Raw genomic sequence first — 115,343 nt, 5'->3', positions numbered from 1 at the left:
GCTCGCAAGCGCACAGTGTTCAGTTTCCGGTGTTCAGTCTTCAGTCTCCGAAGCCGCGACTCTGAATACTGTAAACTGTAAACTGAATACTGAAAACTCCGCCCTCCACGTCAGTCCCGAATTGATCTCCCAACTCCCTGCCAAACTCCGCGCCGCCCAGGAAACCTTCTCCAAAACCGGCGGCCTCCATGCGAGCGCTCTCTTCGATTCCCAGGGGGAGCTCATCGTCATCCGCGAGGATGTAGGGCGGCACAATGCCCTGGACAAGGTGCTCGGCTACGCCTTGCAGCGGAACCTGCTCCCGCTCTCGAAACACATTTTGTTAGTCAGTGGCCGCGTTTCCTTTGAGATAATTCAGAAGGCCCTGGCTGGCGGCATCCCCGTCCTGGCCGCCATTTCCGCCCCCAGCAGCCTGGCGGTGGACTTTGCCCGAAATTCAGGGCAGACTCTCATCGGCTTTCTGCGAGGAGAGACGATGAACGTCTATAGCCATCCGGAGCGCCTTCAACTTCCAACCCCCGCCTAACCAAATGTCCAACTCAGTTAAAATCGTCGGTGGTGAATCTCCTGCCCCCGCTCCTGCCAAAATCGCTGCTCCAGCCGGGGCCGTGTATTCCAACGTCAGCCGCCTGTTCGCCACGCCGAATGAAGTGGTGCTCGACTTCGCCCTCAACCTCAATGCCTTCGGTCCCATGGTGGAAGAGGATGCCCAGATCGTCAGCCGTGTCGTCACCTCCTACGACGGTGCCAAGCGCCTCTGGGTCCACCTCACCCAGACCCTCCAGGCCTATGAAAAGAAATACGGCCCCATCGAGCTGGACATCGCCAAGCGGATGAAGCCGGATGAGCAAGCGTAAATGGGAAGCGTACTGCCAGGCAGCTCCGATGCTGAAGAGCCTGACACGAGCGGCTTCTGAACTCTCTGGAAAGAGTGCGTTGAGGTCCGTCGTCCGGACACTCCATCCCTACTGGCCCGTTAAGATCACTTCGAAGTCTGGCTGTGAACGAGCCTTGTCTGCTGACGAGATCTACTGTTTGAGACCTTCGGTAGTTTTTGCGCAGAGGGCTTTTTGGCGGAGGAGGTGTGCGCAACGGTTCTGATGATTCTGATGGCGGGTGTCTTTTGATCGGCGGGGGAAAATTTGTCCCGGCGGGCCATGATCCATTGAAGAATGGATTTGGGGGATTCGGCAGATCCCCTTCCTTGTAGCAGCCCAGAAATACTGATATCTTCATCCAGTGCAGGCCAATGAATACCGGTGCCATTTCCGATCACCTCGAATTGCTGCCTCTCAGCCCGGGTGGCAAATTCAAGACGCGGGAATAAAGCAGTGGGCACAACGACTGTGCGGCCATTGCTCAATCGGACTTTAAAGATGCCACGGCCAAAAGAGACGGCCATGGCTCTGGCCTTGGGTTCAGGATGGGTCTCTGAAGTATTCATTCCACTTTTCTAACATATCAGATTCGTGCTTGGATACAAGCCGGGTGATGGTCCGAATTTCGCCAAGTTTGAGGCCTCCGTCATTCTCCATTTTTACGGGGCTGAGCCAAAACTTGGCAATCTTGTCATCCCTCTGAACATGAATGTGAGGCGGCTCGTTTCCTTCGTCAGAATAGAAGAAAAATCGAAACGGGCCGACCCTTAGAACCGTGGGCATGCAAAAGAATGGCAAAAATCAGCACAGGGTCAACTGCGCTGATTACACCTACAGCCCCACCGCTTTGCGCGGGTTCGTATCCAGCAGCAGTTCAAGCTCGGCCTTGGTCAGGCCTAACGACTGCTGGCCATTCGTGAGAATGCGAGGGATGGTGACGGTGCTGCCGACGAAGTGCGAGCCGTCCGGCGAGCGGGCGACGAGGTCCTCCCCAATTTTGATGTCCCAGCCGGCGAGCTTGTAATTTCCCGGTCCAAGCCGCGAGGCGGAGATGGCATCGGTGACGAAGATCGTCTTTTCCAGGCCGGCGCTTCGCAGGTAGTTGATGAGCGCAAAGAACTCGATGTGCACCCCGTCCGGGATGAAGCACAGCCACAGCCGGTCCCGCAGGGCCAGGGCGCGGTGGATGATGTTATCATGCCGGTGCATCAGCATGGGGCAGCCGTTGCCCACATGGGTGAACATGCTCAGCCCGTGCTCAGTGGCCGCACGGAGCTGCTCGAGTGAGGGATTGCAATGCCCGGCGGAGACGGTGATGCCGTTGCTGGAAAGGAACTCGGTGACATGATAGTCCGCATCATGTTCCGGAGCCAGGGTGATGATCTTGGTCAGGCCGCCGGCGGCATCCAGCAGGCGTTTGGTATCCTCCAGATTCGCCGGTTTCACGCACTGGGGCGGGTGGGCGCCGACGTAGCCTTTTTCAGGATTGATGAAGGGACCTTCGATGTGAATACCGGCGATGACTTCCTGAGCCAGAGGATCCTTTTCCCGCAGGGCCACCAGCGTGCTCATGCGCCGCTCCAGCGTGGCGACATCATCGGTGATGAAGGTGGCCAGGATGGAATCGCAGCCGTCTTCACGCAAGCAGTGGCAGGCATGGTGAAGCGCTTCGGCGGTGAGGCTGTCGCCGTTGAAGTCGGTGCCGGCGTAGCCATTGACCTGGAGATCGAGAGGTTTCATAAATCGGTTGGGAGACTGAACATCAGACTACAGGCAACAGCATGGTCATTGCGACCACGGATGTAGCTTCCTTGTGTGCTTTTGTGATTACGAGGCCGTGCTTCAGCCGGGGATGTCCATCACCTGGACCAGGGCTTCGCGCAGAACGGAGGTCTCTTCACCCCAGGGAGCCTGGGCTTTGACCAGAGCGATCTGCAGCATGCCAAGGCGAGTCTTGCAGGGGATGATCGTCAGCGTCTCACCTGTGGCGAGGACCTGCTGCTGGATCTGCGCCATGCCGTTGGCTGCTTGCGCACTGGCACGGATGGCGGCGTTCCAGGCCATCATGGTGGAAAGGACGAGACCGGCTTTTTTTGGAGGCCCCCAAAGAAGGTCACCGTATTCGTCCACGATTAAGAGCTCGCTGGGACCCCACTGCTGCCCGGCCCATGAGGCAAAGGCATCCAGCCGGTCTTTGACGGATGCTCCCGGTGAGATCTCGATGTGCGGCTGGGGTGCCAGACGAGCCATCTCGACAGGTGGGGGAGCTACCGGCACGTTGTATTGAACAGGTGGCGGACTTGGGGACGTAAAGGACTCCGGCTGGGGCTGCCATTGCGGCGCTGGCTCCTGGCTGGGGGACTCCGGCTCAGGCTCGGGTAAAGAGGGCGCAGCTTCTTCGAAGGCTGGGGATTCAGCAGAGGGGGCCAGTTCGCTTGCAGGCTCCTGTTCTGGCTGCTGGTCTGGCTCCGCAGGTGGAGATGTGACCGCTTCTGCTGCAGGTGCCGGGGCAGGAGGAGGCTCCGGTGGGGCAGGGGGCTTGGGAGTCATCAGCCCGGCGCTGATGGCGCGCTCGCGGATGGATTGCAGACGCTGGCGGAAGGCGGCCAGATTGGGCATGCCGCCTGTGTCAGTGGCGGGGCTGGAGGCATCGGCTTCCGTGGCTGGAGTGTCAGCCACGAGAGGCTGCACCGGTTCCTGCCGGGGAGCAGGCTCAGGGGCTTTCGCCGGCGGTTGAGGACGGGCGGGCGGACGCAGAGATTCGGCCAGGGCGGCCACCTCTTCAGGATCAATCCAGGAGACTTGCATGGTTGTCGGAGGCTTCGCGATCCTGGATGAGACCGGTGCGTTGTTCGATTTCGGCGGCGAGCTGATCAAAGATCAGCGCCTCGGGCGGAGGGTTGCGTTTGATCAAGGCCACAGGCACACCCATGGCGCTGGCTTCAAGGAAGGAGGCCATGCGCGGGATGTTCTGCTCAAACATCAGGTCCGCAGGCAGCAGGCTGCGCAGCTCGGCCACGACTTTCTGGCTGATCTGGCTCTCCCCCATGACCATGGTCAGGAGGATGCCGGCGACTTTGACTCCGGCTCCTTCAGCACGGAAGCGGGACAGAGTCTCCAGCATGTGCGGCACGCTGCGCACCGCCAGCGGCTCCGCCTGTTGCGGCAGGATCACGTAGTCACAGGCCTTCACCACGGATTCGGACATGGCATTGAGCCCGGCAGCAGTGTCCATGATCACGCAGTCCACACCCCGGAGCTCAGCTGCCCTCAAAAGGTCGGCCAGACGGCTTGGCACTTCTGCCTGGGACCAGCCCTGGCGGGCGCAGGCATCGTATTGACCGGCAGGGAGGATTTGCAGCTCCGGCAGCCGCGTGGACAGCACCAGCTTGTTAAAATTCTTTTCTCCCAGCAGGAAATCATAAAACCCCTGCTTCACTTTCGTGGACCGCGCCAGCGATAAACCGACCCCGCTCTGAGGGTCTGTATCCACAAGAAGCGTCGTCCACCCGCGCCGGGCGAGGGAGTACGCAAGGTTGATGCACAGTGTGGTTTTACCCACACCGCCTTTTTGGCTGGCCGTTGCAATGGCGATCACAGTGCGCAGATAGACGATGGCGAATGAATTTGCAGCCGTTTTTTTACGGTCGTGCACATCACCTGAAAGTAAAAACCTTGGAGACTCCGGGAGTGATTTTCCTGGAAGGCCTGGTGACGGTGAGAAGTGTCAGGCGGCGGCATCAGACCGCTGGGCTGCGGTGACGATGGGGATGGATGTGGTCTTGCTGGTGGCAGCGGAGATATAACGGGGCTTTTGAGCCTCTTTTTTCATGCCGCCAATGAGAACGACGCGGATGGTATCGAGCAGGATGAGAAGGTCAAAGACGGTGCCGGCGTGCTTGAGATAATAAAGGTCGTATTCAAGCTTGCAGCGGGCGTCGTCGGTGGTGGAACCGTAGGGGTAGCAGACCTGGGCCCAGCCAGTGAGACCAGGGTGGATCATGTGGCGCTCTTCGTAGTAGGGGAGCTCTTTAGCGAGGGCGGCAACGAAGGCGGGTTGCTCCGGGCGGGGGCCGACGAAGGACATGTCGCCGCGCAGAATGTTGAAGAGCTGGGGGATCTCATCAATCCGGTATTGGCGGAGGAGCTTGCCGCCAGGAAAGACGCGGGGGTCCTTGTTGCCGGTGGACCACTGAGGACCGTTGGCCTCGGCATCGGTGCGCATGGAACGGAGCTTGAAGATCTGGAATTTTTTGCCGAAGCGGCCGATACGCTCCTGGGTGAAAAAGAGAGGGCCATCTGGGGAGAAGATTTTAACGATGGCGATGCCGGCAAGAAGGGGCGGGGAGAGGAGGACGAGAAGGGTGAGAGAGGTGAGGACGTCGAAGCTGCGCTTGAGCTTGCGAAAGTAGAAGTCACGCGGGGAGGTCTCCGAATGCATGAGCCATTCGTTGGTGACGAGATGGAGGGGGACGTATTGAAGGTATTCCTCGCAGAGGCTGATGAGGGGGGTGCAGGTGATGCCGGAGTAACGGAGCTGGCGGAGGAAGGGGCGCGAGTAAGGGTCATTGAGGCGCCAGTCTTCAAAGACGAGGCGGTCAATCTTGTGGCGGTTGAGGATGGACTGTGCGTGCTTGAGGCGGCCGAGGACGTCGCTGCCGCGATCGGTTTGCTTCACGGTGATGCGACCGACGATTTCAATGCCGCGGGGCTTGAGGTCTTTGAGAGTCTGATATTCTTCATGCTCACCGGGGCTTTCGACGACAAAGGCGACACGCTCCGGGGAGAAGCGGTGCTTGTTAAACATGACCCAGTGATGGAGCATGAGGGAGGGGTAGGCGGTGCAGAGGCCGAGGAACATGAAACCGCGGCCAACGCGGGTGCCAAAATCCACATAACCGACGACGACAAGGGCGACGAAGGTGGCCATGAAGGCGAGGGTGAAAAAGAGCCAGTGGACGAAAAAGCGGGACCGGCCACGGGATTCCACCGAATAAAGGCCAAGAATGTAGCTGGTGGCGACGAGGGTGAACGCACCAATGCTGATGGGCAGCAAATAATGATCCATCCGCCAGAGCTCCTGGAAGCGTATGTAATTAGCTACCAAGTAGCTGAGAAAAAAAACTGCAGCGTCACGGAAACCGCGACGCGCGATGGACATCCAATGACTTGTACCGGGAAGAAGCATGGACAGATTAAAGGCGTATGGGAAGCTGCACGCGCGGTTTATTTAAGATACTCGCTATTTCAGATAAAGTTACCTTTAAATTTCCAAAGGCGCAATTAATCGCTGCCAGTACATTTTGGCACACTGTGGCCAGGCCATGGTCCGGGCGTAGGAACTGAGTACGACCTCATCCGGCGGTGAAGACAAGGCTTGATGAAGGGCTTTTGCATAGGCTGCGGGATCCCGCTCTGGGACTAGCACGGCACCCTGGGGAGAAGGGGTGGTGATTTCGGCGATGCCACCTGCCTGGGTGGAGACAAAGGGACGGCCGGAGGCAAAGGACTCGAGCAGGACATTAGGGACGCCTTCATGGTGGCTGGAGAGACAGACGGCATCTGCTGCGCGCATGTATTGTGCCACCTCGGAGGGTCCTTTTCGCCCGGCAAAGGTGATGTGGGCGGGTCCGAGACCTGCTTTTTCAGCCTGGTCGCGAAGCTGGGCCTCCAGAGGGCCGCTGCCGATGAGGATGAGGTGAATGGGAATCTGCTGATGCAAGAGTGCGGCAGCTTCGACCAGAAGGTCCAGGCCTTTGACTGGCAGAAAATTGCCAACAAAGAGCAAGGTGTGGGGCGCGAGCGGGAGGCTGAGGTCTTTTCTGGCGGCGGCTTTATCCCCCGGGTGGAAGGTGTGGATGTCAACGCCATTGTAAACGGTGCTGACATGGGCGGCAGGGGCACCCGTGCGGAGGAGGCGCTGGCGGAGGTCTTCACTGCGGGTGATGATATGGGCGCGCTGGCTGAGGGCGAGTATGGCGCGGCGGCGTGCGGGCAGGTCCAGATACTGATGGACATCCGACCCCTGGGCGACGGCGACGAGGGGCAGTCCGCGAAGCTCCGGGACGAGGCTGACGCCGCAGGCATCTGGGAAGAGCCAGGGGACGAGAAGTGCATCCGCCTGCCAGCCAGGAGGAAGGGACTTTAAGGCACGCTGCACTGCCTGGGCATACAGGCGGTGGTTCTGACCCCCGAATTTGGGCAGGTAAGGAGCCCAGTCATAGCTGGGGTGGAGGACTTCATCCCCAGGGCGGGTTTTAAGCGGGCACTTTTTTCCCAGCCAGCCGCCGTGGCCGGGGCGCAGGCAGAGGACGCGGATGTCTGCCTCCGGACGCTCTGCCCGCATGGCGTGCAGGAGGGTGACATTGTCCAGCCCCCGCCAGGGCTGGCCGGAATCTGGAAAGAGGTTGGTGATGCAAAGCAGGCGCATGTTTCGGGAAGGCGGGATCAGTGGCCTGAGAGAAAGTCCACTGCCATCTTTCCTGCGGCCTGTCCACCGGCCATGCAGGTGCCCATGACGCGCAGGGAGGCCAGGGCCTCATGATCTGCGGAGAGGCAACGGCCGGCGAAGAAGAGGCCGGGGGCGTCCTGGCGGGTAAAGCAGCCTGCAGGGATGCCGGCGGGGGCAGGGGAATCGAAAAAGCGGAATTTGGGGCCACGGGCGTTTTCACGCTTTTCCATCGGCCAGCCTGCGAGGGCGACCTCATTTTCAAACCGCCGGCAGGCGGCGAGGTCATCTCCAGTGATGACATAATCGCCAATGTAACGGGCGGTCTCGCGGATGCCGGCCTGGGTGGGGAGCATGGGAGGCGGGCAGTTTTTGAAATCTGCGTGCTCTGCACGGAGGAAGCGCCAGAGGGCGAGGGCGACCTCACGGCCTTCCTGCTCCATGCGGGCGCGTTTGGCTGGGTCAAAGGGGTTCCAGTCTCCCTGGCCGGCCTCCAGGTCCACGGTGAGGAAGGTCTCCCCAGGAAAGGGGGAATCGCGAAAGGCGGCCCCCATGGCGGCGGGTGGCAGAAGGCCATCGCGGATGGCGCGGAAAAGAGAGGCCCCGGTTTGCAGACGCCAGGCATCGTCATGGGTGCCGGTGGTCCCGTGAAAAGCGCAGATGTAGGCGGGGCGGTAGAGGCGGGCGGCTTCGGCCTGCTGGCACCAGGCGGGGTTCAGGAGGCGGGCGCCGGTGGCATCACCGGTGGTGTCTATGAGAGCTTTGGCCTGGAGGGTCTGCCGGTGGCCGGAGGTGAGAATATCCAGCTCCCAGCCGCTTTGATCACCCTGGCGCAGGGCGGTCCACTCGCTGCCGCTGAGAACGGTGAGGTGGGACTCGGCGCGGCAGAGTTCATCGGCGATCTGGGCATAGAGGGAGGGATGCTGGCGTAGGACGTAAACTTTGCCCATGAGGTCCGGCGCGGTCTGGCCGGTGCGGTCCATCATGGCCTGGCCGATCTCCTGCGGGATGCCTGGATTCAGCCAGGCCCAGGGCTGGGAAACGTCCGGGTGGAAGAGGCCGCAGAAGGTGTGGACGAGAGCGCTGGTGCCCATGCCGCCGAGCTTGGTCTGCCGCTCCAGCAGAAGGGTGCGGGCACCGGCGCGTGCGGAAGCGAGGGCAGCCGCCAGGCCGGCGCTGCCGCCGCCGGCGACGATGACGTCCGCCTGCCGGTTCATGCAGCGCTGCGGTTGGGATGCGAAAGCCAGCGGGCCAGGACGGTGGCGGTGGCGAAGTGGTTGCGCGTCATTTCTGACGGGGCGATGCGCACGCCGAACTGGCGCTCCAGGTGGAGCATGAGCTGCATCGTGGCCAGCGAATCCAGCCCCAGGGAAAAGAGGTCTGATTCCGGCGTCAGCGGCTCCGTGGTTTCCACGATCTGATGCTCCATGATGAGAGCGATGACCGCATGGGGTGAGATGTCAGGCATGGGCTTATAGTGAAAAGCCTGAACGCCAGAGCAAGGAAATCACGAATGTATTGCGCGGTTGCCGCGCCTGCGGTGAAATCCCAGGATTGCGATGCCCAGGCCCAGAAGCAGCAGGCGGGAAGGTTCAGGCACGGAGGCGAATTGAACCGATTCATAATAAGCGGCGCGTCCGGGCTGGGTGGAAGTCTGGCCGCTGTTGTCCCCCCAATAGACCTGCTGGGTGCCATTGCTGCTCGAGGAGGCACCGGCGTAAGTTTTCCAGAATTCTCCGTCAATGGACACGGTGACGAGGGCGGTGGCGGGGTCATAGACCATGCTGTAGTCATGATAACCGGGGGCAAGGGTGCGGGGTGTGCCGGAGCCATAGGTACTGACTAGGGTGTCGCCGTTCTCTGCGCGGCCGAACATGAATGCCCAGGCGCGGCGGTTGGTGTCGGTTTCATTGATGATGAAACCGATCCAGATGTTGCTGCCTGCTGCCATGGCGATGCTGTGGTCCGGATCATCCTCGGGGACGCGGAGGGTGGCGGACAGCTCCCAGCCGGAGTCCATGACGGAGGCAACTGTAGCGGCATTCAACGTGCCTGAGTAATTCAGGTTGTTCGCGCTGGTGGTGAGGCCGGCATCATAGACCCGCCACACTTCGCGACCATTGTCGTTGTAAGCTCCAGCCACGACATTGGAGGTGGAGGCGCGGCTCCAGCCTTGCGTCGTGGGATTGGCGGAGCCGGAGTGGGAAAGGAGGACGGTGGAGGCTGCAGAGCCGAGCGGCAAGGCTATGAGGCTGACCAATAGGAAGAAGAATCTCATCTCCAAGAGATTAAGCAGGCCCCAAGCCACTCAGGCGGCGGGGTGCTTCTCAAAGCTGATGGGTATCCATACTTTTTTGCTTCTTCGTGCAGGATGCGCTGAGGCGCAGGCGGATCTCCGCAACGGCCCAGTGGGCATGCTCCGCAATGAGCGGGTGCTCATCCTGGGCGGCGGCTTCCAGGAGGGGAAGGTCTTCGGCGGTGCCTACATTGCCGAGCGCCACGCAGACGTTGCGGAGGAAGGCGGGGCGCTTGATGCGCTTGATGGGAGACTTGGCAAAGAGCAGGCGGAAGTCCGCCTCAGTGAGGGTGAGAAAGTCGCGCAACTTTTGGTTAAACACCGGCTCGCGGGCCTGGAAGGCCGCTTCATGGGAGAGCTGGGCAAATTTGTTCCAGGGGCAGGCAGTCAGGCAGTCGTCACAGCCATAAATGCGGTCGCCCATGGCGCGGCGGAATTCCAGGGGGATGGTGCCTTTGCTCTCGATGGTGAGGTAGCTGATGCAGCGGCGGGCATCCATGCGGCGCGGGGCGGTGATGGCCTGGGTGGGGCAGGCAGTGATGCAGCGAGTGCATTTGCCGCAGAGGTCCCGGGCGGGGGTGTCCACGGCCAGGTCCAGGGTGCTGATGAGCTCCGCCAGGAAGAACCAGGTGCCAAGCTGACGGTGGATCTGCATGGTGCTTTTGCCACCCCAGCCGAGGCCGGCCTCGCTGGCGAAGTCCCGCTCCAGCACGGGGCCGGTGTCCACATAGTACCGCTGCGTACCGCCATGCTGGATCAGGAAGGCATCCAGCTCTTTGAGCTTTTTGACAATGAGGTCGTGGTAATCCTCATTCCAGGCATAACGGGCGATGCGGTAGCCGCCCGCAGCCGTGGCGGGCGCGGGGCCCTGGTAGTAATTCATGGCCAGGACGATGACCGTCTTTGCCCCCGGCTGGACGAGGCCGGGATCGGTGCGGCGGTCCATGTTGCGCGCCATCCAGGCCATGTCGCCATATTTGCCTTCGGCCACCCATTGCTCATACAGCTCGCGGTGTGCCGCCGGGCGGGCCGGGGCGATGCGGCAGTCGGCAAAACCCAGTTCATGAGCTTTGGTGATGAGCTGGGTTTTGAGATCCGGCATTCTAAATAAGGATACGTCAGATCTTGGGATCAAAGGCGAGCGCACGGGCCTGGGCCTCCATTTCATCGCGCAGTCGGCGGCACATCATCTCGCAAAGCTCATTCACCATCGCGTCCGCGATGTAACAGTACGTGGACAATCCTTCTTTGCGCATGCCGATCATCCCGGCTTCCCTCAGCATGGCCAGGTGCTTGGAGACATTCGCCTGGCCGGAACCCGTGGCCTCCACGAGCTGGCCGACGGTGTGCTCCCCCTGCATGAGTACATTCAGCAGCTTCAGGCGCATGGGCTCGGACAGCGCACGGAAGCGCATGGCGATGAGCTCCAGGGCCTTGTCGGTCATGAGGGGCTTGGGAGGTTCAGGATCTTTTTTTCGAGGCATGAAAGAAATGTATTTGATATATCGCTATATAGCAATATAGTTTTAACGGCACAAGAAAGATTAACCTCTCAACCCATCATCGCAATGCAAACCCAGATCTCTCCTTCACAACTGAAACAGCTCATCGCCAACGGCGAATGCCACTTGGTGGACGTTCGCGAGCCGGTGGAACACGCCGAGGAGCACATCCGCGAGGCCCGGCTCATCCCGTTGGGCGAGCTGGAAAAGCGCGCCGCCGAGCTTCCTAAAGACAAGCCGCTTGTCATCCACTGCCGCAGCGGCAAACGTGGCACGCAAGCCCAGGAAAAACTGATGAAGCTCGGTTTTGGCCAGGTTCAAAATTTGGAAGGCGGCATCCAGGCCTGGAAGGCAGCGGGGCTGCCGGTGGCCAGTGCGGAAAAGAAAGTCTTTCCGCTGATGCAGCAGGTGCAGCTTGCCATCGGGACCGGTGTGCTGACCGGCGCAGTGCTGTCGCTGACGGTGCATCCGTATTGGGTTTTCCTGAGCGCCTTCTTCGGGGCCGGGCTGCTCTTTGCGGGCAGCACGGGCTGGTGCGGGCTGGCCATCCTGCTCTCCAAAATGCCCTGGAACCGGGTTTCCGGCCAGGCCTGCTGCTCACCCAAAAACTGTGCTGTCAACTGACCCAACCCTCAATCCTTCACGACCATGTTCCTCCGACAAATCACCGACGCCTCCCTGGCGCAAAACGCTTACCTCATCGGCTGCCAGCGTACAGGCGAAGCCGTCATTGTGGACCCTGAACGCGATGTGGACCGCTATCTGAAAGTGGCGGCTGAAAACGACCTGCGCATCACCGCCGTGGCCGAGACCCACATTCATGCCGACTACCTCAGCGGTGCCCGCGAGCTGATGGAGCATCACGGTGTAAAGGCCTACCTTTCCAGTGAAGGTGGCCCTGACTGGCAGTTTGAATGGGCTCAGGGAAATCCGAAAGCCCACTTCCTGCGCGACGGGGATTCCTTTCATGTGGGCAAGATCGAGCTCAAGGCGCTGCTCACGGCGGGACACACACCGGAGCATCTCAGCTTTCTGGTGACGGATCATGGCGGTGGTGCCACGGAGCCGATGGGCCTGCTGAGCGGGGACTTCATTTTTGTGGGGGATGTGGGCCGTCCGGACCTGCTGGAAAGCGCCGCCGGACAGGCGGGTAAAATGGAACCCAGCGCACGCACTTTGTATTCAAGCCTGCGCGCCACCGGGGAGCTGCCGGAGCACCTCCAAATTCTGCCTGCGCACGGAGCCGGAAGCGCCTGCGGCAAAGCATTGGGGGCCATCCCGACGAGTGTGCTGGGTTATGAGCGACAGTTTAATTCTGCCTTTAAGAAGGCCCTGACGGAAGGAGAGGATGAGTTTGTGAAGGAGATCCTGGCCGGGCAGCCTGCGCCTCCGCTCTACTTTGCCCGGATGAAGAGGGATAACAAAGCCGGACCGGCCCTGCTGCCGGAGGGCAGGCTGCCGCAGCCGAAGCACCTCACTATGGCGGAACTGTCCGAGTTTATCGGAGCGCCGAAGACGGCTGTTCTGGACCTGCGGGCGGATCGCACGTCCTTCATGCAACGCCATGTGAAAGGGGCGCTGCTGGCCCCGCTGGCGGGTGGCAAGCTGCCCATTGTGGCAGGTTCCTATCTGCAAGAAGATGCGCAGATCCTGCTCATCGTTCATGATCCGTCGGAGGTGGATGAAGCCGTGCGCCAGCTTGTGCGCATCGGCCTGGATGATGTGGCCGCCTGGGTGACTTTGGCGGAAACGCAGGAGGTGAACGATGCGCTGATGGCCACCCAGGCTTACATCACGACGGACCAGCTCCATGAGGCGCTGGCGGCGCAGCCCCAGGCCCAGGTGCTGGATGTGCGCGGAGCGGATGAATACGCGGAGCGCCATGTGAAGGGAGCCCTGAACATTCCTTACACCAGGCTTGCCGCACGCATCGCCGAGGTGCCCAAAGACCGCCGCCTTTATGTTCACTGCGGCAGCGGTCTGCGCGCCAGCCTTGCCACTCCCTTCCTGTCCCGTGAAAGCAACGATGTCGTGCTGGTGGATGGCGCTTTCGGAAAAATCGCCGGGGACCTTAAAACTACCGGTTCTGACTGAATGGCTGCTGGCTGGTTAGTGGCTAACAAACAATAAAGAACGGAAGGCCGATCCCCTATGACTCTTTGGACCCATGACCTGCTCGGTCTCCTCTATGGCCTCATCGTCGGCGTTTCCCTGGGGCTCACCGGGGGCGGCGGATCCATCTTTGCCGTGCCTTTGCTGATCTACGGCCTGGGCATTCCGGTGGGCACCTCGATCGGTCTGAGCCTCGCATCCGTCGGCATTACGGCGGGCTTCGGGGCGGCGTTGCGGTTGAAGGCGCGGGAGGTGGATGTGCGTGCAGGGCTGGTCTTTGCCGCCGCCGGGATGCTGCTCGCACCTGTCGGCGCATGGCTGGGAACACAGATTTCGGCCGCCTTGCTGCTCTCCACATTCGCCCTGCTCATGGCCTTCATCGGCATCCGAATGTGGCGGGGTAAATCTGGGGAGGGTGTGGTGCCGGGGGCGTGTGTGGTGCGGTCTGGCGGCGGACTGGGCCTCGGCTGCTACGCACGTCTCTCAGCGGCAGGTTGCGCAGCGGGACTGATGTCGGGGCTGTTTGGCGTGGGCGGCGGATTTATCATCGTGCCAGCGCTGCTGTATGTCACCGGCATGAGCATCCACCGTGCCGTGGCCACCTCCCTGCTCGTCATCTTTCTCATCTCCATTTCAGGCGTGGCTGCGCATCTCGCCAACGGGCAGCAGTTTCCCATGCCAGTCACCGCGCTTTTCATTGGCGGCGGCTTTGCCGGCATGCTGGCGGGCGGGGCCTTGCGTTCACGCCTCTCAGGCCCGGTGCTGCAAAAAGTCTTCGCCATCGGGATGTGGTTCGTCGCAGCCTACATGCTCGCCCGGAATCTCCCCGCATTTCTCTAACATGACCGGCTTGTTTGTGAATGGCGGCCCCCGTCTTGCTGGTGGGCAGGCTGCTGCTGCTGCCGGAGCTCTACTGGCACGGAATGCTGCGCGGACTTGCCTAACTAACTTTTATCACTGAACGCATGAAATTTGATCACGATCCAAACTCAAAACTCGGGCTTCCGTTTTTCTCCGCATCCTTCACCCGCCGTCAGATGTGCCTGACGGGCCTGGCCGCCATGACAGCATCCGCCCTTCCTGCTGCCAGCATGCCAGATTCAAAAAAGATCACCCTGGCATTCTTTGCCGATATCCACGGGCAGCTCGAAGAACACCCGGAGATGTACTGGTCATCCGGCAAAGATGAAATCGTGCCCGCAGGCGGAGTGGCTCGCATTGCCCAACAGCTGAAAGAGATCCGCGCGGAGAACCCAGACGGCACCATCACCCTAGACCTGGGGGATACGATTCAGGGCTCAGGCCATGTGGTGATGAGCGAGGGCGAAACCATGATCGGCCCAATCAATGCGCTGAAACTCGACTGCTGGCTGCCAGGAAACTGGGAAGTCATTTACGGGAAGAAAGTGCTGCTGGAGACAGCCGCCAAGCTGAAAGCCCCTGCCATTGCAGCCAACATGAGGGACGCCACAACCCGTGAGCGGCTGTTTAAACCCTATGTCATTCATCAAGCGCACGGTTTAAAGATCGCCTTGATCGGCTTCACCGATCCTGATGTGCCCTTGCGGCAGCCTCCGTCATTCAGCGAAGGCATCGTCTATGAAGAAACCGGCATTCTTCAGCCTCTGGTGGATGAGGCGAGTGAAGAAGGCAAAGCGGATCTTGTCGTCTTGCTGACCCACATCGGCCTGCCCAAGGCCGTGTCCCTGGCCGAGAGCCTGAAGGGAGTGGATGTCATCCTGTCCGCCGATACCCACGAACGCACCGAGAAGCCGATCATCCGTGGAAACACCTGGGTGGTCGAAGCGGGGGCATTTGGGTCGCATCTGGGCAAGCTGGAGCTGTTCGTCGAAAACGGCCGCCTGAGCCGGCGGGAATGGACTCTCATCGAACTGCGTGCCGGCCAGATCGCAGAGGATGCCGAAGTGAAGGCTCTTGTGCAGAAGTCATTGGCCCCCTATCGCGAAAGCCTTGGCCGGGTCATCGGGAGCACCTCGCGGCCTCTCTTCCGTTACGCCCCGGTGGAAACATCTGCCGATGCCGTACTGGCGGATGCCCTGCTTGCGGCAGGCGGAACCGAAATCGCACTGTCCAACGGCTTCCGGTTCGCCTATCCCATTGATACAGGAGACATCACGGAAAACGACCTGTGGAATTATTATCCGATCAATTCACGCCTTAAAACCGGCAAAGTCACGGGCACTCAGCTCCTCAAGTTCTTCGAGCGTGAACTGGAGAATGTATTTTCAAAAAACACCAAGCGCCTCTTCGGCGGCTGGGTGCCACGCCCGGCAGGACTGACATTTCGTTTCTATGCCAATCGAGCAGAAGGGAAACGGATCGTGGACATGCGAGTGAACGGTCATCCCGTCGAAGCGGACCGCGCCTATACCATCACCTCCTGCGAACGCGAAGGCGATGCCCTCACAACCCTGTGCCGGATGCGGGATGTGGCGGATGTCACCCTTCTGGAAGTGGATGCCCATGAGGCCGTGCGCCGGTATCTGAAAGAGCAGTCACCGATCATGATGGGCCAGCCGCTGCGGGTGGTCCCTCTGGACATATCCGCGACTGTGCGCAGCCAGTTCCTGCTTTAAAGAATACTGCAAACTCCAATGAAAGCCGCCATGACCTCGCCAGTTCCGATCTGGCGCTGCCTTTGGATCGTCATTGTTCTATCCGTCTTTGCCATGCCTGCTGGGCGTGCGGCGGATGATGGCGACTGGCAGACGTGGAATTTCACCAGCGTGAAGTACCTGGATACGGAAAAGCTGGACCTTGTCGCCGTCGGGCAGTTCCGCTTTCGGGATGACTTTGGAGATTTCAGCCATGGCACTCTCAGCCATCGCATCCAGTTCGATCCGCAATCCTGGTTAGGCCTTTCACTGAACTACACCTGGCTCCACACGCTGCCTTTGGGCACGGATGAGTTTGTGGACATGCACCGGCCTGAGTTAGAAATCAGCCCGCGCTGGCACGGCTTCGGACTGGAGTGGGAACTGCGCAACCGGCTGGAGCTGCGCTACATCGAAGATGTGGATGAGGTCCGCCCGCGCCTGAGGCATCGGTTGCAGGCCACACTTCCGCTCACGGGCCTGGGCTTTCTCAGCGCCCTGGTCTTCAGCGATGAGCTGTTTTATGACACGACGCTGGACCGCGTCAGCGAGAACCGGCTGCTGCCCCTGGCGCTGAATTTCAAACTCAGTCCGCATTCCAACCTGATCACCGGATATGGGGTGCAGAGCTTCTGGAACAACGGCGACTGGGTGCATAGCCATCTCATCGTCAGCACACTCCAGATCACTTTTTGATCCGGTCCATGACAACTCACGCCGCCAATAGACAACTTCTCTTTCCAACATGAAAACAACACCCTGCCTCCTCGCCCTCCTCGCCTTTGGACTTCTTTGGGCGAAACCCTCGCCTGCTGCGGAGCCTGTGCCGGAAACGATTCCCCTTCAAGTGCGGGAAAACTTGCGGATCGTTTATCAGGTGACCGATGACCTTCAGCATGAAGGCGTGAACAAAGGTCTGTTTTATGCCCGCAAGCTCATCAACACCTATGAGAAACAGGGCATCGCCGCAGACCAGGTGAAGCTGCATCTGGTCTATCATGGCACCGGCATCAACGCCGTTGTGAATCCCGAAGCACGCAGCCGCCTGAAGGCGGAGCATGCGGCCAATCCTAATGGCGAGATCCTGGCCGAGCTGACCGGACGTGGCGTGCAGATCGAGCTTTGTGAAAACACCATGCAGCAAAAGGGCGTGAAAGCCACGGAGCTGATGCCCGGGGTGAAACTGGTGGTGGGCGCTTTTCCCCGGCTGGTGGACTTGCAACTCATGGGGTATGCCTACATCAAGTTCGAATAACCGATACCACACATGCAAAACTGGACCCGTTATACCCTGTATGGCTTCGCCGGAATCGGCGTGGCGGCGGGGCTGTTGTGGTGGATGATGGACCATCGCCGTGGCGCGGCCTGGGCGGTCTCCGTCATCCGGGACCGGTTTCCGGATGTGCCTCAGATGCCACCGGCCGTGCTTCAAGAGTGGCTGGAGGATGAAACACGCCCCGCGCCGGTGCTGGTGGATGCACGCTCAGATGAAGAATTTGCCGTGAGCCACCTCGCTGGTGCGCTGCATGTGAATGCGGAGACGGTGGAGGAAGGCGTTTTGAAAAAACTGGATCCGCAAAGTCGCTACGTGGTCTATTGCGCCGCAGGTTATCGCGCCTGCGAACTCGCCCGGCGGATGCAGGCAGCGGGTATCCAGCAGGTGTGCAATCTGGAGGGCGGCATCTTTGCCTGGGCCAATGAAGGATACCCGGTGCAGCGCGATGGCCAGGAGGTGCAGGCCGTGCATTCGTATCACCGTCTGTTCTCGCGAATGCTGAAACCGGAGCGCCGCCAGCCATGAACACGCTCACCCTCAGCGGCGCGGTTTTCATCGGCCTGTCCCTGGGCCTCACGGGTGCAGGCGGCAGTATCATCACCCTGCCGGTGCTGGTATATCTCGCAGGACTGCTGGTAAAGGAGGCGGGGGGCATCAGCCTTTTTGTAGTCGGCAGCGCCGCGCTGGTGGGAGCAGTGCAGCGGGCGCGGGCCGGGGACTTTCATTTCCCTGCGTCCTGCCAGACCACAAAAAAGCGGCTGAGTTTCCTCAGCCGCTCACAAGGAGGGAGGCCATCCTGGCCTCATATTGAGGGCGGGACGCCCTCACACCTTGATTGGATTTGATTCGAATTTACCCGATCACCTCAGGCCATTCCGTGTGGAAGAATTCGCCTTCGGGTTTGTCGGTGCGCTCGTAGGTGTGGGCGCCGAAGAAATCGCGCTGGGCCTGCAGCAGGTTGGCTGGGAGGCGCTCGGCGCGGTAGCTGTCGTAGTAGCCCAGGGAGGCGGAGAAGGCCGGGACCGGGATGCCGTTCAGAGTGGCCAGGGAGACCACTTCGCGCCAGTTCTGCTGGGTCTTGCTCAGCAGGTCCTTGAAGAAGGGGGCCAGCATGAGGTTGCTCAGCTCGGCGTTTTCACGATAAGCATCAGTGATCTTGTTGAGGAAGCGGGCACGGATGATGCAACCGCCGCGCCAGATGGAGGCGATGCGGCCGAGGTCGAGGCCCCAGTTCTTGGCTTCGCCCATGGTCTTGATCAGGTCCAGGCCCTGGGCGTAGGAGATGACTTTGGAGGCGTAGAGGGCGTCGTGCACCTTCTTCACCAGCTCGGCTTTCTCCGTGGTGATGTTCACGGCCGGGCCGGTGAGCTCCTTGCTGGCGGCGACGCGGGCCTTCTTCTTGGAAGAAAGAATGCGGGCTTCCACAGCAGCATTGATGGTGCTGATGACGACGGCGTTTTCAGCCGCGTTGAGCAGGGTCCACTGGCCGGTGCCTTTCTGGCCGGCCTTGTCCACGATGAGCTCGACGATGGGCTTGCCGGTCTCCGGGTCCTTCTGTTCCAGGGCCTTGCCGGTGATCTGGATGAGGTAGCTCTGCATGTCGCCGTCGTTCCAGTCATTGAAGACTTTGGCCATCTCGTCCGTGGTGAAACCGGCGGCTTTGAAGATGTTGTAGGCTTCGCAGATGAGCTGCATGTCGCCGTATTCGATGCCGTTGTGGATCATCTTCACGTAGTGGCCAGCGCCACCGGTGCCGATGTGGATCACGCAAGGCTCGCCGTCCACTTTGGCGGAGATGCTCTCAAAAATCGGCTTCATGACTTCCCAGGTGCTGGCAGGGCCGCCAGGCATGATGGAAGGGCCTTTGCGGGCACCTTCTTCACCGCCGGAAACGCCGGCACCGATGAAGCGCAGGCCTTTTTCAGCCAGGTATTTGTCGCGGCGCTCGGTGGTCTGGTAGTAGCTGTTGCCACCGTCAATGATGATGTCGTCCTTTTCCAGCAGGGGGATGAGCTGCTCGATCACGGCGTCCACAGCGTCGCGGTCGCTGTCCTTGACGGCATTGGATTTCACCATGATCTGGATCTTCCGGGGAGTGGCCAGGGACTGGACGAATTCTTCCAGGGTCTTGGCGCCCACGAGCTTCTTGCCAGGGTGCTTGGCGATGAACTCATCCGTGGTGGCGGTGGTGCGGTTAAAAACGGACACCTGGAAGCCACGGCTTTCCACGTTCAACACAAGGTTCTGTCCCATCACGGCGAGGCCGATCAATCCGAAGTCACTTTTTTGGCTCATTTTCAGTCAGTAAGGGTAAGTTAGGCCGCTTGGGTGCGGGGCGAAGTCATACCTGCCAGGGGGAAATTGGCAAAGGGGATTTTGCTCATGCCCTGCATGAATGGCATTGATGCGGCGTTGTCAGCGCCCACAGCCAGCTCAATCCCGTCCTGTCGCTGCGCAAAAGATGTCCGGGATTTACTGAAATTTTACTCGTCGGAAACCGGTCGGGCCTTAGATTAACCCCCCAACCGAATGCCTCTCCTCACCCCTTCAACTCTCCGGGTCACCGGCTGGATTTCCGTTTTCCTGGGGGTGACGCTGCTGGGCGTTGCCTGCCTGGGGCAATGGACCTCCTTTGGCGATGGGGCCAGTGATGTGAAACGCGATTGGGAGCTGTTTGAGCCCGGCCTGGTCACCCAGGTGCAGGACTACTCTGCGCTGGTGAAGGCGGTGGATGCGAAAATGGCCGGCCAGCCTGACACCCCCGCCGCCCGCATGCAGGTGATGTATGATCTCATCGTCAACCGTTTCACCCATAACGAGGCGCTGCATAACCTGGGCAGCAACTGGATCCTCTATCTGGCCGGGTATGCGCACCCCACCTTCCGCCACATGTGGGACCCCGGACGTTTTGTCTCCCAGGGCTACTCTCTTTTCTGCGACCAGTCCTCCTACCTGCTGCTGCACCTGGCCATGGCCCACGACATCAAAGCCCGCCACGTTGGTCTGCAGGGCCATGTCGTCATGGAGGCTTGGTACGATGGCGACTGGCACCTTTATGATCCCGATCTGGAGGTCATTCCCGTCAATGACGAGGGCCAGGTGCTCAGTCTGGAAGAACTGGCCCAAGATCAGAAGCTCCTGGACCGCTACTACGGCCCGCACAACCTGCAGGACCTCATCCGCAACCGCGAAAACCACCTCTACATGAGCACTCCAGAGGGGGCCAGGTTTGAGTGGAAAGGTAACATCCTCGCCTTGGTGGAAAAAGCCGCCGAGATTTTGAAATTCGTCCTCCCTGTGCTGATGATCGCCCTGGGCCTGTGGCTCTGCCGCAAAACCCGCCCAATAAGCCCTCAGCCGACGAACGTCTGACACTCCTTGGAAGGAGTATCCCCGACAGGAATCGAACCTGTATTTAGAGTTTAGGAAACCCTCGTTCTATCCATTGAACTACGGAGACGTTTGATTTTCAACGATTTACGTAATCCGGGATTACGTCAAACACTGGAACAAGAATACGCCTGTTCTGTTTCACCCATATCCTGCCATGTCTTGTTGTCCACAAAAACGCTCAAAAGGCTTTTCCGACCTCTGACGAATATGCAGCGATGTCCTTCGACGCCTGCTCTGTGGGTCTTTATCGAAAAATTTGGAACTTTTTCGGTGGGCCTCCCATCCGGCGAAATGAAATAAGCCTGCCTCGGGGACGTTTTCAGGACAGTTATGATGAATCGAAGAAAAATCCTCCGTCAGATGGCGGCCTCGGCGGGTGCGGCGTTTGGAGCGCCTTTTTTCCCTGCAATCAGCCACGCGGCTTCCAGAGCATCTGGCGGCGGCCCAAAGAGGGTGATCTTTTTCCTGCAAAATCAGGGCTTTGATCCTGCGACCTGCATCCCGGCGGGCATGACGAGTAGCGGCTCGCTGGCGAAGGCCAAACTGCCGGAGCCGGTCAAGCTCTTGGAGCCTTTCAAGGAGCGGCTGCACATCATCAATGGTCTGCACGGCGTGCACACCAGCCCGTCCCATAGCGCATTCTTCGGAGCACTCGGTGGTTATCGAGGCAGTGACGGCGTGCCGCCCAGCGGTCCCACCATTGATTATGAACTGAGCAAAGTGCTGCCCGAGACCCTGCTGCCGCATCTCTGCATCGGCATGGACTCGATGGAAAACATGAGAGCCAAGCCTACGGTCGCGAACCTTTCCGCCAGCGGCGCGGGCCAGCCGATCTTCATGCACTCGAACCCCAATCATCTCTACCAGATGCTCTACGGTGGCATTTCTGATGGGGACATCCGCAAGCAGCATGAGGCGCGATCCGACATGTTTGATCGCATTGAGCAGCTCGCCGCTGAGCAGGGAAAACGTCTGCCGATGGCGGACCAGCAGCGCTACGGGCAGTATGTAAAGGGCTTCAATGAGATCAACGGTCTGCGGACGCGTCTCGGCAGCGTTTCCGAGCATCTGCGGAACTTTGCCCCGAAGGTTGACGAGCGCTATACCCATCCAGAGTTTGAGACTGACTGGCATGATGTGTTGCTGGACCTCGGTGTCTCAGCCCTCAAATCCGGCATCACCAGCGTGCTCACCATCGGCTCCGGTCGCGGCGAGATCTTCGGCTCGTGGAAAGGTGTCGGCGTCGAGGAGCAGGGCCATAATCTCGGCCACATGAAGCAGCCGGACAATCCAATCTGGATCAAGATCCGCCAATACAACAGCCGCATGCTCGTGAAGCTCATGGAGGAACTGGAAAGCGTGCCCGAAGGCAGCGGCACGATGATGGACAACACGCTCATCGTTTACACCAGCAACAACGCGGACGCCCAGCACACCAGCGGCAGGAACTGGCCGGTGATGCTTCTGGGCAATTGCGGCGGGGTATTTAAAACAGGCTGCTTCACCCAGTTGGACGGCATGCGCCCGATCAACGCCCTCTACTCGACCCTGCTGAATGTCTCCGGCGTTGAATGTGAGCGCTTCAACATGAACGAGAAGATGGCGGCGAAGTTCGACTCCGGCAGCGGTCCCCTCAAAGAGATTCTTGTGTGATCCGTGCGCTCCTCAACGCCCTCGGATCTGCGGGTGAGACCTGGACCCTCGCTTCCTTCAGCTACGCAAAGGGCCGGCTCTGGATGCACACGATGAAAGAGGTCCTTTGTATCGGCGCAAAATGAATCCGTTGCTCAGGAATACGCCACCAAACCACGCCACCTGAAAATGCACCGCACCCGCTCCACTGCCGTCATGATCACCGGGACCCCGACCGTTCAACCTAACACGCCAGACACCGCTCCGGCACGCCTTTCCGCGATCATGCAGACGCCATTTTTCGCGGTATTGATCCTGGCTGGAAGCGCGCTTGGCGCCGCGACCGTCGGTGCCGCCGAAACATACAAACCCGGCGAGCATGTGCGCGGAGGATTCCAAGACATCGCACAGGGCTTTCTGGACCGGCATTGCCTGGAGTGCCATGACGACGACGCTAAAAAGGGCGACCTCTCGCTGCTCGATCTCGGGCCAGTAGATGAGACTAACGCCGCTGTTTGGAAGTCCGTCTGGGCGCAGGTGGCGCTGAAGGAAATGCCGCCGAAAAAGAACGACCAGCCGGAGGTCGTGGAGCGGCTCCGCTTCTCCGACTGGATCATCGGCGAGCTGCAACACGCCATGAAGGACAAAGGTGGCTTTCACGCGCATCAGGACCCGAAGAAGGGCAACTTCGTCGATCACGATTTGCTCTTCGGCCCTCTGCCGCCGGATATCGAGCTGACGCCCGCCTCCTCACCCGCACGCATTTGGCGGGTCACGCCGCAGGAGCACATCACCCGGCTTAATGAGCTGATCAACACCGAGCCGAAATTTGATCCAGCGAAGCCGGGACTGCGCACGCATGGCGATGCCGTGCCTACCAATCACGGCGGCGAGTTGAAGCTCTACTTTGGCATTGACCGCATCACCAGCGTGGTGGGTGGCACGGTGGCCTACGCCACAGCGGTGAAGAGTGTGCCCGCAGTACTCTCCTCGGCCCGTAAAACCGGCTTCAAGAACTACCCGGACTTTTATACGATCAACAGCGCCGAGGCCACGCAGATCCTTGGCAAGGCGGAGGACATTCTGAAATACATGGCCTACGGACCGCTCAGCCTCGTGGGCATGCCGGAACAGATCACCGACGACCCAAAAACCTACGACAAGGTGAAACCGAAGGGCGATCTGCGCGGACTGCCAACGTCCATCGTGTATAACACCAAAGTCGTCCGCCCGCTGACACCAGTGCTCGACCTCATCAAGGAACCCGAAGTCACTGACGAGCGCATGCGTGCCGCTGTAGATTACCTTTTTGAAGCTCTGACATTCCGCCCGCCCACTCAGATGGAATCCGACAACTACCAGCAAATCGCCAAGGACAGCATAGCCAAGGTCGGCAAGGAGGATGGCGTCTTCATGGGACTTTCGTCCATTTTTCTCGACCGCGATGCCTTGTTCCGGCCGGAGTTGGCGGAAAGCGGCAAGCCTGATAAACATGGCCGTGTGATGCTGCAAGACTGGGAGCTGGGACTGGCGGTGAATCATGCGCTGCGTTACCTCAAACCCGACGAACCACTGCGTCAGTCCATCCTCGAAGGGCGCATGAAGTCGCGTGAAGATGTGCAGCGCGAAGTCACCCGCATGCTCGAAAACGACAGCATTCGCAAGCCGCGCATCCTGCAATTTTTTCGCGACTACTTCGACTACGACCTGGCCGGGTACATCTGCAAAGACACCAAGGCGCTTGCGGCGACGGGAGTCCCAACTCGCGGCGAAGCACATTACCGCGCGATGTTTGACGCCACGGCCAGCACGGACCGGCTGATCGAGTTAATCCTTGAGGAGGACAAAGATGTCCTGAAGCAACTGCTCACCACCCAGCGCGTCGTGGCTACCAAGACGGACAACACCTACTTCGGCAGGAAACACACGAAGGATGAGAGGGCTGCCGCAGTCGCCGCGAAGAAGATGGCCGAGGACGAACTGCATCAAAAGGAAACGGCTGATATCCATGCGCTGAAGGAGGGCGTCGCTCAGTTGGAAGCTAAAATAAAGAAGGCTCCCGATGACAAAGCCGTGCAAAAAGCGCTCACGCGAGAAAAGAAACTGCTCGCGGTGGCAGAGAAGGCAGTCAGCAAGGCAAGGAGCGACCGCAAGCGTGACGGTGGCGCCAACACCGAAGTGGCTGAGGCAAACCTGACCGGCACGGAGATCTACGCCCGCGTCAGCCGCCCGACTTTTGGTGGTGGCTCCATGAAGCCTGAGCGCATCCTGGCCACCGCTCCTGAAGGTCAGCGCCTTGGCATTTTGACGCATCCGTCCTGGCTCGTGTCGCACTCCGACGCCATGGACAACCACGCCATCCATCGCGGCATCTGGATTCGCGAGCGCCTGCTAGGTGGCGGCATTCCCGATGTACCTATCACCGTTGATGCCCAGCTCCCGGTCGAGCCGCAAAGCACGCTGCGTGAGCGCATGCGAGTGACGAAGCAGCAATACTGCTGGACCTGCCACGAGAAGATGGACCCGCTGGGACTGCCTTTTGAGATGTATGACCACGTCGGCATCTTCCGCACCACCGAGCACGAAAAGCCTGTGGATGCCACTGGAGAAATCATCGACAGCGGCGATCCCGCACTCGATGGTCCCGTGGCCAACGCTCTCGAAATGATTACCAAGCTGGTCAATAGCGAACGCGTGGAGCAAGTCTTCGTCCGCCATGCCTTCCGCTTCTGGATGGGTCGCAACGAAACCCTTAACGACGCTCCCGTCCTCCAAGCCGCCCACCGCGCTTACCGCGACAACGGAGGCAGCATGAAGGCCCTCATTACCTCGCTACTCACCAGCGATGCATTCCTCTATCGCAGGGTCGAGCGCGCAGCGAAGACGGCTGCGAGCCAAAGCAGGCAGTAAGGGATGCGTATTCCAGGCTTCAAGTGGCATTGCCTGTCCGCTGCTGCTTCGCCGCCTCCTGGTCTGCGACGGTAAGCGAGCCGCGGGCCCATAGGGAGTCTTTCCAGCTTGCGGAGAGCAGCGAGCACTGCGCCAGGTCGCGGGCGGCTTCTTTGTCCCCGCGCCGGTGATGCATGATCTCATTGGCCAGGGCGATGCTCCACTGCGGGCAGGGCCTCTCCAACAAGGTGAATTCAGTCCCCGCGCTGACGGTGCCGTGATGGAGCACGCGGAAATAGAAACCTGTGAAGCCGGTGCGCTCCACCTGGGCGGTGAGGTCCTTCACCTGCCAGCGGCGGGCCAGCTTCCAACAAGGCTGGCGCGGCTGCGACACCTGCACCCGCGCCTCGCCAATGCTGTACACATCCCCAATGCAGACCTCCGTCTCCAACAGGCCGGTGGTGGTAAAGTTCTCCCCAAAGGCCCCGTTCGGCAGGTCTGCCAGGCCCAGCTTTTGCTGCCAGTAAGGATAGTGTTCCAGGGAATAGACACAGACGGCTTTTTCAGCCCCTCCATGATACCGCCGGTCGGCCTGCTGGTCGCCCTTCAACCCCTCATAGCCTAACCAAATAGATTGCAAAACCGGCTGCTTGTAAAAGCCGGTGCTCCAGGCGCGGTCCCACCACGCGCCGCTCTCCCGGGATGAAATCTCCTGAATGGCGGATGTCTGGATGGAGAGCAGTTTCATGCAGGATGTTTGGCATAGCCGAGGCTTGCTGCCAGCGCCGATTTACCCTGCTGCCAGGAAAGATGCGAAATTTTAGATCCTTAGAAGACTCAGGCTTGCTCCTAAAAGGGAGATTGGTTATTTTGGGAGAATGAAACCCTTTGTCTGTGCCTTTCTCCTGCTTGTTCCGGCGTATGCCGCCACGGCCCAGGAACTGCGTTCCTTTACCAATGCGCAAGGGGTGAGCATCAAGGCCGCACTGATCTCCGTGATCAATGGCCAGGCGACGATCCGCCGTGAAGACGGCGGCCAGTTCACCGTCCCGGTGACTGCCTTCAGCCAGGCAGACCAGGACTACATCCGCCAGTGGTCCCCAGCACCCACCGCCCCGGCAACGGTTTCCACGCCTCTGGGCGGCACACCAGCAGTGGGACCCAATGCAAACCTGGATGCCGCCACGGTTAATGCCCTGGCCGGGCAGGAAGTTTTTGGCGATGTCTCCCTGTGGGAAAGCCCTGGAGAATCTGTGGCCGGGCGCCTGAAACTGCGCCGGGAGTCCCAGACCTCCAACCAGGGCAGCTACCGCGCCTATCCGCCGGCTGACTATCGTTTCTTCGGCACACGCCCCTATTCCGTGGCGCTCTATGAAGATGAGGGTAAGACCTCCAGCATCTCCCTGGTGTTTGCCAACAAGGGCGATCTCTTCAGTGCCAGCGGCAGCGGTGAGGATCACTTCGACAAGAACACTCCGCCGGCTGAAGCGGAGAAGATCGTCAAAAAGGCCATGGATGCGGATCTGAAGCTTCTTTCCGACACCATTTCTGCCAAGCTCGGCCCGCCGCGAAAAGAACGCTTCGGCGAAGGCAAAACCGGGCGCATGAATATGCAGCGCTGGGACTGGCGTGACCACGCCATCCTCCTGGCTGAGGCGGAAGGCGAGTATGTCGGCATCCAGATCGTCCCGGCCGCGTTTGCCGATGCCGGCGGCAAATCCACCCGGGTGCCCGATGTGGTCATCCGCGAGCGTGCCAGCAAAAATGTGGAGACACGGCCCAACGGCGATGTCGTCATCCAGGACATCCCCATGGTGGACCAGGGACCCAAGGGCTACTGCGTGCCTGCCACTGCGGAGCGCGCCATGCGCTACCTGGGCGTGGCTGCGGACATGTATATCCTGGCCAACGCCGGGGAGACCGGCTATGGCGGCGGCACCAGCGTCTCCAAACTCCTGGCCGGTGTTGGCCGTCACATCAAAGCCAAAGGCCGCTCATTTGATACCTGGGAAGGCAAGATGGCCGTGCGCGACATCGCCAAGCACATTGAGAAAGGCATTCCCGTCATGTGGGCGCTCAGCAGCACCAAGCTGTTCAATGAAACGGCGAGCCGCCGAACCGATGAACGGAAATCCGTGGCCGAATGGACCGCCTGGAAAAAAAAGCTGGAGGCCGAAACCGCCGACAACGTGCTGATGCCGGACAGTGAATCCGGCCACGTCGTGCTCATCATCGGCTACAACAAAGAGACCGGCGAAATCGCCTTCAGCGACAGCTGGGGCGAGCGCTACAAGGAACGCTGGATCACCATGAAAGAAGCCGATCTCGTTTCCCAGAAGTACTTCTACGTGGTGGGCTTTTGAGGCGGGGGAGGTTGAATAAACTGCTCTAAAAACACCTGTGGCGAAACTGCACGAACCTTGCTTTGGCGAAAGTCTGAGGTGTTGCGGGTGACAATACAATCCGCTCTGCAGGATTCAGCTGCGGCTGCCTGCAAGGCATCTTCAAAATCTGAAAAGCCCATCCCGCGAGCATGCCTGGCATAATGATCTAACCAAAGAGGTTGCAAAACCGGCTGTTTGTAAAACCCCGTGCTCCACCCCCGGTCCCACCACGCCCCGCTCTCCTGGGATGCAATCTCCTAGATGGCTAAAGTCTGGATGGAGTGCAGTTTCATAAAGCGGCTGTGCACCTTCAATCAACGTCCATTCCAACGCGCCATCAAGATGTCATCCACCGTTTCCCCTTCCTCAAGTTTGACAATGCCTTTGGCTGATGTGAGCCAGGCGCTGGCATTGTTCCCAGCCTCCAACGGAGAATACGATTCCTGCTCGCGGAGATTAATCAAGTAACCCATCAGCTCGTGACGCTCATCCAGCGACAGACTAGCAATCCGCTCTTTGATGGATTCAAGGTTCATGAGACAATCAGGTCCGATAGACGAAATAATCAATCTTCAAATCATAGATTGTGGCGGACATTATTATGGGCATAGACTGCTAAAATCTGAATATCAGTGACCAGAAACCAAGACCAAAGATTCCTGCTTCTGATCCTCTGATGTCAAGATCACATAGGTCCTCATTTTCCGCCGGGAAGAACCCTCAAATATCGAGAAATCCTGAAAGCCTTTGGATGGAATAAATCGCTTTTCCAGCCCAGTACCAGACCACGTGTACATCGTATCCACCCAGCGTCCGAAGTGACGTTCTTCCAGATAGGTTGCGGGCTTTCCGGCAGCATACCCATAATAGCTGATCGGTTCATCCATCGTATTCGTGACCCTTGTTACCACCTTGCCATCTTCCACCTTCAGCAAAGCAACTTCTGGCAGGCTGCTTAGTGGGGGATGAGGATCGTCAGCCAGCATTTTACGCCAACCCATGCTGGAGACACACCCGCTGAGAAGAAGAGCAAAAATGAAGGGGAGCGATTTCATGAGTTGGGTACTCACTTCGTCCTGAAATAAGCATGCCCCGGATCGCCCTTGCTGAGCAGGTAGGCGAGGAGGTCGAGGATGTCGTCCTCGCTGAGCATGTTCACAAGGCCGGCGGGCATCATGGAGGTTTTGCTGGGCTCGATGCTGGCGATGTCGCCGCGCTTCAGGCTCTGATTGGCGTTGGGGTCCATCATGTTGATGTTCACCATCAGGGTGTCCTCCTTCAGGTTCATGATGCGGCCAACGACGAGGCTGCCGTCCTTCATCTTGAAGTCCATGCTGCCATACTGGTCGCTGATTTCCTTGCTTGGTTCGATGATGGATTCCAGCAGGTCCTTGGGGCCAAACTTGCCGCTGACGCTTGTCAGATCAGGACCGACGGCACCGCCTTCAAAGTTAAAACGATGGCAGGCATAACAACCGACGGCACCGAAGCTATTGCGGCCGTTTTCGAAGTTGCGCCCGCCTTCAAGGCCGACGTTCAACACCTTCTCCAGATCGGCCACGGTCCAATTTTTGACATAAGCCAGCGGCTTGGCGGCAAAGGTGGGGCCTTTGGCTTCAGGTTTGGCCTCGATGATGGGCTTCAGCGTAGCTTTCTCTTCCTCCGTGAGACCGGCGATGCTGTCGCGTTTGATGTCTTCAATGAACAGGCCAAAGCTGGCCCCGCCGGTGTAGGTGGCGGCGCGCTGGAACCATTTGAAAAACTCCTCACGCAGGGCCGGTGTCCATCCGCCCTTGGCCAGGCGCAGGCTCTTGGCATAACCAATTTGTTCTTCCTGGGTGGGGGCGCTGTTCACCAGCGGCACGGCCTTGGCGACCACTCCTTCATCGCCGAGATAAACCAGCATTTCGCAAAGGTCGTGGCTGAGACCGATGTCCTGGTTCGGGAAGAGCGGGGCGAAACGGGCGATGGTACTTTTCTTCTGTTCCATCGTTGGTTCGCCGAGGCGCAGGAAGGCCAGCGTGTAATTGCGCAGCAGGGTGGTCTGGCCAAGCAGGTCCAGACCCTCCAGAGAAATCTTGTTCAGCGCGGCAATGACAGCGGCCTGGTCTTCCTTGGCCCCATGGCGGGTCAGCGCCATGAGAGCCGTCAAAGCAGCGCGGGGTTCTTTTTCGCCCAATGCCTTGTCTTTCCATGAGGCCACCGGCTGATGCTCAATGGCGATGCGGGCGGCATTGCGAATAAGCCGGTCGGTATGGCCCAGATGCGGCCAGGCGGCGGTGATGGCCTGGGGATCCTGCACGCCATGAAAGGCCTCCAGGCTGCGGCGCAGCGTATGCAGTTCTTTGGCTTCGCCTTCCAGCTTCATCGGCTGCGGGGCGGTGGATTCTTTGCCGGTATAGGTCACGCGATAAAGGGCGGACTGGGTCTTGCGGCCGCCGATGGCGAAGTACATGGCTCCGTCATTCGGATTGATGAGCAGGTCTGTGAGCGGCAGCGGCTGGGCACTGATGAACTCCTCAAAATCCGCCGCATATCCTGCTCCGTCCGGACGGAGATGAACGGAATACATTTTGCCATAGCTCCAGTCATTGATGAAGTAGGCTTCCTGATACTTGGCGGGAAATTTGGCCCCGTAACCAAACTGCGTTCCCGTAGGCGATCCAGGCCCGATGTCCTGCACAGGCGGCACGCTGTCCTCCCAGCGCACGGGCCATTTGGCCGAGCCATTGCGCCAGCCAAACTCGCTGCCGCTCAGCACCTGGCACACACGGGTGGGGCGGTACCATGGCAGGCTCATGTCCCACTCCATGTCCGCATCGAAGGTGAACAGATCCCCTTCATGATTGAAGGCCGCGCCATACTGGTTGCGAAAGCCTGTGGTCATCAGCTCCCACTGTTTGCCATCCAGGCTGACCTTGGCCACCCAGCCGCGCGGAGCCAGGGCATCCTTCATGAAACCGCGCCCATAGATGCGCGGCAGCAAAATGTCCTCCTGCCACACCGCCGGCACGCGGTTCTTGGTGTATTCCGTCAGCGGTGTCTGGTTGCCCACAATGACGTAGATGCTCTCGCCATCCGGTGCCGGGACGACATAGTGCGGCCCGTGCTCACCTGCGCGTTCGGTATAACCACGCAGCAGTTCCACCTTGTCGAAGACATCATCCGCATCGCTGTCGCTGACTTTGTATAACCCGCGGCCCTGGTATTCATCCCCGTTCACCTGGAGATAGATGGCACCCTTCACAAAAGCCATGCCCTGCGCTGCGCCGATGGGCAGGTCCATCTTCTCGATCTTCGTGTCCGAAGCTTTGCCACCCAAAGCCGGCGGTGTGATGCGATACAGCGGCCCGTTTTGGTCCGAGGCGATCATGCGCCCCTTGTCATCCAGGCACATGCTCACCCAGGAGCCCTGCTCCGCCTTCGGCACCGTATAAAGCAGCTCCACCTGGAAGCCCTCCTTCACCTTGATCTGCGCCACCGGCGTGGCGGCTTCATCCGCCATTAAACTGGACGTTAAAAGAGCAATCGGCAGGAGGTATCGGATCATGGAGCGGGGTGGTTGGTGATGGACAAAAACGGGTGCTGGCAGCAGCCGGACGCACTCAACGCCCGGGCATTGAGCCGCCTTGCATTTGTCGAAGAATCAAAGTCGGCTGGCGAGAAAAAACCGCGCTTCCCGGCAATCAAGCCGCATTCCGCTCAATGCGCTTGCGCAGGATTGGCGGGCGCTCGCCCTTGACGACGGCTTCGTTGATGGCCACGGAGCGTACATCCACGCGGCTGGGGACGTCATACATGACGTCCAGCATGATGCGCTCGAAGATGCTGCGCAGACCGCGTGCACCGGTGCCGCGCTTCACGGCCTCGCGGGCCATGGCGAGGAGGCCTTCTTTGTTGATGGTCAGGTCCACGCCGTCCATGTTCATCAGCTTGGCGTACTGCTTCAGCAGGGCGTTCTTCGGCTCGGTCAGCACGCGCACCAGTTCCTGCTCCGTCAGTGCCTCCAGCGAGCAGATGACGGGCAGACGTCCGACGAATTCCGGGATGAGTCCGTAACCCAGCAGGTCTTCCGGCTCCACCTGCAGCGGGCCTTTTTTCTCCTCTTCAGGAGTGGCGGAGGCCATGTTGAAACCCATGGTCTGCTTGCCCTTGCGACGCTTGATGATGTCTTCCAGGCCTACAAAGGCACCGCCGCAGATGAACAGGATGTTCTCCGTGTTTACCTGGATGTACTCCTGCTGCGGATGCTTGCGACCACCCTGGGGCGGCACGTTGCAGACGGTGCCTTCGATGATCTTCAAAAGCGCCTGCTGCACGCCTTCACCGGACACGTCGCGGGTGATGCTGACGTTGCTGGTGGTGCGGCCGATTTTGTCAATTTCATCAATGTAGATGATGCCGATCTCGGCGCGGGCGATGTCATAATCCGCCGACTGGAGCAGGCGCAGGATAATGTTTTCCACATCCTCACCGACGTAGCCCGCTTCGGTCAGAGTGGTGGCATCGGCGATGCTGAAGGGCACGTTGAGAATCTTGGCCAGCGTCTTGGCCAGCAGGGTCTTGCCACAGCCGGTGGGGCCGAGCAAAAGCACGTTGCTCTTTTCCAGTTCCACATCGTTGGGGTCCGGCATCTTGCGCGGACTGTTCTCCTTCTTTGCCTCCATCTGCTGGCTGTGGAGGATGCGCTTGTAGTGATTGTGCACGGCCACGCTGAGCACTTTCTTGGCGTGGAACTGGCCGATGACGTGCTGGTCCAGAATGGCGGAAATGTCTGCCGGGCGCGGTACGGTCAGTGCCGGGGTGGTTTCGGATTCCTGTTCGGCCTCCTTGTCCAGGATGGCTTTGCAAACCCCGATGCAGTTATCACAAATGTACACCCCGGGGCCGGCAATGAGCTTGCGCACCTCCGCATGGCTTTTGCCGCAGAAGGAACACAAGGTGACTGTCGAAGCACGAGGCATGGTTCAGTGTCGCATGAAAAGGGGGTGGGAGTCAAGAAGTCTGCCGGGGTCAGAGGGCCTGATTTGACCTTCTGATCCGGTCTTCCTCATTCTTTGACAGCGCGCACTGGCTTCCCGCTCATTCACCTCAGGCGGGAACGATCGGCGGCAGCTCGCGGTTGCTCTGCAGCACCTTGTCCACCAGACCGTAGGCGGCGGCTTCCTCGGCGCTCATGTAATTGTCGCGGTCGGCATCGCGCTCGATCACTTCCGGGGTTTTGCCGCAATGGTGGGCCAGAATGCGGTTGAGCCGGCGCTTCAGTTTGTACATGAAGTCCACCGTGCGTTCCACGTCGCTGGCCGTGCCTCGCGCACCGCCGGAGACCTGGTGGATCATGATGTCGCTGTTCGGCAGGGCGTAACGTTTGCCCTTCGTGCCGGAGGCCAGAAGCACTGCGCCCATGCTGGCGCAAATGCCGATGCAGTAGGTGTTCACATCGCAGGTGACGAACTGCATGGTGTCATAAATGGCCAAGCCAGCCGTGACCGAACCGCCAGGGCTGTTGATGTAAAAATGGATGTCCTTCTTGGGGTCCTGCATCTGCAGGAAGAGGAACTGGGCGATGATGACATTGGCCACCTGGTCGTTCACATCGCTGCCGAGGAAGATGATGCGGTCCTTCAGCAGGCGGGAGTAAATGTCATAGGAGCGCTCCATCCGTCCTTCGCTTTCAATGACGACAGGGACGATGTAATTGCTGGGCGAGATCTGATTGGGGAAATCGGAAGGCGAGTTGGACATGGTAGGGGTAATCAAGGGGCGGCGGTGCAGCTTGTCAAACAAGGCTATTGCGCCCGGAGTAATGATTACGAGGCCCGAAGGCGCACAGATGTATGTGCTCATCATCAGCGGCTAAACGGGCGTTTTGCTGCCAGGCGGGCTTCAGGAGCCGCTTTCCGGTGGCAAAATGGACTGGTATTCCGCCAAAACTGCCGTCGCAGGCAGGGCCGCATCCCAGATTTTCAGCTCATCCAGCATCCCGGTGAAACGGAAGCTGTCCTGCCCTGGTACCACGATCTTCCCCAAAATGAGGTTTTCCGTCTGAATGACCGCCGCAGGAAGAACGCCCGCGTTGATGACCTGCCCGTCCAGGTAAACCATCACCGCATCCCCCGCCCGCGTATAGGCCAGATGATGCCAGCGGCCTGGCTGCACCCGCTTTGGGGAATCCAGGAGTTCGTCAATCTGGATCCGCACACAGCCCTCCCGGATTGCCAGGTCCAGCCGCTGCGGATGGGCATACCGATACTGGCCCAGGAAAAACTGCTTCTCCACATCATCACAATTCACCCAAAGGCTGATCGTGAAATCCCTCTCCGGAATGACCGGCCTGCCGAAATCCACAAAATCCTCATTGCTGGCAAACCGCAGCGCCTCACCTGCCACCCCCGGCACCCGCTTGGGCGCACCGTGTATCTTTCCATCGCAGCCATTTCCTGACTGGTCTTTCGATATCGCGCCAGAGCCCTCATCAAAGTTCCAATGACCTAGCAGTTCCGCCGCTTTTACCATGGGTGCCAAAGCGGCGAATAAGCCAATGATCAATATGAACCGTATCATGGCAGGCGGTTCCAGTAGATCATGAGGTTGTTCGTGGACCAACCGGCGGCGATGATGTCCAGCCGCCCGTCGCCATCCATGTCCGCCACTTGCAGGCTCTGGCAGGACATATTGCCTTCATCAACGGACACCTTTTTCCATTCCGTGGCTTCGGCATTTTTGGGAGTGTACAGGCGGATGCCATAGTCCTTCTTTTCTACTCCGCTGCCCCACCAGCCCACCAGGATCTGATGCTGCCCCAGGCCCAGCAGATCCACGCAGCGCATCGCATGCGCAGTCACCAGGGTATCGTCCACCACCAGGCGCTGCCCGCCAAATTCACCCGCCGCATTGCCGGGATAAACGATGAGGTTGTTGCCATGTTTCGGCTCGATGGTGGCCAGATACACGCGCTCCGCCGTGCGGCCTTCGCTGATCTCGCTCAGGCCCGCATGCCAGGACTGGTCCGGGCGCTGGTTGGGCGGCGTCATGCCCGGCAGCATCCGGGGGCCGCGTGCCTTCCAGGGCTGGTCCGTCTTTTCGCTCATCAACTCGACGCCTTCCATGCCGACAAACAGCAGCCGTTCCGGTCCGCCTGGTTCACCCGGAATGACCGCCAGGGAGTGCATATCGCGCATGGATTCCAGCAGCAGTTTGCCAGCGTAGCCCGCCCCGGGCTCCAGGGTATAAGGATAGGCGTAGATTTTGGCAAAGTCATCCTTCGGCAGACCGCGCAGCCGCAGGTGATTGCGGCGACCCAGGTTCGGCACGGCGATGAGATAATCCTGCCCCGTGTGATCCCGCGCCCACTGGATGCGATGCTGTTCTGGCTCGCTGGGAATGCGCACCGGTGCCCAGGTCTGGGTGGGGTCTTCAGGCCGCTTCAAGAAATACACCGCCGCTTCCGGTCCGCGTGTGCAGACGGCGATCTCCATCTGGCCATCGCCATTCACATCCCGCGCATCAATGCTCATCGCGCCCTGGCCGTCCAGGCGGCTGGCAAGCACAAAGCGCTTCCAGTCCCCGTTGCGATACCAGACAAAATCCCACACATCCGCCAGCAAGATGTCCGGTTTGCCATCGCCATCCACATCCGCAATGCTCAGGCCATAGCCTTTGCCAATGCTGCCCACCGTCTCCGGTTCAAAACGAGGGAGCGCCAGTTCACCTGCGTGAGCGCTACTGAAAATGGCCAGTATCATGCCGATGCAGCAGCACCGTATGCGAGAATGAGTACTCATGGTTAGGCCAGGATGCCTTTCACCACCTTGCCCGCCACATCCGTGAGGCGGAAATCGCGGCCCACATGCCGGTGCGTCAGTTGCTCATGATTCAGCCCCAGCAGGTGCAGGATGGTGGCATGCAAATCATGGATGTGCACCCCGTCCTCGACCACGTGATACCCAAAATCATCCGTCATCCCGTGTACATGCCCGGGCTTCACGCCGCCGCCCGCCATCCAGATGGAAAAGGCATGCGGATGGTGATCGCGACCGGCTCCACCCGGTTTAGGCCCGGACACGTCGAAGTGGTTTTCTGCCATCGGCGTGCGACCAAACTCCCCGGCCCAGATGACCAGCGTATCCTCCAGCAGACCGCGCTGTTTCAGGTCCCGCACCAGTGCGGCTGCGGGCTGGTCCGTGCGCAGGCAGTTGGTCTTGAGCTGCTTGTCCAGCTCATTGTGGTCATCCCAGCTTGAATCAAAAAGCTGCACAAAACGCACCCCATGCTCCACCAGCCGGCGGGCGAGCAGGCAGTTGGTGCCAAAGGCGCGTGTCGGCTCCTGGTCCAGGCCGTACAGCTCACGGGTGGCCGCAGTTTCATGGGTAAGGTCCAGCAATCCCGGTGCTGCCGCCTGCATGCGGAAGGCCATTTCATAACTCTCAATGCGGGACGCGATCTCCGCATCCCCGGTGGACTTGAGATGGAACTGGTTCAGGTCGCGCAAGGCATCCAGCCGCGCCCTTTGTGCCGCCTGACTGATGCCGGGCGGATTCTTCAAAAACAGAATCGGATCATCCGAGGTACGCACCGTCACGCCGCTATACGTTGAGGGCAGAAAGCCGTTGCCCATGAGCGCGGCGCGTGCCTCCACATCCTTGCCGGAATTCAGCACCACATAACCGGGCATGTCCTGGCTGAGGCTGCCTAACCCATAGTTCACCCACGAACCCAGACTGGGATGGCCAAAAAGCTGGGTGCCGCAGTTAAACAAAAGCTGCGCCGGATCGTGATTGCTTGAGTCCGTGTGCAGCGAGCGAACCACACAAAGCTCATCGGCGATGGCACCCGTATGCGGCAGCAGGTCGGAAAACTCCAGGCCGCTTTTACCAAAGCGGGTGAACTCACGCGGACTGGCCATCACGGCACCCGCGATGGTCGCCTTGGCATCTACCATGCCCTTCGGCGGCGGCTGGCCGTCCCACTTGCGCATCTGCGGTTTGGGATCCAGCAGATCCAGGTGCGAAGGACCGCCCGCCATGAACATGAAGATCACATTCTTGGCCCGTGGCGCAAGGTGCGGTGTGCGCGGTGCAAACGGACTGCCTGCCGTCTTCGAAGCGCCGAAAGCACTCCCACCGAGAAGCTGCGAAAGCGCAATGGCCCCAATACCACCCGCCTGCCGGGCCAGGAAATCACGCCGCGACATCGGCGGTGGGGGAAGGTGATGTTGGGGATTCATGGGTGAGGCGAGAGGAGCGCGGACACTCCTGTCCGCTTGGTTTGGAAGGGAGCGCGGACACTCTTGTCCGCTCTGGGTTTATTCTCGATGGAAAAATTCATGCAGGTTCAGCAGCACGCTGGCCACGGTGACCCAGGCTGCCGATTCAGCCGCTGTCGTGCCGGGGAATACTTCCGGTGAAAGCTCACGCGCAGCTTCGGCATCCTTATCATAAAGCGCCGTCTGCTGCTTCAACAGACTGATTAACCGGCTTGATTCATCGTTGGTTGGGCGTCGTGCCAGGGCCAGGAGGAAGGCATGCTCCAGCCGGTCTGCATCATCGCCCTTCACCTCATTCCAAACGCGTCCGGCCAGGCCGCTTGCCGCTTCAACAAAGGTCGGGTCGTTTAGCAGATTCAGCGCTTGCAAAGGAGTGTTGGACCGGCCCCGCCGCGCGCAAGACGTCGCTGTGCCAGGCAGGTCAAAGTTCGAAAACTGCGCAAATGGGGCGAGCCTCTGGATGAAAGTATAGAGTCCGCGGCGATACCGTCCCGAGCCTGCCTCCACCTTCCATTTGTTGCGGGGGTTCTCCTTGATCACGCTTTCCGGCTGCGCCGGGCGCACGCTTGGCCCACCCACCGTCCGGTCCAGCAGACCGCCCGTGGCCAGGGCCGTATCCCGCACGCCTTCGGCGGAAAGGCGCAGCTTCACCTGCCGTGCCAGCAGCTTGTTTTCCGGGTCACGCTCCGCCAGGTCAGGCCGCGCATCGGAGGACTGCCGGTAGGTCTCGGAGGTCACCATCAGGCGCAGCATCTGCTTCACGCTCCAGCCGCTGGCGGGGAATTCCGTGGCCAGCCAGTCCAACAACTCCGGATGCGTGGGGCGCTCGCCGCGCATGCCCACATTTTCAGAAGTCGCCACCAGTCCGGCACCAAAAAGCTCCTGCCACAGCCGGTTGACTGTGACCCGCGAAGTCAGCGGATGTTCGGGCGAAACCAGCCATTGGGCCAGGTCCAGTCGCGTGGGTTCCGCTCCCGTCTTGTGCAACGCAGGCAGGACCTCGGGCGTGCCTGGTTTGACGAAATCCCCGGGACGGCGGAAGTCGCCGCGCATGTGAATCCACGTATCGCGCTTCTGCGGCAGGTCCGCCATGGCCTGCGCCCGTGTCAGCGGTGGCACCTTGCGAGCGAGCGAATCCAGTTGTTTGGAAACGTCAGCCAGCTTCAGATCCTTGAAAACTTCCGGTGCCACCACAGCTCCGCTTTTGATAAAATAATCCTGAAGCCGCTCCTGCTGTTCCGGCGTGCGTTCCGCCGGGGGTGTCTTGACAATCATCATGCCCTCAAACTGCCCTTCGCCCTTGCCGCGTCCCCAGCCGGTAACAAACAGCTCATAGGCCCGCATCCAGGCCGGTTCCAGACCAGGATTAAGCTCGGTGAAAAGCATCTTCTTTTCCCATTCTGCCTGCAAGCTATCCAGCCGGTCCTTCAGCGGAGCCAGCAGCGCGGCGCGTTGTTCGTCGTAGATCTTTTTGGCAGGCAGATGCGCCTCCAACTCCCCCGGCAGCGGCGCATTGATGTTGGCCTCCTCCGCACTGTTGAAGAACGCATACAGTTCAAAAAACTCCTTCTGGCTGATGGGGTCAAATTTGTGGTCATGACACTCGGCACATTCCATTGTCAGGCCCATCCACACTGCCCCCACCGTGGAGGTGCGGTTCACCACCATGCGCACGCGGCCCAGCGCGGGGTCCGCATTGCCCGTCTGCCGGTCACTGATGGTATTGCGTAAAAAACCCGTGCCCATGCGCTGCGATTCTGTGGCATTGGCCATCTGGTCGCCGGCCAGTTGCTGGATGGTGAACTGGTCGAAGGGCAGGTCATCATTCAGCGAATCCACCACCCACTGCCGGTAGCGCCAGGCATGCGGCCGCAGGCTGTCCAGGCGGATGCCGTCGCTGTCCCCATAATGCGCCAGGTCCAGCCACCAGCGCGCCCACTTTTCTCCATAATGAACGGAGGTCAGCAGCCGGTCCACCAAGTGCCCGTAGGCATCCGGGCGGGGATCATTGACAAACGCCTCCACCTCTTCCCGCGAAGGCGGCAGCCCCGTCAGGTCCAGCGATACCCGCCGGATCAGCGTGCTGCGGTCCGCCTCCGGCGCAGGCGCAATGCCTTCCTGCCGGAGACGCTCGCGGATGAACCGGTCCACCGGATGCGCTGCGTCCGCCACGGCTGGCGGGGCCATCCGCTGCGGCGGCATAAAGGCCCAGTGCGGCTCATACCTGGCCCCCGCATCTATCCACTTCCGCAAAATTTCCACCTGCCGCTCCGTCAGCCGCTCGCCGCTTTCCGGCGGCGGCATGATCTCATCCGCATCGTCAGTCACCACCCGCGCCACCAGCAGGCTTTCCGCCGCCCTGCCTGGCAGGATCACATGCTCGCCGGACTTGCGTTTGGCCACGGCCTCCTCACGTACATTGATCTGCAGCCCGCCCTTGCGCCCTGCCTTGTCAGGTCCATGGCAGGCATAACAATGTTCCGCCAGGATCGGCAGCACATCCCGGTTGAAACTGACCTCATCAACAGCTGCCGTGGCGGACACCAGGGATGACAGCCCCAGTCCGGCGGCCACCCACCCTGCTCGCAGCACCGGCTGCCGTACGGCACCATTACCGTTTTCGGAGGGCAGGCGGTTTTTTGTCATGCTGGAGGTTACGCCGATTTTAGGCAGGTCTTTTTCATCAGGTCATGATTGCATGCAAAGAGGTCACATGGCGGTTATCCTTGGGACCAGGGGAAAGCCGCTGCCATTCAAGAGGCTGTTACCAGTCTTTTGAGCGAAGCAATTCTCTGGCCGCGTTTGTGACTTTTGACTTTCCTATGAATTTCCGCCTGCTCTGCCTGATGCTGCTGTCCACCCTTAGCGTCAGTCTTTCTGCCGATGAACGCCGGCATCAGGTGGTCACGGACTGGCCGAAGCTTCCCCAAAACCATGTCTTGGGCGTGTGCGCGGGCATTGGCGTGGATGCGCAGAACCGGGTTTTTGTTTTCCATCGCGGCAGCCGGAAGTGGTCCAACCCCTTCCCAAAGGAACCCATCGCAGAACCCACGATCAGCGTCATTGATGGCGCGACAGGCGAGCTTCTTTCCACCTGGGGAGCTGGACAGTTCATCATTCCGCATGGGCTGACGGTAGGCCCTGATGGCAACCTCTGGCTCACCGATGTGGGCCTGCATCAGGTCTTCCAATGCACGCCTGAAGGCAAAGTCCTGCGCACGCTTGGTGAGGCTGGCATTCCCGGTGCGGATGAAAATCACTTCAACCTGCCGACCGATGTCGCCGTGCTGCCTGACGGCTCCTTTTACATCAGTGACGGGTATAAAAACACACGGGTGATGAAGTTCAGCGCCGCCGGTCAGTTCCAGTATCAATGGGGAAGCAAAGGAACGAAAAAAGGCGAGTTCAATCTGCCGCACGGCCTGGCACTGGATGGCCAGGGCAACGTCTATGTGTGTGACCGTGAGAACCACCGTGTTCAGGTCTTTGATGCTGAGGGTAAAGTGCGGCACGTCTGGGCAGGTCCGGAGATCGGCAAGCCCTATGGCATCGCCACCGGCCCCGAAGGTCAGATTTTCATCATTGATGGAGGCCTGCCGTCTTTAAAACCAGGGATGCGTGGCAAGGCAGTGGTGCTGAATGCCACCGGAAAAGTGCGGGAGACCTTCGGAAGCCAGGGGACCTCCGGCGGAAAATTTCAGCTCGGTCACGACATCGCCGTCGGGCCAGACGGGGCCGTTTATGTGGCGGAGGCCACCGGTGCACGGGTGCAAAAATTTGTTCTCAGCCAATGACGGAGGGCAGCGCGTCCCCTACCCCACCAGGCGGAGCAGATAGCGCACCTCCTCCTTCCACGCATCCCCTTCCACCGTCTGCTGGACGAGGCGCTGAAACTCGTGGGCTGCCTCCTTGCGCAGCCGGTGCAGGGTGACTTTCAGGTCCGTTGTGCCGGTCAGTCCGGCTTTCTGAGCCAGCTCTTCCGTGGTAAGTGGCTGGTCCTTGATCTCCCCGAGGATAAGGGTGGACAAAGTCTCATAGACGGCCAGACGGTTGCGGTGGCTGTAGGAACTGCGCAGGCTGTCCAGCACCTGATGCCAGAGCTGACGCGCAAAGCCTCGGTCAAAAGCACGCTCCGGGCTGTCTGTATCCTCCCCGGCGTGCTGCTGGTATTCATTTTCAGCAAGGGTGAAATCCAGGGAGACATGCTCCACCCCGCCACCCCGGCTTTGGGTCTGCTCCCTCGTCAGAGTGCTGGACAGCCTGCGACGGAAAATGGTGATGATCCAGGTCCGCAGCCGGCCGTGCTCCCCGTTGTAGGAGGAGAAGCCTTCGGTATGGGTGAGGATGTGCTGGAAAAAATTCTGCACGGCATCCGCCGCCGAATGCTCGTTCATTCCGGTCCGGCGGGAGAAATCATACAGGGGCACCCAATAGCGCCGGGCCACCAGACGGATGGCCTCCGTGCGGAGAGAGTCGTCCGTACTGCGCAGCTTGCCCACAAGGGTCAGGCTGGTTTCAGGAAACCCGTCACTGGATGGAAGGCTGGAGGTCAAAAAGTTGAATGCGTGATTTACAATGGGGAATACCGTTTTGGCAGGTGATAGGTACATTATTTCTGCTAAGGATTGCAGATTCACAGCGTCCCCTCTGACTGAATGCACCCGGCACCCATGATTCCTGATGATGACGGCATCCCGTCATTTCATGCCATTGTGGAGGAAGACCTGGGGGATGCTCCCCGGGCTGCCGTCCAGTGGCAGGGAGCGCGCCTTCCTGAAGAGGCGCTGGTGCAACTGCTGCCTCAATATGAACGCTGGGAGTTTCTCGGAGCAGGTGGCATGGGGGTGGTTTACAAAGCCTGGCACCGCGAGCTGCTGCGTTGGGCCGCCGTCAAATTTCTGGCTCCGGACCAAGGTTGCGATCCCCGGGCATTGGCCCGTTTTCAAAACGAAGCCACGGTTCTCGCCCAGCTCCGGCATCCCAACATTGTTCCCGTCCACGACTTTGGCTGCCAGGGGGACATCGCCTGGCTGGTGATGGACTTTCTGGACGGCATCCCGCTGCAGCTTTGGGCCAGGGAGAAACCCAGAAGGCCCAACGAGATCGCCCGGATGATGGCCAAGATCGCCCGGGCCGTGGGGGTGGCTCACGCGTCCGGCATCACCCACCGGGACCTGAAGCCGGGGAACATCCTGGTGATGGGGGATGAGCCCGTGCTGCTGGATTTTGGCCTGGCACAGAACGTGGCCTGGCAGCGGGACATCCGGCTGACCCAGCATGGGGAACTGGCCGGAACCGTGGCCTACCTGGCACCGGAACAGGTAAAACCGGAGCTGGGAGAACCCGCCCCTGCCACGGATGTGCATGCCTGCGGCGTGATGCTTTTTGAGATGCTGGCGGGCAGCCTTCCGCGCAAAGGCCAGGCCGCCCAGATCATCAACCGTCTTCACGAGGATGACCTGCCGCCCCGGCTGCGAAATGCAATGAAGGGCGTCAGGCCTGAACTGGACGCCATCTGCTGGCGCGCCATGCAAAGGAAACCGGAGGACCGCTATGCCAACGGCATTTCCCTGGCCGAAGATCTGGAGCGGTATCTGGACGGACGGCCCGTGCGGGCGCGCAATCCGGATATCCTGGACCTGACCTACCTCTACATACGGCGCCATCCCTGGCCTGTTGCCGCCGCAGCGGTCGCTGTGCTGGCCATCCTTATGTTTGCCTGGTCTTCCAGCCAGCTGCATATTAGCCAGCAAAAAGCCCGTCTGCTTTCCCAGATCAACCGGCAGCTTTCAGAACCTGACTGGAATCCTGAACGCCTGGAGACCAGCCTGGAACTGCTCGCTCAGATCCATCTTCTGGATACGGTGCTGGCGCGCTACCTGAAGGAGGATGTGAGTAAACGAACCTACGCGACAGTGGAGGACCACCTGGAAGCCCCGCGGCTGTCCGAAGAGGAATCCGCCCAGGTAAGCAAACTCCTCCAGGCGCTCCAAAAATTGAGCCACCCTGGCACTTCCGCCTTGTTCCAGCGATGGCATTCCCTGGAAGAAGCCTGGCAGACGGCCGCCAGCCTCAACCATCCCATAGCCGAAGATTCCGCCAAGGCACTCCTCAAGCCCAAAGGCTGGGAAATCCGGGACGGCAGGCTCCACGCACTGCCTGCCCACCCAGACCAGACCTGGAATTCCATCCCGAGCAACATCAAATTGGACGGATCCATGGAACTGGAAATCGAACTGGGGGAGAACTGGCTGCATGCCAAAGCCACCGGCCTCGTCCTGCGAATCCCGCTGCTGCAAGACATCCGTTTTCAAATTTTCCAGGCGGACCGCTTTGCCCCGCTTCAGCCCGGGTTTGAAAACCCGGAAGGATGGCCCGTCATGGCCATCCTCTCCGAGATGACCCCGCTCGTTTATGCCACTCTGGACCGTGATACCCGCCGGAGCCCCCACCTCAACCTCCGCTGCCGGTATGAAAATGGCGACCTTTCCATGGCAGTCAATGGGATGCAGCCCATGCATTATACCCGTATCTTCGAGCTTGCACGTCCCCTTGCCAACACTCCCTTCACCTTGCTGCTGCCGGTGGAGACCAGCCTCGTGAGGCTGGAGCTACGGCAACGGCAGGTGAGCTCTCCCGCCTCGCCGCTGGCCAAGGCAGATGATCTGGTCACCGTTGGCAAAGCCCACGAAGCCCTGGCCATCTATGAAAAGTTCCTCAACCGGGAGGATGTCAAAACCGAATGCCAGTACAAATACGCCGCCTGCCTGGAGGCCCTGCAAAAAGCGGATGAGGCAGCAGAAATTTGGGAACAGGTAGCCCGCTCTCCCGAAGAACCCTGGAAAGGCCTGGCCATGTACCAGCTCTGGCGCAGCCATCTGGGCCAGGGGCAGATGGAAAAGGCCAATGCCTGGTTCGATCTGCTGATGGCCACCAATCCTTCGGACATCGTGCGCAACGGCATTCCCACCGGGGACCGGCTGCTCCTCAACCAGCACTATCTCCCCGTCACCCGCAGCGTGAACTGTCTAAAGGTACGTCCTGATGACCTCCCGGACCTGGACCGTGCGGTGCGGGTGCAGCAGTTCCTGGGGGCGGATGACCGCCAGCTTGCCGTACGCACCGCCATGGCCTTCCACTTCGCCGGCCAGGACCACCGCGCCAGGGCCCTGCTCACCCAGGCGGTCACCAAAGTGCGGCCCTCCCCCTCCCTTCCCGGGAATGAAGCTCACGTGACCCTGCTCTGCCTGGACCAATGGGCCGCCCTGGGAGATGCCGACGGTGATGCTGTCCTGCAGGCCACCATCACCTCCTGGCAGCATGCGCTGAAAGGCGGCCGCCTGCCTGCCAGGGCCATCCCGGCCCTTGAAGACCTGCGACATGAACTGCGCAAGGGCCTGTCCTTTAAAAAAGGCCACCGCGAGACCCTTTTGGACCTTCTTACCGACCCGGACGTCATGCTCCGGCACCGCATGGAAGGGTGGCTCCTCAACGGACTTGCGGAGACCACTCCCAAAGCAAAGAAGAACGCCTGGAGACAGGCGGTCCTGACCATTGCCGACAAGACTACAAGCCCCGATCACACCCAGCAGAAACTTCATTCCGAATTTGTCGCCCGGAGCCTCGACCAGAGCTGGACGGCCCAGCAGGCGACTGAATGGATGGCCACGCTGTTTGGCAAAGCCCGGCCATTGGTCACCGAGGACAAATGGGTGGGACCTCTCATTCAGGCCCTGGTGGGCACCTCCCTGGCCAAGACCCTGAACCAGACGCTGCAGAGTGAGCGCGGCCAGACTTTTGCCCGCGACTACGTCCTGCGTACCCGCCCGGCGCGGGAACTAGCCTATGAAGGAATGGAACTTGTCTGGACCACCCTGTTCAGCGAAGGCACTGGCTGGCCGGTGGACCACCCGGATATCCAGAACAGCGCCGCCCAGATGGTCTCTTCCTTTTGCAACCGGGAGATCACCGAGGTCATGCTGATGCAGCTTTTCAGCCTCTGGAACGGGGTGAAAAACCAGGCCACCTGGGACATCATGGCCGGTGCCATGAAACCAGCTCTACGGCAGCCGCTTACCGCCCTGCTGAACCGCCGTTACGAAATACTTGGCCAGTCCAAAGCGGCCGCTGAATTCCTCACGCAGCCGCTGGAGAAAGAAAAACCCGCGCCAAACACGACGCGGGTTTCTCCCTGACTTGATTTGAATCCGGCTTACTGGATCTCCAGGCAAACGCCTTCTTCAGTGCTGCGGGCGAAGAGGCGGTCATAGGCCAGAACCGGATAGCTCCAGACCTTGCCATCCAGCACGTCATCGCGCTTCAACTCGGTGTATTTGTCGGTTTTCGCCTCGATGACGACGACCTCGCCCTTGTCACTGAGGGCGATGAGCTTGTCCCCTGCCAGGATGACCTGGCCCGGGCCAAAGCCCTCTTCTTTCCACATTTCCTTGCCCGTCTTGATGTCCACACAAGCCACCGGGCCGCTGCCGTAATTTTTAAAGCTGAACATGCCGTAAAGGTAACCGTCCTTCACCACCGGGGTGCTCCAGTGATTGGCCAGGTCGTTGCCTTCTTTGCGCCACAACGGCTCCGAGCTGAACTTGTCGCCGGATTTGCTGATCTTGAAGGCACCGGCACCCACATCATACCCTGCGGAGCAATAGACGATGTCCTCCCACACCACCGGCGAGGCTGCGGTGGAGACATTGAAGCGATATTCCTGGCGCCACAGCACCTTGCCATCCGCCGGCGTCACGGCCACCAGCCCGGTCTGCGTGAAGAAAATGCACTGGTGCACGCCATGAATGTCTGCGAGCACAGGGGTGGCATGGGTCATTTTGTCATCTTCACCCTTCCATACGACCTTGCCCGTGTCCTTGTTCAGGCCCAGCAGGGCCTGGCCTTCACCGCCGCCGCACATGAGCAGGATGTCCCCGTCAATCACCGGCGAGGCGGCATTCTGCCAGCGGATGTTCACTCCTGCGTTCTCTTTCATCACATCGTGGTTCCAGACCTTCTTACCCGTGGCCAGGTCAAAGCAAAACACGCCCAGGTTGGCGTCAATGGCATACACTTTGTCACCGCTCACCACCGGGGTGGAACGAGGGCCGTCGCCGCCTTTGTTGCCGGCCACACCCGCATCACCGCCACCGTCATATTTGCCGATGACCGTCAGCGGCTGGTTCCACACTTCTTTGCCGGTGCGCACGTCCAGCGCCACCAGCACCTCGCCCGTATTGCCGTCTGTTTCACCAGTCACGATGGTGAGGGCCTTGCCGCCAGCCACGGCAAAGGAGCTGAAGCCCGTTGGCGTCTCCGTTTTCCACAGGGTTTTGATTTTGGCGTTTTTCCAGTTGGCGATCTTGGTCGCCGGGATGGTGCCGTCATTATTGGGCCCGCGGAACTTGCCCCACTCGGCAGGGGTTTGGGCGCAAAGGCTGGCCGCGGTGAGGAGCGAGCCACTGATGAGGGTGAGGGTGGAGCGGTTCATAAGATGAAATTGCAGGGCCATGGGTAACGGATACCGGCCGCAGAGTCTTGCGAATGCCGGTGCCCACGGCAAGCAAAGACCTGTGAATTTCATCATTGCTCAATCAATTGGAAAATGCCGCTGTAATAACCTGTGACCATGGAAATGATGCGGTAGCCCACAAACAGCACCACCAGGAAGTAACCCATCTTCGGCAGCCACAGGGAGGCCTTTTCCATGGCCTGGGCGGCGCTGATCGTCTCCGCCGTCGTCCAGCGGGCCATCTCTTCATCCAGCTTCCCGACCTCCTCGGCAGTCGCCACGGAATTCACAAACAGAGCGTCAAAAGTCCCCGCATCTGCCATCCCCATCGAAAGCGTCTCCCCGGCCTCAATGCGCCTTGCCGCCACCTCCGCTCCGGCACGGAGGCTGCCGGACTGCGCCGCCTCCCCGGCCAGACGGCAGATTTCAGACATGCGCAGCCCGGCCAGCAGACCGGCATGGAAGACCTGGCAGAAGCGCGCAAGCGCCCAGTGCCGCCGCGCCGGGCCAATCCACGGCGCACGGTTTAACCACGTGTCCACCCCTGCGGAAGTAAGCGCCTTTTTGGAAAGCCACCTCCACAAAAAATACACCCCGGCCACGACCGCCCACAGCAAAGCAAACGACAGCAGGACCTTGGGGAGAAAGCCCGGCCCGTCGTCTGATGCCACAATGGCCGACGGCAGCTCAGGCAGGATGATCGCCAGGTGCAGCAAAATCAGCGGATAAATCATCGCCCCCCGCATCTGCTTCGCCGCTCCGTCGGCGGAGGCGTAATATCGCGCCAGGTGATTGAAAGCCGCACTCAGCTTGCCGCTGCGTTCACCCGCCTCCATCAGGGCCAGGTCCAGTCCGCTGACAGACTCCTGGTTATGCGAGCGGATGGCCTCCGTGAGACTTTTACCCTCCTCCAAGCCGCGCTTCAGCCCCTCCAGAAAAGCACGCGGGGCGGGCGCGGTTTTTTGCGACAGCAGCAGGTCCACCGAACGGTCCAGATGAAAATCCGCTTGGGTCAGCTTCGCCAGTTCGCGATAGAGGACAGTTTTTTCCGCTGGTTTCATATAGACATCTTGGTCAGCGGCGGGTCAGGTGGCGAGGGTAAAAGTGAACCGGCTTATTTCATGGCATAGGCATAAGCCCGTCGCAGTTCCGCCACACTGCGCTCCCAGCTCAGCTCGGTGGTGAGCCGCTCATGGCCGATGCGGCCCATCTCCGCCCGGCGCGGTTCATCGTCCAGCAGTTCCAGGATGGCATCGCCTAGTTTTTCAGCGGAGTTTTCCATGACATACAGCGCCGCATCCCCGGCTGAAAAACGCCCTTCTCGTGTGCCAAACATGACCTGCGCTTTGCTAAAGGCCATGTATTCCAGCGTCTTGTTCATCGTGCAGTGGTCGTTGTATTCATTGATCGGATCGCAGGCCACTCCCACGTCCATGGTCTTGAGGCCGGTGAACAAAAACTCATTGGAGACCCGCCCTGGCATGGCCACATGCTCCCGCAGGCCAAGCTCATCCCGCAGGCGCAGCAGCGTGGCATGCTCCGGGCCGCTGCCCATCAGCAAAAACTGCACATCCTGCCGCCCGCGCACCAAGACGATGTGCCGGGCCGCCTGGAGCAGATACTCCACCCCGTCCGCACTGCCCATCACTCCGATGTACCCAACCAGGAAACGGCGGCCGTTTTTAAAATCCGCATCCGCAGGAATGCCGGTGCGCAGCGTGTTCGGAGCCGTGCGGACGATGAAAACTTCATCATCACTTTTCTGCCCCCGCTTTTTCACTGCCGCCAGTACGCTCTGGTTCGTGGCCATCACCGCATCCGCGAGGGCCAGCGTGCAGCGCTCCGCCCAGCACACCGCCCGGTAAAGCAGCCCGCGTTTGCCAAACTTGGCCTCAAACATCTCCGGCCACAGGTCATGAACATCATAGATCACCCGCACCCCCGCCAGCAGCTTAAACGGCAGCGCCACCAGGAACAGCAGGTCCGGCGGATTGCACAGATGAATCACATCAAACCCGCCCCGCCTCCATGCCTTCAAGGCACAGCAATACTCCCCCCAAAGAGCCGTCGCATATTCCAAGATGAACCCCCGGATCCCCCGCGCCTCATCACTGATCCAGTGCCGATAAATCTGGATGCCCTCCAACACCTCCTCCGCCTCCGTATACCCCCGCATCTGCGGACAGATGACTGTCACCTCATGCCCCATGTCCCGCAGCGCACACGCCTCCTGCCACACCCGCCGGTCCAGCGGCACCGGCAGGTTTTCAACAATGATCAGAACTCGCAATATGGACATTGAACTGAGCCTTGCCGGATCTCGCTGTTTCGCAAGCGCTGAGACGACTCACTCCTCCAAGATCGAAGCCGAAACGCGGGCGATGATGTGGCCCTGGGGATCGCGGACGATGATTTTGCCATGCTCCACCACGGGCGTTTCGCCCATGCCTTCCACATAATCCGCCGCGAGATCCTTGCTGCAACCCAGCACCTGGCAGACGCGTGCGACGCGGGCATTGAATTCGGAATCAGTCATGGCTGGCATCTAACCTCATTCTAAAGAGGATGCTAGGCAAAAGGATGGGAACACTTTAGCGAGCCCCTTTCCCATTGTCTCCAAGGCAAAATGATGGAGAAATGCCTGTCTCCGGCCCCGTTACTCCTTCATGCGCTGTTTCCTGCTCCTCCTGACTCTCTGTTGCTCCGCTTTCGCGGCCCAGCCCAACGTGGTTTTCATCATCAGTGATGACCAGGGTTACCCGGACTTGGGCTGCATCGGCACGAAACCGGTGAAGACGCCGAACCTGGACAAACTGGCGGCCGAAGGTGTGCGCGGGACGAGTTTTTACGTGACCTGGCCGGCCTGCACCCCCTCACGCGGCAGCGTATTGACGGGGCGCTATCCACAGCGCAACGGCCTCTATGACATGGTGCGCAATGATCTGACCAATTATGGGTATGTTTTTGGCGCAGAAGAATATGCCGTGTCCCCTGAAATGACACTTGGCCTGGACCCGAAGGAGGTGACTATCGGTGACATGCTGAAAAAAGCCGGCTACGCCACCGGTTGCGTGGGCAAGTGGGATATGGGCCAGGCCAAACGCTACCTCCCCCTCCAGCGCGGCTTTGATTTCTTCTACGGTCACGGCAACAACGGCATCGATTATTACACCCATGAGCGCTACGGCGTCCCCTCCATCTTCCGGGGCAATCAGCGCACGGAGGAGGACAAGGGCAAGTACATCACCGATGTCTTCCGCCGGGAGTCGCTCTACTTCGTCAATGAGCAGCTCGGGCAGAAGCCGTTCTTCCTTTACCTAGCCTTCAATGCGCCACACGGAGCCTCCTCATTTGGCGAGGGAACGGAGTCCGGGGTGAGGCGCAAGGGTGGCCCCGGGGTGCAAGTGCCAGAAGAATATGCGGCCATGTATCGTGATGAAGTGAAGGAAGACAAGCTGGCCCGTTACTATGGCGCTGTCACCTGCATGGACGAAGCTATCGGCGCGGTGATGGAGGCCGTGGACAAGGCCGGGCAGACGGATAACACGATCTTCATTTTCATGTCTGATAACGGCGGCAGCGGCAATGGCGGCAATGCTCCGCTGACCGGCAGCAAGAGCACCATGTGGGAGGGCGGCCTGCGCGTGCCCTTCATCATGCGCTGGCCCGGCAAGCTGCCCGCCGGCAAGGTGACGGATGAATTCATCACCGCCCTGGAACTGGTCCCCACCCTCCTCTCCGCCACCGGCACACCCGCACCTGAGGGCATCCCGATGGACGGCTTCGACATGCTGCCCATCCTGCGTGGCGAGGCGAAGTCCCCTCGAAAAGACATGTTCTGGCAGCGTCGCACGGACAAAGCAGCACGTGTGGGCAACTGGAAGTGGGTGGATTCCGCCAAGGGCAAGGGCCTCTTCGACCTGAGTACGGACATCGGCGAGAAGAAGGATCTCTCCAAAGAAAAGCCTGAGGTGCTGAAGATGATGCAAGACCAGTTTGCCGCCTGGAGAAAGACGATGGATGAAACCGAAGACCGCGGCCCTTTCCGCGATTTTTAATCCTTATTGCACTTTTTGTTAGTCTTCGCGCGGGCCGTTTGAGGCTACCTGCATGCATCCAAGACTCTTCATCAACGGCACCGTCATCCTCCCTGATGGTCTGGTGGAAAACGCTGCTGTGTTCTGCCGCCAGGGCCGCATTGAATCTGTGGGCCTTGTCAAAGCCACACTGCCCGCAGACGTGGAAATCGTGGATGCAAAGGGAGGTTACATCTCACCTGGTTTTGTGGACATCCACGTTCATGGCGGAGCCGGTGCGGACTTCATGGATGGCACCGCCGAGGCTGTGCGCACGGCCTGTGCAGCCCATGCCCGCCACGGCACCACGACAATCTTTCCCACCACGACCACAGGCGCACCTGCCCAAATCGAGGCCATGCTTTCCGCCTGTGCGGAGGTGCAAAAGAATCGCCGCGCAGAGGATGGAGCCCGCATCGCAGGCGTGCATTTTTACGGACCTTTCTTTGCCGAGGACAAGGTCGGCTGCCACAGCCTGGAAGGCCGGCGCTGCCCCTCGGAGAAGGAATACGCGCGCTATTTTCAGACCGGCCTCATCCGGGTGGCCACCTGCGCGGCGGAGCTGCCGGGGGCGGAAGCCTTTTACCGTGCGGCCCGCAAGCGGCGCTGTCTCATCACCTGTGGTCATTCCAATGCAAGCTGGCAGGAGATGGACCGCGCCTTTCGTGCAGGCATGCGGCATGTGGATCACTTTTGGTGTGCCATGAGTTCCGTCTCCTCCGTCCGCGCCCGGCTGGGCGTGCCCATGCAGGGCAGCATGCTGGAGTATGTCCTGGGGAATCCGGAGATGAGCACCGAGGTCATCGCCGACGGCTGCCACCTGGCCCCGGAGCTCCTGGAATTCGCCTGGCGCATGAAGACCGCCCGCCGCCTCTGCCTGGTCACCGATGCCAACCGCGCCCTGGATCTGCCACCGGGCAAATACCGCTTCGGTTCAGAACAGGACGGCTCCTGGTTTGAGAGCGATGGCCAGGTCGGCTGGGCGCCCAACGGCAGTCTGGCCAGTTCCATCATGGGCATGGACCACATGGTGCGGCACATGAAAAAAGCCACCCGCGCACCGCTGCCGGACATCATCCGCATGGCCAGCCTCACCCCCGCCGAACGCACCGGCATCGCCCACGAAACCGGCAGCCTGGAAAAAGGCAAACGCGCCGACATCCTCCTCCTCAACCGCCGGCTGGAAGTGAGGAAGGTGTTTATGGGACACTCTGCTTAATCTGCGCTTTACCGCATTTCAGCCTCAGTAATAGCCCTGTCCAAAAGGTCCTGCACTTTGAGCTCCCTCGCATTTTCCACAAGCAAGTCCATGTCTAGAGAAGCTCCTTGGAGCCGTATCATGCCGAGTATGTCCTGCCACTGACGGTCTGATATTTCATCACCAAGTCTGAACCATTCCAGCTTCGCTGCGATCATATCCTCACGACAGGTGACTTTGATCTGCGGTCCATCTTCTCCTGCCAGATGAATGAGTTGAATTCGCGTAAACTGCCCTTGCTCGAAAGCTCGAAATTTGGCCGCAAAAACATCAACCTTGAGAGCCGTGTTCATATTGATCAAATTAAATGAAGTTCGCGAGGTAATAGCTTCACGAATGGCAGCTTCATCAGCATACCAGTCTTCACCAAGATTTTTCACAAGCGGAAGTGCATGGGAAGGGCGCAGATTGGCTACTATATCCGCATCCAGCGTCGCTCTGGGTACACCGTAAATCGAACTTGCCAGCGAGCCTCCCAAAAACCAAGGCACTTTGAGTTCGTCCAAAATTTGGGCCACTTCCAAGGCGGCTTTCAGATTTTCATCCATGAACTTTGATGGCATGGGCAGCGACTTTGGCGGCAAGCTCGGGTCCCAGCCAGCGGATGGCAAAAAGCGCACGGACTTCCTGCTCGCTGGCTTCCGGTTTTTCTTGCCGGACTTGTTGCAAAATGAGAGTCCTTAACGTCTGGCTCCAGCCCAAGGCAACCGACAGACGCTTGCCTGGCGTCATTCGCCGCAAAGCTTCAATCTGCATCTGGGCTGCCTTCGCAGAGGTGTCAGTCATGCGGTCAATGTGTCACGCAGTACGCCAAATGTCCACCCTCAAGGATCCAGCAGATAACCCCTGGCCAGCGTTGCATAAGCGCTGACCTGCGCCGTTTCCCACGCGGCATCTTTGCCCATTTCACGGGCCATCAGGCTGGCCACGACGGGGGCGGCCTCGATGCTGGCACGCGCATCCAGCAGCAGGGCGCGGGTGCGGCGGGAGAGGACGTCCTCCACGGTGCGGGCCATCTCATGACGGACATGCCAGATGACTTCCGCGCGGATGAATTCCAGCTTCGGATGCAGGGTTTCGCCCAATATGGCATCTTCCTGAACCAGCGTCCGAATGCCCGTGACATCACTGCCGTAATAATGCAGGTGACTTTCCTCCAGCGGCACCGCCACGGCCCCATGAACGGGCAGTTCATGAGTGGAACAATAGCGGTGGTCCAGAGCTCCGATCATCTCTGCATGGTCAATCACATCCTCCGCCATTTTGCGATAGGTCGTCCATTTTCCACCGGCCAAAGTGATGAGTCCGGAATCCGAAATGGAGATGAGATGATCTCGTGACAGCGCCGCCGTGGAGCTGGCATCCGACTTGATGAGCGGGCGCAATCCGGCATACACGCTTAGCACATCCGCACGCGTGGGATCACGGGAGAGGTAACGGCTGACCTGGGTAAAAATGAACTCGATTTCCTCAGCCAGCGCACGCGGTTCCAGCGACGCATTTTCCACAGGTGTATCCGTGGTTCCCACCACGACTCGCCCATGCCAGGGCACGGCGAAGAGCACGCGCCCGTCATCCGTTTTCGGAATCATGATGGCCGTATCGCCCGGCAAAAATTCACGCGGCAGCACAAAGTGGATGCCCTGGCTGGGGCTGAGCATCGTCTTGGCCTGCGGATCATCCATCAGGCGCACTTCATCAGCAAAGACACCCGTGGCATTGATGACCACCTTGGCAGCAACCTCCGCTTCCTCACCCGTTTCTTCATCGCGCAGTTTCACTCCGGCCACATGGTCCCCATTTTTGACAATGCCAGCGCAGCGCACGTAATTGAGCAGCACCGCTCCCTTTTCCACCGCTGTCTGCGCCAGGTTAATGGCCAGGCGCGAGTCATCAAACTGGCCGTCATGATAAATGATGCCTCCCGTTAGATCCTGCTGCTCAATGTTAGGCAGCAGGCCGATCACATCCTCGCGATTCAAATAACGCGACGGCTCCAGCCCGAGTTTACCAGCCAGCCCGTCATACACCTTCAGCCCGATGCCATAAAACGGCCCTTCCCACCAGTGGTAATTGGGAATCACAAACGGCAGGCTGTGCACCAGGTGCGGCGCATTCCGGCACATCAGGCCGCGCTCGCGCAGCGCCTCCAAGACCAGGGAGACATTCCCTTGCTTCAAATAACGCACCCCCCCATGCACCAGCTTGGTGCTACGGCTGGATGTGCCCTTGGCAAAGTCCGCCTGCTCCACCAGCAGCACGGAGTGCCCCCGCAACGCTCCATCCACCGCTGCCCCCAGGCCAGAAGCGCCGCCGCCAATGATGACAATGTCAAAAGGTTCCGTCCTGGAGGACAGCTCAGCAAGGGAGGCGAGGCGCTTCATGATTATTCAGGTTAACGAATGCCACACCGGCTGCCGAGAAGAATTCATCGCTGGATGCTGAATTCAGGCCTTTGGCTTCTGGTTTAGACCGGCTTCACTGGCTGCTTTCAAAACAATTCTTTTCCATACATTCATCCTTAGACGGGTAGCGGCTACTGCAATCACCAGGGCTCCAATGGATTGCCACATCCATGGCGACAGAAGTGTGAGCACGCTGATGAGCAAGGCATGCGGCACCAACGGCCGGATGTGCACCCGCACCATCACCCGTACTCGGGTCAGCCGTCGCTCCCTGCCATGATATTCCGTGACAGTCAGATAGGCAGGTGACATAAACCACTGCGGCGCGGCTTCAATGTCGAACAACCTCCAGCCGTCATCCGATCGAATCACCAGATTCTGTCTGGCGAGTTCTTCCTGGAGGCAATTCAGCAGCCGCGTTCTGTCAACTCCAGCCTCGTTCCAGAACGCCACTTCTCCCAGGCTAAAGGAGATTTTTTTAGGCCGCCTCAACTCTTGGATCTGACTCCAGTTTCTCTCTCCCCCCGGCCTGGCCCCCAGCTTTACCATTCCCAGCAGCCTTTCCCATTCTCGTAAAACTGGCTGCCACCAGCACAGGCCTAACAATAAGAATGACTCTGCCAGGCTCAATAAAAACGGCGCATGGGTCAGACTGCGCAGACGGCAGGCGGCCAGCATCAGTGAAAGGCTCAAGATCATCGCAGCCACAAGCGGCACCTGCACCAGCAGGGCGATCAGCAACATGGCCACCCACAGCACCCCGCCCATCCAGTCCAGCCAGCAGCGGCTGCCCTGACGGTAGATGCCCTGGAACAGTCCCTGGCCCATTGGCCCATGGAAAATACTGCCTTCCCGCAGATGCAACGTGGCAGCGCGGTCCCCATAGATCCCGCCAAACCAGCGCGCCCCGCCCAGCGGACCAAAGCGCTCCGGGTGATCCTTCATCAACAGCGCTTCGGCCCGGCCATAACCGCGCTGCTGGCGGAAATACGCACCCACCGTGTAGCGCCGGTGATGCCACACCATCGCCCCAGGGACGAAGTGCAGCTTTCCGCTTGCCTCCCGCAGCCGCCAGCACACGTCCACATCATCTCCGGCCACCTGATACTGCGGGCGGAAGCCACCAATGGCCTCCAGCGCTGTTTTGCGGATGGCCAGGTTGCACCCCGGCAGGTGCTCGGCCTCGCTGTCCGTTAACAACACATGAGCCGGTGCTCCTGGCGCCGCTCCCACCACCGCCTCCGTGCGGTTGCGCGGCTCTGGCGGGATGTTCGGCCCGCCTGCGGCCACCCATTGCGGATCCCCAAAACCTAACGACAAGTATTTCAACCAGTCCTCGTCCACCAGGCAGTCATCATCTGTGTAAGCCAGGATCTCCCCCGTCGCCAGAGAAGCCCCCAAATTGCGCGCTATGCTCAGCCCCGCATGCTCCTGCCGCACATAACGCACCTGTGAAAAATCCCTGGCCATGCCTGCAATGTCTTCTGTGGAGCCATCGTCAATCAGCAGCACCTCAAAGTTAGTATAGCGCAGACGGCCCAGAGATTCCAGACAGGCCCGCAACGTCGCTGTGCCATTGTAGGTGCACACGATGACCGAAATTGACCACGTCCGCCCCATCGGCTCCAGGGCATTTCCGCCCTGCTTCAGACGCTGGCAGATCTCCCGCTCCTGCCTGTTCACATCCACCAGCCCAAACCGCCATTGGTTGACATCCTCTTCACCACGAAACCATTCGTCCGTGTAGCTAAACCACACCGTCCCGGCCACGGCCTTCTCCGTGCATACGTTGGCAAACCAGGCCTGCGTTTCCGCCTGCGCCCTTTCCCCATGCGCCGCCGTATCCAGGCCAAATTCAGTGATCACCAGCGGTTTGTTGCCCGCCAGATTTTGCAACCTTTGCAGGTAGGCCGCCAAGGCTGCCGGATCTTCCAGATAAAGATTCACCGCCAGGAAATCCGCATTGCGCGGGATCAGGTACTCTGTGCTCGGATACGTCGCATAGCTGACCAGCGCCTGCGGGGCGATATCATGCACGGCCTCAATCAGGTCCTCCAAAAAATGCTGCACCCGCGCCGGCCCCATCCAGCGCACCAGGGTTTTTTCGATCTCGTTGCCGATCAGAAAGCCTGCCACACACGGCTCATCCTTCAGCCGTGTCACTGTCTGTCTTATCTTCTCCAAGATCTCCTTTTTTAACCGGCTATCCCGCATGAAATCCACATGATCCGTCCAGGGAATGCCCACCAGCAGCCGCAATCCCAGTTTCGTCGCTGCATGCAGTACCGCCGCCGCCGGCAGTTCGTAGAGCCGCACCGTGTTAAAACCCAGCTCCCGGATGTGTCTCAGATCCTCCTCCAGCCTGGCATCTTCCGGGTAAGGCTCCCCACGGGCATTTGGCTTGAAAGGCCCGTAGGTTACCCCCCGCATGAGCCACTTCTCCTCCCCAGCACGCAGCCACTTACCCCCCGTCATCAGACGGGGGAAAGACGGGTTGGCTGGCACGGGATCGGGCATAAATCAATCAAGCATGAACGCTGCCCGGGGGAAAGCCATTCGCTGGCAAACCGCAGACTATTCTCGTCCAGTCAGCCCGCTTCACATTCCCGCCATGGTCACCCCAAGTTCCTCGGCGATCCCAGCCAGGATGTGGTTGTGATCCCAGCCTTCCTTTTCATGAAGGATGACCTTCCCAGGATGCGCTGCCGCCAGCTCCCGGCTCATGCTCACAGGGATGACCTCATCCTTTGTGCCATGAAAAATAACCACCCGCGCCCCCTGCTCCACCACCTGCGCCAGCGTCTTGCGGTTGTCAAAACGGTGCATGTTCACATAGCACAGCGGCCAGCCCAGGATGCGCTTGCCCATGTCCGTCAGCGTGGTGAAGGGCGCAATGAGCACGATGTTTTCAATGTGCAAATCCGCCGCCGCCATCAGGCCCGCAGCGCACCCAATGGAATGCGCCAGCACCCCCAGCCGGGGTTGCAGTCTCTCCACCGGTTCCTTCAAATGCGCCGCCAGAGCCGCCACCGCCGCATTGGAACTTTCCCGGATCTTCGCCGGTGAGGGCGACCCCTCACAGTCCCCATAGCCTGGATAGTCCACCAGCAGATAGGCAAAGCCCGGATCCCACTGCCCCACCCGGTGCAGCCAGTTCAGCCCCAGCGAGGCATTCCCCGCAAAGCACAGCCACACCGTCTTCGGCACCGCCTGTCCGTTCTTTGGCGGGATGTAATGCGCCACCTGCTTGCCCTGCCCGGTCACATATTCCAGCGGCAGCCCCTGGTGCTTCACCAGGACATGCCGGTGCTCCGCATTGTAGGCACTGGGGTAATAGATCAGTTTGGTCTGGCACCCGAGCAAAAGCAAAACAGGCACCAGCATGAGAAGCAGGAGCAGACGAAACATTCGAAAAAGGAAATTCACAGGCAGCAAAGGTGACAACCTTAGGCATACCATAAATAAGAAGAAGAGACCAATTCACTTTAGGGGTGATTTGCCCTCCGAATACGTTCCCAGGCCCGCTTCCGCGCGTAGGCAAAGCAATTTCTGAACAACCGGCTGATTTGGCTCCGTCCTGCGTATCATACGCACACCATGCCGCGCCTGAAATCCAGTGCCAAAAAGCCGCCTCCCACTTCCAGGGTGGCAGGCAGCCTGCACCCGAGCTTGCAAGCCTGGATCGCCTCTTCGTTTGGCCACCTCACACAGGCCCAGGAGCTCACCTTGCCGCACATCCTCGCAGGCCGCTCCGTGTTGCTGTCCTCTCCTACCGGCAGCGGCAAGACACTGGCGGGTTTCCTGGGCATCCTGGATCATCTGCTGCGCGAGCATGATGCGGGCACGCTGGGCAATTGCATCCGCGCCATCTACATCTCCCCGCTGCGCGCGCTGACCTACGACATTCAAAAAAACCTCATGGCCCCTCTGGAGGGCATGGGCCTGGCAGACATCATCCGTATCGGGTTACGCTCGGGCGATACGACCGCCAGTGAGCGCGCCCAGCTCAAGCGCAAACCTCCGCACATCCTGCTGACCACCCCGGAAAGCCTGGCGATCATCCTTCCTCAGGTGGGCTGGGCGCAGGCCTTGCAGGATGTCCGGTTCATCATCGTGGATGAGCTGCATTCCCTGGCTGAAAATAAACGCGGCGCGCATCTCACCCTCAGCCTGGAGCGCCTGGCCCATCGTCTTCCCCAGCCCCTGGTGCGCATCGGCCTGTCCGCTACTGCCGCCCCGCTGCCGGTCCTGGCGGAGCTGTTAGTGGGCACCGGGCGCGCCTGTGAAATCGTCGAAGCCCGCATGGAGCGCCGCCGCCGGGTGGAGGTGCTTTCTCCACTGCGCCGCAATCCTTATCCGCCCACCGGTTTTACCGCTCAACGGGTGATGCAGGACATCGCCGCCACCGTCGAGCGCAACCGCAGCGTCATCATCTTCTGCAACATGCGCAGCAGCACGGAAAGCGTGACCTACCGGCTGAAGAACGCCCTGCCCAAGCTGGCGGACAAGATTGAGGCCCATCACGCCTCATTGGATCGCGATGTGCGTCTGGATGTGGAAGACCGGCTCAAAAATGGCAGCCTCCGCGCCGTGGTGTGCAGCACCAGTTTGGAAATGGGCATTGATATCGGCAGTGTGGACTGCGTGGTCATGATCTCCACGCCCAAAGGCATCAGCCGCGCCCTCCAGCGCATCGGTCGCAGCGGCCATAGCATCCATGCCGAGAGCCACGGCATCCTGGTGGCCACCAACGTCAATGACCTCATGGAGTGCATCGTCTGTGCGGAGATGACCCGCGCCGTGCAACTGGATGAGGTCCGCGTTTTGGAAAAGCCCCTGGACGTGCTGGCCCAGCACCTGGTCGGTATGGCCATGGAGGGCGGTTATACACGGGACCTGGCCCTGGCCACCATCCGCGCGGCGTCTCCCTTCAAACACCTCACCGGCCAGGAGCTGGACCGCGTGCTGAATTACCTGGAAGGCGGCGGCCGTACTCTGCAAAAGCAGTACAGTGAAAACTTCGGCAAGCTCATCTGGCTTGATGACTGCCTGGCAGTGCCTAACAAAAAGGTGGAACGCGAATACCTGGCCAATGTCGGCGTCATCCACACAGAGGGTGCCGTGAGTGTTTTTCTCGGCAAGCGCCGCCTCGGGCAGGTGGAGGAGTCCTTCATGAAGCGGCTGAAAACCGGTGACATCTTTGTCTTCGCCGGTCGCATGGTGAAGCTCATCGAGACCGGCATTGGCGAGGCCAAGGTCGAAGACGCCACTGGCCGCCTGCCCACTGTGCCCTCCTGGAATGCCAACAAAATGCCCCTCACCTCCGGCCTGGCCCGCGAGGTCGCCAAACTCCGGACCGAGCTGGCCGCCAGGGTAGGCACGGATGCGGATGAGGCTGTCTGCGACTGGCTGATCGAGCGCTACGAAATCTCCAACAGCAACGCCCTGGCCATCCTCAATCATTGCCGCAACCAGCTCCGCGTATCCCGCATCCCCACCGAGCACACCTTGCTCATCGAGCGATTCGTGGATGACCGTGAGGGCAGCGATCCCGACCTCGTACAGTTCTTTTTCCACACTCTCATCGGCCGCAGTGCCAATGATGCCCTCAGCCGCATCATCGCCCATCGCGTGAAAACCGCCGTCGGCGGCAATGCCATGGTCACCATTGATGATTACGGTTTTCTCCTGACGCTGAAAACCTTTCAGGACATGGGACTGGAAGAGTGGAAGGTCATCTTTGAAAAAGGCCATCCCGAGGCCGACATGCGCTCGGCCCTGCAAGATAGCGAGCTGGTGAAATGGAACTTCCGTGGCGTTGCCCAAACGGGTCTGATGGTACCACGCAACCGCCCTGGCCAGGACCGCAAAATCAAGCAGCTCCGCTGGAGCACGGAGATCCTCTTTCGCGTTCTCACGGAGCATGAGCCGGACCACCCCATGCTCGTGCAGTCTTATCAGGAAGCCACCCACACTTTTCTGGACCTGCCTCGCGCCGAGGCGTTCCTGGAGACAACGGCGGTCCTGGACTGGCATCTGGTGGAGGTGCCCGTGGTCAGCCCCTTTTCCTTCGGCCTCTTCGCAAGCAAGATCAAAGAAGGCATGATGCTGGAGGACCCCGAGGAGGCCATCGAGCGGCTGTGGCGGGAATATGAAAAGAAGGTGGGCGGAGTTGCGGATGGAGGCTTGCGATAAGGCGCGCCTCCGGCACATTGGGCCATCATGTCCGATTCCCTCACTGCTGATATCACCCTGCTGGGCCGCTCCGAGCACCGCCTGCCTGCCTCCCCCGACGAGGCCGCGCTGGAGACTTTCCCCAACCGCACCCCGGGCCGTAACTACACCATCCACCTCAGCGCCCCGGATTTCGGCTCCCTTTGCCCCGTCACCGGCCAGCCAGACGCCGCCCATGTGGAGATTCTTTACATCCCCGATGAGCGCTGCGTGGAGACCAAGTCCCTGAAATTTTACCTGGCCAGCTATCGCAACCATGCCTCCTTCAACGAGGCCATCGTCAACCGCATCCTGGATGACCTGGTCACCGCCTGCGCGCCCAAGCAGGCCATCGTGCGTGGCCGTTTCGTCCCCCGTGGCGGTATCCAGCTTACCTGTGAAGCCCGTCATCCCAGCCGCGATGTCCCGCTGGAATGGCCTGCCGCCTCCTTGAGCACCGCGCATTGATTTTGAACTCTCCCGTTATGTCCAAAGCCATCATCCTTCTCAGCGGCGGCCTTGATTCCACCGTCGCCTTTTATTGGGCACGCCAGCATCATGACGTGGTGGGCGCGGTGAGCTTTGACTATGGCTCCAAGCATAACGACAAGGAGATCACCCTTGCCGCCTGGCATTGCGCCCAGTTTGACATCCCGCATGACACCGTGTCACTGCCGTTTGTGAATGACTTGTTCAATTCCGACCTGTTGAAAAGCGGCGGCCCCATCCCTGAGGGCCATTACACGGACAAAAACATGAAGCGTACCGTCGTCCCATTCCGCAACGGCATTATGTTGGCCATCGCCTGCGGCATCGCCGAATCCCGTGAAGTGGACGCCCTCGTCATCGCCGCCCATTCGGGCGACCACGCCATCTATCCCGACTGTCGAGAACCCTTCATGAAAGCCATCGGCGATGCCATGCGCGAAGGCACCTATGCCCGCACCGAGCTGCTGCGCCCCTTCATTGACATGGACAAAACCGCCATCACCAAGCTTGGCCACGAGCTCGGTGTGGACATGGGCAAGACCTGGAGCTGCTACAAAGGCGAAGACCTCCAGTGTGGCATCTGCGGCACCTGCGTGGAACGCCGCGAGGCCTTCATCCTCGCCAGCATCCCCGACCCCACCGTCTATCAGCACGAGTGGCCCCTGCCCGAAAAACCGGTGTATTGATCGGGGTTTGGAGTTCGGAGAACCGCATTTATGCGGGGATTGGGAGGTTTCTGCACAAAGCGGCACTCCCATCAGCATGGGTTCAAAATGGATTTGGAAGCCTGAAGGGATGATGGTATTCTTCACCCATGAGCGAAATGACCTCCATCCCCGAGCAAAAACGCCCGGCGTTGCACAAGCTGATTGATGAGCTCCCTGCCGAAGAACTGGAATTGGTCGAGCGCGTGCTCGCCCGTTTGGAAATGGACCGCCTCTGGAAAGAAACGCAGGAAGGTTTACGCAAGACTGGAATGAAGGCAAATATGCAGGCCTGGATGATATAATTCAGGAAGTGCGAGCCGACCTAAAACAGCGCGCCGCATGATCGTGGTGCTGGATACCAAACAAGGCCACACGGGATCATACCCAAAAAGGTAAATCAGGCTCATTCCCTTTTCCGTGTGTTCCGTATCTTCCGTGGTTGTTTCCCAGTTTCTGAATCAACCTGGCTTCTTTCTGCATGCCTGACGTATGATACTCGCACTGTTCCCCACACCCCATGACGTCCGCTTTCATCGAGCCCACCTTTGCCGCCTGGCGCAGCAAGGCGCGGGAGCTGTTAAAGCAGGGCATCCCACCCGACCAGGTGCATTGGGGCGACGCCAGCGAGGGTCATGGATTGCTTCGGGAAGAACCCGCCTCTTACACCATCTCCGTTCCTGTAGAGATCAAAGTGCCCCCCAATTTCCTGTCCCTGGCCGCCAGTGTCTGCGCCCACACGGATGACCGCCGCCACGCCATTCTTTATCGTTTGTTATACCGCCTGACCCTGGGCGGCGAGCGGCACCTGCTTCGGATACCCAGCGATCCCGACACCCGCCAGTGCCAGGCCTGGGCCAAGGCCATTGGTCGCGACATCCACAAGATGCATGCCTTCGTCCGCTTCCGCCTCATCGGTCAGGATGACACCACCGGGCGAGAGCAGTTTGTCGCCTGGTTTGAACCGGAACATCGCATCGTCCGGCTGGCCACACCGTTTTTTGAGAAGCGTTTTGCCGGCATGGACTGGTCCATCCTGACGCCGGATGAATGCGCCCACTGGGATGGAAAAAAGCTCACCTTCACCCCCGGCCTGGACCGCAGTCAGGCTCCTTCCGCCGATGCCCATGATGATCTCTGGCGCACCTATTATCGCAGCATCTTTAACCCGGCCCGGCTAAAGGTGCAGGCCATGCAGTCCGAGATGCCGCAGAAATACTGGAAAAATCTCCCTGAGGCCCAGATCATCCGCGACCTCATCTCCGGCAGCCAGGAGCGCGTGCAAGAAATGCTGGAGACGCCCGAACGCCCCGTGAAGCCGGTCCCTGACAATGCCTACATCCGCTCTTTGCATCAGCGGCCCCAGTAGCTGCGCTCGCAAGAGCGTGGCCTTTGCCCACTGACAATGCCTGCATCCGTTCTTTGCATCAGCGCCAGGACGGTTCATAATCCCGGTCCTACCATGAAAAGACGCCTCCTCATTCTCGCCGCCCTGCTCGGCTCCGTTTCCTTTTCCGCCTTCGCCGAAGACGGATTTGTCCCCCTCTTCGATGGCAAGACCATGACCGGTTGGACCAACCCCTACGAGTGGGGCAACATCGAGGTCGTGAACGGTGAAATCCACCTCACCGGTGAAAAGAAATTCTTCGTCGTCACCGACAAAAGCTACACCGACTTCATCTTCGAAGGCGACATCCTCCTGCCGGAAGGCAAGGCCAACAGCGGCTTCATGTTCCGCGCCCATGTGGAGCCTAACAAAGTGTTCGGCTACCAGGCCGAAGTGGATGGCGACGCCAACCGCAAATGGTCCGGCGGCCTCTACGATGAAGGCCGCCGCAAATGGTTCATCAGCCCCATCAAGGGCGACAAAGCCAGCGAGGACGCGTTCCGTGCCCGCGCCGGCGATGCCTTCAAACGCAATGACTGGAACACTTACCGCATCACCTGCAAAGGCAACAAGCTGAAGATCGAAATCAACGGCGTCACCACCACCGATGTCGAAGACGGCATGGACGCCAGCGGCCCCATCGCCATCCAGCACCACGGTGAAAAAGGTGCCACCTACAAGTTCCGCAACCTGCGCATCAAAGAGCTAAAGTAACCCGCCTTCACCCCTTCCAAACGATCCCGAGCCCGGCTGCTTTTGCAGCCGGGCTTTTTTATGATGGCTCCCTATCGCTATTTACAGTCGTGATAAAGAATGACGCCGTATGCCTGGAAAACAATGTCCCCAACATTTTCGCTGCCGAACCAGGCCAGGATCTGGTCATGACCTGCATTGGGAAGGTCCCAAAATTGGTTTGCCAGCTTTAATTGAGTGAGGTGGTTGGCATTGGCCTCATAGAAAGAAAGAACGTGAGGAGGTGACTGTTCGATCTGAGTGAGAAAGGGATGAAGGTCCAATTCCATTCGCGCCATTGCACATAGCCAGGAATCAATCTCAGAACCTGAGTCGGCCTGATTCAGCAGATGAGCAATCAGAGCGCTGAGAAAATTATGCCAGGCAACGCGTCTCGGGGCTGGCCATTCGGTGGGATGCGTGTTGGCAATGGCCCGTCCCGTCACTTCAGGCACGGGCCACCAGAATTCATTGAGCGCAGAACACTCCATGATCCTGGGTAGAAAATACAGGTAATCCGGAACATCCCCAACTGTGAGGAAAGCGGAGGCGGCATAGGGGCCGAGGTCGTCTGCGGAGATGTCCCGCAATGGCAGGGACGTGAGGACGCAGAGGTTCTTGCTATCCACACAGCACGGACAAGCATCAATCTCGCTTGGGCGAGGTATGTCAGCAAAGGCCTCGTATAGAAGCATAATGGAATTCTCCAACGAGTCCATGATCTAAAGCTAGCAAGACTTCACTCCACCTTCATCACCCCGTTCATCACCATCCAATGACCCGGAAAAGTGCACAGATAAGGATACTCTCCCTTTTCCTTGGGCGCTTCAAAATGGATGCTGAACTCTTCCTTCGGATTGACCATGTCCGTATAGACCAGAACATCCTGGGAATCCGGCACGTAATGTTTGGCCAGGCCTTTTGGATCGGTAATCATGAGGTTCACCTGATCGCCCAATTTCTGCAAGGAGCCAGGTTTGGCCAGCAGCCAGTTGTGCGGCACTACATCCGGATTTTTGAAGGTCAGCGTCAGCTTCTCCCCCGCCTTCGTCGTGAGCTGCTTCTGCACATATTGCAAGCCCAGCGCCGCATCCACCACGATCTCACGTCCCGGCTCGCCTTTGGCCCAGGGATTTGGCTTGCTACTAACAGCAGCGCTGGCCTTGGTCGCCGGCACAAATGTTTTGGCGATTTTTTCATACCCATCAAATTCCGTGAACGCCGGAGCCAGCGCATGAGCCGTCAGAAAGACATCATGCGCCCGCCCTTCCGTCACCGCCACCCGCAGGTGGATCATGCTGGCAGGCACCAGTTGCGGGATCTCCAAAAACAGCGCCTTGCCGCCCTCCAGAACCTGCGCACTGCGGATCTCCAGCGGATCATGCCCCACCGTATCCGCATACTTCGCCGACATCTCGGGCGACCCATAAGCCGCGCTGTAATTGTAGTTCCAGCACTGCGCAAAATGGCTGGCCGCTTTTGCAACCGCCGCTTTGTCCACAGCACGGTCAAAGCGCAGCATCACGCCATTGTCCCGTGCTTCAAAGCCCACCGGAACCGCCACCTGGCCGCCGGTATAACGCACTCTTTGGAAACAGCCGTCCAGAGGCGCATAGCAGCCCCAGCCCTGCATGCCGGTGACGTAAAGCTGCCCGTCCTTGGGATGAAACCTCCCGGTCTGCGACCCCGAATCAAAACTGCCCGCAATGCGCACCGCCGCGCCCTGCCAGCGCCCCTCCACCTGCTGCCGCATCACCAGCCAGCCGGTGCCCGTGCCCGGTGAAAAATGTGTTAAGTTGCCATCGCCTTTCAGGGCATCCCACGCTTGCCCCATCACAAAACATTGTCCGCCCGATGAGTTGTCTTCCCCACGCGGCAGATACATCAGCGGAGGCTCGGGCGGCTTGCCATCCTTCGGGCCACCCGCGCCAAAATGCGCCCCCTCATTCCTGCCCATCTCCACCTGGCAGATGGAGGATGACGGAGTCCAGTCCCCCTCCTGCACACTGGTGGTGACAAACTTCCCATCCGGTGAAAGCCCCAGCCCGTTCGGATTGCGAAAGCCCGTCGCCAGCACCTCCACCTGATCACCCGCCACGCGGATGATCCCCTGATTTCCCGACGCCGTATAAAACCGCCCCTTCGCATCCATCTCCAGCCCCGTGATGAAATCATGCCCGCCAGGTGACGTCTCCTGCACATTCGTCACGCACTCATAAAAGTCCGCCTCATCATCGCCGTTCAGATCATGCAGCCGCGTGATCTGGTCACGCCCCAGCACATGAATCTGGTCCTTCACGATCTTCAGCCCAAGCGGCTGGTGCAGCCCCGTGGCAAAGCGTTTCCATCTCAGCTTCTCGAGCTTGTCATCAATACCGCGCACCAGCCACACCTCCCCCGTCATTGTGCTGATCGCCGCACTGCCATCGCTGAAGAAATCGTGTCCACTGACAAAAAACAGGGTTCCATAAGGATTGTCAAAAGGCAGCGTCAGCGTGTCCGTGGCAAAGGGTTCCCCCTTGCCAATGACACCCTTCGTCTCGATCCACTCCGGCCATTGGGCAGGTCCGCCCTTGGCACATTTTTTGACGAGCTCTTCGTTAGGCGTCTCCACTCCGTCCTGTCCCAAAGTCAAATAAACAGGGGACTTGCCATCATGGCTTTCAGCGAAGAACACCACCTTCTCTCCGTGCCGGTAAAATCCTTTGTATCGGGGTCTGTCTTCCTCACTTATAAGTCCGCCTTTCGCCACCATCTTTCCTTCCATGGCCGCACCGCCCATGAAGCCGTGACGGGAATCCGTGAGCTTCACAAATCCAAAACGCCAGAGGATCGGGAAGAAAAACTTCTCAGGATCGAAGCATGCTGAAAGTTTTCCAGAGCGCACAGCCACCCCCTTGGAAATCGTCAATCCACCTCCTTTGAAAACCACACTGAACACACTCCCCAGATCCGAAGCCGCAAAGCGCCCGTCACGCCAGCTCACCGCATCATTTTGATTCCCCCAGTGCCCCTGCTGACCGCCATCCAGCCCCGGAAAACCCGGAAGCAATTCCGGCAGTGGTTTGCCCATGAACTGCACCGCCTGCTTGCCATAATAATCAAACACGCGCTCGCGGTTCACATCCGCCTGCCAGTGGGCATATTCCTCTTCACGCAATGGCTTGCGCTCCGGCTTAAATTCCGCTGGTGCGGGTGCCTGGTTCGTGCCTGAGAGAAGCGCCTCCAGATCATCAAAATTCCAGATGCCCAGCGTGTTGTCCATACGCTGGCGCGGCAGATCCCCCTTGCGCGGTTTCATGGGCCCTCGGGAGATGCGCACATCATCAATGACCCCGTCACAGCCCACGCCGCCTTCCACCAGCCGGCCAAAGGCCAGCCCGCCCGGCTTCGGTTCCCCATGCAAAGGCGGCAGCGCTTTTTCCAGCACCAGCTTGCCGTCCACAAACAGCTTCACCAATTCCTCCTCCATGCTCGCGATCACATCATGCCACTGGCCGTCGCAAATATTGACGTTCGTCTTATACTCCCCGCCCCGTCCCGGCAAATATAGGCTGAAAACACCGCTGTTTTTATAAGTATAGATCTCCCAATGCGTTGCGGAGTCCTTCGGTTCATTCGCCACCAGGATGTTAAAACCGGCCGCGCTGTTCAGCTTCACCCGGCACTCCACGCTCAGCGGCAGCCTGCGGTATTCCTCGCCCCCCTCCAGCACCAGCCCGCCCTGCAGCGCCTGGCCGAATTCCGCGTTCATCGAAGCCACCGATTTCGGTGCCTGCACCCCCTTCGGTGCCGCCGTTGGCACCTTCGCCGCCGTCTCCTTCCAGGTCCTATACTCAGGCTTTTTCCCCGCCGCCTCACCCGCCACCTGCGGCAGCAGCCAGGCCAGCCCGTCCAGATTGTCCAGCAGCCGTCCCTCTGCGTCTTCGTTCGTATGGTTCAGGATGCCAATGACCCCCTTATAGCCGCTGGCGGCGATGATCCTCAGCACCCGCACATCCTCTGTGCCCACGCCCAGCGGCAGGATTTTGCGATCCTTTGTATCCCCCGCCACGTCCATGCCATTCAGGTTCAGGCACAGCAGGTGCGGCAGCATCTTCGGCAGCAGTTTTTCCAGCCGGTCCAGATGCCCGTGGCCATGGTGCAAATTATACACCAGGCCCACATTCGTGATGCCCTGCTTCTTCAGCGCCCGCACAATCGCCAGCGCATTCTCCGGCTCCCCATACCAGTTCCCATGGTTATACAGCCCCACCTGGCAGCCCAGCGGTGCCGCCGCCTCGCAGATAGGCCGCAGTCGCTCCACCTCCGCCGCGATGCGCTGCTTCTGGTCCTCCGGTGACTTCACCTCCACCGGCCCGCCGTTGCCGTTCACCCACAGCTGCGGCTTCACCCCGTGGCGCTTAAACAGCTCCAGCGTCTGTTTCGCCACGTCATTGTAAGTCGTCGGAAACCACCAGCCAAACAGCTCGATGCCATGCTTTTTCAGCGCAGTCAGCTCCTCATCCCACTGCGGGATGTGCTCCGCCCGGTAGTCATACACAAACTTCCGCACCCCCATCTTCTCCAGCATCGCCGCCCGCTCCTCCGGCCCACGTTTTTTCGCATCAAACGGCACAATGCACCACGCCGCCAGATTTCCCCGGTCAAACACCTCCGCCGCAGGCAAGGCCGTCCAGGCAGCCAAAACACAGAGGAAAGTAAAAACGTAACGAAGAGACATCATGGATCGGCGGCAGGTTAAGGCTCAGGATAAAAACGTGAACTGGTTCAAACGCATCTCCCGCCCGTTTATTCCCGCCCAAATCACAGCGCCATCCATGGAGCGCCGACGATCCGTCGGCAAAAAAAACTGCTCCCCCTTGGGCAAGCCACCAATTCCCCTCACTGCGCACCGAGCACCGCGCACTCCTGCCCCCGCCCCCGTCTCCGTCTCCCCCACCACTGAAAACCGCATACTGAAAACCGCACACTGCCCACCTCCCCCTAAACCATTGCAAACCACCGCCAACCACCGCAAACTCCCCCTTCACCTTCCGTCCCCCCGTTCCCACCCATGCTTCTCAACCACGGCATCCACCTCGGCTATTGCACCAACATCCACCGCGGGGAGACCTGGGACCAGACCTGGGCCACCTTGCGGGATTATACCCTCCGCGTCAAAGACCGCGTCAGCCCCCACCAGCCCTACGGCATCGGCCTCCGCCTGGGTGATCAGGCCTCCCGCGAGCTCCTCGTCCCTGGCAAGATCGGCGAGTTCAAAGACTGGCTCGCCGCCAACAACTGCTACGTCTTCACCATCAACGGCTTCCCCTACGGCTCCTTCCACGGCACCCGCGTCAAAGAGCAGGTCTTCCTCCCCGACTGGACCTCCAAAGACCGGCTCGACTACACCAACCGCCTCTTCGACATCCTCGCCCAGCTCCTCCCCCCCGGGGCCAGCGGCAGCGTCAGCACTCTCCCCGGCTCCCATAAAACCTTCCCCATCGGCAGCGACGAAATCAACGCCATCTTCGAAAACGTCCGCCTCTGCCGCCAGCACATTGAGGAAGTCTCCACCGCCACCGGCCACGACCTCCACCTCGGCTTCGAGCCCGAGCCTCTCGGCCTCTTCGAGACCAGCGGCGAGGTCCTCAAATTCTTCGGCCTCTATTACGACCGCCACCCCCAGGACAAAGACTTCTTCAAATTCATCGGCCTCAACTACGACACCTGCCACCTCGCCATCGAGTACGAGACGCCCAAGCGCGCCCTCTCCCGCATCACCGGCGCGGGCATCCGCCTCAGCAAGCTCCACTTCAGCTCCGCCCTCAAATTGAAGCCCACCCCCGACATGGTGGAAAAACTCCGCGCCTTTGACGAGCCCGTCTATTTTCACCAGGTCATCGCCGATTACGGCCCCACCACCCCCCTCCGCCGGTTCAAGGACCTGCCCGATGCCCTCCACTTCGCCCAGACCAACCCCACCGAATTGGGAGAAGAATGGCGCGTCCACTTCCACATCCCCCTCCATGCCGAACCGACCGACGGCTTCCAAAGCACCCGCGACCATATCGAAGGCACCATGGACTGGCTCAGCCAAAACCCCACCAAGTGCCAGCACATCGAAATGGAAACCTATACCTGGGAAGTCCTCCCCAACGAAATGCGCACCGGCGACGTCGTGGACCAGTTGGTCAAGGAGTACGACTGGACGCTCGGGGAGATGCGCGGGCGGAATCTCGCCAGCTAAACCCGCCTCGCGGACCATGGAGCGCCGACGATCCGTCGGCATAGTTAGCCGTCCAAAAGATAGCTCAAGCAGTGACAAGTGAGTTCTCCCCACCAATCGGGGGTTCTCCAAAGAATGCTAATAGCTTATTCAATTGATCAGGACCCTCCATCCCAAACTTAAATTTTGCGCTTGAGGCGATTTTTTCAACAGCAGCAATTTTGAAGACCGTCAATGCATCTCAGATAACGTCTTTTAATGGGTGGCAAGCATCAATTTTGCGTACATTAGTTTCTGAGTCAGCGAGCTTGATAAAAATTTTCCGAGCTTCTTCAAGACTGTGTGTTAACCGCATCCTCTTTGCCAACCCCGCCACCCAGATCCCCGGCCGTTGGGGCCGCACCACGCTCACCCTCCGGATGAGCTATGACGAGGGCCAGACCTGGCCGGTCGCCCGCGTCCTGCATCCCGGCTTTTCCGCCTACTCCTCCCTCGTCGTCCTTCAGGATGGCAGCATCGGCTGCCTGTTCGAGTCCGGTGGCGATGTGAAAAAAGAGCGCTACCAGCACATCACCTTCGCCCGTTTTCCCCTGGCCTGGCTCACCCAAGGCCAGGACTTGCAGGGCTTACACATGAAATGAGATCACAGTTTTAAGTCGTGCCTTAAGTTACAGGATTTACATGATTAACAGGATTTTTTCAGATCCTGTCAATCATGTTTATCTTGTTAATCCTGTAGAATTGGGTGCCCTATTTTTAATGCGTATTCCCTGCAGGACACGCCCCCAAACAAAGGGCACGATTGACCTGCAACGGGGCCACGACGACAGCCTCTGCGGCCTCAGGCCGCCGACTGCAGGTCATAAAGCCGCCAGAATGCCGGAGGCCTTGTGCAGAGTCTCCTCCCATTCCCTTTCCGGGATGCTGTCTGCGACGATGCCGGAACCTGCATGGAAGGTGATCGCATCCCCTTGTTGCACAGCGGTGCGGATGGCGATGTTCCACTGGCTTTCGCCATCAAAACCAAAGTACCCGATGGCTCCGGTGTAGAGTCCGCGAGGATGGAGCTCCAGTTCGGTGATGATTTCCCTGGCACGTCTTTTGGGCGCACCGGTGATGCTGCCGCCGGGGAAGCAAGCGCGAAAGGCATCGGCATGGCTGATTTCCGGCCGCAAAGTGCCGGTGACGGTGGAGACGAGGTGATAGACCTGGGCGAAGCTTTCCACCCGCCAGAGATCCGGTACCTGGATGCTGCCATATTCACACACCTGGCCCAGGTCATTGCGTTCCAGGTCAGTGATCATGAGCAGCTCGGCGCGTTCCTTTTCACTGGCCAGGAGTTCACGGGCGGAGAGGGCATCCTGGTCCGCGTCGTGGGGGAAACGCGGGCGGGTGCCTTTGATGGGGTGTGTGGCGATGGTGCGGCCGGAGAGTTTGAGAAACAGCTCCGGTGAGGTGGAGAGGATGATGGTGCCTGCAAGATGGAGGCAGGCGGCATGCGGGGCAGGGGAGATGCGCCGCAGGCGCTCGTACAAGGGCAGAAAGGGGGTGCCCGCAGGCCAGGCTGCCTGCCAGGGGTGAGAAAGGTTCACCTGATAAATGTCCCCGGCGCGAATGTATTCCTGGGCCCGGACCACTTGGGCCATGAATTCCTGGCGTGAGACGAGGGGCAGGAAGGGGAGCTTGGGAAGATCCTGTTGGGGCTGCCCTTGGACGAGGTGCCGGGCGGCTAACTTTAATTTATCTGAAAAATCACCGCATTCGAACCATTCTTCCCGGCCATGGTCATACAGGAGCGCATGAGAATAAACGCCGAGCACAAACTGCCCATCATACCCCACCCATCCGAACAGGCCCCCTGGCCTTTGGGTGGCAGTTCCTTGGAGGAGAGCGTGTTCCACCAGCGCCCAATCCTGGTCCATCCGCCCCTGGAAAACGGTTTCCGGCCGGGCGGTCAGGATGGAGACGGCATCCGGCGCAGCAACGGCGCTGTCCAGCCAGACAAATCCAGGTTCCTGAGCCAAAAGCGTGGCGATTTCAGCAGGAGAGCGTCCTTCGGAGGCAATTCGTGCCCATGGCCCTCCTTTTTCGGGGAGAGAAGGGGTGGAAAAGGGGTGGAGCATTGACACTGCGGAGCGTGGACCGTACCATACGAATTTCCTGCGGCAATCGGCATGGCTAAAGCCCCTTCCATTCTCAACGCTGACCGGGGCCGTGCCAGTGCAACGGCCCTCGGTGTCCTCTGCCTGCTTGCAGCAGTGCAGATTTTTTTGGTGATTCAGGCCTTTTGGAAAGGCGCGGAGGGAGGGACAGAGGCTGGAAAACCGGCCATCAGCCAGCAGGCGAATCCTTTAGCTGCGCCGGTATCTCCAGTATTGCCCACCGTCAGCTTCAGCCCGCCGTCGGTGGGTCAGCTGGCTCCTGCGGCTCCGGCTGCGGTGTCTCCAATGCTGGCAGACCGGGGGTTTGCTCCACCTGCGATAGGCTCTTTTGCCCCACCGCCCGGAGGTTTGCAGCCGCCTGCTTCCGTTCCTGGTCCGGCTTTTTCACCGCCTGCCATCCCGCTGACGGCCCCGCTGCCCCCCCTCACGGCTCCCGTTTCGACTCCCGAACCTGCACCGGTTCCAGACCCGGTCCCGGCCGTTCCGGCGGCCCCTTCGGATTCGGTGGCCAGCATGACCCTTGAAGAAATGATCGAGTTGGCCAAACAAGTGCGGGGGTTGGGTGACATGCAAGGAGCCCTTGAAGTCCTGAAACGCGCTGACCTGCAGTATCCCGGCCGCCCTGAGGTCCTGGCGGAGACGGCGCAGTGTTATGAAACCATGGGCTTGGCGGACAAGGCGGCTGCCGTCTGGCGGCAGCTCGAAAGCATGGATCCTTCCCAGGCGGCCGGCTTTCGTGATCTGGCCCAGAGGCGGTTGAGTGCCCCGGCGCCTGCCAGTCCGTCCCTGGCTCCGGGTTTTTCCGCTCTGATGGGTGGAGAGGGAGCGAAAATGCTCTCACTGGGCGCCTGCGTGGCCGTGCGTGACCCTTCTGTTGTCAACGGGGAAAAGGTGGTCCTGCGCATCCCCATTCTGCGCCAGGGAAACACCACGCTGGATCCGAGCCAGGTGGACATTGACGTGTATTTTTTTGACCGGGTGAATGGCGAAAAAATCGCCCAAACCATTGCTGATGAACCCGTATCCACCTGGGCGTCCCTGCCGGTGGACTGGAGCGGCATTGGCGAAGAACCCCTTGATGTCACCTATTTCCTGCCGGCACTCACTCCGGGAGAAATCGCCGCCCATGGCCGCCGTTCCTATCACGGCTATGTGGTGCGGCTGTATTACCAGCACAAGCTCCAGGATGTGGCCGCAGAGCCCCGAGACCTCCTGGACTTTGGCTCACGAACGCCCCAGACTGTGCCGGGCGGCGTGAACCCGCTGCTCCCGCCGTTGACCAACTGACGGCTGCCCCCCACGATGACGATCCTTTTTCTCGACGCCAACGCCGACACTCGCGGCCCCCGAACCGAAGCCCTCCAAAAACAGCCCGAATGGACTGTCCATAGTGTGGCGAGTGTGACAGAAGCCCGCGCCTGGATCAGCCGCGCGGACCGGTTGGACCTGCTCATTACCGAGGCCATTCCTGCGGCCAGCGGCGATACAGGGTTCAATCTTCGGGATGCCGTGCTGTCCCGTTATCCGCAGGCCAAGGTGCTTTTCACGACCCGGTATGATCTGACGGGGTTTGAAACTCAGATCGCCGGCTGGCCGGTTCTTCTGGACGCCCCTTACAGCGAAGAAAAACTCGTCGCCAAGACCCAGGCCGCCCTTCTCGCCCCGGCGCCACCGCGCTGTGTGGAGCTGCCCCCATTCCTTGCCCCCGGAACCATGCTGGGGAATTACCAGGTACAGGACCGGCTGACTCAGGAGGCCGAATCTGAAACCTACCGGGCCATCCAGGTGACCGTGCAGCGTCCGGTGGCCATGGTATTGCTGCGCCCCGATCTCCTTAGCCAGCCGGAGGCCGTCAAAGGTTTCAAGGACCGTGAGCGCCTGAAAGCCTCCATTTCCCACCCGCGCATAGCCCCTTTGTATGAGGCAGGTTCCGTAAACGGGCTTATTTTTTACACCCGGGAGCTGCCGCGAGGCCGCAATCTGGAAGAGATGCAGGCCGCCAATGAGCACCTGTCAGAGCGAAAGATTGCTGAGATGCTCTTTGGGGTCGCTGAGGCCATGCAGTACGCGGTGGAGCGCGGGCACCATCATCGCCGTCTTTATCCACGTGATGTTTATCTGGATGCGGAAAATCAGGCCAGCATCGTCAATATCTTCCGTCCCGCAGGCAGCCGCCCGCGTGTCGCCCAGGAAGAAGTGGCGGCTCTGCTGGATCTGGTGCAGCCGCTGGCCAGTGAGGGGAAGGCCCGCGGCCTGCTGGCCACATTGGCGGAGGCCGGGCACGACTGGTCAGGCCTGCTGGAAGCTCTGGATGATGTCCGGGATGCCATGCGGGAGCGCAGCATCATGCGGCGGATCGAGGCGGAGGAAGGCTCCTCCGCCAGCAAGCGTCCCACCCCATGGTGGGTCTGGGCCGCAGCCGCAGCCGCCCTGGCAGCCGTCTTTGCGCTGGGAAATCTGGTGGGTACGGCCACTCCATCGGCCATGTCTGCTCTCAAGCAGCAAATGGTGGCCATCCCGGCAGGACCCTTCATTTATCAGAAAAAGGAAAGACGCAATCTGCCCGCCTACTGGATCAGCAAACATGAGACCACCATCGGCCAGTATGGAGAGTTTCTAAACTTCCTGGACCAGAATCCTGCCGCTAGCCTGGACCATCCGGACCAGCCCAAAACCAAGACCGGGCATACCCCCCCCAAGTGGGCGGAAACCTACGCAGCAGCCAAGGCGGGGGCCACTTATAATGGCCAGCCGATGAGCCTGAACACCCCCGTCACCCAGGTGGACTGGTGGGATGCCTATGCCTTTGCCAAATGGAAAGGGCAGCGGCTGCCTACAGAAGAGGAATGGGAGAAAGCCGCTCGCGGCAGCACCGGTTTTCTTTTTCCCTGGGGTGAAAAACAGAACAAGGCTGCCGCCAACCTGGGCGAGGACTACGACACCAATGGCAAAGGCGGCATCAAAGACGGTTTCAACCTCTGGGCACCGGTGGACCGCAAGACCCTGGATGTAAGCCCCTATGGCGTCTGTGACATGGCGGGCAATGTCTCCGAATGGACCGCCAGTGAGAGCAAGGACGGCATCTGGCCTTCACATCCTGACTATCCGGATCTCCGCGTGCCGGTGGTGCGGGGCGGACACTTCGCCTTGAAGGTCACCAATGACCTGCTGACCAGCCGCTTCTTTGCCGAATCTGCTTCTGAAACCACCCTTGCCCGCGGCTTTCGCACCGTCAGCGACACGGCTCCGTGATCCACTTTTACCCGCCCCGGCAGGAGGGCGGTGCATTTTAATGTTTTCTACACCCCTGTTTCAGCTTTGAATGTCACCATGCGCTTCCTTACCCCTCTCCTTTTCTTCGCCCTGGCGCTGACGGCACAGGCCCAGTTTCAGGTCAGCCTTACCTTGCCGAGGTCGGATTTCCTGGCCCTGGAGGCGATCCCGGCGACTGTCACCATCACCAACCGCTCCGGTGCAGAAGTTGTGCTCGGCGGCCCAGGGCGTACGAGCTGGCTCTCCTTCGAGATGACTGACCGGACGGGCGTTCCGCTCTCGCCCATAGATGTCTCTGGCGCTGATCTTGCCCAGATACCTCCTGGCGGGACCATCCAGCGTAAAATCATTGTTTCGGATGCTTATGCGCCAACGGAAATTGGCAATTATGGGCTGATAGCGCGTGTCGCGGATGTACCTTCCGGGCAGTATTATACCAGTTCCCGGGCGCGCTTTAACATCACTGACAGCAAGGCCATGTGGGAGCAGACCTACGGGGTCCCGGAAGGCTATCGCGGGGCGGGAACCGCCCGCCGTTACGCCGTCATCCTTTTTGATGATGGCAAAGGCACCTCTCTGTATGTCCGTCTGATTGATGAGAAGAGCAAATTGCGCCTGCAAACTTTCCGCATTGGCCCGGTCATCATGGCTCATGATCCACAGATAACCCTGGACCGTGGAAACCACCTGCAGATTCTCTTTCTGGCCCAGCCCCATATCTACACTCACTGCATCGTCGCGCCTGACGGCTCATTAAAAAAACGATCCTACTACCGCGAGGAGAACGGCGACCGCCCGCACCTGACTGTCAGCGCTGAGGGCGATGCAATGATCACCGGCGGACAATTTTTTGATCCGAGCGCCCCGCCGCCGATGCCCGCTGGCAATACTGGACGCAATGTCTCTGACAAACCACCGGGTCTGGAATAAATCAAACCCTCACCCTTTGGTGATGGTTTCATCCAGGTTCATCAGTGCGCCGGCCACGGACTCCAGTGCTTTAGCCTCTCCCTGACTGATCTGGGAATCATAGAGATGCAACATCACTTTCAGTTCGGACTCCGCCGGTTCGCGGGCCAGCACCCGTTTGAAGCCCAGGCGGATGCGTGATTCAGCATCGGGTTCTGTCATCAGGGTTTGAGCCAGGGCGCGGGCGGCTTCGACATACACAGGGTCATTCAGCAGGGTCAGTGCCTGCAGCGGCGTGTTGCTGCGGCCGCGCTTCACCACGCAGGCCATGCGTGCGCTGGCATCAAAGTTCATGAAGCTCGGATACGGGGCACCGCGCTTCAGCACCACATAGAGTCCGCGCCGGTACTGCATCTCGCCAGGGCTGACCTGATAGTCATACTTTTGACCGCCCACCTTGGCCCAGAGGCCGTCGGGCTGCGGAGGCCGGATGGGGGCACCGCCTTTGCCCAGGCTGATGAGTCCGGAAACGGCAAGCGCATTGTCGCGGATGGCCTCAGCATCCAGGCGGAAGCGCGGTCCGCGCCAGAGCAGGGAATTGGTGGGATCTGCTTCCAGCCCGGCGGAGCCTGGAGGAATGACGGAGCTCTGCCGGTAGGTCTGGGACATCACCATCTGCTTGATGATTTTCTTCAGGCTCCAGCCCTGGTCCATGAATTCCAACGCCAGCCAGTCCAGCAGTTCCGGGTGGGAAGGCGGTGCGCCTTTGATGCCAAAATCTTCCACGGTGGTCACGATGCCCTGGCCGAAAATTTCCGCCCACAACCGGTTCACCGTCACGCGCGCCGTCAGCGGATTGTCCTTGGAGACGAGCCATTTGGCCAGCGTCAGCCGGTTGGCCGGACCTTCAGTCTGCTGGCCGAAAATCTCCGGGATGCCCGCCGTGACAGGGTCTCCTGGGTCTGTATAAACGCCGCGCTTGAAGACGGCGGTCATGCGTGGCTCAGGCAGCTCGCGCATCACCTCCGTGGTGGCAGGCTTCATCGCCTCCATCTCCTTCTGGATCGTCTTCATTTCCTTTTCCATCGCCAGCATGGCAGGGGTCTTCTTCGCCGCTGCCACAGTTTCCACCTCCGGCAGACTGGCTGCCACCTCGCCGCTGATGGCGGAGAAGCGCAGTTTGCCGATGATCCGGCCACCGCCGAATTCCTGCACCAGGCGCAGCTTCACTTTCATCCCGGCAGTGAGGGTGACGGGTTTCGCCAGGGCAAAGGCGGCCCAGTGTGGCTTTGAAAAGGCCGGGTTGATCGCCCAGCCGGTCTCACGGTTCTCGTCAATCAAGCCATCCACTTCAAAGCGTTTCTGAGAAAAACTGGCAAAGGCATCGCTGAACTTTAGCGGAGTGCTGCTGCCATCTGCAGCGACCAGGGAAATCTCCATGTGCTGCAGCACAAAGTTAGGCCGCCCGCCCGCTCCCCGGCCCGGGCCATTGTCAGGCAGGGAAGGGTCCGTCAAGGCTTCCAGCATGAGGCCGGTCAGCGGTCCTGCGGGCGCTTCATACGTAACGGTGTAGATGTCCTCATCCGGCACATCGCCGATAAACAGGATGCTCTGGTCCTTTTGCACATCCCACTCCGCACCGGAGGCCGTTTCGATGTCAGCAGGCTTCAGGACAACGGGAGCGTGGGACTTGACCGGCTGTTTGGAGCGCGGGGCTTCCTGACTTTCCAGCTTGGCCATTCTGGCTTTCACCTGCTTGAGCTTTTGGGCCAGCCCGGCCTGCGCCTTCTCTTTTTCCGGATCAGGCATGGTAAAGGGCACGCCGCCAAACTGAATGGAGCCGGGGGTTTTTGGATTGGTCCGCTCAGCTTCCTTTTCGGTGTTGTTAAAGTAAGCCAGCAGGCGGTAGTAATCCTTCTGGCTGAAGGGGTCATACTTGTGGTTATGGCACTGGGCGCATTCCATCGTGCTGCCCAGCCACACCGCACCGGTCGTGTTCACCCGGTCAATGACCTGGTTGATACGGCTTTCCTCAGGCTCGGTGCCTGCCTCCACATTCGTCGGTGTGGAGCGGTGGAAGCCTGTGGCGATGATTTGCGATGGAGCCGGGTTGGGTAAAAGATCCCCCGCCACCTGCTCGATGGTGAACTGGTCAAACGGCATGTCCTTGTTCAGCGCATCCACCACCCAGTCCCGATAACCCCAGACCTCCCGCAGGTCATCCCGCTGAAAGCCGTGAGAGTCCGCATATCGCGCCAGGTCCAGCCAGTGCCGCGCCCATTTGACACCAAATTCCGGCGATTCCAAAAGATGGTCCACCAGCTTTTCATATCCGCCCTCGGTCTTCAGCGAAAAGGTCTCCAGATCCTCCAGCGTCGGTGGCAGTCCCGTCAGGTCAAAAAACACCCGGCGCATCAAGGTCGCTTCCGGTGCCTCTGGCGACGGCTTCAATCCCGCTTCCTTCAACCGGGCCCCCACAAAAGCATCCACCGGATGGAGTTCACCCTTCTGCACACTGAAAACTGAAGACTGCACACCGGGCACCTCCGGTCTCACCGGCACCTCATACGCCCAATGCCTCGCCGCCGTCACCTCCTCCGGCCACACCGCCCCGGCGGCGATCCAGCCGCGCAACGCTGCGATTTCTGGTTTCGTCAGCCGGTTGCCCCGGCGCGGCATGGCCTCCTTGTCAGTGCGTGGCAGGGACACCCGGCGCAGCAGCTCACTTTCCTCCGGTTTGCCGGGCACGATCACGGCCTGATGGTCGCTGCCTTTCAGCGCACCGGTTTTCTCATGCAGACGCAGTCCCGCCTTGGCCACCTCGCTGCCATGGCATTCAAAACAGGCGCGTTGCAACACGGGCAGCACTTCCTTAGAAAAATCCACGGCCAGGGCCGGACTGCCCAAAAAAGATAAGAAAATCAACGAACGTTTCACACCCCTGCTAACGATGAGTGGTGTCCTCAGCTTTCCTCTCATGCCGGAAGACTCTGCTCTGCTCATGGAGTATCCTCGCACGTCCAGGAAGATCAGCCTTCAGCAGGCGTTAGTTCATTTGCCCTCATGCATCGGTTCTCTCTTATCCTCGCCCTCTTCGCGCCCTTGGCCGGCGGAGTGGCGGCCCCTGTGGATTTTTCCAAACAGATCCGCCCCATTCTTTCGGAGAACTGCTTTTTTTGCCATGGCCCCGATGAAGCCAAACGCGAGGCAGGTTTGCGCCTGGACGAAGAATCGGCTGCCAAGGCCAGTAATGAGGGTGTCATCGCCGTGGTGCCGGGGGATCCGGCCCGGAGCGCCCTCCTCCAGCGCATCCTCACCACCGATGCGGATGAAGTGATGCCGCCGCCCAAGCAGCATAAAGTCATCACGCCCGCGCAGATCGCCCTGTTGAAGCAATGGATCCAGGAAGGGGCTAAATGGGGCGGGCATTGGAGTTATGAACTCATTGTTAGGCCGGAGGTGCCCGGTGTTCAGTCTGCAGTTTCCAGTGTCCAGAAAAAACAGATCAGTCCGGTGGATGCGTTTTTGTTGCAGCGGTTACAGCTTGAGAAGCTGGCCTTCACTCCAGAGGCCGAGCCAGCCACTTTGATCCGCCGAGTGGCGCTGGATCTCACCGGCCTGCCGCCCACCCCCGAAGAAGTCGAGTCCTTCGTCCAAGAGTGGAATCAAAATTCGTCATTCGTCATTCGGAATTCGTCATTTTATGCCCTGGTGGACCATTTTCTGGCCAAACCTGCCTTTGGCGAACATTGGGCACGCATGTGGCTGGACCTCGCCCGGTATGCGGACAGCTCCGGCTATCCCAGTGACCAGCCGCGTGAGATCTGGGCCTATCGTGACTGGGTCATCCAGGCGCTAAACCGGAACATGCCCTTTGACCAGTTCACCATCGAGCAGCTCGCTGGCGATCTTTTGCCCAAGCCCACAGATGACCAGCTTGTTGCCACCGCGTTTCATCGCAATACGATGACGCAGAATGAGGGCGGCACGAATGATGAAGAGTTCCGCATTGCCGCCGTGGTGGACCGGGTCAATACCACCTTCGCCGTCTGGATGGGCACCACCATGGCCTGCGCCCAGTGCCACACGCACAAGTATGACCCGCTGACCCATGCCGAATACTTCCAGGCCTATGCCTTCCTGAACCAAAGCGCCGATGCGGACAAAAAAGACGAGTCTCCTCTGCATGAACTCGTCAGCCCGGAGGTGCGCAAGCAGAGGGATGAATGGAAACGGGAGCAAGCCGCCCTGGAAGCGCAGTTTAATAATCCACCCGCTGAATGGATGGCTGGTTATGAGACCTGGCTCGCCAGCAAACCCACGGTCAAAGACAAGAAGGTAAGCGCCGTCCTGGCCGTGGCGGCAGACAAACGCACCGCCGAGCAGCAAAAGACCCTGCAATATCACTACGCGCGTTTTGTCGCCAAAGAAAGCCTGGCTGAGCAGAAGCGCATGCTCGCCATCAACAAAGAACTGGCCCGCACCAAGCCGGTGACGGTACCTGTCATGCTGGACCTGCCCGTGGCTGAGCGGCGCAAGACCAACATCCAGCTCCGGGGCAACTGGCAGGCGCTCGGAGAGGAAGTCAGTGAAGGCACCCCGGCGGTCTTCCCACCACTTCCGGCGCAGGCTCCGCGTAACCGCCTCACGCTCGCCAAATGGCTTGTCAGCCGTGAAAACCCGCTCACAGCGCGTGTCACCGTCAACCGACTGTGGGAAAGTTTGTTCGGCATCGGCATTGTCCGCACCAGTGAGGAATTCGGCAGCCAGGGCGAGCTGCCAGTTCATCCGGAGTTGCTGGACTGGCTGGCGGCGGAGCTGATGGACAGCGGCTGGGACATCAAACACATGATCCGGCTCATGGTCACCACCCAGGCCTACCGCCAGGATTCCCCCAGCACACCGGAACTCAACGAGCGCGATCCCGACAACCGCCTGCTGGCGCGTGGGCCGCGTTTCCGCCCCACGGGAGAACTTCTTCGCGATCAGGCCCTGGCCGTCAGCGGTCTGCTCAGTGCCAAAATGGGTGGACCCTCCGTCCGGCCCATGGCCCCGAACATGGGACTCACCACCGCCTTTGGCCGCAGCAATGACTGGACCGTCAGCGCGGGCGAGGACCGTCACCGTCGCAGCGTCTATACCGAAATGCGCCGCAACAGCCCCTACCCCAGCTTCAGCACCTTTGATGCGCCTAACCGAGAAGTGTGTACGATTACACGCGGCCGGACCAACACTCCACTACAGGCCTTCGTCACACTCAACGATCCCGTCTTCATCGAGGCCAACCAGGCCCTTGCCCGCCGTGTGGCAGACACCCCGGACCCCATCGGCCTCATGTTCCAGCTCTGCGTCTCCCGCGCACCCTCCGCCAAAGAAAGGGCCACCTTGCAAAAGCTCTTCGACGAAGCCCTGGCCGACTATCGCTCTCATCCTGACGAAGCTGCCAAAATGGCCACCGATCCCCTCGGCCCCGCGCCCAAGGAGGCGGATCTCCCCAGCCTCGCCGCCTGGACCACCGTCGCCAATGTGGTCATGAACCTGGATGAGTTTGTGATGCGGAGGTGAGCCTAACACTCGACTGAATAACTATGAACCCCGTCCGCCACGACAGCCTCCAGCTCACCACGCGCCGCACTTTTCTGAACGGTGCGGGGCAGTTCAGCCTGGGTGCCATTGCCTTGCAGGCATTGCAGGGGAAGGGGAGCGCGATGCCGCCGGCGGACAATCCGATGGCTCCGCGTGTGACACCGCAGGCGGCGAAGGCAAAGCGGGTCATTTATCTGCACATGTCCGGCGCACCGCCGCATCTGGACCTGTTTGATTACAAGCCGGAGCTGGTGAAGCATGACGGTCAGGACTGCCCGGATTCGATTTTGAAAGGCCGCACCTTTGCCTTCACCACGGGGGTGCCGAAGCTGATGGGCACGCCGCGCAGCTTCAAGCAATATGGCAAGGCGGGCATGTGGATGAGCGATGCCTGCCCCAACTTCCACACGATTGCGGACGAGATCACCATGGTGCGTTCCATGCACACGGACCAGTTTAACCATGCCCCTGCCGAGCTGTTGCTTTTCACCGGCCATACCCGCCAGGGGCGGCCCTCGCTTGGCTCCTGGGCCACCTATGGCCTAGGCACGGAAAACCAAGACCTGCCCGGGTTTGTCACCCTCATTTCCAGCGGCACCCAGCCCAGCGGAGGTCAAGGGCTGTGGGGCAGCGGGTTTATCCCTTCTGTCTATCAGGGTGTGCAGTGCCGCAGCAAGGGCGATCCAGTCCTCTATGCCTCCGACCCTGCCGGCATGGACCGCAACATGCGCCGCCGTACCCTGGATGCTTTGCGCACGCTCAATGAGCAGCAGGCCGCCGAGCTCGGCCACCCGGAAACCATCACCCGCATTGCCCAATACGAACTGGCTTACCGGATGCAGATGAGCGTGCCCGAGGTCATGGACATCTCCAAAGAACCCGCCAGCGTCATCGAGGACTATGGTGCCAAACCAGGGGAGGCCAGCTTTGCCAACAACTGCCTTCTCGCCCGCCGCCTGGTGGAAAAAGGAGTGCGCTTTGTGCAGCTTTTCGACTGGGGCTGGGACTTCCATGGCACCTCCGAAGCCACCGGCATCACCGATGGACTCACCAAAAAGATGTCCGAGACGGACAGGCCAGTCGCCGCTTTGATCAAGGACCTCAAGCAACGCGGCCTGCTGGAGGACACCCTCATCATTTGGGGTGGTGAATTTGGCCGTACCCCCTTTCGTGAAGGCCGCACCGCGGCGAGCAAAGTGCTGGGGCGCGATCATTACCCGGATTGCTTCACCCTCTTCATGGCCGGGGGCGGCGTGAAGTCCGGGTTCGATTACGGCAGCACGGACGACCTGGGTTTCAGCATCGCCGAGAACAAAGTCCACGTGCATGATTTCCAGGCCACCGTCATGCACCTCCTGGGCTTTGATCACGAGCGCTTCACTTACCGTTTCCAAGGCCGCAACTACCGGCTCACCGACGTGCACGGGCACGTGGTGAAAGAGCTGCTGGCTTGAATCAAGGAGCGGGACTTGCCAAGTCCCGTCTTCAAGGTCGCACGCATCTTACGCTGATCATTTCACCTTCACCGGCTGCCGGGCCAGCACCTGGCTTTCCCCGGTGACGTAGCGCAGTTCATACTCACCCGCTTCTTCGGGTGCCGTGAGCTCCATTTTGGGTTCGGCATCCTTGGTGGAGAAATAGTTCAGATACTCCCCATCACCGGCTCCTGTTTTGACAATAGTCACATAGTCCCCGCCACCTGTAGGGCCGGTCCATTCGATGCTCAGTGTGCTGCTCACGGCCGCTTCTGCGGGCCCCTTCACGCTGGCCTTCATCTCGGTAATCTGGATGGGTCGTGAAAACAGCACTTTCACCTGCTGCTCATCATTGATGCGGATCTCCATGTCCCCGGTCTTGCGCGGAGCCTGGATCTTCAGCGGACTCTGCCCGCTGCCCAGCCTTTGATAATCGTTGTAGGCTCCTGCATCCGAGCCTTTCTCCACAATGGTGATGTAGAGGTGATCCAGTGCGGGTGCGCCTTTCCAGCCAACGTCCAGGTAGGAGCCGGCCATGGCGGATTCCGGGGCTTCCAGCGCCATGGTTGAGCCTTCCACCTTGAATGCCTTCCGCGCGAAGGGGGTGACGGCACCGTCATTGGAATACCTCATCTCATAATCTCCGGCCTCCGCAGGCGCATTCATCTCCACCTGGTCGCTTTGTTCGTTAGGCCGGGCATAGATGGCGTAGTCGCCGTCTGCCGCGCCCGCTTTCACCCAGCCGATCCAGTCGCCGTTTTGCACTGCCGCTTTGAATTTAACTGTCATCGGCGTGCTTGCTTTCACGACGGCTGGCAGGTCCAGCGTCACCTTTGGCATCTTCACTTCAAAGGGGGCGGAGCGTCCGCACACCACGTTTTGATAATCCGCACCCCTTTGCGTGAAGCGTGCTTCATACATGCCTGGCAGGTCCGGGGCCTGCATGGTCATCGTGGCTTCTTTGCCGATGGCGTCGCGGATGTTCGGCAGGGCGGAATCTGGCGAGCCCACCGGAGCCAGGATGATGTACTGGTCTCCCACGCCGTTGGCCCCTTTGAACAGCAGAGTAAATTCTTGCAGCACGCTGATCTCCTCGTTCGGGATTTCGATGCTGACTGTGGGCAGTTCCGTCACGTCCAAAATGAAGGTGTTGTCCGCCCCCCGGGCCACGCCCAGGTCAGGAAATTGGCGGGCCGCAGTTGCCACTGTGGCGGTATATAATCCAGGCTCCAGTTCAGCCGTCCAGGTCCCCGGTTCCTCGCCTTTGGTGAATTTCACCGCCGTCTTGTCTGTGCCTGCCAGGGACACATCGCCATCGCTGAAGGGCTCCCCGTTTTTCGTCACACGGATCGTCACCTTTTCTTTCTCCACCATGGGCGCAGCCGGGGCGGTCACGGTGGTGGCGGTGGCATTTCTCAGGGCCTCCGCCAGTTTGGCCACGCTGTCAGCATTTTCAACCGGGGCCAGCACGGCAAAACGCTCCGCCACCGCCTTGGGCAGGCCGATGCCGATGATCCGCACATCTGCGTCAATGCCACTCGCCTTCAGCTTAGTCAGTGCTGCGGCCACATCACCGCCGCAGGATTCCTCCCCATCCGTAAACACGATGACCTGCTTCTTCCCCGGTTTGGTGAAGTCATCCGCCGCCGCATTGAGCGAGATGGCCAGCGGCGTCGCCCCGATCGCCCGCGCCTCCTTCACCAGTTGCAGCATGCGGGTGCGCTCAAACCCTTCCATCGGCAGCACCAGCACAGTGTCTTCACAAGCCCCGGGTTCCCGATGTGAAACCTTGGATCCATAAAGGCGTAACCCTATATGCAAATCTTCCTTCTCCGGGGCCGTGGTGATGAACTCGCTCAAGACCTGCTTCGCCGCATCAATGCGGTAACGCCCGTCGCTCAGCTTGTTCCACATGGAGCCGGAGCAGTCCAGTATGAGTTCCACTGAGGTTGGTTCCGCGTGCAGGACCAGTGACGTGAAGCAAAGAAGGGGGAGGAGGGATAGGCGCATAAAGTCAGTCTAATGAATATTATCTTTTTCCCCTCTGTGGTTACTCCGCTCATCCGGCAACGGCTCGCATCAGCGTTTTAGGTCTCATTGGAAAAGGGGGCGGCACATTCTTTCAGCAGGCGCTCTGAGGAATTAGGAACTTGCGACAGGTCGTTTTTGATCCGCTGTATTTCAAAAAGGGATACCTTTCGACAAATACGGCATATCTTTATCAGCAAGCAAAGTGCATCATGTAGTCACTCTCTCTGCTGCTCCATTTTGTTAGCCCTGTTCTTTGTTTGTTTTCTCACCTTTGACGCCTTAATGCATGGATCGCTCCCTGTCCTCACCTGCCGATAAGGCCTTTCCTGCGACACAGTGGAGCATCATTTCCCTGGCGGCTCATGGGAGTGAAGAGGAGAAAATAGCGGCTCTGGATACCTTGTGCCGTACTTACCGGCAGCCACTCTATGTCTTTCTCCGCAGTATCGGACGCAGTCACGAAGCCGCTGAGGACAGCCTTCAGGAGTTTTTTCTCCGTCTCATGGACGGACGGCTTCTCACTCTTGCCTGCCCGGAAAGAGGGCGTTTCAGGACGCTGATCCTCACCGCCCTCAAAAATCTGGACCATGATTTTCACCGCATGGAAAACGCTCAAAAAAGGGGCGGTGATACGGAGTTTGTCTCCCTGGATAATCCAGCCTTCAAAGACCATCTTCAATCAGAGCTGACTTATGGAATATCACCCGAGCAGGCGTTTGACCGCGCCTGGGCGACCATTCTCATTGACCGCTCGCGTCTTCGTCTTCAAGAGCACTTTACCAGCATTGGAAAAGCAACTTTGTTTGCTGAACTGTTTCCGCGCATGATGGGCGAGGGGATGGAAGAAGGGAATCTGGCTGCTGTCGCCCAACGACTGCAAATGAGCGAAACCGCCGTCAAGACCGCCTTTTGGCGGCTGCGCCGTCATTATGCCGAAATCTTCCGTTATGAGGTTCAGCAAACCCTTGTCTGCCAGGAAGAAGTCCAGGACGAAGTACGCTGCCTGATGGCGAGTTTCGGGTAAATTTAATACGCAAAATGTTTGCATTTACAATAATGCAATTATATTGCACTTGATGACTGTTACATCTTCTTCCCGCCTTCCCGTCACCGTCCTCTCAGGATTTTTGGGCGCGGGCAAGACCACCCTCCTCAACCACATCTTGCGCAACCGTGAGAACCGTAAAGTGGCCGTCATCGTCAATGACATGAGCGAGGTCAATGTGGACGCCATGCTCGTCAAATCTGGCGACGCCAGCCTCAGCCGGACAGAGGAAAAGATGGTGGAGATGAGCAACGGCTGCATCTGCTGCACGCTGCGGGAGGACCTCATGCTGGAGGTGGGCAAGCTGGCCCGCGAAGGCCGTTTTGATGCCCTCGTGATCGAATCCACAGGCGTCTCAGAGCCTATGCCAGTCGCGGAGACTTTTACTTTCACCGATGAAAACGGCCAGTCCCTGTCGGACATCGCGCAGCTCGACACCATGGTCACCGTGGTGGATGCCCGCAACTTTATAGAGGACTACCACAGCACGGAGGACCTCCAGGATCGCAAGCAGGGCGTCAGCGAAGAAGACGGCCGCACCATCGCCCACTTGCTGACGGACCAGATCGAGTTCGCCAACGTCATCCTGATCAACAAAACGGACTGCGTGGACAAGGAGGAGGTGGAGGAAATCCAGGGCATCATCCGCGCCCTGAATCCCAAGGCTACAGTCCATCTCACGCAAAATTCCGAGGTGCCGCTGGACCGGGTGATGAAGACCGGCCTGTTCCAGATGAGCGAGGCCGAAGAAAGCCAGGGCTGGCTGGATTCCCTCAACGCCCACACGCCTGAGACGGAGGAATACGGTATCAGCAGCTTCATCTACCGCTCCCACCGGCCCTTTCATCCGCAGCGTTTTAGCGATCATCTAAGAGCCTCGTGGGAAGGCGTGGTCCGTGCTAAAGGGCTCTTCTGGCTGGCCACCCGGATGGAACTGGCCGGTTACGTTTCCCAGGCCGGAGTCCTGCGCGATACCCGTGCCCTCGGCTTCTTTTGGTCCGCCGTGGACCGTGCCGAATGGCCGCAGGATGCGCAAAGCCTGGCTGAAATCCAGGCGAACAGCCGCGAACCCTATGGCGACCGCCGCCAGGAGATCGTCATCATCGGCCGCCACATGGACAAGGAGGTCCTCCATGCCCAGTTCGAGGCCTGCCTGCTGACGGAGGAGGAGTATGCGGCAGGCCCGGACGCCTGGAAAAACCTTCCCGATCCCTTCCCCCAGTGGATGCCTGCGCAGGAGGAAGGCTGAGACTAACCCTTTGGATAACGACTTCGATGATGAATCATCCCTTTGCCAGCCGTGTGAGCGTCCAGCAGGTCGAAGAAGGCCGTGATCTGGCTCCCAAGTTTGACGCCAGCGGACTTCTTCCTGCCGTCACCACGGACTATCTGACGGGGGAGCTGCTCATGCTCGGCTACATGAATGCCGAGGCGCTGCAGAAAACCATCAAGACTGGAGAAGCCCATTATTTCAGCCGCAGCCGCCAGGTGCTCTGGCACAAAGGCGGCACCAGCGGCTTTGTCCAGCAGGTGCGTGAGATGCGTGTGGATGATGACCAGGACTGCATCTGGCTGCGTGTGGAGACTGCGGGCAGTGCCAACTGTCATGTAGGCTACCGTTCCTGCTTTTACCGGGCAGTTCCTCTGCGGCAGGACTTTCCGGGGCCTGAATCCAGCCTGGTCTGGAAAGAGGAGGACAAGGTTTTTGATCCAAAGGCTGTCTATGGCAGCGCACCCAATCCCACCCAGCTATGAGCCGCATCCCTCTGGTGCTGATCGCCGGCTTCCTGGGCGCAGGCAAGACCACCTTCCTCCGGGCTCTCATGGGCAGCCTGGAGGAACGCAACATAGGCTTCAGCGTCGTCGTCAATGACTTTGAAAACGCCGAGGTGGATGCCATACGGCTGCGCTCATTTGATGCCGAGGTCCAGTCCATCAACGGCTCCTGCGTCTGCTGCTCCTCGCTGAATGAATTCATGCAGACGCTGGGAGACATTGAGGTGCCTCAAGGCGGTGTGCTGCTGGTGGAGGTCAACGGGGCATCAGATCTCATCTCCCTCATCGCGGCCATTACCGTCCGGTATGAGTGCCACCGTTTTACTTCGCCTTTACAGATCACGATGATTGACGCGCAGCGCTGGCAGCGCCGGGGCCAGCACAATGAACTGGAGCATGAGCAGGTGCAGACGTCCACCCATTACATGATCACTCATTCCGACGGGGCGGACAAGGCGGGCCTGAAGCGGCTGCACCTGGCCGTGCAGGCCGCCAGCCCCCGCGCCACCGAGACCAGCGCCGACAGAATGGCCGAATATCTCCGCTTCCTGTGTGCCAGCAGCCGTTTCGGCAGCCAGGAAAACACCACCCCGCTGCCGCTGTGCCTGTCCCACCCGGCGGAGCAGCCGCATCATCACCATCATGAGGATGAACGGGCGTTCACCTCCATGCGTGTGGACCTTCCCTTCGTCGTCAGGCGTGGAGACCTGGAGCAGGCCCTGCGCGACCTGCCGGAGGAGGTCGTGCGGGTTAAGGGCCTCTGCCGTCTCGCGGAACTGCCCACCGTCCCCATGTCCTTTCAGCATGTGCGGCCCCGGGCGGAGACCTGGTTTCTGCCCATGCTTGGTGCCGTGGGCATCGTGCCCACCGGGGTCATCATCGGAGTCGGCCTGCCCGCCAGCCAGATCAGCTCCCAGTTTGACCGCCTGCCCTCGGCCGAGCTTCTGCCCGAATTCAAACCCTGACCGCTTGGCATGGAGTCACGGCGTGGATTCCGTTTTTCGTCTTGCAGGACACCATGCTCGCATTCTCTTCCGTCGTCATCACGTGCGCGTGATCACATCGATGACCTCTCCACCGGCCAGGGGGCGGCAGACCTATCAGGAGGGGGGCTCGCATTTTGGGTCCTCCCCAGCCCGCTCGCTCCTTTCAAATCGTAAATCATAAGCCATAAGTCATAAATCCCGCCCTTCCGCAACGTATCCTCTTTCCCCCAAACTCTGGCCCTGCCCATGCTTCACCGGATGACCCTTTCCGTTCGCCTCATCGTCCTCGCTTCCTTCGCTGCGTCATTTCACGCCGGCGCGGCCCCGGACTGGAAAACCGTGCAGCCGGCTTTGGCGGAAACTTGCTACGACTGCCACAACGGCAAGAAAACCAAAGGCGGCGTGGATCTGGAGCGACTGGATAAAGATCCCTCCGTCGAAAACGAATACGCCCTTTGGGAAAAGGTGCGCCACGTCATCGCCTCGGGCGAGATGCCGCCAGAGGATGAAACCCAGCTTCTGGCCGAAGAAAAAAAGAGCCTCATCGCCTGGGCCGATGCCTCCATGGATGCCGTCGCCACCGCCAATGCCGGCGATCCCGGGGCTGTCACCCTCCGCCGCCTCACCAATGCCGAGTATGATTACACCATCCGCGACCTGACCGGCGTGGACTACGGCCTGGCCAAAGAATTCCAGCCCGACGGCGGCGGGGGCGAAGGCTTCGCCAACACCGGCGACACTCTCTTCGTCAATCCCTCCCAGCTCGACAAATACCTCGCCGCCGCCCGCAAGCTGGCCGACCACGCCACCATCCTTCCCGGTACTGGCGTCACCTTCCATCCCCAGCGCATCGGCATGCGGGGCAATGCCCAGGTCAAAAGCCAGGCCCAGCAAGCCCTCTACGTCTGGTACCAAAAAATGTCCGGCCCGCATCTGCCCACCTATGACCGCGAGCTTCGCGAGGACGAATACTTGCTGGCCTGCTGGAAATGGAAGCACAAAGACCTCACCGGGGCCGCTTCGCTGGACCAGCTCGCCAAAGAGGCCAAGCTCTCCGCCCCCTTCCTGCACAACTGGTGGAACCTCCTCAACGACACCAAAACCCAGTCCCGTTTCCTGGACCTCACCAAAGTCCCCTGGCGCAAACTGCCGCCGCCAGATGCCGCCAAACCGCATGAAGTGCCCCCGCAGGTCCTCGCTGGCGTCAAGGCCATCCAGGTCCAGCGCCACTCCTGGAATCATCCCGACAAACCGGGCAGTGGCACCCAGCGGCGCCAGCAGGATGCCGATGGCATTCGCACCTATGGCGGCTCCCGCGTGCTGACCCAGGGCGCTCGCGAATTCCACGTCGTTTTGGGAGACATCGGTGATGGCAACGGTGGTGATTACGTCACCTTCACCGGCCTCACCTTCCGAAAAAAAGGCGGCAAAAACTACGAATACGCCCCCTTCATGCGCCAGCAGCGGGCAGGCGATCAAAAGCTCCTCAAAGACATTGAATCCGGGAAACCCGCCCCCAAAGGCATCACGGCCGATCTGCTGAAAAAACGCATCGGCCAGGCAGAGAAGGCGCTTTCCTGGTTTGGCAAAGACCCCCTCGGCAAAAACGGCATCGCCGAAAATGTCCTCGCCGCCAAGGCCCCCCTCATCATCACCCTGCCCCTCCCGGAAGACACCGTCGAGGTCTTCGGCGCTGGCCGCCTGGACATGCGCAGCCCCGAGGTGGACCTCGCCACTGTCCAGTGGACCCTCAGGGTGGGAACCCCGCCTAACCCAAAGGACATCATCCCCGGTGTCCTCACCGTATGGAAACGCAACACCGATGCCCATCGCAAGACCATGGCCGATTTCAGCCGCATGAAGGCTGCCTTCCCGGACATGCTGGAGCGCCGCTTGGAAGAAGTCGCCCGCAATGCCTACAGCGACAAACCCGGCCCCGGCGTTTATTATTTCAGCGACGATCAGCTCAAGTCCATCATCCCCGCTGCCGAGGCCAAACGCCTCGATCAGATGAAGACTGACTGGAACTTCCTCGTCCGTGACACCCTCAAAAAAGAGCAGGCCGCGCAGTACGATGAATTCATGCGCCAGCACCTGCACCGCTTCGCCAGCCAGGCCTGGCGCCGCCCCACCACCCAGGCCGAGCGCACCCAGCTTTCCAAGCTTTATCATGACGGCCTAACCAAAGGTATGGACCGTGAATCCGCCGCCCGCGAAGTGGTCACCCTCATCCTCGTCTCCCCCAACTTCCTCTACAAAACCGAAGGCTTCACAAGTACGGCGGGCACTCTTGCCCGCCAAAACGAAGTTCAAAAGACCCCCTCCTCCACAAAACCCACCGAAGTCTCCCAGAGGAGCGCGGACACTCCTGTCCGCTCAGCCGCAGGCCAAACGATCTCCCTTTCCGAAAACCCTACCGAAGTCTCCCTCAATGCCTGGGAGCTCGCCTCCCGCCTCAGTTACTTCCTCTGGTCTTCCCAGCCCGACTGGCAGCTCCGCAAAGCCGCCACCGATGGCACGCTCCTCCAGCCCGAAGTCCTCACCACCCAGGTGAAGCGCATGCTCAAGGACCCGAAGGCCGAAGCCCTGGCCAAAGAATTCGCCGGCCAGTGGCTGGAGTTCAAAGGCTTCGACAAACACGCCGCCGTGGATGACAAAAAGTTCCCCGAATTCACCCCCGAGCTCCGCCGCGACCTCGACCGTGAAACCACCCTCTTCTTCACCAGCCTCATCCGCGAAGACCGCCCCGTGCAGGAGATCATCGGTGCCGATTACACCTATCTCAACGAACGCCTGGCCAAGCACTACGGCGTCCCCAATGTCAAAGGCGAGGAGTTCCGTAAAGTCAGCGTCAGCGCCCAGCATCGCGGCGGTTTGTTAGGCCAGGGCAGCCTCCTCACCAAGACCTCCCGCAGCCACCGCACCAGCCCCGTCTTGCGGGGGAACTGGCTGCTCCAAGCCGTTTTGGGTACTCCCGTCCCACCGCCTCCCGCCGATGTGCCCGAGCTCAAGGAACACGGCCCCAGGCCCACCACCGTCCGTGAGATGCTGGAGCAGCACCGCGCCTCCAAATCCTGCTCCGGCTGCCATGACCGCATAGACCCCCTCGGCTTCGCTCTGGAAGGTTTTGATGCCATCGGTCGTTACCGTGAAAAGGATGAATCCGGCCTTCCTCTTGATACCTCCGGCCAGGTCAAAGGCGGTGCCAAGTTCGTTGGCTTCGAAGGCCTGCGCGATTACCTGAAAACTCAGGATGACCAGCTCACCCGTCACTTCTCCCGCAAGCTCATCGGCTTCGCCCTCGGCCGCCAGCTTCTCCCCACTGACAAGTTCCTCATGCAGGAAATCAAGACCGGTCTTTCCAAGAACGAAGGCCGCTTCTCCGCCGCCGTCCTCGCCATCGTCCACAGCCGCCAGTTCCAAAACAAGCGCCTCTAAACGGAGAGCGGACGCCCTCGTCCGCATCACTTCTCCACTCCGGCCACCGCCATCGCGGCGATGCCTTCTTCCCGGCCGACAAAGCCCATGCGTTCGTTCGTTGTCGCCTTCACACCCACTTGGTCCGGCGTGATGCCCAGGGCGGCGGCGATTTTTTCCTTCATCGCTGCCGCGTGTTTCATGACCTTCGGTGCTTCGGCCACCAGGGACGAGTCCACATTGGTGATGGTATAACCTCTCTCCTTGGCCAGTTCAGCACACTTCTCCAAGATGCGCAGGCTGCAGATGCCTTCGATGCTGGCATCCGTGGGCGGAAAGTAAAAGCCAATGTCCGGCAGGCCCATGGCCCCGAGCAGGGCATCCGCGATCGCGTGGCAGAGAACATCCGCATCCGAATGCCCCTTTAACCCTCGTGTATGCGGGATCTCCACGCCGCCCAGGATCAGGGGGCGGCCTTCTTCAAAGGAATGTACATCATAGCCAATGCCGACTCGGTTCATAGTCCGACTGACTTAGCCGCAGGCAGGGCGGAGTCCAGCAATGAATCAGCTCCGGCGTCAGCCCGGCTTGCCGCCCAGGGTGCGCATCTGTGCCCGGTATTCACGAGGGGTGCTGCCCACCACCTCGCGGAAGCGGCGGTTGAAGTTGGCCAGGTTCCGGTATCCGCAGTCCAGGGCGATGTCGGTGATGTTGTTCTGGTCTTCGGCGATCATCCGGCAGGCGCGGCCAATGCGGACCTCGTTGATGTACTCCGGCACCGTCTTGCCCGTGCGGGAGCGGAAGAAGCGGCTGAAGGCCCCCTCGCTCAGGTGCGCCAGCTTGGCGAGCTGCGCACGGTCAATGTCCTCGGTCAGGTGCTGGTGGATGTGGTCGCATACCCGTTCCATGCGGCCCTGGTCGGTGGCGTGCAGGGTGGGCTCGTAGGCGGCGCTGGCCAGGGGTTTCAGGTCCTTGGCACGGGACATCACGTCCAGCACGGCCAGCAGGTCCACCACACGGGTCAGCCCGTCGCTCTCCGCCAGGTGGCGCAGGCGCAGGGATACTTCTTTGCGGATGGGGCCTTTGATCTCCAGGCCCCGGCTGGCTCGCCTCAGCAGTCGGCGCACAGATTCCAGCTCTGGCAGGGCCATCAGGTCTTTGCCAAGAAAGTTTTCCTCAAAGCGGATGATGATGGCATCCACAATGCCGGCTCCTTCTTCTTGATGCCACACATGCGGGAGATTGGATCCCACCAAGACCAAATCCCCATCACTAATGGGTGCAATATTGTCCCCCACCACGCGATGCCCGCGGCTGCGGATGGCCAGGGTGATCTGGAATTCCGGGTGGAAATGCCAGCGTGTACCATAGTCGGGACCATGCACGAGCTCACAATGGAACGACTCCCAATCACGGCGCGGGACTTTCTCAAAGACAGGCTTCATGTCCCCGAGACTAAACGATCAATACGAAAATGACAATCGTGCGCTTGTGCTCAACACTGGACTTTTGGTGCTCTACGCCTGCCAGCATCCAGCGGTTGCAGCCGGGTGCGTCTTGGCTTTAGTTATATATTCCATGCCACCTGAACACGAGGCCCTGCTTATCCTGACCCGCCAGCAATTTCCCGCGCTGGCGGACCTGCCCTGCGTGGTGGAACCCATAGTCAAAGGTGGCTCTGACCGGCATTTTTACCGGTTTACCTGGGAAGGGGAATCCCATCCGCCCATGATCCTCATGGTGTACACCATGGCCCGGCGGGATAACCCTAAATTCGTACCCGCCACCCGCCGCCTTGCCGCGCTGGGGGTGAATGTGCCGAAAATCTTTGCCTTTGATGAGCAGCGCCTTTGTGTCTGGCTGGAGGATCTGGGCCGGGATGATCTGCATGCTCATCGCGACGATCCTTGGGAAACCCGCCGGGGTCTTTACGAAGCCACCCTGCGCGAGGCTGCCAAGATCCATGCCGTGAAAGCCGCCAGCCTCAGCGCCGCCGACCTGGGCAGCATGGAGCCGGAGTTTAATGAGGGGCTCTACGACTGGGAGCAGAATTATTTCATGGAGCACTTCGTCCGCAACGTGCTGCGCCGGGATGCCGACCATGCCGACCACGCACCGGCCCGCACCGTGCTCATGGAGCTGCGCCAGCGCCTGGCCCGCCTGCCACGCTGCCTGGTTCACCGGGATTTCCAAAGCCAGAATGTCCTGCTGAAGGACGGGCAGGCCTGGCTGGTGGACTACCAGGGGCTGCGCCCCGGCCTGGCCGAATACGACCTCGCCTCCCTCCTCTTTGACCCTTACGTCACACTCAGCCGCAGTGAGCGCGGGGAACTGCTGCAATATTACGCCGACCTGCGCGGCCTGGCCCTGCCGGATCTGCGCCAAGTGGTTTATCAATGCGCCGCCCAGCGTCTCATGCAGGCCCTCGGGGCTTATGGCAACCTGAGCCGCAATCAGGGCAAGACCGCCTTTGAACAGCACATTCCCGCAGGCGTACGCAACCTCTCCGCCGTCTGTGAAGAGGCGCAAGAACTGGCTCCCCTGCGCAGCCTCTTCCTCTGATGCACGCCTTCCTGCCTGCTGCTGATTGCGCTGCCTTCCTGGTGGATGAGCTGCAGCGTGCCGGCACGGGCGCGCATCTGGACTCTTCCACTGGTTTTGTCCACTCGGATGCCCTCCCGGCCCTGCCATGGCTCGCCTTTGCCCGCCAGACCCTGCCGGAGGCTGCCGTAGTTAAGGACGCCTCCATTAATGGCTGGGCAGATCAGATCATCACCCGCATCGCCGGGCTGTTGCCAGATGCCCAGCCCTGGCGCCTGCACCTATGGCCTGCCTATGGTGAAGGCCGCGCCGGCCTGCATCGCTGCGATCTCATCCGCACCGCTTTGCATGAACGCCTGAAGAAACGCCGCCGCGCCCTGCTGCGCTCATTGGAGGAAAGCGACATGCCGTTCCTTCCTGGGACCTCCCTGGTGCAGGCCGTGCTCACAGGGCCGGATGCCGGATACATCTCCGTCAGCCAGGCCCCGCAGCCCGTCAGCCTGCGGGCCATCATCTCCCCGTTTATCGGAGGAGACATCCCTCATGCTGAGGACAAGGCCGCCCCCAGCCGGGCCTTTGCCAAAGTTATCGAGGCCGAGCTGCGCCTGGGTCAGCAGATTGAGCGTGGTCAGACCTGTGTGGACCTCGGTGCCTCACCCGGAAGCTGGAGCTATGTGGCCATCCAGCGTGGAGCCCATGTCACCGCCATTGACCGCAGCCCCTTGCGGGATGACCTCATGCGCAATCCGCGCCTCTCCTTTCTCCAGGCCGATGCCTTTAAATATAAGCCGGAGCAACCCGTGGACTGGCTCATCTGCGACATCATCGCCGCCCCCCAGCGCAGCATGGACCTCCTGGTGGAATGGCTGCGTGAAAAGCGCATGCGCCGCTTCATCGTCACCCTCAAGTTTAAAGGAACCGACGAATATCCCCTCATGGACTCTCTAAAAGAGCTGGCCCCGCCGCTCTGCGCAGACTTCCGCCTCACCCGCCTCTGTGCGAACAAAAACGAGGTGACCGCCTTTGGAGTAGCGGCCGCAGTCTAACATAAAGTTGCTTCTTATTAAACGTGAAATCCCTTGGTCGGAGCACACTTCTCCGGCTATAAGACGGCCATGAACCTCATCATCTTTGACCTCGAAACGACGGGGCTGTCTCCCTATCACAATGAGATCATCCAGATCGCGGCGGTGAAGGTGCGGGCGGGGTGCTGGCAGCCGCAGGGGCATTTTGATTCTTTTGTCAGGCCGCAGCAGCGCATACCGAGGTTCATCACGGGGCTGACAGGCATCTCCCAGGCACAGGTGGAGCGGGCGCCATCCCCGGTGGAGGCGCTGATGGCGTTCTCCAGTTTTGTGGGGGAGGAGGCGACGCTGGTGGCGCACAACGGCCCCGGCTTTGACATGCGTTTCATTGCGGAAAACTGCACTCGTCATGGCATCCCGGTCAGGAACACGGCGATGATGGATTCGCGGGCGTTTTCGCGGAAGATCTGGGGCGGCCGGGGTGGCCATGGGCTGGATCCCATTCTGCATCGGTTGGGGCTTTCAGCTGTCGGTGTGAAGAGGCACGATGCGCGGGGTGACGTGCATCTGCTGGCGCAGGCGGTGCAGAAGATGTGGGGCCAGCTCGTCCCGGATTTCCAAAGCTGCCCGGTGGAATTGAAGACAGGCGTGATCCCGGCTTTGGGCGCGGTGAATTGAACAACCTTCGCCGCAATCGCGGGACAGGCGAAATACTCGGAACACACGCCAAAGAAGGCTGGGATTTTAGCAAGAAGCGGCCTTTACTGCTCGTGACTACCTGCGCATGTCCGTCTTCCTTCGTCTCCAGCTTTCTTCGCTTGCCCTAGCGGCGGCTCTTGCGGCCCAGCCAGCCACCACACCGGTGTTCTGGCCGGATAAAAACGGGCCTACCTATGATGGCGTGGTGCCGCCCGCAGAAGCAGCCCGTCTGCCCCTGAAATGGAACTCCGAAACCGGCGAAAACATCGCTTGGAAGGTGGACCTGGAAAATGAGGGCCACAGCTCGCCCGTCATCGGCGGGGACCGCATCTGGTTTACCTCCGCCACGGTGGACGGGAAAAAGCAGTATGTGTACGGCATTGACCGCCACACCGGCAAGGTGGTGCATCATGACCTTGTCTTTGAGAATGCTGAACCGGAAGGTCTCGGGAATCCGCTGAACAATTATGCGGCACCGTCACCCGTGCTGGAGGCGGATGCGCTCTATGTCCACTTTGGCACCTACGGCACGGCCAGGATCGATCCGGCCACCGGCAAGAAGGTCTGGGAGCGGCGGGACATCAATGTCCGGCATTATCGGGGGCCAGGCTCTTCGCCTATGATCTACAAAGACCTGCTCATCCTGACTTTTGATGGCATTGACCAGCAGTTCGTCACCGCCCTAAACAAGGTGACCGGGGAAACAGTCTGGAAAACCAGCCGCACCACGGACTATGGAGACCTGGATGCCGAGGGCAAACCGACCCGTGATGGCGACATGCGCAAGGCCTACCACACCCCCAGTGTCTTCAACTTGGGAGGCGTGGACACTCTCGTCTCCGTGGGATCGCGTGCCGCTTTTGGGTATGCGGCGGACACTGGCAAGGAGCTGTGGACGGTACGCCATGGCGGCTTCAATGCAGCCATCCGCCCGCTGGTTTACCAAAATGTCCTGATCCTCAATACGGGCTCGGAACGTGCCCACACCTTGGGCGTGAAGATTGATGACAAGATGCAGGGGGACATCACGGAAAGCCATATGCTCTGGGATCGTGAGAAGCGCAATGCCAGCGAGTCCTGCCCGGTGCTGGCCAACGGGCTGCTGTTTCAGGTCACCCGTGGTGGCATCGTCACCTGCATGAATCCTCTGACCGGGGAGGATGTGTGGGAGGAGCGGCTGGCAGGCCAGCATCTGCCCAGCCCCATTGTGGCGGGCGACCGCATTTATTTCAGCAATGACCGCGGAGACACCCGCGTGCTGGATGCCGGACCGGTGTTTAAAGTGCTGGCCGAAAATGTGCTGCCGGATGCCATGACCGCCGCCCCTGCCGTGGCGGATGGGGCCTTGTTTATCCGCACAAAAAAGCAGTTGTATAAACTTGCGCAGCCTTGAGGCTGAGATGTATTCAATGTAAATACAGGGCGTGCAAGAAGGATGCCAAAACGCGCCCCGAGCCGCATTCTATCAAGGAAAATGGCTCATGAAGAAATAACATTTCTTATCATAAATACGTCGCATTCCACAAATAACCTGTTATTGTAGTGTCCTCTATGGCTACGACACCGACTCGCAAAACACGTTTCTCCCGCCGCGTCCCTGACCATGTAACCGATGAGCTCGTCAATGTATTGTCCGCCGGGGACACTCTTGAGTTCAACGCGTTGTTTAAACTGGTTTATGACAATCTGAAGCTGAAGAACGCCGTGAGCGGAGGCGAAGAAATGCTCCGTCTGCGCTCTTATGAGAAGCTTCAGGGCCTCGTCAGCCGCGGCCTTTGTGCCAAGGTCAGCAAGACCTATCGTGGTCTGGAAGGCCTCCGCGCCGCTCATCAGGCCACCATTGCAGCCCGCACTGCGGCTGTGGTCGCCCGTTAATCCTTTCCTTTTCTATCTTCAGAACCGCCTTTCCACAAACGGGAGGCGGTTCTTTTTTTGTCCAGGGGCGCGGATGGACACCTCTTGACGAGCGGCCCCGCCTCCCTCACAGACTGGCAGACCATGTCCTACAGCGATTTCGAATCCGAATCTGACTCCGAAAAGGAGCTTTCCCCGCTCATGCAGGCCATCGTGCCGAAGCTGATGCTCTGCCGTATCCGTGAATTTGAGCCGGCGGATCTGGAGGCCTGCGTGGAGATTTATCGCTCCAACACGCCGGATTATCTGCCTGAAAGCGGGCTGGAAGCCTTTATCGAGTTTCTGGCCGTCGGCACCTCCTATTACCTTGTAGTGGAGCACGACGGCGAAATCGTCGCCTGCGGCGGCCTGGAGCTCATAGGGGATTCTGACACGGCCACGCTGGTGCACGGCATGGTGCATGGGGAATATCACCGCCAGGGGTTCGGCACCACCCTGCTTGCTGCTCGTATCGCCCTGTTGGAATGCGAGGTGCGGCCCCAGGAAATCTGGGTGCACACCACGCCTGCCACGCTGCCTTTTTACGGCCGCTTTGGATTCACCTACCATTCCGCCGTTCGTAAAGGACCAGGCAAAGGCGACGAACGTGCTGGCGTATGGCTCAGCGTGGATGACCAGGACATCGAAGACGTCCGCTACGCCCTGGAAGAACGGGATATTAAGATCTTCCTCAATGACCCCGCGGAAGAGGATGACATCGAAGAGGAGGAATAACCTCGTCTTCTCCGTCAGCCGCTTCCTTTTTTCGTCCGTGCCTGCATTTAATCCTATGAAATCCTTCGTCACCGCCCTCCTGGCCATGAGCTTTCTGCCGCTCCTGACGGCTGCGGAAACCCAAAAACCCGCGTCTAAAAAGCCTGCACCGTCCGGCCCAAAATGGCAGAAGCTGACCCCGCAAACACCGGCCGGCTTTACCCTGAAGACGCTGGAGGTGGCGAAGTATCCGGAGCATACGGTGGAACTGTATGTCTATGTGCCGGATGCGGCAGGCACCTGGCCGTGCATTCTGGACATCCATGGCGGCGGCTGGCAGAAGCGGCAGGTGGAGGCTGACAAGCCGATGATGGAGCGGCTGGCGCAGCGCGGGTTTGTCACTGCTCTTGTGAGCTACCGGCTCTCCACGGAAGCGAAGTTTCCGGCGGCACTGCATGATTGCAAAGCGGCGCTCCGCTGCCTGCGTGCCCATGCCAAAGAGCTCAAGATTGATCCAGAACGCATCGGCTGCATGGGCGGCTCGGCGGGAGGCCATCTGTCCGGCCTGACGGCGATGACCACCGGCCTCCCAGAATTTGAAGGAGAGGGTCCGTTTAAAGAGCAGTCCAGCACGGTCCGGGCGGCCATTGTCCTGGCCGCGACCCAGGACCTGGTGGCTGCCAATGTGGGCAAAAAGAGTGAGGGAGCCATCCTCTTCTTCGGCGGCAGCATCGAAGAAAAACCGGAAGTCTATCAAGCCGCCTCACCCATCACCCATGTGCGTGCAGGTGTGCCACCGACGATCTTCATCGAAGGTGAAAAAGACACGCTCAAAATCGGTCGCGCAGAAATGATGGAAAAACTGAAGTCCCTCGGGATCGAGACCGGCGTCCACACCCTGAAACACGCCCCGCACCCCTTCTGGATGAGCGATCCCTGGTGCGCCGAAACGGTTGACATTGCAGCGGCTTTCTTCAAGAAACATCTGGGAGAGCCAATGCTGGAATAATTCTTTCTCTTCCAGATAAAGGGCATACCAGGGCCTCCTCAAACCGGAGCGCGGACGTCCCCGTCCGCATCACCAGGAGCGCAGACATTCGCCGCCAAAGCCCCCGAGCGGAGCGCAGACGCCCTCGTCCGCCTCACCCCATGGAGCGCCGACGATCCGTCGGCATAGCCGACCCGAGCGGAGCACAGTCACTCATGTCCGCCTCACCATTGCTGCGGGGCAGCCGCGAGCTTCTTCCCTGAGCCACCGAACAGCACGTCCATCACGCTCCAATCAAACTCACGCGTTTGCTGCGCTAACCACTGATCCTCAGCGAGTTGTAAGCACCATCTTACTGAATGCCTGGCATATAATACCTTGGAATATAATACCTAGCCCTACCCCCACCCCGCCCGCGTATCCGTATAGCACGATTGACCCACCCAGGGGCCACGACTACAGCCTCTGCCTTCGTCGCTTCTTCATGGAACATCTGCTTTATCTCCTTGCCCGCGCCTTTCTGGCGTTCATTCAGGCGTTGCCGGTGGGCTGGGTGGCGCGGTTAGGGCGCTGGGGGGGCGGGCTGGCTTTTTGGGTGGATGCCCGGCATCGGCGAATGGCGTTGAAGAACCTGACCCGCTGCTTCGGTCACGAAAAGTCCCCGGCGGAGATCCGCGCCATCGCCAAGGAAAACTTCCGCCGGCTCGGCGAGGTGTATGCCTGCGCCATGAAAGGCATGGCGATGAACGATGCGCAGCTCCGCACCATCTTCTCAGTCAAAGGTGGCGAAGCCGTGCGGGCGGTGGACGCGGAAGGCAAACTGGTGAACCGCGTTTTCACCGGCGGCCATTTCGGGAATTTTGAGCTGGCCAACCGCATGTCTGCGCTGATCCCCGGGTATCAGGCCGTGGCTACCTATCGCGGTATCCGCCCGCCAAAGCTGGACCAGCTCGTTTACCGGATGCGCACCGTCTCGGGCAACATCCTGGTGGACCGCCGCACCGGCGCGGACGATCTCAAACGGGCGATGTCCGAGGGCGGCAAGCTGCTCATCCTGGCCAGCGACCAGGCCGACCGCAGCGGGGGTCTTGAGCTGCCCTTTCTCGGTCACTACGCCTGGACCACCCGCGCGCCGGTCATCCTGGCCATGCGCTACAAGTGCGTCATCTTTGTGCCCATCTGCTACCGTGTGGGACTGGGGAAATGGGTGCTGGAAATTGGCGAGCCCATCCGCATGGAAGAAAACGGCAAGCGCCGGAGCGTCGAAGACCTCATGCGCGACATCAACACCGCCCTGGAAGCCGGCGTCCGCCGCGACCCCGCCAACTGGTTCTGGGTCCACGACCGCTGGAAAACCAAGGATAAAAAACCGCCGCGCGCGGTGGAATAGGTGGCCGCCGGGGCTCTACCCCTCTTCAACCCAACGGACTTCAGTCCCCCAAGCCCAAAGGGCTTTCGTCTCCCAGCCCAGGGTTCGAAGAACCCTGGGTCAACGGCTGAAGCGCCCAGGTCTTGACGTTAGACCACTCAATCCTCCGGGGGTAATCACACCTGCTCCCCGTCCGCCGCTCCCACCGCCACCATCTGCTGCTGCTTCACGTCCCAGACCTTCAGGCACAGGCAGCGATAAATCTCAATCGGGTTCAGCGTCGTGACTTTAGGATTTCGCAGCTCGGGCATGGCCTGCAGCACCTCCGGCAGCCGGTAAAAGGGAATGCGCGCATTCAGATGATGAATATGGTGGTAGCCGATGTTCGCCGTGAACCACGCCATCACCGGTCCCATCTTCAGGTAGCTGCAGGAATCCAGCGCCGCACGGTCATAGGTCCAGCCGGACTTGTCGTAAAAGGCCACCCCTGGGAAATTGTGCTGCGCATAAAACAGATACGAGCCGATGGCACTGGCGATGAAGTGCGGCAGGATCTGCGTGAGCAGCCAGCCCTGCCAGCCCACAAAACCGATCAGGCTGCCGGCAATGACCGCATGCACCACCACGGCGATGAGGCAGTCCCAGTGCTCGCGCGGTTTCATGACAAATGGCCGCATGCACATGCCGTGCAGAAAAATGGTCAGGTAGCCCAAAAGGATCGTCAGCGGATGCCGCATGAAAAGATACAGCCAGCGCGCCCGCCGCGGCGCCTTTTCAAAGTGATCCCGCGTCATGATCGGAAAGGAGCCGATGTGGGACCCTTTGATCTTTGAATTGTGGTTGTGATGATGATTGTGCGAAGCCCGCCAGATGCTGCTCGGACTCAGCGCCAGGATGCCAAACACCCACATGAACTTCTCCGCCACCTTCGACTTCGGCAAGATGGCGTGGTGCTGCTGATCATGGTAAATGACGAACAGGCGCAGCAGCAGCAGCCCAGACAGCACACTGGACCCCATCTTTATCAGCCCATGCGGGGCAAGGAGCGTGCCTGCCACCGCCGCCACCAGCAGCGCCGTCGTGGAAAGAATGCACCACCAGCTCCTGGCCGTGCTGTCCACAGCAAAAGGCTTCGTGGCCAGAATGAGCTCAGGACCAGACCTGTTCACCAAGCCACGAATGAAGGAATCAGCCGCAGCCTGGCCATTAGTCATGAACTGCCATTCAGCCTCAGTATCAGTAAATTAGCAACATGGATTCCTCAGAACAAAAATCCGATTGAGTGAATATTTTTGCATCCAGGAGACCGGGATCATGAAGAAAATCTTCTCATTTCGCCTGGGCACAGGTTCTCCTGGTCTCCGTCAATCGTCATAGTCACCTTCAAGCAATCCCTCCAAACCCCTGACACCAAAGCGGTGTACCCGCTCCGGGTACACCGCCAAAGGAAGAATGTCAGATGTCACATCTTGTGCGGCCGGCATCAGACCCGCCGGTTCCAAGATCAGTCGTCCACTTCGATTTCCACCTCGTCATCGTCATCTTCCACCAGCACGCGCCGGATCACCCGGGTGTCGCCCTGATTGGCGTATTCCACCCGCACAGGCAGACCCACGCGGATGCGGGCCTGCACCTGTTCAGGCGTCAGCACCGTGCCGCCACTCGTGGCATAGACCACTTCCGGGCCATAGGTGTAGGTCACCGGGCCGGACGTTTCCTTCACCACAAACGTGGAGCCAGGCGTGTATTGATGCAGGGTACCGCTGCTAGTTGTCACCGTCGTGGTGGTTGTCGCAGCCGTTTGGGCATGCAGCCCGCCGAGGGTCAGAAGGCCGCTCGCCAGAGAGATAAGTAGAGCTTTCATAACATTTAGATCAGGGGTTAATGAGGGGCCTCGCAGAGTGCGCGGCCGCCTCTTCACCACCAGTTCGCCTCACGCGCCCTCTCCGGTTCCCAAAAAAAATCAGCACCTCTTCGCAGACTGTCGGGACAGCGCTAAGCCACTGGGATCATTGACATCATCTCGCCCCATGGATGACGCGCCGCTCCTCAGTCCACCTTCGTCCCCACCCACCACGTCGTCCCTCCTGCGTCCTTGAATCCGCCGCGCTTGTCCTCATCCTCTTTCTGCACCGGCTCCTGCACCCCCGTCGCCCCACAGGCCAGCGCCTTCTGGTAGGTGGCATCCACATCCGGCACATACACATGCACATGCGCCTCCACCGCCGGCCACGCGTCCTCCATGCAGTCCCCCAGCATGATCACCGTATCCTCCAGCCGCACCTCCGCATGCATGATCCGTCCCGGTTTCTTCTCATCTGGAATGCGCCGCAGCTCCTCCGCCCCAAAAACCTCCTTTAAAAACCCAATCGTCGCCTCCGCATCCTTCAGCACCAGATAGGGTGACACCGAGTTATAACCCGCCGGCTTGTAAGATGGATTCGCGCTCATGATGAATAGGGGTACCGTTAAAAATCGAATGCCAGATGAAATGCGGACCTGAACAGGGAAAACATAAGTACCGCACGTCCGAGTTTCAACTGTCCGCAAAACGTCCTCCCAAAACGGGGAACTGCGCACCGAGAAATGAGCGCTCATACTAAAGACCGTAAACTAAAACTGTGCAGTGGCTCCCCTCCTACCCCTCCCGCCGTCCCCCCTTCGCCAGGCAGGTCCAATAGACCCAGGCTATAAACACCGCCTGTAGCGGCAGCCGCGCCCACAGCACCCAGCCCGGCAGGTCATACGCCTCCCAGCCATTCAGCGCCAAGTGAACATTTGCCGGGAAGACCGCCACCAGCAGGGCGATGAGCCCCCATCCGGCCATCCGGCGCAGTTGTGGCACCAAGATCCCCACCGCCCCCGCCACTTCTGCGGCCCCGCTGATGTAATTTAAAAGCTCCGGCCACGGCAGGTAGGGCGGCATCATGGTCAGATACACCTCCGGATTCAAAAAGTGATTCACCCCCGCCACCCCAAAAAACCCACTCATTAAAATCAGGGAAGCTGTGCGCAGGTAAGACATCCCTGAATTACGCCCCTCACCGCCTCAAAGTACAGTACTCATCACTCTCCGAGTGATGCGGGTCGCTCCCCGAAAAAACCCTCCCCGCATTTTTGGCTGCCCTCAGTCCCCACCTCCCTGCAATACTCTTACCCTGACCAACGTCATCCTCCTCCCGCCCTCCGGCTTCCTTTAAACAATCCTTCAACAATTGGCCAACAACCTTCAACAACCGCCAGCCCATCATGCGTCTCCTCCCCTTCGCCCTGCTCCTCGCCCTCACCGGTCTCTCCAGTGTCCACGCTCAGGCCACCAAAACCCCCAAAGCCCCCGATGTCGCCAAGCTGGACCCGGCCATGGGCGTCAATAAAAAGGCCAAGGACAACCTCGAGTGGCACGACATCACCCAGTGGGGTGTCGAAGGCCGCATCCTCCCAGATCAAAAGCGCCACAGCTGGTTCGACCGCCTCCCCGCCAGCGCCGAGGGCAAAGTCACCCCCGCCGTCTGGAGCCTCAGCCGCGACAGCGCCGGCATGATGGTCCGCTTCAAGACCGATGCCGAGGCCATCAGCGTCCATTACAAACTCACCAAAGACCGCATCGGCATGCCCCACATGCCCGCCACCGGCGTCAGCGGCGTGGACCTCTACGCCCGCGATGAAAAAGACGGCGGCAAATGGAAATGGGTCAACGTCACCAAACCCGCCACCCAGGAGGTCAAAGCCGAGATCATCAAAGGCCTCGCCCCCGGTTACCGCGAATACGCCGCCTACCTCCCCCTCTACAACGGAGTCGAATCCGTCAGCATCGGCGTCGCCAAAGGCAGCAAGTTTGAAGGCCTCGCCCCTCGTGAAAAGCCCGTCGTCTTTTACGGCACCAGCATCACCCACGGCGCCTGCGCCAGCCGCCCCGGCATGGTCCATACCGGCATCCTCGGCCGCCGCCTGGACCGCCCCGTGGTGAATCTCGGCTTTTCCGGCAATGGCCGCATGGACACCGCCGTCGGCGACTTCCTCATCCAGGTGGATGCCGCCGCCTATGTCATCGACTGCCTGCCCAACATGCAGCCCGCCCAGGTCACCGAGAAGACCATCCCCCTCGTCCAGCAGCTCCGCGCCGCCAAGCCCACCACCCCCATCATTCTCGTGGAGGACCGCCGCTTCACCAACGACTGGATCACTCCCGTCAAACACCAGTTCCATACGGATAACCACGCCGCCCTCAAAGCCGCCTACGACACCCTCATCAAACAGGGCGCCAAAAACCTCCACTACATCCCCGGCGACGCCCTCTACGGCACCGACACCGAAGGCGCCACCGACGCCTCCCACGCCAGCGACCTCGGCTTCATGCGTCAAGCCGATATCTTCGAGCCCGTCCTCCGCAAAGCATTGGGCGAATAATCACCAGCCCACCCCCTTCTTCCCCCTCCCAGGCATGTCCCTGGGGTGCGGAATCCAGCGCGCAGCTCGTAGGATGGGCATGTCCGGCGCAACCAAAGCTCCCTTTCCCCAAGAGCCCCACCCGCCGGATTGCCCGTCTTTCTTTGGAGGTCAATACGCCTTTTCGACCCGGCTACAGAGCCAGAACGTATCAGCCGACTATCTCCAGTATTGCAAGGCGCGTCCCTCGAACGTAACTTAGTATCGCGACCATGAGTGACCGCGTGCAGATCAAACCCGACCTTTTCCGATGGGCGCAGGAGCGTTCCAGGATGAGCGAGGAGGAGGTATGCCAAAAGTTTCCAAAATACCCCCTATGGCTGACCGGCGATGAAAAGCCGACGATGAAGCAGCTAGAGAAATTCGCGGCCCAGACGTTTACACCGCTTGGATACTTTTTCCTGAATGAGCCGCCAGAGGAACGGTTGCCGATTCCAGATTTTCGCACCCTAAAAGATCGCAGACTGGCCCGGCCATCCCCGCATCTTTTGGATACCATCCACGCCGCATTGCTGCGTCAGGACTGGATGAAGGGATTCCTGATTGAGCAAGGTGAGCCTGCTCTAGGCTTTATTGGCAGCCGCACGCTGAGTGATCAACCTGAAGAGGTGGCGGAGGAGATGCGACGTACTCTTGCGCTGGAGGGCCACTGGAGCCGCGCTCTCCCGACTTGGGAGGAAGCGCTGCGCCTGCTCATTAAAAAGATCGAGGGCATCGGAGTTCTGGTCATGATCAATGGCGTGGTGGAAAACAACACGCACCGCCCTTTGGACATCGAGGAATTTCGTGGATTCGTGCTCAGTGATTCGCATGCGCCAGTGATCTTTCTGAACGGCACGGATGCAAAAGCGGCCCAGATGTTCACTCTCGTGCATGAGCTGGCGCACCTGTGGCTGGGAAAAGGCGGGGTCTCCGATTTCCAGGAACTTATCCCCTCTGACAACGCGGTGGAGATCTTCTGCAACCAGGTGGCTGCCGAGTTCCTGGTGCCTGCTCACGAGATGCAAACCGCTTGGAAGGAAGTGAAGAATAACCCCAAACCTTTTGAGCGGCTAGCGCGCTTTTTCAAGGTGAGTCCGGTGGTCGTCGCAAGGCGCTTGCTGGACTTGAAGCTCATTACCCGCGAGGCCTATTTTTCCTTCTACAACAGCTATCAGGAAGCAGCAGCTGAACGCAGAAACCAGGGAGCTGGCGGGGGTAACTTTTACCTGACATTAGGGAGCCGTCTTGGATACCGATTTCCAGCTGCTGTCTATGGTGCGGCACGGGAAGGGCGCCTGCAATACAGGGAAGCCTATCAGCTCACCGGACTGAGCGGCAGCAGCTATGACCGCTTTGGGAAGGAGCTGGGTTTTACGATATGACCAACGAAAGCCGAAAATTCCTGCTCGATACGAATGTGCTGATCACCGCACACCGGTCCTACTATGCATTCGACTTATGCCCTGGCTTCTGGCAGTCCATCTCCGATGGCCATGCTGCCGGGCGGTTATGCAGCACGGTCCGGGTCAGGGATGAATTACTGAAGGGCAAGGATCTGCTGGCTGACTGGCTCAAAATCACGCTGCCAGACGGGTTCTTCCTGGATGATTCATCCGCCGAAATCGCAACGGAATATGGGCCTCTTATGAGCTGGGTGGTGGCCAGGGGTTTTACCTCCGGTGCCCAAGCCAAATTTGCCAGCGATGCGGACGGTTGGCTCATTGCCACGGCCAAAAAAGAAGGGTTCTGCCTTGTGACTCACGAAGTGTCCCGGCCTGAAGCCAGGGCCAAAGTACAAATGCCTGATGTCTGCAAGGAGTTTGGAGTCGCTTACTGTAACACTTTTGACATGCTCCGCGAGCTTGGTTGCAAGTTTCAGTGACCCAATTCAAACATGGTCGTCCATAAATAAATTGATTTCAGAATGCAGGGCCATCACGATTTTGCATGGATGATGGAAGGATTTTTTTTCGCCTTTCTCCGCACTTCGTCAGAGCGCAGCCAGCAAATTTGGCACCGCGCTCACCCGCAAATTCTTCGATGCCCTCATGACGCACCCCGCCAGCCATGGAAGCTGATTACCCTCATCAGAACCAGGACTTTCCCGCCCTCATATTCCCAGCCAAGGAGTGAGGCCGTCCGGCACGGGGCCTCAACATAAGAGCAGGATGCACGTAAACTTTGCCACAAACGACGGCATCCTTGCGGCCGTAACCATTTAAATAATACCTCCCGCATGGTTTCTTTACGAAAAGGGAGAGGACTCGTCCAACAGTTCCTTGAAGCATGCCAAAATCCACTCCTCAGTTATCTCACCGGATAGGTGAACATGCATATTGATCAAAGCGTTACCAACATCATATCTACTTGCTTTGAGGTGGGATTTTAGACAGTGCTGAAACTCCACTCGACCCCGACACCGAATTGACAAAAGTTCATCAATCAAATAAAAAGCCGAATTCAGTGCCACTGCCTTCGAAACACCATTGAGACGAGCCCATATGCCGAACGGTTGGCCGTATATACCACGAAGTTTGGTAAGACATGTAAGGCAGGTTTGAGCAACCTCTCGTGCAAGGGTATTCTCAAGTAAGGCAAGGTTTGATTCTGTAACCTGCTGGGCCTCCCATGCAAGTGTCAGTTGGTCTAAATAATCCGTGTAGGGCATTAAAACTGTGACGCAGGTTTCGACAATCGTCCCAGGCCCCATGGCATGCTCGATCTGTGATAGGTCTTTGCTAACTTTTCGTCTAGCAAGTTCAAGGGTATTGTATAGGAGGCTGAAGTCATCTTCACTCATTTTAGTTAATTCCAACTATTGTTATGGGAGATCTCAAGACATTACGTTCGGCAAACTATGGCACATAAATACCAAGCATAGCGTATTATCATTTTCGCTTTTTTACCAAGGAGATGGAGTCGCTGGAGGCAGAGGTGGTTCCATAAAATCCTCTAATGAAGGGAGATATTTCGCAAGATCTGCTGGTCCCACGGGGAAGCTGTTCATGTGGGAAGATAAAACAGCAAAAAAACGGAAGAGTGCATGTGTCTCGAATCGCACCCATTCGCTTGAAAGTATTTTCCGCACATATAACTCATTTTTCTTTATTATCAAAATAGCATTCAGGCGATGATTATCATCAATTTTATCCACTTGCTTGATGAGCTCAGAGGATGATATTTCAGAGTCAATTGCAACAATATAAGCTCTTGGTCTTAAAGAGCCAGCTCCTTCTTCATCACGCATATAATGCTTCTTGCCCGTGTCGGCAAGCTTTCTCACTCTGACTAACTTTTGAATATCCTCTTTCAATTTTCTTGCGCTTAATAACCTTGTGAACTCGATGACTCCAAGAACCATTTCTATTGGACAGACACGAAAGGCCGATTGTGTGCATAACGGAGCATTATTTAAAATATCCAGAATAAGAATATCGCATTGGGAGCTAATGGATTGTGCATGTTCACTACGGTCGCTCTCCGAGTTCACAACGAATCCCGTATCTACACCATAACGCGCTGGTAAATTCTGACGGAGTAGTTCGGCGAAAGATTGGTGATCATTATCGCCCATAAGACCACGATGGGTCACAACACATGTTAAGATGTCAGCCTGCATTTGCAATCGCCTACTTATTTCTTCAAAATAACCTGGCAGGTTGGTTCTTGGTTTAGCCATACTACGCTTATATTAGCTGCCTTTTTTATGTCAAGGATATTAGATCTTGGCTTACATTACCTTTCAAGATTATCGGATGGTAGCTAACGCTTTTATTGAGAAAATCAGAATTTTCGGAGGTGGTCTGGCTAGTCGCCTGCGAAAAAATCCTGGTACGGCGAGGCATCACTAACTCGACTTTCATACGCTTGGCACACTGGCTATGGCAGTGTGGCCTCCTGACTAGCAGATCCAAATTGACAACCCACCAGAAGTTGAGCGAATTATCATCGAGGTGAAAACGGAAATCCAAATTCCAGATGCTCTCTTCCGGGAGGCCCAACGCATCGCCGCTGAAAACGAAATGAGCTTCGCGGAAGTGGTGCGCCGTGGATTGAAGGAGGTCATCCTTCACCATCCGCCCGGCAGGGAACGTGCTGCAGAGTGGGAGATGCCGGCCGCGTTTGATCTGGGGGAAAAACTGGTTCCCGAAGAAGACTGGACCGCTCTTTGTCACGAACAAGACGCCCATGCTGGATAACCTGGCAACCTCGGCCCCGTTATTATTATTCTGCCCCTTATCATTCTGCCATACTTTCTTGAGCCCGGGCATCGGCAGAATAATGAAGGACAGAATAATCGTATAGAATCCAAGGCAGGTCTGGGAAGTTTGCAAAACCGTGTCGGCTCGCGACTCCGGCCAGGTATACCCAAAAACAAAGATGGCAATCCGCAGGGCGGATTGCCATTGATGGTGAAAGGTGTGGAAAGCCCCGAGGGGCCGGGTGGGGGGGTTAGCCGCGGTGGGCGGCTTTGACGCCGCGGGTGGCGGCGGTATTCCTCGTGGCTTTGGCGGCGCGGGCCTTCAGCTTCTGCCGGATGGCGGCGCTGACGCCGATGAGGGCTTCATTGAAGGTGTAACCATCCGCATGGACCTGGATGTCCGGACCGGGGAGCTTCAGGGAGAGGCTTATTCGGTATCGGTAAGTGGCATTTTTGGGTTCTTCGACCCGGGCGGAAGCGTCCGTCACGGGCAGGTGCTGACGGGCTTCAAAAAAGAGGGCTTCCAGTTTTTCGTCCCAGTCGGGACGGGCATCGCAACCGAAGTACTGAATATGTGTGATCATGGTGGATGTTTGTATCTAGGGTATGGGCCCGCCTTCGGGCCGTATGAAAGGAACGTTATGTTCGCAGCACACGGTATTCCAAGGCGGTCGTATGTTTGTAACCCTGGCGGCCTCCGGCGTTGATCTTTCTCTTCGCAGAAATGAAATTTGCCTCCAGTTTACCTCATGTCCTGGCTGCCTGAATCCAAAGACCACCTCCCCCTGACCTGGTGGAAGGGGCATCCGGTCTATCTTTCGGCCGCCATCGCCCTGGGCGGGGTGGCGAGCATGATCCTGACCACGATCCTGATGGCCGCCGCCCCGGAGGCGGTGGACTACCTGACGTTTTCCTTTTCTGACCTGGCGCGGCTGCACCTGTGGGCGCCGGTGACCTACCTCCTGGTGAACCCGCCCAGCCTGTGGCTGCTGCTGGGCTGCTTCATGTTCTGGCGCTTTGGCGAGGCGGTGGAGCGGCACCTGGGCCGCAGCAGCTTTGTGCGTCTGCTGGTCATCCTGCTGCTGGTGACGCCGCTGCTCATCACGGTGGCGGGCCTGATGGGCTCCGACCGGCTCTGCGCCGGGATGCTGGAATGGGAGTTTGGCGTGTTCATCGCCTTTGCCGCGCTGTATTCCCGGGCGCAGATCTCGCTGATCTTCTTTACCCTGGAAGTGTGGATCCTGGCGGCGGTGTTTGTGGGCATCTCGGCCCTGTCCGCCATCGCCAACCGGGACTGGATCTCCCTGATGATCCTGACGGGGCAGGTGGGCACAGCCATCGCTTACATCCGCTATGAGCAGGGCGCGCTGACCTTTCCCAGCATGCCGTCTTTCCAGGCCCGCCCGGCCACGCGCTCCCGGCCTGCCGCCCGCTCCCGTAGCAGCCGCGATGATGAGGAGACGGTGGCCACCCCCAAACCGAAGGCCAAGGTGAAAAAGCACAGCCCGGCGGTGGATGACATCCTGGACAAGATCAGCCGCGAAGGCATGCACAGCCTGACGCCAGATGAGCGCCGCATCCTGGACCAGGCCAGCGAGGACTTGAAGCGCGGAAAGTGAGGGGGATGGAGGGTGGACGTGCCGTGTGCGTCTGAGAGGGGCAGACAAGGTGAACCCATAACGACAGGGACTCTGGCACCGGCATTCCGGCGTTCGGAGTACCGTCCGCGTAATGCGGGACGGAATCTTTGAAGCTGCGCGGCCCCCCAATCACCGCATAAATGCGGTACTCCGAACGCCATACCCAAGGCGTGAGCCAGGCTCAACCATTGCGCAGGTCTTCCACCATGACGAAGCGGTAGCGGGAGTCGTACTGGCCGCCGTTGTGCTGGTTGCAGCAGGCGCTGCAGGCGGTGTAGCGGCGGAATTTGCGCACGCGCTGGACGCGCAGGCCGCAGTGGGCGCAGGCGTAGGTGTAGTTGCGCTTCACCTCCCGCCGGGGCAGGGGAAGGCGGTGGCGGGCGCTTTCCCCAGGGATGCCGAGATCGGTGCAGGCCTGCTGCCACTCGGCCCCGTGGGGCTCGATGCGGCGGCGTCCGGCGCGATGATAGGCGACAAGGTGGGCGAGCTCGTGCCGCATGGTGCGCTCGACCTGGCCTTCGAATTCCTGGAGCTTCGGGTTCAGCTCGATCTTCCAGGAGGGGTAGCTGGCATAGCCGGCGGTGCTGCGCAGGCGGCTGTTCCACTGCACGGAGACGAGCCTGGCGGCACCGGCGAGGTCAATCTGGCGCAGGAGGATGCGGCAGTTCTCGGTCAGGTCTTCATCGGGGACATTGGCGGCGGCAGCGGCGTCTTTGTCCTTGGCGGCGCGGGTTTTGGCTTTGGACGGGGCGGCGGAAGCGGCATCCGGCTGGGCATAGAGAGGGCGGTCCAGGGCGCGCTCCGCGAGGCTGCCGCGGATGCCGGCCTGGAAGTCGAGGAAGAGCTGGGACAGTTTCAGCATGGAAGGCTTGGGCATCAGGCCTTGTCGGAATCAGCGGTTTTGGGGCTTTTGGTCACCGGGGTGGCTTTGCGGTCGCGGATGCGGTGCTCCTGGTCCCCGAGGGCATAGATCATGTCCTGGCCGACGCTTTCCATGAGGAAGACATTGGCCCCGATGGTGCTGCGCGCGCCGACGACGGTATCCCCGCCGACGATGGTGGCGCCGGCATAGATGGTGACGTTGTCCTCAATAGTGGGGTGGCGTTTCTTCCCGGCCAGGGCCTGCCCCTGGGCCAGGGAGCGGGCAACGAGGCCGACGCCCTGGTAGAGCTTGACCCGGGTGCCGATGCTGCAGGTCTCGCCAATGACCACGCCGGTGCCGTGATCTATGAAGAAATGGCTGCCGATCTGGGCGCCCGGATGGATGTCTATCCCGGTGCGGCCATGGGCCCACTCCGTCATCATGCGCGGGATCAAAGGCACGCCGAGGGTATAAAGCTGGTGGGCGGAGCGCTGGATGGCGATGGCCTCCAGGCCGGGGTAGGCCAGGATGATCTCCTCATAGCTGCGGGCGGCGGGGTCGCCCTCGTAGGCGGCGGCGACATCGGTTTGCAGGAGCTTGCGGACCTCCGGCAGCAGGACCATGAAGTCGCAGGCCATCTTCATGGCCTCCTCATGGTGGTTGCCGCCCTGGTCACGCAGGCGCAGGCTGCGGCGGATCTCCGTACGCAGGCGCTCGCGGATGCTGGCGACCAGCTCATGGGTCATCAGCTCCAGGTCATGGGAGGAGACGGCATCTTCCGAATAAAAGCCCGGGAAAAGGACCTGCAGCAGGTCCTCACAAAGCGTCGCAATGGCGCGTTTGGACGGCAAAGCCCCGCAGTCCACATGGTTGATCCCGCCGACCTCGTCATAGGAGGTCATGAGGCTCTGTACAATCTCTTCCTGTCGGCAATCCATCGGTTGGCGGTGAGACTAAAGGAGAAAGGCGGCTCTGGCAAATGCCGGGTGGACCGGACTTTGCGCAAGCTGGCGCTGATTTGCGCAAGCGGGGCCGGGGCGGATCAGGCGAGCATTTTGGGCACGAGCTCGCCGTGTACGTTGGTGAGGCGCATGTCCAGGCCCTGGAATTTGACGGCCAGTTTCGTGTGCTCAAAGCCCATGAGGTGGAGGAGGGTGGCGTGGAGGTCGTGCACGTGCACGGGGTCCTCCGTGACATTGAAGCCGAACTCATCCGTGGCCCCGAGGGTGAGGCCGGGTTTAAGGCCGCCACCAGCGAACCACATGGTGAAGGCATTGGGATGATGGTCGCGCCCGTCATTGCCGCCCTGGACCATGGGCGTGCGGCCGAACTCGCCGCCCCAGATGACGATCGTGTCCTCCAGCAGGCCGCGTTGCTTCAAATCCCGCACCAGGGCGGCGCAGGGCTGGTCGGTGAGGCCGCACTGGTCCTTCAGCCCTTTGGTGAGGCCGCCGTGGTGGTCCCAGGCCTCGTGGAAGAGCTGGACAAACCGGACGCCGCTTTCGATGAGGCGGCGGGCCAGGAGGCAGTTGTTGGCGAAGGAGGCTTCGCCCGGTTTGGCCCCGTACATGTCCAGGATGTGCTGCGGCTCCTGGCTGATGTCCATGACCTCCGGCGCAGTCTGCTGCATGCGATAGGCCAGCTCGAAGCTGTTGATGCGTGAGGCAATCTCCGGGTCCCCCATCACGCCCAGGCGCTCTTCATTGAGCTGCTTCAGCACGTCCAGAGTATTCCGCTGGGTGGTTTTGGTGATGCCCTGGGGATTGCTGAGGTAGAGGACCGGCTCGCCGCTGCTGCGGAAGGGCACACCCTGATAGACCGTGGGCAGGAAGCCGCAGCCGAAATTGGACATGCCGCCGCTAGGGCCTTTGGCACCGCTTTGCATGACGACATACCCAGGCAGGTCCTGATTTTCCGAGCCCAGGCCGTAGAGCGTCCAGGCGCCGAAGCTGGGCCGCCCGAAGATCTGCGCGCCGGTGCTCATGAGGATCTGCGCGGGTGCATGATTGAAGGCGTCTGTCTTCATGGACTTCACGATGGTGAGGTCATCCGCCAGCTTGGCCGTATGCGGCAGCAGCTCGCTGATCTCCGCGCCGCTCTGGCCGTGGCGGCCAAATTTATACTTGGGGGCCAGGAGGGTGCTGTTGGGATTGATGAAGGCGGCCCGGTAACCCTTCAAGAGGTCCGCAGGCGGCAGCTTGCCGTCCCATTGGGTGAGGGCGGGTTTGTTATCAAACAGCTCAAGATGGCTGGGCGCGCCGCCCATGAAGAGGTAGATGATGCGCTTGGCCTTGGCAGGATAATGGGAGCGCTTCGGTAGCAGCGGATTCTCCGCCTTGGGTGCGGCCCCGGCGGTGGAAGCGAGCAGGTCCGCCGCCGCAATGCCCGCCAGGCCAACGCCGCAGTCTTTGAAAAACCAGCGGCGGGTGCGGTAGCGTGTGTATTCGGCGTGAAGCTCGCTTTCCAGATTCATCATGGGAGAGTATACGTGCGCCGGGGCGTCCGGCTAGCTTCCGTCTGCCAGAGACCGGGGATGTGCATGCTCGGTGCGGGGATCGTCCATGGGGGAGGGAGGGATTACTGGTGGAACGGGCATCGTTGAACAAAAGGAAACATCACTTACCGATGGCGAGCAGAAGACAGTGGA

The 115,343-nt window shown here is 59.8% G+C and carries 98 protein-coding genes and 1 tRNA gene (1 of these 99 cut by a window edge); 49 read left to right on the top strand and 50 right to left on the bottom strand.

All coding sequences use genetic code 11. The annotated features are described in order from the left end of the window. Together WJU23_RS13965 and WJU23_RS13960 are read left to right on the top strand one after the other, a co-directional pair. Positions 1-526, top strand: the 3' portion of a protein-coding gene (locus WJU23_RS13965; protein ID WP_346333204.1) for a formate dehydrogenase accessory sulfurtransferase FdhD. 383 nt of this gene lie to the left of the window's left edge; only the last 526 of its 909 coding nucleotides appear in the window; its start codon lies beyond the left edge, outside the window; it ends in the stop codon at positions 524-526. Between the two features lie 4 nt (positions 527-530). After that, positions 531-857: a DUF3467 domain-containing protein gene (locus WJU23_RS13960; protein ID WP_346333203.1), complete on the top strand. Its 327-nt coding sequence runs from the start codon at positions 531-533 to the stop codon at positions 855-857. Between the two features lie 125 nt (positions 858-982). Here WJU23_RS13960 and WJU23_RS13955 read toward each other — a convergent pair whose 3' ends face one another. From WJU23_RS13955 to WJU23_RS13900, 12 genes are all read right to left on the bottom strand, one after another. After that, the gene (locus tag WJU23_RS13955; RefSeq protein WP_346333202.1) at positions 983-1,402 is read right to left on the bottom strand and encodes a DUF2442 domain-containing protein; all 420 of its coding nucleotides are present in this window, start codon (positions 1,400-1,402) and stop codon (positions 983-985) included. Between the two features lie 16 nt (positions 1,403-1,418). After that, the gene (locus tag WJU23_RS13950) at positions 1,419-1,661 is read right to left on the bottom strand and encodes a DUF4160 domain-containing protein (RefSeq protein WP_346333201.1); all 243 of its coding nucleotides are present in this window, start codon (positions 1,659-1,661) and stop codon (positions 1,419-1,421) included. A gap of 48 nt (positions 1,662-1,709) precedes the next feature. Next, positions 1,710-2,618 (bottom strand): N-acetylglucosamine-6-phosphate deacetylase, encoded by a 909-nt coding sequence (locus WJU23_RS13945; RefSeq protein WP_346333200.1) that lies wholly within the window; start codon positions 2,616-2,618, stop codon positions 1,710-1,712. Positions 2,619-2,720: 102 nt separating this feature from the next. After that, positions 2,721-3,686 (bottom strand): hypothetical protein, encoded by a 966-nt coding sequence (locus tag WJU23_RS13940; RefSeq protein ID WP_346333199.1) that lies wholly within the window; start codon positions 3,684-3,686, stop codon positions 2,721-2,723. Continuing rightward, positions 3,667-4,533 (bottom strand): ParA family protein, encoded by an 867-nt coding sequence (locus tag WJU23_RS13935; RefSeq protein WP_346333198.1) that lies wholly within the window; start codon positions 4,531-4,533, stop codon positions 3,667-3,669. Before WJU23_RS13935 ends, WJU23_RS13940 begins: the two co-directional genes overlap by 20 nt. A gap of 72 nt (positions 4,534-4,605) precedes the next feature. Further along, positions 4,606-6,066, bottom strand: a complete 1,461-nt coding sequence (locus WJU23_RS13930; protein ID WP_346333197.1) for an exopolysaccharide biosynthesis polyprenyl glycosylphosphotransferase — start codon at positions 6,064-6,066, stop codon at positions 4,606-4,608. A 75-nt stretch (positions 6,067-6,141) separates the two neighbouring features. Beyond that, positions 6,142-7,308: a glycosyltransferase gene (locus WJU23_RS13925; protein WP_346333196.1), complete on the bottom strand. Its 1,167-nt coding sequence runs from the start codon at positions 7,306-7,308 to the stop codon at positions 6,142-6,144. Between the two features lie 17 nt (positions 7,309-7,325). Continuing rightward, the gene (locus tag WJU23_RS13920) at positions 7,326-8,543 is read right to left on the bottom strand and encodes an FAD-dependent oxidoreductase (RefSeq protein ID WP_346333195.1); all 1,218 of its coding nucleotides are present in this window, start codon (positions 8,541-8,543) and stop codon (positions 7,326-7,328) included. Continuing rightward, positions 8,540-8,794 carry an acyl carrier protein gene (locus WJU23_RS13915; protein ID WP_346333194.1) on the bottom strand — a complete coding sequence of 85 codons (255 nt, stop codon included), beginning with the start codon at positions 8,792-8,794 and terminating at the stop codon, positions 8,540-8,542. Before WJU23_RS13915 ends, WJU23_RS13920 begins: the two co-directional genes overlap by 4 nt. A 39-nt stretch (positions 8,795-8,833) precedes the next feature. Then, entirely contained in the window at positions 8,834-9,604 is a 771-nt protein-coding gene (locus tag WJU23_RS13910) for a PEP-CTERM sorting domain-containing protein (RefSeq protein ID WP_346333193.1), read from the bottom strand. 49 nt (positions 9,605-9,653) lie between these two features. Further along, a complete protein-coding gene (gene queG / locus WJU23_RS13905; RefSeq protein WP_346333192.1) occupies positions 9,654-10,724 on the bottom strand; it encodes a tRNA epoxyqueuosine(34) reductase QueG in 1,071 nt (356 codons plus the stop codon). A 16-nt stretch (positions 10,725-10,740) separates the two neighbouring features. After that, positions 10,741-11,106 (bottom strand): metalloregulator ArsR/SmtB family transcription factor, encoded by a 366-nt coding sequence (locus tag WJU23_RS13900; protein WP_346333191.1) that lies wholly within the window; start codon positions 11,104-11,106, stop codon positions 10,741-10,743. A gap of 84 nt (positions 11,107-11,190) precedes the next feature. Here WJU23_RS13900 and WJU23_RS13895 point away from each other — a divergent pair, with 84 nt between their 5' ends. From WJU23_RS13895 to WJU23_RS13860, 8 genes are all read left to right on the top strand, one after another. Then, entirely contained in the window at positions 11,191-11,748 is a 558-nt protein-coding gene (locus WJU23_RS13895) for a rhodanese-like domain-containing protein (protein WP_346333190.1), read from the top strand. Between the two features lie 24 nt (positions 11,749-11,772). Beyond that, positions 11,773-13,218, top strand: coding sequence for an MBL fold metallo-hydrolase (locus tag WJU23_RS13890; RefSeq protein WP_346333189.1), 1,446 nt, complete (start codon positions 11,773-11,775; stop codon positions 13,216-13,218). A gap of 57 nt (positions 13,219-13,275) precedes the next feature. After that, on the top strand, positions 13,276-14,076 hold the full coding sequence (locus tag WJU23_RS13885) for a sulfite exporter TauE/SafE family protein (RefSeq protein WP_346333188.1): 801 nt from the start codon (positions 13,276-13,278) through the stop codon (positions 14,074-14,076). A gap of 125 nt (positions 14,077-14,201) precedes the next feature. Next, positions 14,202-15,833 (top strand): bifunctional metallophosphatase/5'-nucleotidase, encoded by a 1,632-nt coding sequence (locus WJU23_RS13880; RefSeq protein WP_346333187.1) that lies wholly within the window; start codon positions 14,202-14,204, stop codon positions 15,831-15,833. A gap of 30 nt (positions 15,834-15,863) precedes the next feature. After that, on the top strand, positions 15,864-16,547 hold the full coding sequence (locus WJU23_RS13875) for a DUF2490 domain-containing protein (RefSeq protein WP_346333186.1): 684 nt from the start codon (positions 15,864-15,866) through the stop codon (positions 16,545-16,547). Between the two features lie 49 nt (positions 16,548-16,596). Beyond that, positions 16,597-17,106, top strand: a complete 510-nt coding sequence (locus WJU23_RS13870; protein ID WP_346333185.1) for a DsrE family protein — start codon at positions 16,597-16,599, stop codon at positions 17,104-17,106. A 12-nt stretch (positions 17,107-17,118) separates the two neighbouring features. Beyond that, entirely contained in the window at positions 17,119-17,652 is a 534-nt protein-coding gene (locus tag WJU23_RS13865; RefSeq protein ID WP_346333184.1) for a rhodanese-like domain-containing protein, read from the top strand. Continuing rightward, positions 17,649-17,972, top strand: a complete 324-nt coding sequence (locus WJU23_RS13860; protein ID WP_346333183.1) for a sulfite exporter TauE/SafE family protein — start codon at positions 17,649-17,651, stop codon at positions 17,970-17,972. Before WJU23_RS13865 ends, WJU23_RS13860 begins: the two co-directional genes overlap by 4 nt. A gap of 7 nt (positions 17,973-17,979) precedes the next feature. Here the strand turns inward: WJU23_RS13860 and gnd are convergent, their stop codons facing one another. Continuing rightward, entirely contained in the window at positions 17,980-19,422 is a 1,443-nt protein-coding gene (gnd, locus tag WJU23_RS13855; RefSeq protein WP_346333182.1) for a decarboxylating NADP(+)-dependent phosphogluconate dehydrogenase, read from the bottom strand. Between the two features lie 234 nt (positions 19,423-19,656). On the opposite strand from gnd, the gene WJU23_RS13850 reads away from it, so the two are divergent. After that, complete coding sequence (locus WJU23_RS13850) at positions 19,657-20,499, top strand: hypothetical protein (RefSeq protein WP_346333181.1); 843 nt, start codon at positions 19,657-19,659, stop codon at positions 20,497-20,499. A gap of 16 nt (positions 20,500-20,515) precedes the next feature. On the opposite strand, the gene WJU23_RS13845 is transcribed toward WJU23_RS13850, so the two are convergent. After that, a tRNA-Arg gene (locus WJU23_RS13845) sits at positions 20,516-20,587 on the bottom strand. A gap of 263 nt (positions 20,588-20,850) precedes the next feature. On the opposite strand from WJU23_RS13845, the gene WJU23_RS13840 reads away from it, so the two are divergent. Together WJU23_RS13840 and WJU23_RS13835 are read left to right on the top strand one after the other, a co-directional pair. After that, positions 20,851-22,173, top strand: a complete 1,323-nt coding sequence (locus tag WJU23_RS13840; protein WP_346333180.1) for a DUF1552 domain-containing protein — start codon at positions 20,851-20,853, stop codon at positions 22,171-22,173. A 264-nt stretch (positions 22,174-22,437) separates the two neighbouring features. Then, the gene (locus WJU23_RS13835) at positions 22,438-25,062 is read left to right on the top strand and encodes a DUF1588 domain-containing protein (RefSeq protein ID WP_346333312.1); all 2,625 of its coding nucleotides are present in this window, start codon (positions 22,438-22,440) and stop codon (positions 25,060-25,062) included. A gap of 19 nt (positions 25,063-25,081) precedes the next feature. On the opposite strand, the gene WJU23_RS13830 is transcribed toward WJU23_RS13835, so the two are convergent. Further along, a complete protein-coding gene (locus WJU23_RS13830; protein ID WP_346333179.1) occupies positions 25,082-25,789 on the bottom strand; it encodes an MOSC domain-containing protein in 708 nt (235 codons plus the stop codon). A 130-nt stretch (positions 25,790-25,919) separates the two neighbouring features. Here WJU23_RS13830 and WJU23_RS13825 point away from each other — a divergent pair, with 130 nt between their 5' ends. Further along, the gene (locus WJU23_RS13825; RefSeq protein WP_346333178.1) at positions 25,920-27,404 is read left to right on the top strand and encodes a C39 family peptidase; all 1,485 of its coding nucleotides are present in this window, start codon (positions 25,920-25,922) and stop codon (positions 27,402-27,404) included. Between the two features lie 335 nt (positions 27,405-27,739). Here the strand turns inward: WJU23_RS13825 and WJU23_RS13820 are convergent, their stop codons facing one another. The 9 genes from WJU23_RS13820 to WJU23_RS13780 form a co-directional block, all read right to left on the bottom strand. Further along, positions 27,740-27,961 carry a hypothetical protein gene (locus tag WJU23_RS13820; RefSeq protein WP_346333177.1) on the bottom strand — a complete coding sequence of 74 codons (222 nt, stop codon included), beginning with the start codon at positions 27,959-27,961 and terminating at the stop codon, positions 27,740-27,742. 93 nt (positions 27,962-28,054) lie between these two features. Next, on the bottom strand, positions 28,055-28,480 hold the full coding sequence (locus tag WJU23_RS13815) for a hypothetical protein (protein ID WP_346333176.1): 426 nt from the start codon (positions 28,478-28,480) through the stop codon (positions 28,055-28,057). Positions 28,481-28,491: 11 nt separating this feature from the next. After that, positions 28,492-30,975, bottom strand: coding sequence for a heme-binding protein (locus WJU23_RS13810; RefSeq protein ID WP_346333175.1), 2,484 nt, complete (start codon positions 30,973-30,975; stop codon positions 28,492-28,494). Positions 30,976-31,111: 136 nt separating this feature from the next. Continuing rightward, on the bottom strand, positions 31,112-32,389 hold the full coding sequence (gene clpX / locus WJU23_RS13805) for an ATP-dependent Clp protease ATP-binding subunit ClpX (RefSeq protein ID WP_346333174.1): 1,278 nt from the start codon (positions 32,387-32,389) through the stop codon (positions 31,112-31,114). Between the two features lie 127 nt (positions 32,390-32,516). After that, positions 32,517-33,170, bottom strand: a complete 654-nt coding sequence (locus WJU23_RS13800; protein ID WP_346333173.1) for an ATP-dependent Clp protease proteolytic subunit — start codon at positions 33,168-33,170, stop codon at positions 32,517-32,519. A gap of 141 nt (positions 33,171-33,311) precedes the next feature. Continuing rightward, the gene (locus WJU23_RS13795) at positions 33,312-33,989 is read right to left on the bottom strand and encodes a LamG domain-containing protein (RefSeq protein WP_346333172.1); all 678 of its coding nucleotides are present in this window, start codon (positions 33,987-33,989) and stop codon (positions 33,312-33,314) included. Next, positions 33,986-35,170 carry a VCBS repeat-containing protein gene (locus tag WJU23_RS13790; protein ID WP_346333171.1) on the bottom strand — a complete coding sequence of 395 codons (1,185 nt, stop codon included), beginning with the start codon at positions 35,168-35,170 and terminating at the stop codon, positions 33,986-33,988. Before WJU23_RS13790 ends, WJU23_RS13795 begins: the two co-directional genes overlap by 4 nt. A gap of 41 nt (positions 35,171-35,211) precedes the next feature. Continuing rightward, complete coding sequence (locus tag WJU23_RS13785) at positions 35,212-36,651, bottom strand: DUF1501 domain-containing protein (RefSeq protein ID WP_346333170.1); 1,440 nt, start codon at positions 36,649-36,651, stop codon at positions 35,212-35,214. A gap of 78 nt (positions 36,652-36,729) precedes the next feature. Beyond that, on the bottom strand, positions 36,730-39,336 hold the full coding sequence (locus WJU23_RS13780) for a PSD1 and planctomycete cytochrome C domain-containing protein (RefSeq protein ID WP_346333169.1): 2,607 nt from the start codon (positions 39,334-39,336) through the stop codon (positions 36,730-36,732). Positions 39,337-39,512: 176 nt separating this feature from the next. Between WJU23_RS13780 and WJU23_RS13775 the strand changes: the two genes are divergently transcribed. Beyond that, entirely contained in the window at positions 39,513-40,484 is a 972-nt protein-coding gene (locus tag WJU23_RS13775; RefSeq protein ID WP_346333168.1) for a peptidyl-alpha-hydroxyglycine alpha-amidating lyase family protein, read from the top strand. Positions 40,485-40,502: 18 nt separating this feature from the next. On the opposite strand, the gene WJU23_RS13770 is transcribed toward WJU23_RS13775, so the two are convergent. Then, positions 40,503-41,243, bottom strand: coding sequence for a hypothetical protein (locus WJU23_RS13770; protein ID WP_346333167.1), 741 nt, complete (start codon positions 41,241-41,243; stop codon positions 40,503-40,505). 117 nt (positions 41,244-41,360) lie between these two features. On the opposite strand from WJU23_RS13770, the gene WJU23_RS13765 reads away from it, so the two are divergent. Next, positions 41,361-44,885: a protein kinase gene (locus WJU23_RS13765; protein WP_346333166.1), complete on the top strand. Its 3,525-nt coding sequence runs from the start codon at positions 41,361-41,363 to the stop codon at positions 44,883-44,885. A 17-nt stretch (positions 44,886-44,902) separates the two neighbouring features. On the opposite strand, the gene WJU23_RS13760 is transcribed toward WJU23_RS13765, so the two are convergent. The 4 genes from WJU23_RS13760 to WJU23_RS13745 all read right to left on the bottom strand — a co-directional run bounded on the left by WJU23_RS13760 (position 44,903) and on the right by WJU23_RS13745 (position 48,737). Next, positions 44,903-46,180, bottom strand: a complete 1,278-nt coding sequence (locus WJU23_RS13760; RefSeq protein ID WP_346333165.1) for a PQQ-binding-like beta-propeller repeat protein — start codon at positions 46,178-46,180, stop codon at positions 44,903-44,905. Positions 46,181-46,272: 92 nt separating this feature from the next. Next, the gene (locus tag WJU23_RS13755; RefSeq protein WP_346333164.1) at positions 46,273-47,262 is read right to left on the bottom strand and encodes a type II secretion system F family protein; all 990 of its coding nucleotides are present in this window, start codon (positions 47,260-47,262) and stop codon (positions 46,273-46,275) included. Positions 47,263-47,315: 53 nt separating this feature from the next. Further along, entirely contained in the window at positions 47,316-48,500 is a 1,185-nt protein-coding gene (locus tag WJU23_RS13750; protein WP_346333163.1) for a glycosyltransferase family 4 protein, read from the bottom strand. Between the two features lie 48 nt (positions 48,501-48,548). Beyond that, positions 48,549-48,737: a hypothetical protein gene (locus tag WJU23_RS13745; protein WP_346333162.1), complete on the bottom strand. Its 189-nt coding sequence runs from the start codon at positions 48,735-48,737 to the stop codon at positions 48,549-48,551. Positions 48,738-48,867: 130 nt separating this feature from the next. Here WJU23_RS13745 and WJU23_RS13740 point away from each other — a divergent pair, with 130 nt between their 5' ends. Further along, positions 48,868-50,259 (top strand): sulfatase-like hydrolase/transferase, encoded by a 1,392-nt coding sequence (locus tag WJU23_RS13740; protein WP_346333161.1) that lies wholly within the window; start codon positions 48,868-48,870, stop codon positions 50,257-50,259. A 52-nt stretch (positions 50,260-50,311) separates the two neighbouring features. After that, positions 50,312-51,496 carry an N-acetylglucosamine-6-phosphate deacetylase gene (locus WJU23_RS13735; protein WP_346333160.1) on the top strand — a complete coding sequence of 395 codons (1,185 nt, stop codon included), beginning with the start codon at positions 50,312-50,314 and terminating at the stop codon, positions 51,494-51,496. An 8-nt stretch (positions 51,497-51,504) separates the two neighbouring features. Here the strand turns inward: WJU23_RS13735 and WJU23_RS13730 are convergent, their stop codons facing one another. From WJU23_RS13730 to WJU23_RS13710, 5 genes are all read right to left on the bottom strand, one after another. Next, positions 51,505-52,083: a hypothetical protein gene (locus WJU23_RS13730; RefSeq protein ID WP_346333159.1), complete on the bottom strand. Its 579-nt coding sequence runs from the start codon at positions 52,081-52,083 to the stop codon at positions 51,505-51,507. Further along, complete coding sequence (locus WJU23_RS13725; protein WP_346333158.1) at positions 52,076-52,321, bottom strand: hypothetical protein; 246 nt, start codon at positions 52,319-52,321, stop codon at positions 52,076-52,078. The genes WJU23_RS13730 and WJU23_RS13725 overlap by 8 nt, the downstream gene beginning before the upstream one ends. Positions 52,322-52,359: 38 nt before the next feature. Further along, the gene (locus WJU23_RS13720) at positions 52,360-53,919 is read right to left on the bottom strand and encodes a glycerol-3-phosphate dehydrogenase/oxidase (protein ID WP_346333157.1); all 1,560 of its coding nucleotides are present in this window, start codon (positions 53,917-53,919) and stop codon (positions 52,360-52,362) included. Between the two features lie 63 nt (positions 53,920-53,982). Then, positions 53,983-56,457, bottom strand: coding sequence for a glycosyltransferase (locus WJU23_RS13715; RefSeq protein WP_346333156.1), 2,475 nt, complete (start codon positions 56,455-56,457; stop codon positions 53,983-53,985). Between the two features lie 81 nt (positions 56,458-56,538). Beyond that, positions 56,539-57,348 carry an alpha/beta fold hydrolase gene (locus WJU23_RS13710; protein WP_346333155.1) on the bottom strand — a complete coding sequence of 270 codons (810 nt, stop codon included), beginning with the start codon at positions 57,346-57,348 and terminating at the stop codon, positions 56,539-56,541. A gap of 189 nt (positions 57,349-57,537) precedes the next feature. On the opposite strand from WJU23_RS13710, the gene WJU23_RS13705 reads away from it, so the two are divergent. The 6 genes from WJU23_RS13705 (at position 57,538) to WJU23_RS13680 (ending at position 63,447) form a co-directional block, all read left to right on the top strand. Further along, on the top strand, positions 57,538-60,135 hold the full coding sequence (locus tag WJU23_RS13705) for a DEAD/DEAH box helicase (RefSeq protein ID WP_346333154.1): 2,598 nt from the start codon (positions 57,538-57,540) through the stop codon (positions 60,133-60,135). Between the two features lie 27 nt (positions 60,136-60,162). Continuing rightward, on the top strand, positions 60,163-60,621 hold the full coding sequence (queF, locus tag WJU23_RS13700; protein WP_346333153.1) for a preQ(1) synthase: 459 nt from the start codon (positions 60,163-60,165) through the stop codon (positions 60,619-60,621). A 17-nt stretch (positions 60,622-60,638) separates the two neighbouring features. Further along, on the top strand, positions 60,639-61,328 hold the full coding sequence (gene queC / locus WJU23_RS13695) for a 7-cyano-7-deazaguanine synthase QueC (protein ID WP_346333152.1): 690 nt from the start codon (positions 60,639-60,641) through the stop codon (positions 61,326-61,328). A gap of 128 nt (positions 61,329-61,456) precedes the next feature. Then, positions 61,457-61,651, top strand: a complete 195-nt coding sequence (locus WJU23_RS13690) for a hypothetical protein (RefSeq protein WP_346333151.1) — start codon at positions 61,457-61,459, stop codon at positions 61,649-61,651. A gap of 215 nt (positions 61,652-61,866) precedes the next feature. Beyond that, complete coding sequence (locus tag WJU23_RS13685) at positions 61,867-62,715, top strand: TIGR03915 family putative DNA repair protein (protein WP_346333150.1); 849 nt, start codon at positions 61,867-61,869, stop codon at positions 62,713-62,715. Positions 62,716-62,808: 93 nt separating this feature from the next. After that, positions 62,809-63,447 (top strand): DUF1080 domain-containing protein, encoded by a 639-nt coding sequence (locus WJU23_RS13680; protein WP_346333149.1) that lies wholly within the window; start codon positions 62,809-62,811, stop codon positions 63,445-63,447. Between the two features lie 77 nt (positions 63,448-63,524). Here WJU23_RS13680 and WJU23_RS13675 read toward each other — a convergent pair whose 3' ends face one another. Beyond that, positions 63,525-64,160: a hypothetical protein gene (locus tag WJU23_RS13675; RefSeq protein WP_346333147.1), complete on the bottom strand. Its 636-nt coding sequence runs from the start codon at positions 64,158-64,160 to the stop codon at positions 63,525-63,527. Positions 64,161-64,204: 44 nt separating this feature from the next. Continuing rightward, complete coding sequence (locus WJU23_RS13670) at positions 64,205-68,191, bottom strand: LamG-like jellyroll fold domain-containing protein (RefSeq protein ID WP_346333146.1); 3,987 nt, start codon at positions 68,189-68,191, stop codon at positions 64,205-64,207. A gap of 330 nt (positions 68,192-68,521) precedes the next feature. On the opposite strand from WJU23_RS13670, the gene eboE reads away from it, so the two are divergent. Both eboE and WJU23_RS13660 read left to right on the top strand, forming a co-directional pair. After that, a complete protein-coding gene (eboE, locus tag WJU23_RS13665; RefSeq protein WP_346333145.1) occupies positions 68,522-69,697 on the top strand; it encodes a metabolite traffic protein EboE in 1,176 nt (391 codons plus the stop codon). Positions 69,698-69,984: 287 nt separating this feature from the next. Beyond that, complete coding sequence (locus tag WJU23_RS13660; protein WP_346333144.1) at positions 69,985-70,317, top strand: sialidase family protein; 333 nt, start codon at positions 69,985-69,987, stop codon at positions 70,315-70,317. A 219-nt stretch (positions 70,318-70,536) separates the two neighbouring features. Here the strand turns inward: WJU23_RS13660 and WJU23_RS13655 are convergent, their stop codons facing one another. Next, positions 70,537-71,700: an anthranilate synthase component I family protein gene (locus WJU23_RS13655; protein ID WP_346333143.1), complete on the bottom strand. Its 1,164-nt coding sequence runs from the start codon at positions 71,698-71,700 to the stop codon at positions 70,537-70,539. Positions 71,701-71,850: 150 nt separating this feature from the next. Here WJU23_RS13655 and WJU23_RS13650 point away from each other — a divergent pair, with 150 nt between their 5' ends. The 3 genes from WJU23_RS13650 to WJU23_RS13640 all read left to right on the top strand — a co-directional run bounded on the left by WJU23_RS13650 (position 71,851) and on the right by WJU23_RS13640 (position 76,041). Continuing rightward, positions 71,851-73,125: a tetratricopeptide repeat protein gene (locus WJU23_RS13650; protein WP_346333142.1), complete on the top strand. Its 1,275-nt coding sequence runs from the start codon at positions 71,851-71,853 to the stop codon at positions 73,123-73,125. Between the two features lie 15 nt (positions 73,126-73,140). Then, positions 73,141-75,090 (top strand): SUMF1/EgtB/PvdO family nonheme iron enzyme, encoded by a 1,950-nt coding sequence (locus WJU23_RS13645; RefSeq protein ID WP_346333141.1) that lies wholly within the window; start codon positions 73,141-73,143, stop codon positions 75,088-75,090. A 78-nt stretch (positions 75,091-75,168) separates the two neighbouring features. Continuing rightward, a complete protein-coding gene (locus WJU23_RS13640) occupies positions 75,169-76,041 on the top strand; it encodes a hypothetical protein (RefSeq protein ID WP_346333140.1) in 873 nt (290 codons plus the stop codon). A gap of 9 nt (positions 76,042-76,050) precedes the next feature. Here the strand turns inward: WJU23_RS13640 and WJU23_RS13635 are convergent, their stop codons facing one another. Further along, entirely contained in the window at positions 76,051-78,906 is a 2,856-nt protein-coding gene (locus WJU23_RS13635; protein WP_346333139.1) for a PSD1 and planctomycete cytochrome C domain-containing protein, read from the bottom strand. A 177-nt stretch (positions 78,907-79,083) separates the two neighbouring features. On the opposite strand from WJU23_RS13635, the gene WJU23_RS13630 reads away from it, so the two are divergent. Together WJU23_RS13630 and WJU23_RS13625 are read left to right on the top strand one after the other, a co-directional pair. Then, the gene (locus WJU23_RS13630; RefSeq protein WP_346333138.1) at positions 79,084-81,585 is read left to right on the top strand and encodes a PSD1 and planctomycete cytochrome C domain-containing protein; all 2,502 of its coding nucleotides are present in this window, start codon (positions 79,084-79,086) and stop codon (positions 81,583-81,585) included. 23 nt (positions 81,586-81,608) lie between these two features. Beyond that, positions 81,609-83,060, top strand: a complete 1,452-nt coding sequence (locus tag WJU23_RS13625) for a DUF1501 domain-containing protein (RefSeq protein ID WP_346333137.1) — start codon at positions 81,609-81,611, stop codon at positions 83,058-83,060. Positions 83,061-83,117: 57 nt separating this feature from the next. Here the strand turns inward: WJU23_RS13625 and WJU23_RS13620 are convergent, their stop codons facing one another. Continuing rightward, a complete protein-coding gene (locus WJU23_RS13620; RefSeq protein WP_346333136.1) occupies positions 83,118-85,025 on the bottom strand; it encodes a hypothetical protein in 1,908 nt (635 codons plus the stop codon). 373 nt (positions 85,026-85,398) lie between these two features. On the opposite strand from WJU23_RS13620, the gene WJU23_RS13615 reads away from it, so the two are divergent. The 5 genes from WJU23_RS13615 (at position 85,399) to WJU23_RS13595 (ending at position 92,357) form a co-directional block, all read left to right on the top strand. Next, positions 85,399-86,136 (top strand): hypothetical protein, encoded by a 738-nt coding sequence (locus WJU23_RS13615; RefSeq protein ID WP_346333134.1) that lies wholly within the window; start codon positions 85,399-85,401, stop codon positions 86,134-86,136. Positions 86,137-86,188: 52 nt separating this feature from the next. After that, a complete protein-coding gene (gene zigA / locus WJU23_RS13610) occupies positions 86,189-87,406 on the top strand; it encodes a zinc metallochaperone GTPase ZigA (RefSeq protein WP_346333133.1) in 1,218 nt (405 codons plus the stop codon). 29 nt (positions 87,407-87,435) lie between these two features. After that, the gene (hisI, locus tag WJU23_RS13605; RefSeq protein WP_346333311.1) at positions 87,436-87,912 is read left to right on the top strand and encodes a phosphoribosyl-AMP cyclohydrolase; all 477 of its coding nucleotides are present in this window, start codon (positions 87,436-87,438) and stop codon (positions 87,910-87,912) included. Next, entirely contained in the window at positions 87,909-88,898 is a 990-nt protein-coding gene (locus WJU23_RS13600) for a GTP-binding protein (protein ID WP_346333132.1), read from the top strand. Before hisI ends, WJU23_RS13600 begins: the two co-directional genes overlap by 4 nt. A gap of 279 nt (positions 88,899-89,177) precedes the next feature. Then, on the top strand, positions 89,178-92,357 hold the full coding sequence (locus WJU23_RS13595) for a DUF1592 domain-containing protein (protein WP_346333131.1): 3,180 nt from the start codon (positions 89,178-89,180) through the stop codon (positions 92,355-92,357). 26 nt (positions 92,358-92,383) lie between these two features. Here the strand turns inward: WJU23_RS13595 and ispF are convergent, their stop codons facing one another. Then, positions 92,384-92,857 carry a 2-C-methyl-D-erythritol 2,4-cyclodiphosphate synthase gene (gene ispF, locus WJU23_RS13590; protein WP_346333129.1) on the bottom strand — a complete coding sequence of 158 codons (474 nt, stop codon included), beginning with the start codon at positions 92,855-92,857 and terminating at the stop codon, positions 92,384-92,386. A gap of 57 nt (positions 92,858-92,914) precedes the next feature. After that, positions 92,915-93,781 (bottom strand): AraC family transcriptional regulator, encoded by an 867-nt coding sequence (locus WJU23_RS13585; RefSeq protein ID WP_346333128.1) that lies wholly within the window; start codon positions 93,779-93,781, stop codon positions 92,915-92,917. Positions 93,782-93,914: 133 nt separating this feature from the next. Here WJU23_RS13585 and WJU23_RS13580 point away from each other — a divergent pair, with 133 nt between their 5' ends. The 8 genes from WJU23_RS13580 to WJU23_RS13545 all read left to right on the top strand — a co-directional run bounded on the left by WJU23_RS13580 (position 93,915) and on the right by WJU23_RS13545 (position 101,586). Next, positions 93,915-94,898, top strand: coding sequence for a phosphotransferase (locus tag WJU23_RS13580; RefSeq protein WP_346333127.1), 984 nt, complete (start codon positions 93,915-93,917; stop codon positions 94,896-94,898). Then, positions 94,898-95,923 carry an SAM-dependent methyltransferase gene (locus WJU23_RS13575; RefSeq protein ID WP_346333126.1) on the top strand — a complete coding sequence of 342 codons (1,026 nt, stop codon included), beginning with the start codon at positions 94,898-94,900 and terminating at the stop codon, positions 95,921-95,923. The genes WJU23_RS13580 and WJU23_RS13575 overlap by 1 nt, the downstream gene beginning before the upstream one ends. Positions 95,924-95,992: 69 nt before the next feature. Next, on the top strand, positions 95,993-96,580 hold the full coding sequence (locus WJU23_RS13570; RefSeq protein ID WP_346333125.1) for a 3'-5' exonuclease: 588 nt from the start codon (positions 95,993-95,995) through the stop codon (positions 96,578-96,580). A 106-nt stretch (positions 96,581-96,686) separates the two neighbouring features. After that, entirely contained in the window at positions 96,687-97,994 is a 1,308-nt protein-coding gene (locus WJU23_RS13565) for a PQQ-binding-like beta-propeller repeat protein (protein ID WP_346333124.1), read from the top strand. A gap of 158 nt (positions 97,995-98,152) precedes the next feature. After that, positions 98,153-98,476, top strand: coding sequence for a hypothetical protein (locus WJU23_RS13560; protein ID WP_243838762.1), 324 nt, complete (start codon positions 98,153-98,155; stop codon positions 98,474-98,476). Between the two features lie 123 nt (positions 98,477-98,599). After that, a complete protein-coding gene (locus WJU23_RS13555) occupies positions 98,600-99,229 on the top strand; it encodes a GNAT family N-acetyltransferase (RefSeq protein WP_346333123.1) in 630 nt (209 codons plus the stop codon). Between the two features lie 55 nt (positions 99,230-99,284). Beyond that, the gene (locus tag WJU23_RS13550; RefSeq protein ID WP_346333122.1) at positions 99,285-100,217 is read left to right on the top strand and encodes an alpha/beta hydrolase; all 933 of its coding nucleotides are present in this window, start codon (positions 99,285-99,287) and stop codon (positions 100,215-100,217) included. A gap of 463 nt (positions 100,218-100,680) precedes the next feature. Further along, on the top strand, positions 100,681-101,586 hold the full coding sequence (locus tag WJU23_RS13545) for a hypothetical protein (protein ID WP_346333121.1): 906 nt from the start codon (positions 100,681-100,683) through the stop codon (positions 101,584-101,586). Between the two features lie 155 nt (positions 101,587-101,741). On the opposite strand, the gene WJU23_RS13540 is transcribed toward WJU23_RS13545, so the two are convergent. From WJU23_RS13540 to WJU23_RS13525, 4 genes are all read right to left on the bottom strand, one after another. Beyond that, a complete protein-coding gene (locus WJU23_RS13540) occupies positions 101,742-102,779 on the bottom strand; it encodes a fatty acid desaturase (RefSeq protein ID WP_346333120.1) in 1,038 nt (345 codons plus the stop codon). A gap of 290 nt (positions 102,780-103,069) precedes the next feature. After that, positions 103,070-103,429 carry a hypothetical protein gene (locus WJU23_RS13535; RefSeq protein ID WP_346333119.1) on the bottom strand — a complete coding sequence of 120 codons (360 nt, stop codon included), beginning with the start codon at positions 103,427-103,429 and terminating at the stop codon, positions 103,070-103,072. 185 nt (positions 103,430-103,614) lie between these two features. Then, positions 103,615-104,016: a VOC family protein gene (locus WJU23_RS13530; protein ID WP_346333118.1), complete on the bottom strand. Its 402-nt coding sequence runs from the start codon at positions 104,014-104,016 to the stop codon at positions 103,615-103,617. Between the two features lie 187 nt (positions 104,017-104,203). Beyond that, the gene (locus tag WJU23_RS13525; RefSeq protein ID WP_346333117.1) at positions 104,204-104,590 is read right to left on the bottom strand and encodes a DoxX family protein; all 387 of its coding nucleotides are present in this window, start codon (positions 104,588-104,590) and stop codon (positions 104,204-104,206) included. Positions 104,591-104,814: 224 nt separating this feature from the next. On the opposite strand from WJU23_RS13525, the gene WJU23_RS13520 reads away from it, so the two are divergent. The 3 genes from WJU23_RS13520 to WJU23_RS13510 all read left to right on the top strand — a co-directional run bounded on the left by WJU23_RS13520 (position 104,815) and on the right by WJU23_RS13510 (position 107,875). After that, positions 104,815-105,972: an SGNH/GDSL hydrolase family protein gene (locus WJU23_RS13520; protein ID WP_346333116.1), complete on the top strand. Its 1,158-nt coding sequence runs from the start codon at positions 104,815-104,817 to the stop codon at positions 105,970-105,972. A gap of 311 nt (positions 105,973-106,283) precedes the next feature. Next, the gene (locus tag WJU23_RS13515) at positions 106,284-107,375 is read left to right on the top strand and encodes an ImmA/IrrE family metallo-endopeptidase (protein WP_346333115.1); all 1,092 of its coding nucleotides are present in this window, start codon (positions 106,284-106,286) and stop codon (positions 107,373-107,375) included. After that, on the top strand, positions 107,372-107,875 hold the full coding sequence (locus WJU23_RS13510; protein WP_346333114.1) for a DUF4411 family protein: 504 nt from the start codon (positions 107,372-107,374) through the stop codon (positions 107,873-107,875). Before WJU23_RS13515 ends, WJU23_RS13510 begins: the two co-directional genes overlap by 4 nt. A 1,020-nt stretch (positions 107,876-108,895) precedes the next feature. Here the strand turns inward: WJU23_RS13510 and WJU23_RS13505 are convergent. Continuing rightward, positions 108,896-109,672 carry a DUF6602 domain-containing protein gene (locus tag WJU23_RS13505; RefSeq protein ID WP_346333113.1) on the bottom strand — a complete coding sequence of 259 codons (777 nt, stop codon included), beginning with the start codon at positions 109,670-109,672 and terminating at the stop codon, positions 108,896-108,898. A 274-nt stretch (positions 109,673-109,946) separates the two neighbouring features. Between WJU23_RS13505 and WJU23_RS13500 the strand changes: the two genes are divergently transcribed. Then, positions 109,947-110,192: an antitoxin gene (locus WJU23_RS13500; RefSeq protein ID WP_346333111.1), complete on the top strand. Its 246-nt coding sequence runs from the start codon at positions 109,947-109,949 to the stop codon at positions 110,190-110,192. A gap of 253 nt (positions 110,193-110,445) precedes the next feature. Here the strand turns inward: WJU23_RS13500 and WJU23_RS13495 are convergent, their stop codons facing one another. Then, on the bottom strand, positions 110,446-110,778 hold the full coding sequence (locus WJU23_RS13495; RefSeq protein ID WP_346333110.1) for a hypothetical protein: 333 nt from the start codon (positions 110,776-110,778) through the stop codon (positions 110,446-110,448). Positions 110,779-110,943: 165 nt separating this feature from the next. Here WJU23_RS13495 and WJU23_RS13490 point away from each other — a divergent pair, with 165 nt between their 5' ends. Continuing rightward, positions 110,944-111,813 carry a rhomboid family intramembrane serine protease gene (locus tag WJU23_RS13490; protein ID WP_346333109.1) on the top strand — a complete coding sequence of 290 codons (870 nt, stop codon included), beginning with the start codon at positions 110,944-110,946 and terminating at the stop codon, positions 111,811-111,813. 202 nt (positions 111,814-112,015) lie between these two features. Here WJU23_RS13490 and WJU23_RS13485 read toward each other — a convergent pair whose 3' ends face one another. From WJU23_RS13485 to WJU23_RS13475, 3 genes are all read right to left on the bottom strand, one after another. Next, positions 112,016-112,696, bottom strand: a complete 681-nt coding sequence (locus WJU23_RS13485; protein WP_346333108.1) for a SprT family zinc-dependent metalloprotease — start codon at positions 112,694-112,696, stop codon at positions 112,016-112,018. Positions 112,697-112,710: 14 nt separating this feature from the next. Further along, entirely contained in the window at positions 112,711-113,634 is a 924-nt protein-coding gene (epsC, locus tag WJU23_RS13480) for a serine O-acetyltransferase EpsC (RefSeq protein ID WP_346333107.1), read from the bottom strand. A gap of 104 nt (positions 113,635-113,738) precedes the next feature. Beyond that, positions 113,739-115,169: a DUF1501 domain-containing protein gene (locus tag WJU23_RS13475; RefSeq protein WP_346333310.1), complete on the bottom strand. Its 1,431-nt coding sequence runs from the start codon at positions 115,167-115,169 to the stop codon at positions 113,739-113,741. Between the last annotated feature and the right edge of the window lie 174 nt (positions 115,170-115,343).

The organism is Prosthecobacter sp. SYSU 5D2, assembly GCF_039655865.1.
Classification (GTDB): Bacteria; Verrucomicrobiota; Verrucomicrobiia; order Verrucomicrobiales; family Verrucomicrobiaceae; genus Prosthecobacter.
Note: the sequence above shows the minus strand (reverse complement) of the source record. Positions and strands in the feature narration are given on the sequence as shown.

What these genes read in the sequence shown, in the direction of transcription:
- WJU23_RS13760 (WP_346333165.1), bottom strand. Translation starts at nt 46,180, where the DNA reads ATGAACCGCTCCACCCTCACCCTCATCAGTGGCTCGCTCCTCACCGCG.
- WJU23_RS13530 (WP_346333118.1), bottom strand. Translation starts at nt 104,016, where the DNA reads ATGAGCGCGAATCCATCTTACAAGCCGGCGGGTTATAACTCGGTGTCA.
- WJU23_RS13520 (WP_346333116.1), top strand. Translation starts at nt 104,815, where the DNA reads ATGCGTCTCCTCCCCTTCGCCCTGCTCCTCGCCCTCACCGGTCTCTCC.
- WJU23_RS13960 (WP_346333203.1), top strand. Translation starts at nt 531, where the DNA reads ATGTCCAACTCAGTTAAAATCGTCGGTGGTGAATCTCCTGCCCCCGCT.
- WJU23_RS13940 (WP_346333199.1), bottom strand. Translation starts at nt 3,686, where the DNA reads ATGCAAGTCTCCTGGATTGATCCTGAAGAGGTGGCCGCCCTGGCCGAA.
- WJU23_RS13595 (WP_346333131.1), top strand. Translation starts at nt 89,178, where the DNA reads ATGACCCTTTCCGTTCGCCTCATCGTCCTCGCTTCCTTCGCTGCGTCA.
- WJU23_RS13565 (WP_346333124.1), top strand. Translation starts at nt 96,687, where the DNA reads ATGTCCGTCTTCCTTCGTCTCCAGCTTTCTTCGCTTGCCCTAGCGGCG.
- WJU23_RS13790 (WP_346333171.1), bottom strand. Translation starts at nt 35,170, where the DNA reads ATGATACTGGCCATTTTCAGTAGCGCTCACGCAGGTGAACTGGCGCTC.
- WJU23_RS13515 (WP_346333115.1), top strand. Translation starts at nt 106,284, where the DNA reads ATGAGCGAGGAGGAGGTATGCCAAAAGTTTCCAAAATACCCCCTATGG.
- WJU23_RS13685 (WP_346333150.1), top strand. Translation starts at nt 61,867, where the DNA reads ATGACGTCCGCTTTCATCGAGCCCACCTTTGCCGCCTGGCGCAGCAAG.
- WJU23_RS13600 (WP_346333132.1), top strand. Translation starts at nt 87,909, where the DNA reads ATGAGCCGCATCCCTCTGGTGCTGATCGCCGGCTTCCTGGGCGCAGGC.
- WJU23_RS13555 (WP_346333123.1), top strand. Translation starts at nt 98,600, where the DNA reads ATGTCCTACAGCGATTTCGAATCCGAATCTGACTCCGAAAAGGAGCTT.
- WJU23_RS13745 (WP_346333162.1), bottom strand. Translation starts at nt 48,737, where the DNA reads ATGACTGATTCCGAATTCAATGCCCGCGTCGCACGCGTCTGCCAGGTG.
- WJU23_RS13820 (WP_346333177.1), bottom strand. Translation starts at nt 27,961, where the DNA reads ATGAACCTTGAATCCATCAAAGAGCGGATTGCTAGTCTGTCGCTGGAT.
- WJU23_RS13710 (WP_346333155.1), bottom strand. Translation starts at nt 57,348, where the DNA reads ATGTTTCGTCTGCTCCTGCTTCTCATGCTGGTGCCTGTTTTGCTTTTG.
- WJU23_RS13550 (WP_346333122.1), top strand. Translation starts at nt 99,285, where the DNA reads ATGAAATCCTTCGTCACCGCCCTCCTGGCCATGAGCTTTCTGCCGCTC.
- WJU23_RS13585 (WP_346333128.1), bottom strand. Translation starts at nt 93,781, where the DNA reads ATGAAGCCTGTCTTTGAGAAAGTCCCGCGCCGTGATTGGGAGTCGTTC.
- WJU23_RS13510 (WP_346333114.1), top strand. Translation starts at nt 107,372, where the DNA reads ATGACCAACGAAAGCCGAAAATTCCTGCTCGATACGAATGTGCTGATC.
- zigA (WP_346333133.1), top strand. Translation starts at nt 86,189, where the DNA reads ATGACTGTTACATCTTCTTCCCGCCTTCCCGTCACCGTCCTCTCAGGA.
- gnd (WP_346333182.1), bottom strand. Translation starts at nt 19,422, where the DNA reads ATGAGCCAAAAAAGTGACTTCGGATTGATCGGCCTCGCCGTGATGGGA.
- WJU23_RS13560 (WP_243838762.1), top strand. Translation starts at nt 98,153, where the DNA reads ATGGCTACGACACCGACTCGCAAAACACGTTTCTCCCGCCGCGTCCCT.
- WJU23_RS13650 (WP_346333142.1), top strand. Translation starts at nt 71,851, where the DNA reads ATGGCTAAAGCCCCTTCCATTCTCAACGCTGACCGGGGCCGTGCCAGT.
- queC (WP_346333152.1), top strand. Translation starts at nt 60,639, where the DNA reads ATGTCCAAAGCCATCATCCTTCTCAGCGGCGGCCTTGATTCCACCGTC.
- WJU23_RS13825 (WP_346333178.1), top strand. Translation starts at nt 25,920, where the DNA reads ATGAAACCCTTTGTCTGTGCCTTTCTCCTGCTTGTTCCGGCGTATGCC.
- WJU23_RS13900 (WP_346333191.1), bottom strand. Translation starts at nt 11,106, where the DNA reads ATGCCTCGAAAAAAAGATCCTGAACCTCCCAAGCCCCTCATGACCGAC.
- WJU23_RS13575 (WP_346333126.1), top strand. Translation starts at nt 94,898, where the DNA reads ATGCACGCCTTCCTGCCTGCTGCTGATTGCGCTGCCTTCCTGGTGGAT.
- WJU23_RS13535 (WP_346333119.1), bottom strand. Translation starts at nt 103,429, where the DNA reads ATGAAAGCTCTACTTATCTCTCTGGCGAGCGGCCTTCTGACCCTCGGC.
- WJU23_RS13725 (WP_346333158.1), bottom strand. Translation starts at nt 52,321, where the DNA reads ATGACTGACACCTCTGCGAAGGCAGCCCAGATGCAGATTGAAGCTTTG.
- WJU23_RS13680 (WP_346333149.1), top strand. Translation starts at nt 62,809, where the DNA reads ATGAAAAGACGCCTCCTCATTCTCGCCGCCCTGCTCGGCTCCGTTTCC.
- WJU23_RS13730 (WP_346333159.1), bottom strand. Translation starts at nt 52,083, where the DNA reads ATGGATGAAAATCTGAAAGCCGCCTTGGAAGTGGCCCAAATTTTGGAC.
- WJU23_RS13750 (WP_346333163.1), bottom strand. Translation starts at nt 48,500, where the DNA reads ATGTCCATATTGCGAGTTCTGATCATTGTTGAAAACCTGCCGGTGCCG.
- WJU23_RS13875 (WP_346333186.1), top strand. Translation starts at nt 15,864, where the DNA reads ATGACCTCGCCAGTTCCGATCTGGCGCTGCCTTTGGATCGTCATTGTT.
- WJU23_RS13670 (WP_346333146.1), bottom strand. Translation starts at nt 68,191, where the DNA reads ATGATGTCTCTTCGTTACGTTTTTACTTTCCTCTGTGTTTTGGCTGCC.
- WJU23_RS13580 (WP_346333127.1), top strand. Translation starts at nt 93,915, where the DNA reads ATGCCACCTGAACACGAGGCCCTGCTTATCCTGACCCGCCAGCAATTT.
- WJU23_RS13755 (WP_346333164.1), bottom strand. Translation starts at nt 47,262, where the DNA reads ATGAAACCAGCGGAAAAAACTGTCCTCTATCGCGAACTGGCGAAGCTG.
- WJU23_RS13485 (WP_346333108.1), bottom strand. Translation starts at nt 112,696, where the DNA reads ATGCTGAAACTGTCCCAGCTCTTCCTCGACTTCCAGGCCGGCATCCGC.
- WJU23_RS13850 (WP_346333181.1), top strand. Translation starts at nt 19,657, where the DNA reads ATGCCTCTCCTCACCCCTTCAACTCTCCGGGTCACCGGCTGGATTTCC.
- WJU23_RS13815 (WP_346333176.1), bottom strand. Translation starts at nt 28,480, where the DNA reads ATGAAATCGCTCCCCTTCATTTTTGCTCTTCTTCTCAGCGGGTGTGTC.
- WJU23_RS13880 (WP_346333187.1), top strand. Translation starts at nt 14,202, where the DNA reads ATGAAATTTGATCACGATCCAAACTCAAAACTCGGGCTTCCGTTTTTC.
- WJU23_RS13950 (WP_346333201.1), bottom strand. Translation starts at nt 1,661, where the DNA reads ATGCCCACGGTTCTAAGGGTCGGCCCGTTTCGATTTTTCTTCTATTCT.
- WJU23_RS13955 (WP_346333202.1), bottom strand. Translation starts at nt 1,402, where the DNA reads ATGGCCGTCTCTTTTGGCCGTGGCATCTTTAAAGTCCGATTGAGCAAT.
- WJU23_RS13495 (WP_346333110.1), bottom strand. Translation starts at nt 110,778, where the DNA reads ATGATCACACATATTCAGTACTTCGGTTGCGATGCCCGTCCCGACTGG.
- WJU23_RS13925 (WP_346333196.1), bottom strand. Translation starts at nt 7,308, where the DNA reads ATGCGCCTGCTTTGCATCACCAACCTCTTTCCAGATTCCGGCCAGCCC.
- hisI (WP_346333311.1), top strand. Translation starts at nt 87,436, where the DNA reads ATGAATCATCCCTTTGCCAGCCGTGTGAGCGTCCAGCAGGTCGAAGAA.
- WJU23_RS13910 (WP_346333193.1), bottom strand. Translation starts at nt 9,604, where the DNA reads ATGAGATTCTTCTTCCTATTGGTCAGCCTCATAGCCTTGCCGCTCGGC.
- WJU23_RS13890 (WP_346333189.1), top strand. Translation starts at nt 11,773, where the DNA reads ATGTTCCTCCGACAAATCACCGACGCCTCCCTGGCGCAAAACGCTTAC.
- WJU23_RS13545 (WP_346333121.1), top strand. Translation starts at nt 100,681, where the DNA reads ATGGAACATCTGCTTTATCTCCTTGCCCGCGCCTTTCTGGCGTTCATT.
- WJU23_RS13690 (WP_346333151.1), top strand. Translation starts at nt 61,457, where the DNA reads ATGAGCGAAATGACCTCCATCCCCGAGCAAAAACGCCCGGCGTTGCAC.
- WJU23_RS13795 (WP_346333172.1), bottom strand. Translation starts at nt 33,989, where the DNA reads ATGATACGGTTCATATTGATCATTGGCTTATTCGCCGCTTTGGCACCC.
- clpX (WP_346333174.1), bottom strand. Translation starts at nt 32,389, where the DNA reads ATGCCTCGTGCTTCGACAGTCACCTTGTGTTCCTTCTGCGGCAAAAGC.
- WJU23_RS13740 (WP_346333161.1), top strand. Translation starts at nt 48,868, where the DNA reads ATGCGCTGTTTCCTGCTCCTCCTGACTCTCTGTTGCTCCGCTTTCGCG.
- WJU23_RS13780 (WP_346333169.1), bottom strand. Translation starts at nt 39,336, where the DNA reads ATGACAAAAAACCGCCTGCCCTCCGAAAACGGTAATGGTGCCGTACGG.
- WJU23_RS13785 (WP_346333170.1), bottom strand. Translation starts at nt 36,651, where the DNA reads ATGAATCCCCAACATCACCTTCCCCCACCGCCGATGTCGCGGCGTGAT.
- WJU23_RS13475 (WP_346333310.1), bottom strand. Translation starts at nt 115,169, where the DNA reads ATGAATCTGGAAAGCGAGCTTCACGCCGAATACACACGCTACCGCACC.
- WJU23_RS13705 (WP_346333154.1), top strand. Translation starts at nt 57,538, where the DNA reads ATGCCGCGCCTGAAATCCAGTGCCAAAAAGCCGCCTCCCACTTCCAGG.
- queG (WP_346333192.1), bottom strand. Translation starts at nt 10,724, where the DNA reads ATGCCGGATCTCAAAACCCAGCTCATCACCAAAGCTCATGAACTGGGT.
- WJU23_RS13720 (WP_346333157.1), bottom strand. Translation starts at nt 53,919, where the DNA reads ATGAAGCGCCTCGCCTCCCTTGCTGAGCTGTCCTCCAGGACGGAACCT.
- WJU23_RS13540 (WP_346333120.1), bottom strand. Translation starts at nt 102,779, where the DNA reads ATGACTAATGGCCAGGCTGCGGCTGATTCCTTCATTCGTGGCTTGGTG.
- WJU23_RS13505 (WP_346333113.1), bottom strand. Translation starts at nt 109,672, where the DNA reads ATGGCTAAACCAAGAACCAACCTGCCAGGTTATTTTGAAGAAATAAGT.
- queF (WP_346333153.1), top strand. Translation starts at nt 60,163, where the DNA reads ATGTCCGATTCCCTCACTGCTGATATCACCCTGCTGGGCCGCTCCGAG.
- WJU23_RS13930 (WP_346333197.1), bottom strand. Translation starts at nt 6,066, where the DNA reads ATGCTTCTTCCCGGTACAAGTCATTGGATGTCCATCGCGCGTCGCGGT.
- ispF (WP_346333129.1), bottom strand. Translation starts at nt 92,857, where the DNA reads ATGAACCGAGTCGGCATTGGCTATGATGTACATTCCTTTGAAGAAGGC.
- WJU23_RS13525 (WP_346333117.1), bottom strand. Translation starts at nt 104,590, where the DNA reads ATGTCTTACCTGCGCACAGCTTCCCTGATTTTAATGAGTGGGTTTTTT.
- WJU23_RS13865 (WP_346333184.1), top strand. Translation starts at nt 17,119, where the DNA reads ATGCAAAACTGGACCCGTTATACCCTGTATGGCTTCGCCGGAATCGGC.
- WJU23_RS13735 (WP_346333160.1), top strand. Translation starts at nt 50,312, where the DNA reads ATGCATCCAAGACTCTTCATCAACGGCACCGTCATCCTCCCTGATGGT.
- WJU23_RS13835 (WP_346333312.1), top strand. Translation starts at nt 22,438, where the DNA reads ATGCAGACGCCATTTTTCGCGGTATTGATCCTGGCTGGAAGCGCGCTT.
- WJU23_RS13830 (WP_346333179.1), bottom strand. Translation starts at nt 25,789, where the DNA reads ATGAAACTGCTCTCCATCCAGACATCCGCCATTCAGGAGATTTCATCC.
- WJU23_RS13490 (WP_346333109.1), top strand. Translation starts at nt 110,944, where the DNA reads ATGTCCTGGCTGCCTGAATCCAAAGACCACCTCCCCCTGACCTGGTGG.
- WJU23_RS13630 (WP_346333138.1), top strand. Translation starts at nt 79,084, where the DNA reads ATGCATCGGTTCTCTCTTATCCTCGCCCTCTTCGCGCCCTTGGCCGGC.
- WJU23_RS13840 (WP_346333180.1), top strand. Translation starts at nt 20,851, where the DNA reads ATGATGAATCGAAGAAAAATCCTCCGTCAGATGGCGGCCTCGGCGGGT.
- WJU23_RS13895 (WP_346333190.1), top strand. Translation starts at nt 11,191, where the DNA reads ATGCAAACCCAGATCTCTCCTTCACAACTGAAACAGCTCATCGCCAAC.
- WJU23_RS13945 (WP_346333200.1), bottom strand. Translation starts at nt 2,618, where the DNA reads ATGAAACCTCTCGATCTCCAGGTCAATGGCTACGCCGGCACCGACTTC.
- WJU23_RS13625 (WP_346333137.1), top strand. Translation starts at nt 81,609, where the DNA reads ATGAACCCCGTCCGCCACGACAGCCTCCAGCTCACCACGCGCCGCACT.
- WJU23_RS13800 (WP_346333173.1), bottom strand. Translation starts at nt 33,170, where the DNA reads ATGTCCAACTCGCCTTCCGATTTCCCCAATCAGATCTCGCCCAGCAAT.
- WJU23_RS13775 (WP_346333168.1), top strand. Translation starts at nt 39,513, where the DNA reads ATGAATTTCCGCCTGCTCTGCCTGATGCTGCTGTCCACCCTTAGCGTC.
- WJU23_RS13675 (WP_346333147.1), bottom strand. Translation starts at nt 64,160, where the DNA reads ATGCTTCTATACGAGGCCTTTGCTGACATACCTCGCCCAAGCGAGATT.
- WJU23_RS13715 (WP_346333156.1), bottom strand. Translation starts at nt 56,457, where the DNA reads ATGCCCGATCCCGTGCCAGCCAACCCGTCTTTCCCCCGTCTGATGACG.
- WJU23_RS13870 (WP_346333185.1), top strand. Translation starts at nt 16,597, where the DNA reads ATGAAAACAACACCCTGCCTCCTCGCCCTCCTCGCCTTTGGACTTCTT.
- WJU23_RS13640 (WP_346333140.1), top strand. Translation starts at nt 75,169, where the DNA reads ATGCGCTTCCTTACCCCTCTCCTTTTCTTCGCCCTGGCGCTGACGGCA.
- WJU23_RS13885 (WP_346333188.1), top strand. Translation starts at nt 13,276, where the DNA reads ATGACTCTTTGGACCCATGACCTGCTCGGTCTCCTCTATGGCCTCATC.
- WJU23_RS13860 (WP_346333183.1), top strand. Translation starts at nt 17,649, where the DNA reads ATGAACACGCTCACCCTCAGCGGCGCGGTTTTCATCGGCCTGTCCCTG.
- WJU23_RS13615 (WP_346333134.1), top strand. Translation starts at nt 85,399, where the DNA reads ATGGATCGCTCCCTGTCCTCACCTGCCGATAAGGCCTTTCCTGCGACA.
- WJU23_RS13570 (WP_346333125.1), top strand. Translation starts at nt 95,993, where the DNA reads ATGAACCTCATCATCTTTGACCTCGAAACGACGGGGCTGTCTCCCTAT.
- eboE (WP_346333145.1), top strand. Translation starts at nt 68,522, where the DNA reads ATGCTTCTCAACCACGGCATCCACCTCGGCTATTGCACCAACATCCAC.
- epsC (WP_346333107.1), bottom strand. Translation starts at nt 113,634, where the DNA reads ATGGATTGCCGACAGGAAGAGATTGTACAGAGCCTCATGACCTCCTAT.
- WJU23_RS13645 (WP_346333141.1), top strand. Translation starts at nt 73,141, where the DNA reads ATGACGATCCTTTTTCTCGACGCCAACGCCGACACTCGCGGCCCCCGA.
- WJU23_RS13765 (WP_346333166.1), top strand. Translation starts at nt 41,361, where the DNA reads ATGATTCCTGATGATGACGGCATCCCGTCATTTCATGCCATTGTGGAG.
- WJU23_RS13810 (WP_346333175.1), bottom strand. Translation starts at nt 30,975, where the DNA reads ATGATCCGATACCTCCTGCCGATTGCTCTTTTAACGTCCAGTTTAATG.
- WJU23_RS13915 (WP_346333194.1), bottom strand. Translation starts at nt 8,794, where the DNA reads ATGCCTGACATCTCACCCCATGCGGTCATCGCTCTCATCATGGAGCAT.
- WJU23_RS13920 (WP_346333195.1), bottom strand. Translation starts at nt 8,543, where the DNA reads ATGAACCGGCAGGCGGACGTCATCGTCGCCGGCGGCGGCAGCGCCGGC.